This is a genomic window from Streptomyces monashensis, assembly GCF_001866665.1.
GTDB classification, from domain to species: Bacteria; Actinomycetota; Actinomycetes; order Streptomycetales; family Streptomycetaceae; genus Streptomyces; species Streptomyces monashensis.
This window is the reverse complement of sequence record NZ_MLYO01000060.1, coordinates 1-81,976: the sequence shown is the minus strand read 5'-3', so window position 1 is coordinate 81,976 and position 81,976 is coordinate 1. Positions and strand designations below refer to the sequence as shown.

Sequence of the window (81,976 nt, the reverse complement as noted above, 5' to 3'; positions counted from 1 at the left end):
CAACTGAGCTAGCGGCGCCTGCTGACGTCGTAGACCTTAGCATCCTGGTCGGCGGGAGGAAAAATCGATATCCGCACCGCAGCGCGGGCGGCCCGTACGGCCGCCCAGAGCACCACCTCGGGTCCCGGCAGCCACGGGCGCCGCTGGTCCGGCGCCACCAGCCAGCGCGACTCGCTCATGGCGGGGGCGTCGCCGTACGGGGCGGGGACGGTCACCGCGTCGCCGGTGCCGTGGCACAGCAGCGGCGGCACCGCCTGCGTACGGTGCGAGCCCCACTCCTCCCAGGCCAGCAGCGAGGGCAGCCGCTGGGCCGTGCCCGGGGTGGAGAACAGCAGCATGCGGCCCCGGAACATCGCGACCGGGCCCGAGCCCGGACCCTCGTCCCACAGCTGGTCCAGCATCCGGCGCCCGAAGACCGCGGGGGCGCTCACCACGTCGAAGGCGGTGCCGCAGGGCAGGACGACCGGGGCGTCGGGGTGCTCCTGCCAGCGGGCGAGCGTGCTCCGGGGATATGTCCCTGTCGAAGCGAGCCAGGCGACGCCGTCGGCGGTGACGCGGGTGACGTTCGGTGTGCTGCTCATACCCACCAGGTGTACCGGGGGTGATCGGGCCGTTCTTCTGAGTTGCCGAAAACCGGGACAACGGGGGTGGGAGAGGAGTATCTTGCCCGCCTGGCATATGCCAGGCGGGTTGACGTATCGCGTTGACGCACCGGGTTGACGGTGCCGGCGGTCACACGGGATCGGCGGTCACACGGGGTCGGGGGACGTCCGCCCCTCGCTGTCGCCCCGCAGCAGGTCCCGGCCGAACTCGACCATCCTCTTCGCGTAGTCCTCGGTCCACTCCGCGCGCTCGGCGATGTCGGCCGGGGTCAGCCGGTCGAAACGACGCGGGTCGGCGAGCTGGGCCGCCGCGACGGCCTGGAACTCCATCGCCCGGTCGGCGGCCGCGCGGAAGGCCTGGGTCAGCTCCGTCGCCCGGGCCAGCAGCGCCCGCGGATCCTCGATCGACTCCAGATCGAAGAAGTGCTCGGGATCGGCGGCCGCTTCCACGGGCTCGAAGAGCAGCGGCGCGGGGCGTAGCCGCGGTTCGTCACGACGCGGCGTGGGCTCCGCCATGTCTTGTCTCCTCCTCGTGCGGTTCGCTGGGCACCACCTTCAGGTGGGCCACCGTCCATTGTCCCGCGCCCCCGCAAGAGCCCCTCACGGGTGACCTACGGCCGCCGGCCGACCCGGTGCTCCGCCAGGTGGGCCAGGACCGCGTGGTTCGCCTCCCATCCGTCCGGGGCTGTAGCCGTTGGCCGCCTCCGGCGGCGTGCCGGACCCGGTCCGGCGGGTTGGACCCTGATCGTCTGCCGGACAGGCTCCGCAGTGGCGGTCAGGGATGCCAGACCACCCGGTGCTCCGCCAGGTGGGCCAGGACCGCGTGGTTCGCTTCCCATCCGTCCGGGGCTGTAGCCGTTGGCCGCCTGCGGCGGCGTGCCGGACCCGGTCCGGCGGGTTGGACCCTGATCGTCTGCCGGACAGGCTCCGCAGTGGCGGTCAGGGATGCCAGACCACCCGGTGTTCCGCCAGGTGGGCCAGGACCGCGTGGTTCGCCTCTCATCCGTCCGGGGCTGTAGCCGTTGGCCGCCTCCGGCGGCGTGCCGGACCCGGTCCGGCGGGTTGGACCCTGATCGTCTGCCGGACAGGCTCCGCAGTGGCGGTCAGGGATGCCAGACCACCCGGTGCTCGGCCAGGTGGGCCAGGACCGCGTGGTTCGCCTCCCATCCGTCCGGGAACTTCACCAGGGTGCCCAGCTGGACCGGTTCGGTGGAGGGGTAGTCGTCGAGGAGGTCGCCCACGCCGGCGCGGCAGACCACGATGCACGCGTGGCGGTGCCGGGAGGCGAGGACGCACAGGCGGCCGGTCTCCAGGTGGAACGCCGTGGCGTCGGGGCGGCCGGAGAGCGGGTGCAGGACGACCGTGACGTCGTACTCGCGGCCCTGGAGCCGGTTGGCCGTGTCGACCGTCACGCCCGCTGCGCCCAGCTCGGCGAGAGCCGCGCGGACCGCCGCCGCCTGGTCGCGGTGGGCCGTGCCGACGGCGACGCGGTCGGGGGTGAGGGGGGACGGGTCCGGGGAGCGCTCGGAGGTGGCCGCACCGCCGCGGTCCAGCAGGCGGCGGACCACCGCCGCCACCGCGCGCACCGCCTCCGGATCCGTGCGCGGAGTGTGCCGGGCGGGCAGCTCCAGCAGGCCCCAGCCGGAGTGCGCCGCCTCGTCGATGACCCGGTCCGGGCCGGAGCCGTCGGACGGGACGGCGAAGGCCAGGCGGCGCTCGCCGTGGTCCGTGCCGCTGCGGAACGGGGTGTACGGGTAGAACGCGTCCGAGACCAGCGGAGCCGCCGAGGCCGGGAGCCGCCAGGACACCGGCAGACGGTGCTGTGGCAGGGCCGGGTTGTGCGCCAGGAGCGTGCTGACGGCGGAGGCCGAGGGGTCGTACGACAGGCCCGCCCACTGGTCGCTGCCGACGATCGCGAACGGGTCCAGCTGGCCCGGGTCGCCCACGAACAGCGCCCGCTCGAACAGCCCGGCCACGGCCAGCAGCGAGTCCGAGCGCATCTGGTACGCCTCGTCCACGATCGCGTGCGGCCACGGCTCGTCCACCGTGACGTGCGCCCACTTCGCGGCCGTGGACAGCACGACGGGCAGCTCCCTCAGGTCGGCGGCCTTCGCCGAGGTGCGGACCCGGGGCAGCTCGTCCAGCGCCGGGTCGTACGCGTCCGCGTCGCTGCTGTGCAGGCGGCCGACGGGCAGCTCCGGGTTCTTCTCGGCGAGCCGCAGGACCAGGTCGTCCACCTGGGCGTTCGTCTGGGCCACCACCATCAACGGGCGCCCGGCGTCGGCCAGTTCGAGGGCCGCGCGGACCACCAGCGTGGACTTGCCGGCGCCGGGCGGGGAGTCCACGACCACGCCCCGCTCGGTGCCGTGCAGGGTGTCGCGCAGGATCGCGTCGGTGGCGCGGGCGGCAGCGGCTCCGGGGTCGAAACCGACCGCCGGCGCAGGATGCGCGGGACTCACAGGACGTCCTCCTCGGTCACGGCGTCAGGGGCCTCCGGCGTGGGCTCGCCCGGCGGGCCGCCGTGCGTCCACGGGGTCTCCTCCGGGTCGGGCAGCTTCGCGCCGCCGCGCTGCTCGTGCTCGAACAGCGTGAAGCAGATCCGGTCGCCCTTCTCCGGCACCGAACCGGGCTCCGGCTCCTTGCCGCGGCCCATCTTGTCCAGCACCCGCAGGACCAGCACTCCGCCGGCCTCCTGCCCGACCACCTCCGCCGACTGCGGTCTGCCGCCCAGCGAGCGGTACACCTTCGCCCGCTCGGCCGCCTGCGGCCGGTCGTCCGTGCGCACCGTCACCAGCGGGCGCGGGCTCGGCCGTTTTCCCTCGCTGTACGCCATGACGACATCGATCACCTCGCCCGCGAACGCCTCCCCGGCCAGCCGCCGCCCCGCCATCACCAGCGGGTCGTCCAACGCCTCCTGCGCTTCCAGCCGGGCCTGTTCACGCTCGCGCGTGGCCAGCTTGTTCGCCGCCGTCACCGCGTCGTCCCGGCGCGGCTGCGGGGGCTCGCCGGCCAGCACTCGGTCCCGGTGGCCCGTGAACGACCAGCGGTCCCGGGTCCAGCGCTCCTCGGCGTACGCGCCCTGCGGCAGCTCCCGCAGCAGGTCCAGGCCCCGCCACACCGCGTCCCAGGTCGGCCGGGTGCGGCTCGCCACCAGGTCGCGGATCTCCCGCTCGGCCGCCGTGAGCGCGGCCAGCCGGTCGTCGGCGGCCACGGCGTCCTCGGCGGCGGCGAGCGCGGCACGCGCGCGGTCGTAGCGCTCGATCGCCGGGGCCAGCAGCTTGTTGTCGAACGCCGGGTCGGTGGCCGGACCGGCGGGCGGGCAGAGCAACTGGCCGTCGGCGTCCCGGGCCAGCTCGGCCGCGCGCGCGGCCTCCGCGCCCGATGTGCCCTCGGGAGGATCGATCCAGGCGAGGAGCGCGCCCAGGTGCTGGTCCTCCAGGCTGGACTGGCCGGTGGCCCAGTGCCGCGAGAGTACGTCGGTGAGGGCGAGCAGCAGCGAGGAGCCGGGGACGCGGGCCCGCTCGCCGTAATGGGTCAGCCAGCGGCCCAGCAACGGGATGTGCGGCGGCGCCGGATGGGGCGCCTCCGGGTCCTGCTCGGCGGTACGCCGAAAGCGCGTCGAGCGGCCCAGCAGCCGGACGAGGTCCAGGCCCGCGCGGCTCGGCACGATCAGCTGGGGCGCGTCCGCGCACAGCTCGACCTCGACCTTGACCCGCTTGCCGGTCTCCGGGTCGGTCTCGGTGCGCTCGGCCGCCTCGACCGACTCCGCGTGGGCGTCGATGTACGGCAGGACGACGTCGGCCAGGTCGGCGAGGAAGCCGAAGCGCAGGTCGCGGTCGCGGGGCTGCGGCACGACCAGCAGGCGGGGCGCGTCCCGGTCGGTGCCGACCAGCGCGCCCAGCGGGGCGCCGGTCTCACCGGCGGTGGTGAGCGGCACGAACACCAGCGGGCGCGCGGACAGATGCCGGTGCCGGACGGTCGCGACGGCCTGGGCCCGGCCGCTGTCGACGGCCTCGAACCGGGCCAGAGTCGTGATCAGCGACACGCGGCCACCTCCTCCGACGCCCCAGCGCGCCCACCCGGCCCGCCCGCCCCCTCCACCGGTCCTGCGGTGTGCGTGCCTGGCGTGTCCGCCTCCTCCTCCGGTCCCGCGGTGCGCATGCCGGGAGCGGTCGCCAGTGCCTCGGCGCGCAGGGCGGCGGCGCGGCGCAGCGCCGCGATCGCCGGGTCGGCCGGGTCGCCCGCCTCGCCCCGGGCCGCCGCGAGGACGTCCTCGACCGTGGCCAGACCGCCCAGTTCGGCGCGCAGCGGGCGGCCGAGGCGGGTAACGGCGCCCGCCGCACGCGCGTGGTCCCGGCAGTGGAAGGCCAGCTCGCACGCGGACAGGCACTCCGGCGCGTACGTCGCCGGGACCGCCGCCACGGCCGCCGTCAGCTCCCCGGCACTGCGGTCGGGCGCGAAGCACGCGCCCTCGGGCAGGGCCTCGGCGATCTCCTCGATCCGGGTGAGCCGGGCCAGCTGGCGCGCGGTGACCGCGCGCTGCTTGCGTACGTCCACGGCCGATCCGGCCGCCAGGTTGGAGAAGTCCTTCGGGCACACCAGCAGCACCCGGTGGCGTACGACCGGGGTGGGGTCGAGTCGCCCGGCCACCTCCTCCAGGGCCAGCACGTACACCGCCGCCTGGCGGGCCGCCGCGCCAACCTTGGCGGGGTCCGCCGCGCCGTCCAGCATCGGGAAGGACTTGATCTCCACCACCGACCAGCTGCCGTCGGGGTGCACCACCACCGCGTCCGGCTCCAGGAAGGCGAGCGAACCCGCCACGTCCAGCGCCAGCATCGGATGGTCCAGCAGCGCCCAGCCACCCGCGCGCGTGGCCTCCCGCAGCGCCAGCGCCGTACGCGCCGTACGCCCCTCGGGGCCGTGCGCGGTCAGGTCGGGCACGGCGGCCCCCTCGGGCGGCACGGCGCCCGGGTCGAGACAGGCGTGTGCCAGGCGCAGCAACTCCGCGCCGCCGTCCGCCTTCACCCGTGCCTCGAACGCGTTGCCCCGCGTCAGCGCGAACTGCGACTGCCCGAAACCGGACGGCGCACCCAGCGCGCTCGCCAGCCGTGCCTTGTCCACCCCGGCGCCGTCCAGGATCGCCCGCCTGCGGCACCCGGGGTTCGCGGCGAGCGCCGCGAGGGCGCGTGCGTCCAGGGCCTTGGCCGGTACGTCGGGACCGCGCAGCTCAGCGAGCCGACGCCGCAGCCCCTTCGCCCTTGTCGCTGGGGGAGGTGTCGGGTTCGGCCCCGGCGTCGAGCCGAGACTCGCGCTGCCGTGGAATTCGCTCACCCGCGGAAGTCTGGCATCCGCCACTGACAATCGGGGAAACCGAGGCGTCGGAGACCGGTGTGAGACGCGGGAACAGGCGGGCCCGGAGCCGGTCCAGGACCCGCATCACCCACGGCGCCAGCAGGTGTCCGACACCCATCACGGCGACACCCGCGACCGCGTCCAGCAGGTAGTGGTTGGCGGTACCCATGACCACCAGCGCGGTGCCCAGCGGGTAGGCGACACCGAGGATCTTCGCCACGCGCGTGCCACTGTGCCGCCACAGCATCACCCCGCACCACAGCGCCCAGCCGACGTGCAGGCTCGGCATCGCCGCGTACTGGTTGGTCATCCCGCCCAGCCCGCGCGGCGCGCTGGCGTCGCCGCCCCACCAGCCGTAGGAGCTGTAGTGCGCCATGGTGTCCACGAAACCGTGCCCGGCGGCGAGCAGCCGCGGCGGGCAGGTCGGCAGCAGCGTGAAGCCGATCAGGCCGATGAACGTGGACGTCATCAGCCAGGTGCGGGCCCGCCGGTAGTGCTCGGAGCGGGCCCTGAACAGCCAGATCAGGATCGCGGGCGTGATCAGGTAGTGCAGCGAGGCGTACCAGAAGTCCGCCGGTACACCGAGCCAGGGCTCGCGCGTGAAGAGCCGGTTGAGCGGGTTCTCGGCGTTGATGTGCAGGGTTTTCTCGATGCGCAGGATCGCCAGGCCGTGGTCCACGGCGGAGGCGACGTCACCGCGCACGAGCAGGCGGCCCGCCGAGTAGCAGCCGTAGACCAGGACGATCAGCGGCAGCTCGGTCCACCAGCGCAACCGGGTGGGCGTCGCCGCCCCGGTGCTCGGTGCCTCGGTCGGCATCGTTCGCCCTCCCCCTTGTCGTGCTGTGCGGCCCGCGCCCCGCAGGGCGACCGTGCCACTTTACGGTGTTCGTCCATCGCCCGTGCGGGCGCTCCCTCTCCGCTCGAGAGGTGCTCGAGCGTTCGCCCGGGCGACGTGCCCGCGTGGGCACTCAGACCTCGAAGACGCCGAGATCGCCCGCTGGGTTGCCCCGGTACGGGGTGAGCGATGATGGAGGGGTTCCCTTCGCATCCGGAAAGGTCTCCCATGGCACCGCGCATCCTGCTGGCCCGGCACGGACAGACCGCATGGTCACTGTCCGGCAAACACACGGGCCGGACGGACGTACCGCTGCTGGAGGAGGGCCGGCGCGGCGCCAAGCTGCTCGGCGAGCGCCTGCACAGCGCCCCGCTGGACGGGCTGCCGGACGTCGAGGTGCGCACCAGCCCGCTGGCACGCGCGCGTGAGACGTGCGACCTGGCCGGCTTCGGCGACCGCGCCGCCGACTGGGACACGCTCATGGAGTGGGACTACGGCGCCTACGAGGGCCTGACCCCCGCCGAGATCCACGCCGGGCGGCCGGGCTGGCTGATCTGGCGGGACGGTGTCCCGGAAGGCGAGACCGTCGCGGAGGTCACCGCGCGCGCGGACGAGGTGGTCTCCTGGGCGCGCGCGGCCGACCGCGACGTCCTGGTCTTCGCCCACGGCCACATCCTGCGCTCCATAGGCGCCCGTTGGCTGGGCCTTCCGCTGTCCTTCGGCGCCCGGCTCCGGCTGAACCCGACGTCGCTGTCGGTCCTGGGCTGGGCGTACGGGGAGCCGGCCGTGCACAGCTGGAACGACGTGGGCCACCTGGCGTCCTGAGTCCGCTCAGACCCGCCCGGGCCTCGGTAGGCACGCGTGCCGCTCCAGGAACTCGGAGACCCCGGACGCCCGCCGGTGCGGCAGCAGCACCCGTGCGGTACCCGCCAGCATGCTCTGGATCCGTGAGGACTGGACCTGGTCCAGCAGGGACAGCACCCGCATCCCGGCGGCGGCGGCCTCGTCCGGCCGTCCCTCACGCGCGAGATCGTCGGCCAGCTCGGCGGTGTAGAGCGCGATGTTCCGGCTGAAGTGAGGATCCTGCAACTCGGTCGCGCGGTACGCGTGCCGTGACGCGCGCCGCCAGTCGCCCAGTGTGGACCAGCACTGCGCCTCCAGACCCTCCAGCTCGGCCTCGCCGTAGAAGCTCATCCACTCGGGGTCGCAGTCCGAGCGGCCGCGGATGAAGAGAGCCTGGGCCCGCACGAGCGCCTGTTCGCAGCCGGTGCGGTCGGCGAGCCCCGCCCAGCCGCCCGCCTCGCGCAGCGCCAGCAGGGACATCAGCCGGGCGGAGCCGAGCGGGCGGGCGGCGCGCTGGGCGGCCTGGGCCGCGCGGACCGCCTCCCGGGGCCGGCCGGCGTCCCGTGCGAGGAACGCGGTGTTGCAGAAGGCGTGTGCCTCCAGGGCCGGATCCCCGGTCATCCGGGCCGTGGCCAACGCCTCCGCGTAGTGCGAGCGGGCGTCCTCGAAGCGGCCCGAGTCATGGGCCAACCAGCCCACGGAGATGGCGAGTTCACCGGCGCCCGAGTGCAGCCGGTCGGCGGTCGTCTGCCGGGTCGCGCCGGCGTCCAGCAGTGCGTAGGCGGCGCGCAGCGGAGCCGCCGCGCGCCGGTAGAGGCCGTCCGCGCCGTGCCGGTCGTCGAGCAGCCGGATGCGGCGGACGGCCTCCTCCAGGGCGGTCGCCTCGGCCGTTCCGGCGCGCCCGGGGCGCCTGACGGCGGCCGCGGCGTCCGGGGCGAGCCCCATCGGGGCCAGCGTGACGGCGGCCATCGTGGCGCCGCCGCCGGTCATGAATGCGCGACGCAGCACGTCGCTCTCCTCGTGGTTCAGGTGGTGGTTCTCGTGCGGCTCGCGCGGGTCATACGGCTCGTGCGGGTCGTACGGGTGGTGCGGGTCGTGCCGGTCGTGCTGGTCCTGCGGGTCGTACTCGTCGTGCGGGTCCGGTGTGTCATACGGCCCGGAGGCCGCCTCCGACTCACCGGGTCCGTCCGCGGCCGGGCGCGCCGCCCGTCCGCGCACGGACGAACGCGGCGCGAAGCCGAGGTCGGTGAGCGTGCGGCCGGGGAACATGTGCAGGAACACCCGCTCGTACGCGTAGTTCGGGCAGCGGATCTCACCCGCCTCGACCCTGCCGATGTACCGCGCGTCACAGCTCACCCGCTCACCGATCTCGCGCGCGGCGCGCCGTACGAGCGCCGCGAACTCGGCCGGTGAACGCCTGCCGCGCAACTGCCGGAAGGCGAGGTTGGGCCGTGGTGGCCGTTCGGACTGTGACGAGGTCACGGTTGACGACGCCATGGCCGGGTCCTCTCGTGCGAACCGTCGAACCGGGCATGAACGTACCTGCTGTGACGGACCCGCCACGCGGTGTTTGGCTACAAACCGGATATCTCATCCACGATCTGCCATGAAGTGCCATCCTTTGCGGCGCACTTGTGCCGTAGCCGTTGACGCCCTCGCGCGTTGGACCGGTTGGACCGCAACAGTGCTGTGTGGTGGAGGCCGGCATGGAGACCAGCCAGAGCAACGAACCGTGTACGCCGGCGCCGTCGGGCGCGGCCGGCGAGGCGGTGTGCGACCTCGTGACGGTGCCCGCCCGGCAGGGCCTGGAGGCGGTCGACATCCTGCGGCGCGGCTCCGGCGACGCGATGGGGCCCGTGCTCCACGACGGCGGTTGCGACACCCTCGGCTTCCTGGTCCCGGCCGGCACCGCGGCCTGCTGGGACGTGCCGGGCAGCACCTGCACCGGGACCGACGGGCGCGGCATGCGCCTGGCCCCCGAGCCGCCGGTGGAGGGCTCCGACTGGCTGCTGCCGCCCGGCGACGCCGACCTCGCCACCGACCCGGTGGTGCTGCGCGAGGCGCTCGGCGAGGCCGCCCGGCTGATCGAGGCGGCCGACAGCTGCCGGTGAGGCACCCGGCCCCGGCACCTGCGAAAATGAGCCGGTGGGCAGGTCGAGGAGTACGAGAGACACCGGGCGGCGCAGGCCGGCCGCCGCACAGCCCGTGGTGGAGGCGGTCGACGGCGGGCTCGCCGAGCTGGTCCCGGACCCCGACCGCGGCCGGGCCTGGACGCTGCTGATCGACGGCGCCCCGCAGTCGCACGTCGACCTGGACGACCCGGCGTACCTCTCCTTCGAGTACCAGCGCCGCCTCGGCCATGTCATCGACCTCGTCGCCCCGCCCGGCAAGCCCGTGCAGGCGGTGCACCTCGGCGGCGGCGCGTTCACCCTCGCCCGGTACGTCGCCGCCACCCGGCCCCGCGCCACCCAGCAGGTCGTCGAGCGGGACGCGAGCCTGGTGCAGCTGGTGCGCCGGGAACTGCCGCTGGACCAGGGCGCCCGGATCAGGGTCCGTTCGGCGGACGCGCGCGTGGGGCTCGGCAAAGTCCCCGACGGATGGGCGGACTTGATCATCGCCGATGTGTTCAGCGGCGCCCGCACCCCCGCCCACCTCACCTCCACCGAGTTCCTGGACGAGGTCCGCCGGGCGCTCGGGCCCACCGGGGTCTACGCCGCGAACCTCGCCGACGGCCCGCCGCTCGCGCATCTGCGCGGCCAGATCGCCACCGCCGCCGCCCGGTTCGCCGAACTCGCGCTGATCGCCGACGCGGCCGTCCTGCGCGGCAAGCGCTTCGGCAACGCCATCCTCGTGGCCTCCGACGCCCCGCTCCCGCTCGCCGAACTCACCCGGCGCGCCGCCTCCGACCCGCACCCCGGCCGCGTCGAACACGGCAGGCCGCTCACCGACTTCACCGGCGGGGCGGTACCCGTGACGGACGCGGCGGCCGTGGCCTCCCCGGCGCCACCGCCGTCCGTCTTCCGCTGAGCGCCCCGCCGGAAGTGCCGCGACGGGCCGTCCTCGGCCGCGGCGCCGTCGTGGCCGGCTCAGTAGTTCCCGACCTCCACGTGCGGCGGCCCGTCGTGCCAGTCGCAGAACACCGACACCCGGTCCGTGCCCCGGCTGAACTCCACCCGGATCCAGGTGTCGGTCTTCCACACCTGCATCGACCAGCCGGCTCCCGGCGTCGCCGAGACCAGCGTCGCGTCCGCCGCGCCCAGGTCGAACACCGCCCGCCCGCCGCCGGTGTCGTACGCCTTGACCTGGCCGGAGGCGGTCGCGGAGGGGCCGGAGGTGTGGACCGGGGTCCGGGCGGGGGCCGGCGTCGGGCTCGGTGAGCGGGTGCGCGTGGGGCCGGCGGAGGCGGACGGCGGCGGCGGTGGCGCGGGCGCCGAGGCCCGGTCCCGCGCGTCGGCCGCCGTGATCGGCAGGGCGCGCGGCGGGTCGTAGGCCGTCCCCGCCATGACCGTGTGCACACCCCACCACGACAGCGTGACCGCCGCTCCCGTCGCGAGCAGCCACGCCATCACCGGTACGAGTCCTTTGCGCATCGCGGGCCATACTGCCTCAGGACCCACACGGGTTGTCCACAGGGCTGGAGTTGTCCACAGGCCCGGACCAGGTCTCGCCGCATGGCGTACGGTGCGGCGCATGGCAAGTGTGCTCGTGGTCGAGGACGACCAGTTCGTACGCTCGGCGCTCATCCGGCATCTGACCGACGCCGCGCACACCGTGCGCAGTGTCGGTACGGCGCTGGAGGCGCTGCGCGAGGTCGCCCATTTCCGTTTCGACGTGGTCATCCTGGACCTCGGACTGCCGGACCTGGACGGCTCCGAGGCCCTGAAGATGCTGCGCGGCATCACGGACGTGCCGGTCATCATCGCCACCGCCCGGGACGACGAGACGGAGGTCGTCCGGCTGCTGAACGCCGGGGCGGACGACTATCTGACCAAGCCGTTCTCGGTCGACCACCTCTCCGCCCGGATCGCGGCCGTGCTGCGCCGGGCCCGCTCCCGAGGCCCCGAGGCGCCGCCCTCGCCGGTGCTCCGGGTCGGCGGGCTGAGCGTCGACCCGCTGCGCCGTCAGGCCGAGCTGGACGGCGTCCGGCTCGACCTCACCCGCCGGGAGTTCGACCTGCTCGCCTTCCTGGCCGGCCGGCCCGGTGTCGTCGTCCCGCGCAAGGAACTGCTCGCCGAGGTCTGGCAGCAGTCCTACGGCGACGACCAGACCATCGACGTCCATCTGTCCTGGTTGCGCCGGAAATTGGGGGAGACGGCCGCTCGGCCCCGCTATCTGCACACCCTGCGGGGTGTCGGCGTGAAGATCGAACCGCCCACCGAAAACGGGGTGGCCGGGGCGGGCGGCGCGGACGGGCTCGGCGGGGAGCCGGCGCGATGAGGTGGGCCCTGGTCAGGGTCTGCCTGGCGGTCACCGCGATGGTCGTGGTCGCCTTCGCCGTCCCGCTCGGGCTGGTCGTCAGGGAGATGGCCCGCGACCGCGCGTTCTCGAACGCCGAGCGGGAGGCGGCCGCCGTCGCGCCCGCGCTGTCCATCACCACCGACCGGGACAAGCTGGAGCGGGTGGTGGCCTCGGCCGGCGCCGACTCCGGGATGGCCGTGCACCTGCCCGCCGCCGACGGCCGCTCCGCGCTCGACCTGGGCAGACAGCGCGCCGCCGACCGTGACATCGAGGCCGTCCGGCGCATGGGCCGGGCCTCGACGACGACCGTCTCCGGCGGCTCCACGCTGCTCCAGCCGGTCGCGCTCGGCTCCGGCACCATCGCGGTCGTCGAGGTCTACGTCCCCGAGTCCGAGGTGACCCACGGCGTCGGCACGGCCTGGGCGGTGCTCGCGGGCGTCGGCCTCGCGCTGATCGTCGGCTCGGTGGCCGTCGCCGACCGGCTCGGGGTGCGCATGGTGCGGCCCGCGCAGCGGCTGGTGCGCGGGGCGCACGAACTGGGCGAGGGCAGGCTGGGCGCACGGGTGCCGGAGGACGGTCCGACCGAACTCAGACTCGCCGCCGTCGCGTTCAACTCCATGGCCGACCAGGTGGTCCAACTCCTCGCCAACGAGCGGGAACTGGCGGCCGACCTCTCCCACCGGCTGCGCACGCCGCTCACGGTCCTCCGGCTCAACGCGGCCTCCCTCGGCGCCGGTCCGGCCGCCGAGCAGACCCGGGCGGCCGTCGCCCAGCTGGAGCGCGAGGTCGACACCATCATCCGTACGGCCCGGGAGGCCAAGCCGCAGACGGCCATGGCCGCGGCCGGGACCGGCGCCGGGTGCGACGCGGCCGCGGTGGTCCGTGAGCGGATGGAGTTCTGGTCCGCGCTCGCCGAGGACGAGGGGCGCACGTGGCGGGTGGCCGGCGTCGACGCTCCGGTGCGCATACCCGTGGCCCGCGCCGATCTGGCCGCGGCGCTCGACGCCCTGCTCGGCAACGTCTTCCGGCACACCGCCGAGGGCACCGCCTTCGCGGTCGACGTGCACAACGCCGAGGACGCGGTGATCATGCTGGTCTCCGACGCGGGCCCCGGCATATCCGACCCGGAGTCGGCCATGGCGCGGGGACGCGGCTCCGGGAGCGCCGGTTCGACCGGACTGGGCCTCGACATCGTGCGTCGGCTCGCCGAGTCCACGGGCGGGGACGTGCGCATCGGCTCCTCGGTGCTGGGCGGCACCGAGGTGCGGATCTGGTTCCAGCTGGACGGACGGCGGCCGGCGCGGGGGCGGGTGCACCGGCGTCGGACACGCAAACCGGTCACGACTGGTCTCGACCATTAACCGTCCCCGATCCCTTCCTTAAGCGCACCCTAAGGTCTTCGACCGCCGTCCCGATCACTCGGTTTGTCCGATTCCGGATCGCTAGCGTGCTGCCGCACCCCACCCCCGTGAACATCGAAGGCAGGCATGCGCATGAGCACGCACCGGCGCAGGATCAGTGGCAGGAACAAGGCGATCGGCGGCCTCGTGGCAGCGGCCGTCGTCGGCGGCGGCGCGGTCCTGCTCACCGGCACCGCGAACGCGGCGAGCGTGAACGCCGCGTACACGAAGACCAGTGACTGGTCGACCGGTTACACCGCCCAGTACGTCGTCACCAACAACAGCGGCGCGCAGGAGAAGACCTGGACGCTGGAGTTCGACCTCCCGGCGGGCGCCAGGCTCAGCTCGCTGTGGAACGGCGAGTCGAGCGTGAGCGGTTCGCACGTCACGGTGAAGCCGGCGAAGTGGGACACCGAGGGCCTCGCCCCGGGCGCGTCGGTCACCGTCGGCTTCGTGGTCGAGGGCGGCGGCGCCCCGACCGGCTGCCGTATCGACGACTCCCCGTGTTCGGCGGACAGCGGCCCCACCCCCGAGCCGAGCGGCCGCCCCACCGGGACCCCGTCGCCGGTCCCGACCCCGACGGCCACCAAGACCTCCGCCCCGACCCGGAGCGCGACCCCGACGCCGGCTCCGACCGCCTCCCGGACGACGGGCAGCGGCACCGCCGCCTCCGCCGGTTTCTCGCCGTATGTCGACACCTCCCTCTACCCGGCCTTCGACCTGGTCGGCGCGGCGAACGCGACCGGGGTGAAGAACTACAACCTGGCCTTCATCACCGACGGCGGTGGCTGCACCCCCAAGTGGGGCGGAGTGACCGACCTGACCAGCGACGCCGTCGCCCAGCAGATCGGCGCCCTGCGCGCCAAGGGCGGTGACGTCCGGGTCTCCTTCGGCGGCGCGTCCGGCTCCGAGCTGGCCACCACCTGCTCCTCCGCCGACGCGCTGGCGGCGGCGTACGGCAAGGCGATCGACGCCTTCAAGCTCACCAAGGTCGACTTCGACGTCGAGGGCGGCGCGCTGCCGAACACGGCGGCCAACACCCTGCGGGCCAAGGCGATAGCGAAGCTCCAGGCACAGCACCCGGGCCTGGACGTCTCCTTCACGCTCCCGGTGATGCCCGAGGGCCTCACCCAGGACGGCGTGAACCTGCTGTCCGACGCCAAGTCCAACGGCGCGCAGATCAGCACCGTCAACATCATGGCGATGGACTACGGCTCCTCCTACAGCGGTGACATGGGCGACTACGCCCAGCAGGCCGCCACCGCCACCCAGGCCCAGATCAAGGGAGTCCTCGGGCTGTCGGACGCCGCCGCCTGGAAGGCCGTCGCCGTCACCCCGATGATCGGCGTCAACGACGTCTCCGCCGAGACCTTCAAGGTCGACGACGCCACCCAGCTGGTGGACTTCGCCAAGTCCAAGGGCCTCGGCGGCCTGTCGATGTGGTCCGCGGCCCGCGACAAGCAGTGCCCCGGCGGCGCGAAGAACTCCGCCGACCCCACCTGCAGCTCGATCATCCAGTCCCCGTTCGCCTTCTCGAAGGCCTTCGGCGCCCTCGGCTGACCCCACGACGCACGTCCGGCACCGGGGGCGCGGCGGATCCGGGGGGATCGCCGCGCCCCTTCCGGGTGCGTCAGGCCGCCGATCCCGCCGGTGGCAGCGTCCCCGTCCGTGCCACCTCGCCGTACCAGCGGGCGCTCGACTTGGGGGTGCGCTCCAGCGTCGCGTAGTCCACGTACACCGCGCCGAACCGCTTGCCGTAGCCGTACGCCCACTCGAAGTTGTCCATCAGGGACCACAGGTAGTAGCCGCGCACGTCGGCGCCGTCGGTGATCGCCCGGCGCACGGCCGCCAGGTGGGCGTGGAGGTAGGCGATACGCTCGGGGTCGTGGACGCGGCCCTCGGGGTCCGGCTTGTCGTCGTAGGCCGCGCCGTTCTCGGTGATGTAGAGCGGCAGGCCCGGGGCCTCGCGCGCATAGCGCGTGATCAGGTCGTACAGGCCCGTCGGGTCGATGGTCCAGCCCATCTCCGTGCGCTCGCCCGGCGTCTGGTGGAACAGCACGTCGTCGGCGCCCGGCCAGGGGGAGTGGTCGCTCGCGCCGTGGCCGTCCGCCCGCGGGCCCGGGACCGCGCCGGACGTGGCCGAGACCAGCGCCGGGGTGTAGTAGTTCAGGCCCAGCGCGTCCAGTTGCGCGCCCGCCGTGCGCACATCGCCGTCGAGGACGTACGACCAGTCGGTGACCGACGCCGTCGCCGCGAACAGCGACTCGGGGTAGGCGCCGTGCAGCATCGGGCCGTGGAAGACCCCGTTGGCCAGGTCGTCGATCCGGCGGGCCGCCGCCAGGTCGGCCGGGTCCTGCGAACGCGGCCGGACCACCGAGGAGTTGAGGCTGACCGCGATCCGGTTGCGGGCCGGCATCACCGAGCGCAGCGCCGAAGCGGCCAGCCCGTGCGCCAGGTTGAGGTGATGGGCGGCGCGCAGCGAGGCCTCCGGGTCGGTGCGGCCGGGCGCGTGCACCCCGGAGCCGTAGCCCAGGAAGGCGCTGCACCAGGGCTCGTTGAGGGTGGTCCACAGTTCCACCCGGTCACCCAGCGCCTCGCCGACCAGCCGCGCGTACTCGGCGAAGCGCAGCGCGGTGTCCCGCTCCGGCCAGCCGCCCGCGTCCTCCAGCTCCTGCGGCAGATCCCAGTGGTAGAGGGTGAGCGACGGCTTGATGCCGTGCGCCAGCAGCTCGTCCACCAGACGGCGGTAGAAGTCCAGGCCCCGCTGCACCGCCGGGCCCCGGCCGGTCGGCTGCACCCGGGGCCAGGAGACCGAGAAGCGGTACGCGGTCAGGCCCAGCTCCGCCATCAGCGCCACGTCGTCGCGGTAGCGGTGGTAGTGGTCGACCGCGATGTCACCGGTCTCGCCGCCGGCCGTCCGGCCCGGCGTATGGCTGAAGGTGTCCCAGATCGAGGGGGTGCGGCCGTCCTCCCGCACCGCCCCCTCGATCTGGTACGCCGAGGTCGCCGCCCCCCACAGGAAGGCGGGCGGGAACGTCACGGAGGAGACGGAGGGGACGGAGGAGACAGACTCAGACATGGAAGCGCTCCCATAAAGGGTCGTAGGAGACCGACGGAAGAAAGTACGGAACAGGGAGGAGAGGGGAGGGGGCGGGGCGGTGGGCCCCGGCCCCTTCGGCGGGCGCGGGCGCTCAGCCCTTGACCGCGCCCTGCATGATCCCGCCCACGATCTGCTTGCCGAAGACCGCGAACACCAGCAGCAGCGGCAGCGTGCCGAGCAGCGCGCCCGCCATGATCAGGGACTGGTCCGGGGTGTAGCCGCGGCCGAGCGCCGAGACCGCGACCTGCACGGTCGGGTTGCCGTTCTGGGTGAGGACCAGGAACGGCCACAGGAAGTCGTTCCAGGCCTGTACGAACATCAGCATCCCGAGCACCGCCATCGCCGGCCGGGCCGCCGGGAACACGATGTGCCACACCACCCGCCAGCTGCTCGCGCCGTCCACCCGGGCGGCCTCGATCAGCTCGTCCGGCAGCGCCTGCATCAGGTACTGCCGCATGAAGAACACCCCGAACGCGCTCACCAGCGACGGCAGGATCACGGCCTGCAGCTGGTCGGTCCAGTCGAGCTTGGCGACCATCATGTACAGCGGGATGATGCTCAGCTGCGGCGGCACCATCATCGTGCCGATCACGATCAGCATCAGGGCGTTACGGCCCTTGAACCGCAGCTTGGCGAAGGCGAACCCGGCGATCGTCGAGAGGAAGACGACGGTCGCCGCCGAAACGCCCGCCACGAACGTGGTGTTGAGGAACGCCTTGCCCAGATTGGCGTCGTTCCAGGCGACGTTCAGGTTGTGTGCCAGGTTCGAGCCGAACCAGAACGGCGGCGGCGTCTCGGCCAGCCGGTTGTTGTCACGGGAGGCGGCGATCGCCGTCCACACCAGCGGGAACAGCGAGCCGAGCGAGAACAGGACCAGCACCGCGTAGGCGAGCGGGCCCGCGTGCAGCGTCCCGCCGGCCCGCGCCGCCTTCGGCCGCCGAAGGCGCCGGGTCCGCCGGGGCTCCTGCGCACTCGCCCCGGTCGGGGTCAGGGTCGTCGTCACGGCCGTACTCCTAACTACTCTCGCGCAGGCGGCGCGAGATGACGTAGTTGACGATCCCGATCACGATGAGGATCAGGAACATCGTCCAGGCGATCGCGGAGGCGCGGCCCAGGTGCTGGTTCACCCAGCCCTGCTCGTACAGGTACAGGCCGAGCGTCTGGAACTGGTGCTCGCCGCCCCCGGAGGCGCCCTTGTTGGCGTCGAACATCAGCGGCTCGCCGAAGAGCTGCGAGGCGCCGATCGTCGACACGACACAGGTGAACAGGATCGTCGGGCGCAGCTGCGGCAGCGTCACATGGAAGAACTGCTGCCAGCGGTTGGCCCCGTCCAGCGCCGCCGACTCGTACAGGTCCTGCGGGACGGCCTGCATCGCCGCCAGGTAGATCAGCGCGTTGTAGCCGGTCCAGCGCCAGACGACGATCGAGGAGACCGCGATCTGCGAGGGCCACTTGTCGTTCTGCCAGTCGACGTGACCGCCGCCGACGAAGTGCAGCGCCCAGTTGATCATGCCGTAGTCGCGGCCGAAGAGCAGGACGAAGACCAGCGAGGCGGCGGCGATCGACGTCGCGTACGGCGCCAGCATCACGACGCGGAAGAACGTCGACGCGCGCAGCCTGTAGTTGAGGATGTGGGCGAGCCCCATCGCCATCGCCAGCTGCGGGACGGTCGAGATGATCCCGATGGTCAGGGTGTTCTTCGCCGCGTTCCAGAAGAAGTCGTCGTCGAAGATCCGGGTGTAGTTGTGCAGCCCCGCCCACCGCATGTCGGTCGGCGCGGTCAGCTCCACCGTGTGCAGCGAGGCCCAGCCCGTGTAGATCAGCGGGAAGAGGCCGAACGCCACGAAGAGGAGGAAGAAGGGGGAGACGAAGGCGTACGGGCTCCAGCGGATGTCGCGCTGCCAGCGCCGGGACAGCCGCGCCCGCCGCCGCTCGTCCGTGCCGTAGGCGCCGGAGGGCGCACCGGAGCGGGCCGGGGCCGCGCCCCCCTCCCTCGCGGGGGACGCGGCGGTGTCGTGCCGGGTGGCCATGCCGGTCACTGCTCCAGGTTGTTGTCGATGGTCTTGACGGCCGTGTTCCAGGCGTCCGCAGCGGTCTTGCCCTGCGTGACCAGGAAGACGCCGTTGTCCGTCAGGCCCTGCTGGATGATCTGGTCCTTCGGGCCGATCGGCTGGCTGGGGATGGACTTGGCGGCCTGCGCGAAGATCGCGCCGATCGGGGCGTCCCCGGTCATCTGGTTCTTCGCGCCGGTGACCTGGGACATGGCGTACGCGGGCGGCGCGCTCGGGAAGCTGCCCTGGACGGCGAAGAGCTTGGCCTGCTGGGCGGGGGCGGTCAGCCAGGCGACGAACTTCTCCGCCTCGGTGACGTGCTTGCCGGACTTGGGCACGGCCAGGAAGGTGCCGCCCCAGTTGCCGGACTGCGGCGCCTGGGCCACGTCCCACTGGCCGGCGGCGTCCGCCTTCGACTTGCCCTTGATGTAGCCGAGCATCCACGGCGGGCAGGCCACGGAGGCGAACTTGCTGTTGGAGATCAGCTGGTCCCAGCCGGGCTGGAACTGCGTCTGCGACTGCAGCAGCCCCTCCTTGGCGGCCTTGGCCGTCAGGTCGAAGGCGCTCCTGACGGCCGGGTTCGTCTTGTAGACGACCTTGCCGGAGGAGTCGTAGAACTTCTGGCTCGCGCTGCTGAGGATCGCGTTCAGCAGGCCGCCGGGGGAGTCCATGAAGGTGGTGCCCTTGGGGGCCTTCTTCTGGTACTGCTCGCCGGTGGAGACGAGCTTGCTCCAGTCGCCGGCCCACAGCTTGGACACCTGGTCGCGGTCGGTGGGCAGGCCGGCCGCCTTGAACATGTCCTTGCGGTAGCAGATGGCCATCGGGCCGATGTCGGTGCCGAGGCCGACCGTCTGGCCGTCCTTGGTGGTGGCCTGCTGCCACTTCCAGTCCAGCCAGTTGCTCTTGGCCACGCCCGCGACCTTGGACAGGTCCTCCAGCTTGGCCGCCTGGGTCTGTACGACCTCGGCGATGTTGCCGACTTCGACGGCCTGGACGTCCTGCAGTCCGCTGTTGGTGGTGAGGTGGTTGACCAGGGCCGGGTAGTAGTTCTCGTTCTTCTCGATCACGTTCTCCTGGATCGAGATGCCGGGGTGGAGCTTCTCGTAGTCGGTGTAGAGACCGGCCTCCTTGAAGCCCATGGTGCCGAACAGGCCCAGGGTGATCGTGGTCGTGCCCTTGCCGCCGCCACCGCCCGAGGTGTCCGACGAACCGCCGCTGTCCTTGGCGCAGCCGGCCAGCAGTCCCGTGGTCAGCGCGGCCACGGCCGCGAGGGCCCCCAGCCTGCGGGACCGGCGGATGCTCGTGCGCATTGCGTCCTCCTGTTGCCTGACGTGCCGACCCCCCGGCCAACTGCACTGTTGGGCCCGTATGTTGCTCGCTGCGGCTCGGGCGGGGAACGTGCGGGATGTGTATGTGTCAGGTAGTGTGGGAGCGCTCCCACACGTGATGGGTTGAAGAGTCGTCGCTCGGAAGCGGGGTGTCAAGGGAGCGGACACGCGGGAGTGCCTTCGGTTATCGGAGCGTTAGCGGGGTCGGTCGGCAGCTCCCGGGGGCGGCTGCCGCGGTGAAGTGTGCCTGTTACATTCGGCCAGCACAGACGATGCTGCGGAGAGGCGGAGCCCATGGCAAGCCACGGGGCGCGGGGCCGGAGCGGTGGGCGGCCCACGCTCGAGGAGGTCGCCGCACGGGCCGGGGTCGGCCGGGGCACGGTCTCGCGGGTGATCAACGGCTCGCCCCGGGTCAGCGACGCCACCCGCGCCGCGGTCGAGGCGGCCGTCGCCGAACTGGGTTACGTCCCCAACACCGCGGCCCGCGCCCTCGCGGCCAACCGCACCGACGCGATCGCCCTCGTCGTGCCCGAGCCCGAGGCCCGCTTCTTCGCCGAGCCCTACTTCTCGGACATGCTGCGCGGTGTCGGCGCCGAACTCGCCGACAGCGAGATGCAGTTGCTGCTGACCTTCGCGGGCAACGCCCGGGGGCGCCAGCGTCTCGCCCAGTACCTCGCGGCGCACCGCGTGGACGGCGTCCTGCTGGTCTCGGTGCACGCCGACGACCCGCTGCCCGACCTGCTGGCCCAGCTGGAGATCCCGGCCGTGATCAGCGGCCCGCGCTCGGCCGCCGAGGCGCTCACCTCGGTGGACTCCGACAACTACGGCGGCGCCCGCTCGGCCGTCGAGCACCTGCTGGCGCGGGGGCGCACCGAGATCGCGCACATCACCGGCCGCCTCGACGTCTACGGCGCCCAGCGCCGCGTCGACGGCTACCGCGACGCCCTGCGCGACGCGGGCCACGAGACGGACGAACTCCTCGTCGAGCCCGGGGACTTCACGGAGGAGGGCGGCCGGCGGGCCATGTCCGCCCTGCTGGAGCGGCGCCCCGGTCTGGACGCGGTCTTCGCCGGCTCGGACGTGACGGCGGCGGGCGCCCGCCAGGTGCTGCGCGAGGCGGGCCGCCGTATCCCGGACGACGTGGCGCTGATCGGCTACGACGACTCCGCCATCGCCCGCCACATGGACCCGCCGCTGACCAGCGTCCGCCAGCCCATCGAGGAGATGGGCCGCGCCATGATCGACCTGCTGCTCGCCGAGATCGCCGACCGGCGCCCGGCCGCCTCCCGGGGGCTGGAGCGACGGCACGCGGTGCTGGCGACGGAGCTGGTGGTGCGGGCGTCGTCGTAGCGTGCCCCGGTGCTCACAAGCGCCCCCAGGCCACGAACGCGGCCAGGGCGACGTAGACCAGGTCCACGGCCACCAGGCGGTACTCGTGCCGCCGGACGCGGGTGAGCGCGGCGCCGGTCATCAGCAGCACCAGCCCGAGGGCGGCCAGCGGCACCAGCACCGGTGCGATGCCGAGCGCGGCGGGCAGGACCAGGCCCACCGCGGCCAGGACCTCCAGGACCCCGATGGCCTTCACACCGCCGGCGCCGAAGTCCTCGACCCAGCGGCCGGCGGCCCCGGCGGCGGCGATCCGCTCCTTCGGGGTGATCACCTTGTAGCCGCCGCCCGCCAGGTAGGCGGCGGCCAGCAGTCCGGCGACGATCCACAGGGCGACGTTCATGGTTCTCTCCTCGTGGGGTGGTTGCGTGTGCTGTGCTGTCGCCCCTCTGAGACAGGACACCCGGGCACGCTGTGAGGGAGAGAGATGTGATGTGCGTCTCCGCGGAGGCGTCCGCAGGCACGGACGCGTACGGATACCGGCCGCTGCTGTTCTCCGTCGCCTACGGGATGACCGGCTCCGTGGGCGACGCCGAGGACCTCGTGCAGGACGCCTTCCTCGGGCTGACCCGGGCGCGCCGGGCGGGCACCGTGATCACCGACCTGAAGGCGTACCTGACCACGGCGGTGACCCGGCTCGCCATCAACCACCTGAAGTCGGCGCGGGTACGACGCGAGACGTACGTCGGCGACTGGCTGCCCGAGCCGGTCGTGGTCGCCGCCGACGGGTCCGGACCGGCCGAGCACGCCGAGCTGTCCGACGCGCTGTCGATGGCGTTCCTCGTGCTGCTGGAGGTCCTCTCGCCGGTGGAGCGCGCGGTGTTCGTGCTGCGCGAGGTCTTCGGGCACGGCTACCCGGAGGTGGCGCGGATCACCGGCAAGTCCGAGGCGAACTGCCGGCAGATCTTCGCCCGCGCCAGGAAGCGCGTCGCCCCCGGGGCGCGGCCGGCCGGCCCCGGGCCGCTCCCGGAGCGGCGGGCGGAGGGCGCGCGGCTGGCCGACCGGTTCTTCGCGGCCGCCGCCGGCGGCGACCTGGACGCCCTGCTCGGCATGCTCGCTCCCGACGCGGTGTTCCAGGGCGACGGCGGCGGCAAGGCGCAGGCCCTCGCGGCGTCGGTGACCGAGCCGCGGCGGATCGGCCGGCTGCTCGTGGGCGGCTTCCACCGGGTCCGGGCGCTCGGCGCCGTCCTCGAACCGGCCTGGGTCAACGGCCGCCCGGGCGGGGTCACTTACGACGCCGAGGGCCGCGTGGCGAGTGTGGTCGCGCTGGACATCGCCGACGGCGCGATCCGGGCGGTCCACGCCGTGTCCAACCCCGACAAGCTCGCTCACCTCGGACCGGTGTCCGGCATCGGGCTGCTGCCGGGACGGTGACGCGGCGGGTTCAGACCGCGTAGCGGCCGGGTGCGAAGAGGTGGAGGTTGCCGCGGATCCAGTCCGAGGTGCGGCGCAGGCCCTCGTCGAGGGAGATCTCCGGCTTCCACGCGGCCCAGGTGCGGGCCCGGGAGTTGTCCGACAGCAGGCGGTGCACCTCGCTGCCGGCCGGGCGCAGCCGCGCCTCGTCCACGACGATCTCCGCGTCCTGCCCGGAGACGGCGATCAGCCTGCGGGCCAGGTCACCGATGGCGATCTCCTCGCCGGTGCCGAGGTTGACGACGTCACCGAGCGCCCGGTCGCACTGCGCGACGGCGAGGAAGCCGCGCGCGGTGTCGGTGACGTAGGTGAAGTCACGGGTCGGGGTCAGCGAGCCGAGGCGTATCTCCCGTGCCCCGGCGTGCAGTTGGGCGAGGATCGTGGGGATCACGGCGCGGGCGGACTGGCGGGGGCCGTAGGTGTTGAAGGGCCGTACGACGGTCACGGGCAGGTCGAAGGCGTGGTGGTGGGAGAGGACCATCATGTCGGCGCCGATCTTCGAGGCCGAGTACGGCGACTGCGGCTGGAGCGGGTGGTCCTCGCCGATCGGGACGGTCAGGGCGGTGCCGTAGACCTCGCTGGTGGAGGTGTGCACCAGGCGGCGGACCCCGTGGCGGCGGCAGGCCTCGGCGATGTTCTCGGTGCCGGTGACGTTGACGGCGACGTAGGCGCCCGGGGAGTCGTAGCTGTAGGGGATGCCGATGAGGGCGGCGAGGTGGAAGACGGTGTCGCAGCCGGCCACGGCGTCCATCACCCGGCCCGGATCGCGCACGTCCCCCGCGATCAGCTCCACCCGCGGGTGGTCCTGCAGCCGGGCGAGGTTGCCCTTCTCGGCGTACGGCTTGTAGTGGACGAGGGCGCGGACGGTGGCGCCCCGCTGGACGAGCAGGTCGACCAGCGTGGAGCCGATGAAGCCCTCGGCTCCGGTGACGAGGACGGTGCGGTCGTGGAAGAAGTCGGTCGTGGGGTGGGCGGTCGCGTTCATGGCGGGGCCTTTCTCGGAGTGCGTCAGAGCGTGGGGGAGACGGGGGTGGGCAGCGGGTGGCCCGCGAGCCGGAGCACCTTGCGGGCCAGCCGGTCGGCCGCGTCCCGGTGCAGCGCGCCGGCGCCGGCCGCGGCCGCGGCGCGGGACATGGCGTCCAGCCGGCGCGGGTCGTCGAGCAGGGGACCGGCGAGGGCGTCGAGGGACGCGGCCGTGGTCGTCTCGTCCCGCAGCAGCACCCCCGCGCCGATCCCGGTGAGGGTGCGGGCGTTGTGCGTCTGGTGGTCGCCGGGGGCGTGCGGGTACGGCACGAGGACGGCGGGCAGGCCGATGGCGGCCAGCTCGGCGACGGTCGCCGAGCCCGCCCGGCACACCAGCAGGTCGGCGGCGGCGTACATCCGGTCGATGCGGTCCAGATAGGCCACGGCCTCGGCGACCCGGTCGGCCCCGGTGGCGCGCAGCCGGGCACGGGCCTCCTCCAGGGCCGCGGGCCCGGTCTTGACCAGCAGCCGTACGTCGGTGCGCTCCCGCCAGCGCTCGGCGAGCCCGAGGGCCGCCTCGGTGAGCCGGGCCGCGCCCAGGCTGCCGCCGTTGACGAGGAGCAGCCGGGTCCGCCCGCCGATGCCCAGCTCCCGGCGGGCGTCCTCGCGCGCGCCGGCCCGGTCGAGGGTGGCCAGCGGGCCGGACAGCGGCATGCCGACCAGCTCGGGCCGGCCGGACGCGGGCAGCCGGTCGACGCCGGCCTCGAAGGCGAGCGCGATGTGCGGGGTGAGCCGGGCGGCGAAGGCGTTGGCCCGGCCGGGCACCGCGTTGGACTCGTGGATGACGCTCGGCAGCGAGGCGAGGCGGGCGCCGAGGACGACCGGGGCGCTCGGATACCCGCCCATGCCGACGGCGACCTGCGCGCCCTGTTCCCGCAGGACGGCCCGGCACTGTCCGGCCGACTTCAGCAGCGCGGCGGGCAGGGTGAAGCGCTTCGCGCCGAGGGAGCGGTCGAAGGGGATCATGTCGACCGTGTGCAGCCGGTACCCGGCCTCCGGGATGAGCCGGGTCTCCAGGCCGCGCTCGGTGCCGACGAAGGAGATCACCGCGTCGGGCGCCCGGCGGCGCAGCGCGTCGGCCAGTGCGAGCCCGGGATAGATGTGGCCGCCGGTGCCCCCGGCACCGATCACGACGGAGAGCGGAGTGTCCATGCCCGGCACGCTCGCGAGCTGTTCTAAGAGGCTCTTAAGAGAGCGGTTTGGCAGGCTGGGGCCATGAACGACGCAGCGTACGCCCCGTCTCCCGGCGCCTTCGGGCGGGTCCTGGTGGTGGACGACGACCCGGAGGTCCGGGCCGCCCTGGAGGACGGGCTGACGCTGGAGGGCTTCACCGTGCGGGGCGCGGCGGACGGCCACGCGGCGCTCGCGGCGGCGGTGGACTGGGAGCCGGACGCCCTGGTGCTGGACGTGATGATGCCGGTGGTGGACGGGCTGGCGGTGTGCCGGCAGCTGCGGGCGCTGGGCGACCGTACCCCGATCCTGGTGCTCACCGCGCTCGACGCGGTCAGCGACCGGGTGGACGGTCTGGACGCGGGCGCGGACGACTACCTGGTCAAGCCGTTCGCGCTGGACGAGCTGGCGGCCCGGCTGCGGGCCCTGCTGCGCCGCGCCGGCCCCGGTGAGCCGCCGCAGCCGGACGCGCTGCGCTTCGCCGACCTGATCCTGGACCCCGAGAGCCGCTCGGCGGTGCGCGCGGGCCGGCGGCTGGAGTTCACCCGCACCGAGTGGGCCCTGCTGGACCTGCTGCTGCGCCATCCGGGCCAGGTCCTGGAGCGGGAGACGATCATGCGCTGGGTGTGGGGCCGCGACCTCGGGCCGGACTCCAACTCCCTTGCCGTGTACGTCGGTTACCTGCGCCGCAAGCTGGAGGCGGGCGGCGCCTCGCGTCTTGTCCACACCGTGTACGGCATCGGCTACGTCCTGGACGAGCGATGACCCGCCCCCGCCCCCGCCTTCGGCCCCGCCCTCGCAGGCACCGCCGCCCGCCGCTGCGCCGCCGGCTCGCGCTCACCGCCTCCGCCGCCGTCGCCGGTGTGGCGCTGGCCGTGTGCGCGGGCGCGTACGCCGTCACCGTCTACACCCTGAACCGGCAGTTCGACCTCCAGCTCACCCAGGCGGCGACCCTGGCGATCCAGCAGCACCAGCGGAACGGGCCCGGCGTGCAGGCCGGCGAGTGCCGCTATCTGGCCGCGCCCGCGTGCGCCCAGCTCGTGCCCGCCTCGGCCGCCGACGACCCGAAGGAGGGCTATCTGCTGCCCGTCACCGGCGCCGTGCGCCAGGTCGCGGACCGGGACCGGGCGCCGTACTTCAGCACCGCCTCGGTGGCCGGGAACCCGGTGCGGGTGCTGACCACGCCCGCCGGCAAGGGCCTGGCCCTGCAGGTGGCGCTGCGCTCCGACGGGGTGCGGCGGGCCGAGCGGCAGGTCGCCGGGCTGCTGGCGGTGATCGGCGGGGCCGGGGTGCCGGTGGCCGCGCTGCTCGGCTACTGGGTGTCCCGCTCGGGCCTGGCCCCGGTGGCGCGGCTGACCTCGACGGCGGAGCGGATCACCGCGACGCGCGACGCCGGGCACCGCATCGAGCTGCCGCCCGGGCGGCCCGGTCCGCGCGGCCGGGAGGACGAGATCACCCGGCTCGCGGTGAGCTTCAACACCATGCTCGACGCCCTGGAGGAGTCCCTGGCCGCCCAGCGGCGCCTGGTCGCCGACGCCTCGCACGAGCTGCGCACCCCGCTGACGGCGCTGCGTGCCAACGCGGAGATCCTGCTCCGGGCGGACCGGCTGACCCCGCGCCAGCGGGAGCGCGCGACGGGCGCCCTCGGCCGCCAGCTGCGGGAGGTCACCAATCTGGTCAACGACCTGATCGACCTGGCCCGCGACGAGGAGCCGCAGTTGGCGCTGGAGGTGGTGGCTCCGACGGCGCTGCTGGAGCACGCCGTGGCCGCCGCCCGGGACCACTGGCCGCACATCGGGTTCGTGCTGGAGACGACCCCCTCGGCCGCCGCCACCCTGTCGGCCGGCGTTCCCAGCCGTCTGACCAGGCTGTTCTCCAACCTGTTGGACAACGCGGCGAAGTTCTCCCCGGCGGGCGGCCGCGTCGAGGTGGCCGCGCTGCGCGCACCGCGGGACGGCCGGTTGGAGATCACCGTCCGCGACCACGGCCCCGGCATCGACCCCGCCGACCTGCCCCATGTCTTCGACCGCTTCTACCGCTCCCGCACCGCCCGCGCCCTGCCCGGCTCGGGGCTGGGCCTGGCCATGGCCCGCCAGATCGCCCACACCCACGGCGCCGAACTGACGGCCCATCAGGCTTTGGGGGGTGGCGCTCTGTTCCGGCTGCGCCTGCCGGCGGACGAGAGCAGCCGGTGACTTCGCCTGTCGGCATATCGGTTGCTGTCGCCGTCGCCATGGCGTTCCCGCTGAGGGACACCCGAGGACCACGGACACCGGCGTGGCGGACGGTGGGCCGAATGCGAAGGTCGCGTCCGGAAACCGTACCCCGCCCGTCCGCGAAGCGGCCCTCGCGGTGGTCCCGCGGGGGCCGTGCGAGCGCGGCCGGCCTGCGGGACATGAGGAAATCACATGCCGCACCCGGGCGGATTCACGCCCCGCTCATGCGCCCCTCCCTGTCGGCCCGTTGGCGGATATGCGACCGTCGGCGAATGAAACCGCTGGCAGCGCGGAAGGAGCAGCGGAGATGGGGGTCGCACTCCTCGGACCGTTCGTTGCGACGGTGAACGGCACATCCCTGGTGCCCAGCGCGGCCAAGCCCCGCCAGGTGCTGGCCCTGCTGGCCGCCAACCTCGGCCGGCACGTCTCCGTGACCGCCATCGAGCGGGAGCTGTGGGGCGACACGCCACCCGGGCGTCCCGCGGCGGTGGTGCAGACGTACGTCAAGCAACTGCGGCGCGCGCTCGCCGCCGCGCTCCCGGCGAGCGGCCCCGACGCCAAGGAGCTGCTCTGCCGCACCCACACCGGCTACGTACTCGACCTGCCCGGCACCGGCCTGGACTCCCACGAGTTCGAGCGGCTCGCCAGGCACGGCCGGCAGGCCCTGGCCCGGGATGCGGCGGAGGAAGCCGCCGTGCTCCTCGACAAGGCGCTCGCGGTGTGGCGCGGGCCGGTCCTGGCCGACGTACGCACGGGGACGGTCCTGCAGACCGAGGCGCGCCGGCTGGAGGAGATGCGGCGCGGGGTGGTGGAGAGCCGGGCCGCGGCCTATCTGTCCCTGGGCCGGCACGCCGAACTGATCGGCGACCTGGCCATGATGACCGACCGCTACCCCCTGCAGGAGAACCTGCACGCCCTGCTCATCCTCACCCTGCACCGCAGCGGCCGTTCCGACGAGGCCCTGCGGGCCTTCCGTCGGCTGCGTGCCGCGCTGGTCAGCGAGCTCGGCATCGAGCCCTCGCAGCGGCTGCAGCGGCTGCATCACGCGATCCTCAGCGACGATCCGCAGCTCGTCTCGACCGCCTCCGATTTGGCTGTTTTTTAGCGGTCGGACCCACCCTCGTGGGGTGCCAGCCGGGACCTGCTCCACCGTGCGCCGAGAGGTCCGGCCGGTCGGGCAAGTGATCCGCCCGCGCCCGCACCCCCGGGGCGCGCGAGGCCCACCGCCGCGCCGGCCGCCCGCCACGGCCACGCCGTCGGGGCCGGTCCCGGCAGGTGCCCCGACATCGGACGAGCCCGAGGCGGAACGGAATGACGCGTTACCTGTCCCAGACCTTCCTGTCCGGTACGGACGACGACACCGGCGACCGGGTGCGCCTGTTCTGCTTCCCGTACGCGGGCGGCGGGGCCTCCGCCTACCGGCGCTGGCAGCGCGGCCTCGACGCGTACGGCGCGGCCGCCCGGCTGATGCCCGTCCAACTGCCCGGTCGCGAGGGCCGGATGGACGAGGCCCGCTTCACCGACCTGCACGCCCTGGTCGCCGACCTCGACGAGCAGCTCGACGCCGAACTGGAGCACCCGCACGTCTTCTACGGGCACAGCATGGGCGCCCTGATCGCCTACGCCCTCACCGTCCGCCGCCAGCGGCGCGGCGCGCCCCTTCCGCTCGCCCTCGTCCTCAGCTCCTACCGCGCCCCGCACCTGCCCGCCCCCGAGATCGCGGATCCGAGCGCCGACGACGAGGAACTGATCGCCGGGCTCGCCAAGCTCGGCGGCATCCCGCAGGTGATCCTCAATCACCCCGACTTCCTGGCCGCGCTGCTGCCCATCGCCCGCGACGACCTGCTGCTGTGCACGGCCGGTTTCGCGCCGGACGAGGAGGCGGTCCGGGTCCCGCTGCACCTGTTCGTCGGCGCCCGCGACCGGCTCGTGTCGGTGCCGGAGGTGGTCGCCTGGCGGCGGCACGCCGGACGCGGCTGCGAGGTGCGGGTGCTGCCCGGCGGGCACTTCTTCCTGCGCGCGCACGAGGACGCCTTCCTGCGCGAACTCGCCGAGCTGATCCGTCGCTACGACCGCCGGCCGACGCTCGCCGACGCCCTGTCCGCCTGACCGCCGGGAGAACAAGTAATATGACGAAACGTCAGGAAACCTACACGGCACGCGTGCTGGCGCGGGCGGCCGACCGCGGCGACGCCCCCGCCTTCGACTTCGTCACCGAGAGCGGGACCGAGCACCTCGGCTACGCCGAACTCGACCGCCGGGCCAAGGAGATCGCCGCCTGGCTGCAGGAGCACGGCCTGTCCGGCCGGCAGGTGCTGCTGCTCCACCCCTCCGACCTGTCCTTCGTGACCGCGTTCGTGGGCTGCCTGTACGCGGGCGCTGTCGCCGTTCCCGCGCCGCCGCCCGCGGGCCGCGAGCGCCACTTCGAGCGGCTCGCGCGCATCGCCGCCGACGCACGCGTCGCGGCCGTCCTCACCACCGCCGCGCACGCCCCCGCCATCGAGGCCTGGTTCGCCACCGCCGGCCCCGCCCCGCTGCCGTGCCTGGCCACCGACGCCGGTCCGGTCGGTGATGCCGGACACTGGCGGGAGCCCGCCGCGCGCCCCGACGACCTCGCCTTCCTCCAGTACACCTCGGGCTCGACCAGCGCCCCCAAGGGCGTGATGGTCTCCCAGCGGAACCTGATGGCCAACGAGGCGGCCATCGCGCGGGCGACCGGCGCGAGCCCGCGGTCCGTCTTCGGCAGCTGGCTGCCCCTCTACCACGACATGGGCCTCATCGGGCACGTACTGCAACCGCTGTGGCAGGGGGCCCGCGCCGCCCTCATGGACCCGGCCACCTTCCTGCGCCGCCCGGGTGCCTGGCTGGAGATGATCGGCGACCACGGCGTCACCGTCGGCGGCGGGCCCAACTTCGCCTACGACATGTGCGTGCGCCGGGTGAAGGACGCCGACCTCGCCCGGCTCGACCTGTCCGGCTGGGAGGCGGCCTGCAACGGCGCCGAACCGGTGCGCGCCGACACCGTCGAGGCGTTCACCCGCCGCTTCGCCCCGGCCGGCTTCCGGCCCGAGGCCTTCTTCCCCTGTTACGGCATGGCCGAGACGACGCTCCTCGTCTCCGGCACCCCGCGCGGCACCCGGCCCTTCGTCCGGACCGTCGACGCCGGCGCACTGGAGCGCGGCGAACTCACCGCCGCCGACGGCGACCTGCCGGCCCGCACCCTGGTGGGCAGCGGGGTGGTGCACACGGAGGACTTCGAGGTGCGCGTCGTCGATCCGGACTCCGCGCTGCCGCTGGCCGCCGGCCGGGTCGGCGAGATCTGGGTACGCGGCGCGAGCGTGGCCGACGGCTACTGGGCGCGGCCCGAGGCCACCGCCGAGACCTTCGGGGCACGCCTGGCCGGAGAACCCCCGGCACAGGCCGGGAACTGGCTGCGCACCGGGGACCTCGGGGCGCTCGCCGACGGGCAGCTGTACGTCACCGGCAGACTGAAGGAGATGATCCTGGTCAACGGCCGGAACATCTATCCGCACGACGTGGAGGCCGCGGCCCGGGCCGCGGACCGCTCGCTCGGCACGGGCGCCGCCTTCGCCGTGCAGGCCGGTGACGGTGGCCGGGAGCGGCTGGTCGTCGTCCTGGAGACGGCGGGCCCCGAGGAGGCCGACCCGCTGGAGGTCGTCGAGCGCGTCCAGGCCGCCGTCGCCGCGGAGTTCGCGGTGCCGGCCGGCACGGTCCTGCTGGTCGCGCCCGGCACCGTGCGCCGCACCACCAGCGGCAAGATCCGGCGCACGCTGATGCGCCGGCTGTTCCTGGCCGGCGACCTGAGTCCCGGGTACGCCGTGCTGGAACCGGCGGTGGCGGCGCTGGTGGCACGGATCCCCGCGCCCGTATGAGCCCACCCGCACCGGCCGTCCGCCGGCCGTCCGTCCCCACCGTGGTGGGGGTGGTCGGCCAGGCGGCCGTCGGCCGTCGTGCTCCGGGCCGGACGCGGCGGCGGTGCGGCCGGGGGCATACGGCCGGCCGGTTCGCCCCGGTGCCTCCGGCGCCGCCGTGCCGGCGTGGTCCTCAGGGTGAGGCCGCGCGCCGTTCCGGGCCGATGGCACGAGTGCCCCGCCGGTGCCTGACGCGCCCGGCGGGGCGTGAGCGTGCGGTACGGCGCATCAGTGGCTGAGCAGCCAGCCGATCCGGTCGTAGGCGAGGACCTGGTAGAGGACCATGACGACCAGCAGCCCGCGGGCCGCGCGGCGCAGCCGGGCGTGGTACAGGGCGGCCACGGCGCCGAAGAACACGGCGAGTTCGAGCAGCAGGCGCAGCGGGCCGGGGGTGTGGTAGTCGCTCGCGCCGGAGCGGGACGGGTCGTGGGGCACGGTGAACGAGCCCCACGCCCAGCCGATCACGACCGGCACCAGCACGACCGCGATCCAGCGCCACGGATTCGGCACGACCCGCCAGGCCCAGATCGCGAAGCAGACCAGCGAGGTGAGTTCGAGCAGGAAGCGGACGGCGAGCATGGCGCCGTTGTCGGCGAGGGCCAGCGTCACCGGGTCACCCCCTGCGCCCGCGCGGCCGCCTCGGCGGTCGTCCTCAGCGCGCCCAGCCAGTTCCGCAGCACCGTGCGCAGCTTGTCGCTGGGGAAGTACAGGGCGATCAGCGGGCCGCCGATGGACTCCTCGGAGACCACCTCGGTGCCGCCGCCGTCGGCGTCCGCGGTCAGCCGGAAGCGGTGCACGGCCCGGGTACCGGCGAGGACGCCGGTCCAGCACAGCTCGTGCTCCGGGGCGACGACCGCGAGCGTCGACCGGATGGACATGCCGTTCAGTTTCCAGCGGAACCAGGCGTCCGGGGCGGTGCCGCCGGGGCCCTGGCGCACGGACTTCACGCCCGGCACCCAGCCCGGCCAGCCCGGCAGATCCGCCAGCAGCCCCCACACGACGGCGGGCGGCGCGGCGATCCGCACCCGGCTGGCGGCGACGACGGGGGCCCGGTCGTCGATCAGGCCCCCCTTGGCGTAGTGCTCGTGAAGTGTCGTCAGTGGAGGGCCGCCGTACAGGACGCGGCCGAGGAACGAGCGTGCAGCGACAGGCATGGTGCCACCTTGGGGGAAGGACGGTGGAGGAGAACAGGGACGGATTGGGGAAGGACCCGGGAATTCCTCACATGCGGTCCGGGACCGGTTCACCGGCGCGGTCCGCGCCCCGCTCCGGACCCGGCAGCAGGGCGGCGGCCAGCAGCGCGCCCAGTGCGACGATCGCGGCGGCGGCCGTGAACCCGGTCCCTGCGGCCGCTCCGATGCGGGCGCCTGCGCCCGGTGCGCCGGAGCGCCGGGCGAGGACGGTGCCGACGACGGCGACGCCGACCGCGTTGCCGAGTTCCTGCATGGTGTCGTTGAGCGCGGCCGCGTTGCCCGACCGCTGCGGTGGCACCAGCCCGAGGACGGTGTCCGTCGCCGGCGTCAGCGCCACGCCGACGCCGGTTCCCATGAGCGCGAGGCCTGCCAGGATCACCGGATAGCCGTGCGCGGCGGACAGCGTCAGGATCCCGGCGGCGGCGGCCGCCAGACCGGCCGTGACGGCACCGCGCGCCCCGGTGCGCCTGGTCAACGCGGGTGAGACGGCCGAGCCCGCCCCGACCGCCACGGCGACCGGCGCGATGGCGAGACCGGCGCGCAACGCGCCGTAGCCCAGGGCGAACTGGAGATACTGGGTGAGCACGAAGAGCGTGCCGGCGAGCCCGCTGAACAGCAGCATGTTGCCGGCGCTCGCGCCGAGGAAGACCGGGCGGCTCAGCAGAGCGAAGTCCACCATCGGGCTCGGAGCCTTGCGTTCCCACGCGACGAACAGGGCCGCCGCGAGCAGTGCCGCGCCGAACGCGCCGAGCACCGGCGCCGAGGTCCAGCCCCGCCCGGCGGCGTGGATGGCGCCGTAGACCAGCCCCACCATGGCGGCCGAACCGAGCAGCGCGCCCCCCGGATCCGCCGGGCGGGGGTCCTTCGCCGACGACTCCGGCAGCAGCACCAGGCCCGCGGCGAGAACGGCGGCCACCGGCACCAGGTTCACCAGGAACACCGAGCCCCACCAGAAGTGGGCGACGAGGGCGCCGCCGAGCACCGGGCCCGCGGCCACCCCGAGCGCGGAGGTGCCGCCCCACACGGCGATGGCCCGCGGCCGCTCCGGCCGCGGGAACACATCCACCAGGATCGACAGCGTGCCCGGCATCACCAGCGCCGCCGCCACCCCCATCACGGCCCGCGCGGCGACCAGTTGGGCCGCTCCGGCCGCGGTCAGCGCGATCAGCGTGCCCGCGCCGAACAGGGCGACCCCGAGCAGCGTGGCCCGCTTGCGGCCGTAGCGGTCGGACAGGGTGCCGGCGGTGAGCAGGCAGGCCGCGAAGACGAGCGCGTACCCGTCGACGATCCATTGCGTGGTGCCGATCCCCGCGCCCAGGTCGCGCATCACGCTGGGCAGCGCCACGTTCAGCAGACCGTTGTTGACGGTGATCACGAACAGGGCGAGGGACAGCACCGCGAGCACCCACCAGCGGCGTGGATCCGCCGGCTCAGCGGGGGCGGGCACCGCCGTGTCGTACGTCCGTTGCTCGTAGCTCTCCTGCATCGCGGCCTCCGTCGCGCTCGCCTGGGGGCCGCACGGGGCGCGCCCGGCAGCAGCCTCGGCCCGGATGCTGAAGCCCCGCTTGCGCCTCCCGCCCCGCCGGCCGGGCGGTGCGCGGGGGATTTAGCCGGGCCAAAGCCCGGCTCCGGAGCATTCCCGGCAGGCGCATCCCGGGCGGTCGGGCATCCGGACGCGCACCGCGGATGGCGACGACGAGGGGAGAGATATGCGCTGGGAAGGCGTACACGTGGCGGGCACCGGGGTCTGGCTGCCCGGTCCGGTCACGGCGCGGTCGGCGATGGACAGCGGCCACTACGATCCCGAGCAGTGCGCGGCCGACGACCTGCTGTCCGTACGGGTCGCCGACGAGGAGACCGCACCGCCGGAGATGGCCGTGCAGGCGGCGACGACCGCGCTCAAGCGCTCCGGCCTGGACGCCGGCGACGTCGAACTGCTCGTACACACCTGCATCTGGTTCCAGGGCGTGGACATGTGGCCCGCCGCGTCCTACATAGCGGGCCACGCTGTCGGCGCGCACGTACCGGCCTTCGGGCTGCGCCAGGAGTGCAACGCCGGCCTGGCGGCGGTCGAGCTGGCCGCCCGTCACCTGGCCGGTGCCGGGCCCACCGCCGCGGCGGTCGTCACCTCGGCCGACCGCTTCGGCGAGCCGCTGATCCGCCGCTGGAGCAGCGAGCCCGGCTTCGTCTACGCCGACGGCGCCACCGCGCTGCTGCTGTCCCGCCGCGGCGGCTTCGCCCGGCTGCTGTCCACGGCGACCGAGGCCGACAACTCCCTCGAAGCGGTGGTCCGCGGCAGCGGCTTCCGGCCGAACCCCACCTCCGAACCGCTCGACCTGGCCGGGCGGCTCGGCCACTACGCCCAGGACGCGGCCAGGCTGCGCGGGGCCACCGAGCGGCTGAGCGCGACCGTCAAGAGGGCCGTGGCCCGGGCCCTCGCGGACGCCGACACCGACATGGAGTCCGTGGCCCGCGTGGTCGTACCCGCCAGCGGGCGCAGCCGCATGGACTGGCAGGTCCAGACTCTGTTCGGCATCCCGCTCGCCAAATCCAGCTGGGACTTCGCCCGGCAGGCCGGGCACCTGGGCGCCGGTGACCAGACGGCCGGGTTCGACCACCTGGTGGCCACCGGCGCGCTGCGCGGCGGCGACAAGGTCCTGCTGGTCGGCGGCGGTTCCGGTTTCACCTGCACCTGCGCGGTGATCGAGCTCACCGACGAGCCGCGCTACGGCACCGAGTCCACGGAGACGCCGTCGTGACCACTTTCGCCACCCCCGTCCCTGCCACCGACCCCGCCGCGGACCCCGTGTCCGCGTCCACGTTCGTGGACAGCGCGGTCGAGAACGCCGCCGAGGCCTTTCTCGGCCGGGCCGTCGCCCTCTGGCCCGACGCGCCCGCCGTGCGCGACCGGGAGAAGGCCTGGAGCTACCGCCGGCTGGACGCGGCGGCCCGCGCCGTCGAGCAGCGCCTGGCCGTGCTCGGCGTCCGCCCCGGCGACCGGGTGCTGGCCCGCGTCGGCAGCGTCTGCGAGTTCGCCGCGCTCATGTACGGCACCTGGCGGCACGGTGCCACGTTCGTGCCGATCAGCCCCGCCATGAAGGCCTACCACCTGCGGTCCGTGCTCGCCGACGCCGAGCCCGCGCTGATCGTCACCACCGCCGCCGAGGCGGCACGGGCCGACGGGGTTGCCTGGCCCGCCGGGGCCACCGTGCTGGCCGTGGACGACATCGCGTTCACCCCGTCCGGCACCCCCACGGGTCCGGCCCGGCCCGTGCCCGCCGACCGGCTCGCGCTGCTCATCTACACCTCCGGCAGCACCTCCGCGCCCAAGGCCGTGGCCTCCCCGCACGCGCCCGTCGCCTTCGCGGCCCGCGCGGTGGCGGCCCGCCTCGGCTACCGCCCGGACGACGTGGTGCTCACCGCCGTACCGCTCTCCTTCGACTACGGCCTCTACCAGATCCTGCTCTGCGCGCTGACCGGGGCCGAGCTGCTGCTCTCCGAAGCCGACGCGCACGCCCGGTTGCTCGGTTTCGCCCGCGACCACGGCGCCACCGTCGTCCCGCTCGTGCCCTCCCTCGGCGAACTCCTCGTCAAGCTGGCCACACGAGATCAACGCCCCACGGATGTAAGGCTGTTCACCAACACCGGGGCCGCCCTCAACGCACCGCTCATCACGGACCTGCGGGAGCGGTTCCCCGGCGCCGCGGTCGCGCCGATGTTCGGCACCACCGAATGCAAGCGGATCACCATTCTCGAACCGGACGGCGACCTGGCGCGGCCCGGCTCGGTCGGTCCGGCACTGCCCGGCACCGAGGTGCTGATTCTCGACGACGCGGCCCGGCCGCTGCCCGCCGGGGAGACCGGCGAGATCGCGGTGCGCGGCCCGCACGTCATGGCCGGCTACTGGCGCGCCCCCGAGGCCACCGCCCTGCGCTTCCGCCCGGGCCCCGACGGACGGGTCACCCTGCACACCGGCGACTACGGCCGGCTGGACGCCGACGGCCACCTGTACTTCCAGGGCCGCCGTGACGACCTGTTCAAGCGGCGCGGCCACCGGATGAGCGCCATCGAGATCGAGGCCGCCGCACTCGACGTCCCCGGGGTGCGCGAGGCGGCCCTGCTGGTGCCCGAGGGCGGCCGCGACATGGTGCTGTTCACCGTCGGCGAGGCCACACCCGAGCAGGTCATCGAGGGGCTGTCCGACCGCCTGGAGGCGGCCAAGGTGCCCGAGGAGTGCCAGGTGCTGCCGGCGCTGCCGCTCACCCCCAACGGCAAGACGGACCGCAAGCGCCTCAGGGCCCATCTGGAGGAGGCCGAGGGTGCACGCTGACGAGCGGTTCGAGGAACTGCTGTCCGCCTACGGCAGCCCGCTCTACGTCCACGACCTCGCCCGGGTCCGGCGGGCCTGCCACGACCTGGCCGCCGCGCTGCCCGAACCGGCCCGGCTCTACTACTCGTTGAAGGCCAACCCGCACCCCGGCCTGGTGGCCGAGCTGGCCCGCTGCGGCGCGCACGCCGAGATCACCTCGCGCGGCGAGCTGGCCGCCGCGCTGGAGGCCGGCTGCGCCGCGGGCGAGCTGCTGTACTCCGGCCCCGGCAAGACTCCCGGCGAGCTGCGCGAGGCCGTGGCGCAGGGGGTGCGGGCCTTCTCCGTGGAGTCGTTCGGCGACCTGGAGCGGGTCGGCGCGGCGGGCGCGGCGCACGGCACGGCCGTCGACTGCCTGCTGCGCGTCAACGCGGCCGGTGCGCCGGGCGACGCCGGGCTCAGGATGACCGGCAGCGCCTCGCAGTTCGGCTTCGACGTCGACGCCCTGCTGTCCGCGCCCGAGCGGCTGCGGGTGCCGGGCGCCCGGATCGCCGGCCTGCACTTCTTCCCGCTGACCAACGCCCGTGACGAGGCGGGCCTGATCGCCGAGATCGTGCAGAGCGTGCGCACCGCGGCCGCGCTGCGCGACGAACTCGGCCTGTCCCTGCGGCTCGTGGACCTCGGCGGCGGCTTCGCCGCGCCCTACGCGGTGCCCGGCGAGCGGCCCCGCTATCCCGCGCTGCGGAAGGCGGTCACCGGCGTCCTCGACGCCGAACTGCCCGGCTGGCGGCAGGGCGCGCCGCACATCGCCTTCGAGTCGGGACGGCACCTGGTCGGGGACAGCGGCACGCTGCTGACCACCGTCGTCGACGTCAAGGACAGCAAGGGCACCCGGTTCGCCGTGCTCGACGCCGGCGTCAACCACCTCGGCGGGCTGTCCGGCCTCGGCCGGCTGCTGCCGATGAAGGCCCGGCCGCTCGGCCCGGCCGACGGCGAGGTCCGGCGGGTCACCCTGGCCGGTCCGCTGTGCACTCCGGCCGATCTGCTCGGCCGCTCGGTGGAGCTGGCCGGGCTGCGGCCCGGCACCGTGCTCGCCTTCCCGAACGTCGGCGCGTACGGCCTGACCGCCTCGCTCCTCGGCTTCCTCGGCCACCGGGCCCCGGCCGAGGTGCTGGTCGACGGCGGGCGGGTCGTCTCCGCCACCCGGCTCGCCCTGCACCGCCACCCGGTGCCGGCGGCCGACACACGCAGCGCAGTGACGACAGCGAGGAGCTGACATGAGCAACCGATGGGACACGGCGTACGAGGACGTGCTGAAGGAAGCCCTGCCCCGGCTCGCGGAGAAGGGGGAGGTCGGCGCCGACACCAGCCTGAAGGCGGTCGGCCTGGACTCCCTGGCCATGGTCGAGCTGCTGATCCGGGTCGAGAGCGAGTACGGCATCGGCATCCCCGACGAGGACCTGGTGCCCGGCGTGTTCGACACGCCGGGCACCCTGTGGACGCTGATCGAGCGGTGCCGCGACGAGCAGACGGCGGCATGACGCACCGGCGCAACCGCCGCTACAGCACACGCCGACACCCTGTCCGCAAGGGCACTTTCCGGACTTTCACGATCGCGTCAGACCTTCAGACCTCGCTCCAGGAGTGGATGTGCAGGACGACCGGGCGCAAGCCCTCATGACGACACTGATCGAGCAACTCGCCGCCGTACGCCCCGACACGGCGCTGCGGCAGATCACCGAGCGCTCCCGGCTCACCGGCGACCTCGGCCTGGACTCGGTGGAGCTCGCCGAGCTCTTCGAACGCATCCGCGAGGTGTACGGCGAGGTCGAGATCGCCGACTGGCTGGCCCTGGCGACCCGCTCCGGGGGCGACACCGTGGGCAGCCTCGTGCGCTACCTGGCCGACGTGGTGCCCGAGGAGCGGGCGCTGGCCGGGAGCGCACGATGACGGTGACATCACAGGCGCCCGCCCGCACCGACCACGTGGCGCTGGCCGCGGAACTCGCCGGGCGGTTCGCCGAGCGGGCCGCCGCGCACGACGCCGAGGCCAGCTTTCCGCACGAGAACATCCGCGAGCTGGTCGCCACCGGCTACACCGCGATGACCGTGCCGCGCGAGCACGGCGGCGGCGGAGCGGGCCTGGAGGAGCTGTGCCGGGCCCAGGAGACGCTGGCGGCCGGGTGCGCGAGCACCGCGTTCGCCGTCAACATGCACGTCCACGGCATCGCGATGATCGCCGGCATCGGCGGCCCGGCCGCCGAGCGCGCCTACCACGCCATCGCCCATGAGGGCGCGGTCATCGCGGGCGGCTTCAGCGAGCCCGGCGTCGGCGGCAACTGGTGGCACCCGACGACCAGGGCCGAGCCGGTCGAGGGCGGGTACGTGCTGAACGGGCGCAAGGGCTTCTTCACCGGGTTCCCCGCCGCCGACCTGCTCTTCCTGTCAGCGGCCCGCACCGACGACCGGGGACTGCCCGAGCCCGTCGGCTTCCTCGTGCCCAAGCCGGAGCACGGGGTCACCGTGACCGCCGAGTGGGACGCGGCCGGCATGCGCGCGACCGGCAGCCACACCCTGCTGCTGGAGGACCTGTTCGTCGGCGAGGAACACCTGGTGGGCACCCCCGGTGCGCTGCCGCTGATGTTCATGCAGGGGGTGCACTGGGCCTGGTGCAGCTTCGCCTCCGTGTTCCTCGGCATCGCCCGCGGCGCTCTGGACCAGGTCGTGGGCGAGCAGCGCGGGCGCACCCTGCACGTGCTGGACCGCACGGTGGCCCACCTGCCCGGCGTCCAGTTCCGGGTCGCCGAGATGCGCACCCGGCTCGCCGCGGCCGAGGCACATCTGTACCAGGCCGTACGCGCCGACCACGCCACCGCGATCGCCGCCGACCCGCTCGGCCACTACATCGAGATGAGCGTGATGAAGAACAGCGTGTGCCGGCTCGCCCACGAGGTGGTCACGCTGGCGCTCCAGGTGCAGGGCGGCTCCGCGCTGCTGTCCGCGCATCCGCTGCAGCGCGCCTACCGGGACGTGGTGGCCGGGCTGCTGGTCCCGCCGAACTCCGATGTGACCGCCGAGTGGGCGGGCAAGCACGCGCTCGGCGTGCCCGTCTTCGCCGAACCCCGATGGGAGGGCTGAGCGCCATGGCCACCGCCGTACACGACGCCGCGGACACCGGGCGGGACGCGCGCCGGGCCGAGCTGGAGGACACCGCCCGCCGGCTGGCCGCACGCTTCGAGGAGCGCGGCCGACAGGGCTACGACAAGGGCGAGTTCGTCGCGGAGAACATCCGTGACCTGGTGGACTCGGGGCTGACCGCCGTCAACGTGCCGCGCGAGCTGGGCGGGTTCGAGGCCGACCTGGAGGAGAACACCCGGCTGCTGCGGATCATCGCCGGCGGCTGCGGCTCGACCGCGTTCACACTCGCCATCCACGCCGTGCTCACCGGCTCGATGCGCAGCGATCTGAGCGCGGCCGTGCGGGAGCGGATGTTCGGTGCGGTGCGGGACGGCGCGTTCGTCGTCGGACCGTTCACCGACGAGGGCTCCGGCGGCAACTGGGTGCGGCCCTCCACCACGGCCCGCCGCACCGAGGACGGCTTCGTCCTCGACGGGCTCAAGCACTTCGCCACCGGCTACGACGCCGCCACCCACCTCGTGCTCACGGCCGGCCTCGACGACGAACACCTCGAACCGCCCTTCAACCTCGCCGCGTTCTTCGTCGAGAAACCCGCGAGCGGCATCGAGGTGGCCGCGCACTGGCACGGCTTCGCCCTGCCGATGACCGGCTCGCACTCGCTGCGCCTGGACTCCCTGCCCGTGGCCGCCGAGGACTCGGTGTTCCCGGACGGGCTCACCCCGCTGTTCGTGATGGCCCGCCAGCAGTGGGGCCACTACTGCTTCGCCGCCGTGTTCCTCGGACTCGCCGAACGCGCCTACGAGCTGGCCCTCGAACGCACCCGCGGCCGGTCCACCACGGCCGTGAGCGATCTGGCCCGGCTGCCCGGCATCCAGTTCGCCGTGGCCCGGATGCGGTCCTCGCTCGCCACCATGGACGCCCTGCTCACCGAGTACGCCACCCGGCACGTCGACCCGGGCGAGGACCTGCCGGCGTTCGTCGCCGACACCTGCGTACCGAAGTACTACATCACCAACGAGGCCGAGCACGTCGTCGCCACCGCCTTCGAGGTGATCGGCGGCTCCGGCATCCGCGACGGCTCCCGCATCGGCCAGATCTGGCGGGACGTCAAGGCGGGCCCCCTGCTGCCGTTCAGCAACGACATGGCCCGCGAGTTCATCGGCAAGGCCACCCTGGGCATCAGCCCGGTCGAGACCCCGAGGTGGGTGTGATGACGACGTCCCCTGCGGCCTCCCAGGCCCCCGACCGCGCCGCGGCGCTGGACCCGGGCCGGGTGCGGATCGACAACGCGTACTACGAAGAGGTCGGCGACGACTGGTGGAACACCGAGGGCCCGCTGCGCGCGCTGCACGAGATGAACCCGGCCCGCACCGGCTACTTCCACCGGATCGTCCAGGAGCGCTTCCCCGACCGCCCGGCCGACGCCGTCCGCGTCGTCGACCTGGGCTGCGGCGGCGGTCTGGTCTCCGAGAACCTCGCCGCCCGCGGCTACCGGGTCACCGGCATCGACCTGTCGCCCGGCACTGTCGCCGCCGCCCGGCGGCACGCGGCCGCCTCCGGAGTCGAGGTGACCTACCTGGTCGGCTCCGCCTACGGCACCGGGCTGCCGGACGGCTGCGCCGAGGCCGTGGTCGCCTCCGACGTGCTGGAGCACTTCCACGACCTGCCCGCCGCGCTCGCCGAGATCGACCGGCTGCTGGTGCCCGGCGGGGTGCTGCTGTTCGACACCGTCAACCGGACCGTGCGCAGCTGTCTGCTGCTCATCCTCGTCGCCGAGAAGCTGCTCGGCATCATCAAGCCCGGCACCCACAACTGGAAGATGTTCATCCGTCCCGCCGAGCTGCGCCGCCTGCTGGCCGACGCCGGCCTGCGTCTGGGCGGCACCCACGGTCTGAGCCCCGCCCGCCCGCTGCCCGCGCTGCTGCCCGGCCTGCTGCGCCACCGCCGGCTGGGGGAGTTCACCCTCACCGGCGACCTGTCGGCCAGCTACATCGGCCACGCCGTCAAACCCGGCTCCACCGCCACCGCTCCGTGAGAGGGTCACCATGGTCTCCATACGCTCCGCCAGTCTGGCCGGCACCGAGGTCGAGGCCGGCCCGGACGCCGTGCGCGCCCTGCTGCTCGACGTCGTGGGCTGCGGCCTGCTGATGCCCGGCGTGGAAAGCCTCACCGCCGAGGGCGACGACATCTACCACTACGTCCTGCAGACGATCTCCAACGGCGCCGTCAGCCACACCCCCGACCACCGCACCCGCTTCGACACCAGCGATCCGGCGCTGATCCGCTGGGAGCCGGTCGGGGAGCACAACTTCCGTTCCTGGGGTGTCTTCCGCACCACCGACGGCCACGCGCCCGGCACCACCTATCTGGAGATCGACACCCGCTCCGAGGCCGACGTCGCCATCGCGCCCGTGGTGCTGCCGCTGGTCGAGCCGTTCGCCAGGCAGCAGAGCGACCAGGTCACCGAGGGCTTCCTCGCCGCCATCAAGGAGCGCGTGGAGTCCGGGGCCCGGGTGCTGTCGGGGGCCACGTCGTGACCACAGGGACCACCCGGGGAGCGGCGCGGCTGCTCGCCCTCTCCACCGCCGCCCCGCAGACCGTCGTGCCGCAGGCGAGCGCCTACGACACCTACTACCGGCGGCTGTTCGCGGACGTGCCCCAGGCCGAGGAGATCTTCCGCGGCTCCGGCGTACGGCAGCGGCACATGGCCTGGGACCCGCGCACCGCGTACGCCGACGGCTTTCCGTCGATCGGGCCGCGCATGCGGGCCTGGGAGGAGCACGTGCTCGCCATGAGCCGCCGCACCGTGGGCGCCGTCCTGGACGAGGCCGCGCCGGGCGAACTGCGCGACCGGGTCGGCACCTTGGTGTTCGGCAGTTGCACCGGCTACGCCGGGCCGACCCCGGACATCTGGCTGGCCAAGGAGTTCCGGCTGCGTCAGGACCTGCGCCGCACCTTCGTCGGGCACATGGGCTGCAACGCCGCGTTCAACGTGCTCAAGACCGCCTTCGACGCGCTCGCCGCCCGCCCCGGCGACCTTGCGCTGGCGGGCAGCGCCGAGGTCTGCTCCGTCCACCACCGCCCCGAGATCACCGCCGAACAGGCCGTCGTCAACGCCCTGTTCGGGGACGCCGGAGCGATGACGCTGCTGGCCGCCGACGACGGCGGGCCCGGCCCGGTGTTCCTCGGCACCCACACCGAGACCCACACCGAGACCACCCACGCCATGAGCTGGCACATCGAGGACACCGCGTTCCGTATGACGCTCTCCCCCTACGTGCCGTTCTACCTCGCCGAGAGCATCGAGCCGTTCGTCAAGCGACTGCTCGCCCCGCACGGCCTGGACGTGGGCGACGTACGGCACTGGGGCGTGCACCCGGGCGGGCCGAAGATCATCGACTTCGTCGGCGAGCGGCTGGACCTCACGCCGGAGCAGCTCGCCCCGTCGCGGGCCGTGCTCGCCGACCACGGCAACTGCTCCTCCGCCACCATCCTGCTCATCCTCGACCGCATCCTGCGCGAGGCCCGGCCCGCGCCCGGCGAGCACGCCGTGCTCATGGCCTTCGGTCCCGGGCTGACCATGGAGTCGGCACTCGTGCGCTTCTGACACCCCGCTCACGCATTCCGATGGGAAACCCCGCCATGACGACGAGTGCACTCACGCCGCGCTGGTCCACCCCGGACCTGCACGCGGCGGTCAAGGACCACTACGACGGGCTGATCGACCTCTACGAGGATCTCTGGGGCGAGCACATCCACCACGGCTACTGGGCCGAGGGCGAGCCCGACCCGGGCCGGCACGCCGCCCAGGTCCGCCTGGTCGAGGAACTCATCGCCTTCGGGCCGGTCCCCGAGGGCGCCCGTGTCCTCGACGCCGGCTGCGGCATCGGCGCCTCCGCCGTCCACCTCGCCGAGCACCTCGGCTGCACCGTGGACGGCATCACCCTCAGCGCCGAGCAGGTCACCCGCGCGGGCGCCAAGGCCGCCGCCGCGAACGTCGCCGACCGCACCGTCTTCCGGCTGGTCGACGCCCTGCACACCGACTACCCGGACGACACCTTCGACGTGGTGTGGGCGTTGGAGAGCTGCGAGATCATGCCGGACAAGACGGCGTTCCTCGCCGAGTGCCGGCGCGTCCTCAAGCCCGGCGGCATCCTGCTCGTGGCCACCTGGTGCGCCCGCGACGACCGGCTCGCCCCGAACGAGGACCGGCTGCTGCAGCGCATCTACCGCGACTTCGTCATCTCCCACGTGCTGCCCCTTGACCACTACGCCGCCCTCGCCGCAGAACTCGGCCTGACCGACGTCCGCACGGCCGACTGGTCACCGCGCGTGTGGGACACCTGGAAGCTGTCCACCGACATCGTCAAGCCGGTCGTGCGCGACCCGTCCGTCATCTGGAAGCTGGTCCGCGCCAAGGGCATGGACATCTTCCGCTTCCTCAACTCCGTCCCGCTCATGAAGCAGGCGTACGAGCGCGGGGTCATGCGCTACGGCGTGCTGCGCGCGACCAAGCCGAACTGACCTTCCTCCCTGGAGCCCGTCATGACGACCTCTGCCGCTCCCGCGGCGTCCGTCGAGTCCCTGGTCGCCGAACTGCTCACCCAGCAGTGGCTGATCGACCTGTTCGCCGAGCTGGCGGAGCGCCAGAAGGGCTCGGCCGCCGCCACCGAGCGGCTGCGCGCCCGGGACGCCGCCACCCACGTCTTCTGGCCGTTCCACGCCCCCCAGTTCCCGCTGATGGTGACCGAGGCGCACGGCAGCCGCATCGTCGACGTCGACGGCAACACCTACACCGACTGCCACCTCGGCTTCGGCGCGCAGGCGCTGCACGGGCACAGCCCCGAGCCGGTGGTGGACTTCGTGCGCGAGCAGCTCGCCACCACGACCGGCAACGGCTACTGCACCCCGATCGAGGCACAACTCGTCGACCTACTGGGCGAGTTCGTGCCGCACGTGGAGAAGTTCGCGTTCCTCAACTCCGGCACCGACGCCACCGCAGCGGCGATCCGGCTCGCCCGCGCGCACACCGGACGGCGCATGGTCGCCAAGTTCGAGGGGGCGCTGCACGGCGTGCACGACCTCGGCATGCACAACACCGCCTTCTGGTACCACGGCCACCCCACCCACCCCTTCCCGGGCCACGCGCCCGACGGCGGCATCGAACGGCAGTCCGCGCTGACCGGCGTGCCGGTCGCCGACCCGCGCGACCTGCTGGTGCTGCCGAACGACGCCGACCGGGCCGTCGAACTGATCGAACGGCACCGGGGCGAGCTGGCCTGCGTACTGACCGAGGCGGCGTCCTCCTCCTTCCCGTTCGTGGAGCACACCGTCCCGCTGCTGAAGACGGTCTCGGAGCGGTGCCGCGCGCTGCGGGTCCCGTTCGTGCTGGACGAGGTGCTCACCGGCTTCCGCTACGGACCCGGCGGCGCGGCGCAGTACTTCGGCCTGGAGGCCGACCTGTACTGCTACGGCAAGGTGATCAGCGGCCTCGGTATCCCGCTGTCCGCCGTCGGCGGGAAGGCGGCCATCCTCGACCACACCCAGACCTCCGGGCTGCCGCTGACCGACATCGGCCACAAGACCTGTGTGCAGACCACCCACGCCGGCAACCACCTGGCGCTCGCCGCGTCGTACGCCAGCCTGCGCCTGCTCCACGAGCGCCGCGACACCTACTACACCGAGACCCGTGCCAAGGTCGCCGGCATCCAGCGGCGCCTCGCCGGATTTCGCGGCGAGACCGGCATCCCGCTGCGCCTGGTCGGCTTCGGCGACTTCATCGGCTCGTTCGGGTTCCTCGTCCAGGAGAGCTACGACGACTACCGCACCTTCGCCGCCTCGGTGAACCCGATCGCCTTCTTCCTGCTGACGCTGATGCTGCGCCGCCGCGGCTTCTACACCCTCAGTCTGCCCATGCTCTTCACCGGCGGCGCCCACAGCACGGACGACCTGGACGCCCTGGTCGACGCGGTGACGGACGCGGCCCGCGAACTCGGGCGGCACGGCTTCCCGTTCCTGCTGCCGGGGGCCGAGGGGGCATGAGGACCGTGGGACGGACCGCAGACGCGGGCCGCCGGGGACCGGTGGGCGGGGCAGGCACCCGATGAGCGCCCAGAGCGCCGTACCCGGCCCGGGACACGGGACGACCGGCGACGGTGCTCCGCCGGGACGCGCACACCTGCCGGGCGGCCGGGAGGGCGGTGCGCGCGCACGCGCCGAGGAGTGGGCCGACGTCGTGGTGGTCGGGGGCGGGCTGACCGGGCTCGCCGCCGCCGTGCGGGTGGCCCGCGGCGCGGCCGGTCGGCGGGTGCTGCTGCTGGAGGCCGCCGGTGAACTCGGCGGCCGGGCCCGGACCACGGAACAGGACGGATACCGGCTGGGGCTCGGACCGCGGGCGCTGTATCGGACCGCCCGGGCACAGCTGCGGGCGCTCGGTGTCGCGGTGCCCGGCCGGGCGCCCCGGCTCGGCGGAGCACTGGCGCTGTGCGACGGCGCCCTGCACCCCGGCTACGCCGCGCCCGGTCCGCTGCTGCGCACCGGCCTGCTCGCGCCCCGTGAACGCCTCGCCGTGGCACGCCTGCTGGGCCTGGCCCGGCCGCACCCCGGCCTCGCCGGCCTCGACGTCGAGGCCTGGCTCGGCGAGCGGCTGCCCACCGCACGCGCCCGGCAGGCCGCCTTCGCCGTGCTGCGTCTGAGCACCTACACCGGCAGCCCAGCCATGATCGGCGCGGACGCGCTGGCGGCGCACTTCGCCGAGGTGCGGCGCGGGGTGACGTACGTCGACGGCGGCTGGCGCACCCTGGTGGACGCGCTGCGCGCCCGCGCCCGGTCCGCCGGCGTGCGGGTGCGCGCCGCCGCCCGGGTCACCGCCGTCGAGGCGGGGGAGCGGCCCCGGGTCGTCATCGCCGACGGCGGGGCCGTACGGGCGCGTGCGGTGATCCTGGCCGGGCCGGCCCGGCGCACGGCCTGGCAGCTCCTGGACCTCGACGACGCGCAGCCGGACCCCGCCGGACGCCCGCTGCGCACCGCCTGCCTCGACGTTGCCCTCAGCCGGCTGCCCGCCCCGGACCGATCCCTCGTCTACGGCGTCGACGAGCCCCTGTACCTCTCGGTGTTCTCCCGCACCGCCCGCCTCGCCCCGCCCGGCGGCGCGGTCCTGCACCTCGCCCGCTACGACGACGGTGCCGGCCTCGGCCCGGACGAGGTCCGCAAACGGCTGTACGGCCTGCTCGACCTCTGCCAGCCCGGCTGGCGCGACGCCCTGGTCCACGAGCGCTTCCTGCCGCGCATCACGACCATGACGGCCGTACCCCAGGCCCGGCACGGCGGTCTGCGGGGGCGACCCGGTCCCGAGGTCCCCGGCCGCCCCGGCGTGTACGTCGCAGGCGACTGGGTGGGCCCGCGCGGCCTGCTCGCCGACGCCTGCCTGCTGAGCGCGGCGCAGGCAGCCGAGCGGGCGCTGGCCCGGCTGTGAAGTCCCGTGGCTCGTAAGCGAGTTGACGAGAGATGAGAGATTACGGAGTTGTCATGCGTCCGATCCGCATCGCCGCCCTCGGCGGCTCGCTGCGCACCGGCTCGGTCTCCGCGGCGGCCCTGCGGTACTGCGCCTCCCGGGCCGCCGGTGCGGGGGCCGAGGTCACCCTGCTCACCGGCGCCGACCTGGTGCTGCCGCTCTACGACCCGGAGGCGCACGTGCCGTCGGCGGCACAGCTGCGGCTGCTGGCCGCGCTGCGTGACGCGGACGGCGTGCTGCTGGCCAGCCCGACCTACCACGGAGGCATGTCCGGCCTGCTGAAGAACGCCCTCGACCACACGGAGGGGCTGGCCCGCGACCGCCGTCGCTACCTCGACGGCCGCTCCGTCGGCTGCCTGGCCGTCGCCTGGAACGAGGTCGCCGGAGCCTCGGCCCTCACCGCGCTGCGCGCCTCGGCGCAGGCGCTGCGCGGCTGGGCGGTCCCGATGGGCGTCGTCGTCCCCGCCGCCACCGTCTTCCCGGCCCCCGACGTCTGCGCCGACCCGCGCACCACCCGCCGTCTCGACATCCTCACCGACCAGGTCCTCGACTTCGCCGCACTGCGCCGGCGCGCGGCGACGGAACCGCCGGTGGCCGCCGCCCTCTGAAGCGTGCCGCAGCTCCGGCCGGCTGCCGGCGCGTATGCGAAGTCCCCCGGAGCCGCGCCGCCGTACGGGCGCTCCGGGGGACTTCGCATACGCGCGGACCGGGCATCCCGTCCCCATCTCTCCCTCGCGGGGTGCCCGGCAGGCCCGCCTGCGCTTGTCAGGCGCGGTCGGTTTCCTGCGTCCTGATCCGCCGGACAGGCCCTAGCGGGGGCCCGAGGTGACCGCGGCGAGCGGAAGGGTGCGGCGGTCGTCCGCGCGGGCCGCCGCCAGCAGAGCCCGGCCCCTTTCGGTCATCAGGCCCTCGTGCCACAGGGTGGTGCCGTCCAGCTCGACCCGTACCTGCTCGATGCCCGGCACCGCCGCGACCCGCTGCTCCACCGACTGCATGATGACCGGTACGGCCATGCAGAACGGCGCGGTCAGGCTGACGCGAACCGTCGCGCGACCGTCGGCACCGACCGTCACGTCCCGCACCAGGCCCAGGTCGACCAGGCTCATCGGCCGCTGCCAGGACTGGCTGCAGGGGTCGTACACCTCCTCCAGCGCCGCCCGCACCCGCTCGACGGGTGAGATCCCGGCACTCACGACGCGGCCCCGGCCGCCGCCCACAGCTCCGGCTGGGTCTCGCGCCAGTACGACCACATCGGCCGGTTCCCGCCGTGCTGCGCGCGGGCGCGGGCGAACTCGTCGTCTCGTACCCGCTGCGCGGCGGCCGCGAGGTCGATACCGGCGATGCGGGCGTAGTTGCCGGCGAGGAAGGCGGCCCGCTGCTCGCGGGTGATCTGCTCCAGGCCGTACCGCTCCAGGGTCCGGTCCGGGAAGGAAAGCCGGGCCATCTTCTCCAGCACCGGCTGCGGGTGGAAGTGCAGCGCCCCGGAGGCGTAGATGATCTTCTCGGCGCCGCCGAGGGAGATCAGCTGGGCGAGGGCCTCCTCGACGTAGCCCATGCCGTGGGCGAGGATCGCGGAGGTGATCTCGAGGTTGGCGTAGACGTTGGGCAGCCGCATCAGTGCCATGGCGACCTCCTCCACGAACGGAGGCAGTCCGGCGTGCACGATCTCGAAGGACAGGTCGATGTGCCGGATGGCGACGGTCTCCAGGTCGTCGATGCCGAACGGACCGAGCGGTACGAGGCCGTTGGGGACGATCTTGTGCAACGCGACGATCTTTATGCCGAGTTCCTTGGCGAGCTCGAACAGAGGGGTGAACTCCGGGTCGTCCAGGCGCCAGCTCAGGTCCGGGGAACCGGCGTTGGGGTACATCTTGATGCCGATGGTGCCCGGCACCCGCGCCACCTGCTCACGCAGGTCCTTCAGACAGGCCTCGACGCCGAGCGCGGGGTTGATGCCGGCGTAGGGCACGATGCGCTGCGGCCACTTCTCGGCCAGTACGCGGTTCTTCTCGCCGTTGCACAGCCCGTCCTCGAACACGGCGTCGATGCGCAGCCGGTGGTTGACCGCCATGTCGACGTCGGACTCCGTGAACAGGGTCCAGGCGAGCAGCTCCGGCGGCCAGTCGGTGCAGAATGCCTCGCGCGGGATGCCGGAGCCCTCGGTCGCGAACCTCTCGTGCATCCCCCAGAGCATCTCGCGCAGCGCGAAGGCGTGCAGGTTCGGGAACTCCCCGTCCTTGCGCAGATTGCCGTCCGCCACGTTGTACGGGTGAACGGTGGCGTCAATCACGAACATGTTGTCGATCAACTGGATCTCCCGTCACAGCGATGACCGGCCGCGCACACGGACCGGCGCGGACACGAGCGACTGTGCGCCGCCCGCCTTCAGGAGGGCTAAAGCGCCGGATGCCACCAATGGGCTCGGCCGGACCGGCCGCACGCGGGTAACGCGCCGCGCTTCAGCGGGACTAAAGGGCTCGCCGCCACACTCGCCGAACCGACGGAAGGTGACCATCCATGTTCTCTGCCCTGGGCTCCGTACTGCACGCGCGGCGGCGCGCCAGCCTGTTACTGGCTGTCCTCGCCGCCGTTCTGGCCGCCCTGTTCGGCGGCACCGTGGAAAGCAAGCTCACCAACGGCCTGTCCGACTACGACGATCCCGGGGGCCGGAACGTCGTCGCCCGGCGGATCATCCAGCAGGCCACGGGTGTCGACGCCCAGCAGGGCTACGCGATCCTGGTCCGCACCGACGCCCCGATCGACCCCAGGGCCCCGCTCCCGGCCCCGGTCGCCGCCGCCGTCGGTCTGCTGCGCGCCCGCCCCGAGGTCAAACAGGTCGTCGACTACGCCTCGGCGGCGAACCCGGCGCTCGTCTCCACGGACTCCCGCAGCACGGTCGTGCTCGGCTCGGTCGTCCCGATGAGGGAGCAGGCGACCGTCGACGCGGAGAAGGCCCTCCAGAAGGCCATCGCCGCCAGCCCCGAGCTGCGCGGCCGGACCTGGCTCGGCGGCGCCACCCCGGGCCATGTGCAGGTCGCCCGGGTGTCCAACGAAGACCTCGCGAAGGCCGAGAGCCTGGCGCTGCCGTTCATCCTCGTCCTGCTCTTCCTGGTGTTCCGGGGCGTGGTGGCGGCGCTGGTGCCGGTGGCCGGCGCCCTCGTCACCCTGCTGCTCGCCCTGGCCGGACTGCGGCTGGCCACGATGTTCATGAACGTGTCCACCGGCGCCCTCAATCTCGCCTTCGCCCTCGGACTCGGCCTCGCGGTCGACTTCGGCCTGCTCATCGTCTCCCGCTACCGCGAGGAGCTGGCGGCCCACGGCCCCGGCGCCGAGGCGGTGCGGCGGACGGTGGCGAGCGCCGGCCGCACGGTCTTCTTCAGTTCCATGACCGTGGCCGCCGCGCTCGCCTCGATCACCGTCTTCCCGCAGCCCTACGTCCGCTCGATGGGCCTCGCGGGCGTCATCACGGTCGTCTCGGCGGCCCTGTTCGCCCTGCTCGGACTGCCCGCGCTGCTGGCCGTGCTGGGCCGCCGGGTCAACGCCCTGGCTCCGCGCCGCTGGCAGCGCGACACCACGGCCCGGGACGCGGCGGGCGACCGCTGGCACCGGATCGCGTCCGGCGTGATGCGCCGCCCGGTGGTGGTCGCGGTGGCCGCGACCGCGGTCCTGCTGGTGGTCGCCGCGCCGGTCGTGGGCCTGAAGTTCACCGGCGCCGACGCCTCCACCCTTCCGGCCGGCACCAGCGCAGGCAAGGTGTCCCGTGCCCTCGACCGCGACTTCGCCAAGCCGCCCGCCGACCCGCTCCAGATCGTGCTCGACACCCCGGCCGACGGTCCTGACCTGGCCGCCTACGCGGGGCGGATCGGGCAGGTACGCGGCGTCGAGTCGGTCGGCGCGCCGTTCCGGCTCGACGGCCGGCACTGGGAGGTCGACGCCGTGCTGCACGGTGCCCCGCTCGGGGCCCGGGCCAAGAGCGCCGCCGCCGCGGTGCAGGACATCAACGCTCCCGTGCCTGCCCGCTACACCGGGACGACCGCGGACTTCCTCGCCCAGCGGCACTCCATCGGTGCGAAGGTGCCGCTGGCCGCGGCCGTGCTCGCCGTGGTCACCCTGCTGCTGCTGTTCGCCTTCTCCGGCTCGGTCGTGCTGCCGTTCAAGGCCCTGCTGATGAACACGCTGTCCACGGGGGCGGCGCTCGGCTTCCTGGTCTGGGTGTTCCAGCACGGCAACCTGGGCTTCACCACCCAGAACGGCATCGAGACCACCACCCCGGTGCTCGTCTTCGCCCTCGCCTTCGGCCTGTCCACCGACTACAACGTCTTCCTGCTCGGCCGCATCAAGGAGGGCCGTCAGGCGGGCCTCGACGACCGGCGTGCGGTGGCCGAGGGGCTGGCCCGCACCGGCCCCATCGTCACCTCCGCGGCGGCCCTGTTCTGCCTCGCCGTGGGTGCCCTGGCCCTGTCCCGGCTGGTGTTCGTGCAGGAGCTCGGCCTCGGCACCGCCTTCGCCGTCCTGATCGACGCGACGCTGGTACGGGCCCTGCTGGTGCCCTCGCTCATGGCGCTGCTCGGCGCGGCCAACTGGTGGGCGCCCGGACCGCTGCGCCGGCTGCACACGAGACTGCGCCTGGACCGGATGGAGCCCCCCGGGCCCGCCCCGGCCGCCGGGGGCACGGTACCCGGCGGCGACGAGCGGCAGCAGCGGGCCGTGGTCAGCCCGACCTGACCGGCCGGCCGCGGCGACGACGGCCCGGGCTCCGCGCGACAGCGGGGTCCGGGCCGTCGCTCATGCCATGCCCCTGTCATGTCTCTGCCGTATCCCTTTCCCGCGCACGTGCCGCGTCCGTAGGTTCTCGCGTCAGGAACCAGCCATTTACGCTACGGCCGTTGCGTAAATAAGGAGGGCGCTTCTACGCTGAATAACGAAACGAACGTAGCGAAAAGGAGAGGGGCCTCCCGTGACAGCTCCCGCCGCACGCCGCGGACGACCGCGCAGCGAGGACGCCGACGAGCGCATCCTCCAGGCGGCGCACGAGCTGCTCCTGCAGCGCGGATACGACCGCTTCGCCATGGACGAGGCCGCGGTCCGCGCCGGGGTGGCCAAGACCACGCTCTACCGGCGCTGGCCCACCAAGGACCATCTGCTGGTCGCCCTGGTCGCCAAGATCCAGGACGAGGTGCCGGTGGCCGACACCGGTGACGTCAGACGGGACCTGGTCGTCTACCTGACGGCCGTCGCCGGCGGCCTGAACCGGATGCGCCGGGTCGGCCGCACCGCCGGTGACGACCCCTCGGCCGGCGTCGTCGCGGAACTCGTCGCGGCCGCCGCCCGCCATCCCGACGTCGGAGAGGCCGTCCGGGCGTTGTTCGCCCGGCGTAACACCCTGCCGCTGGCGCTGCTCGACCGCGCCCGCGAACGCGGCGAGCTGCGCGCCGACAGCTCGTCCGCGGTGCTCTTCGACCAGCTTGCCGGAGCGCTGTACTACCGGCTCCTGGTCACCGGCGAGCCGATCGGCCCGGCCTACGTCGCCGAGCTGGTCGACCAGGTGCTGGCCGGGGCCGGCACCGCCACCCCCAACCCGGAGAGGACCTGACCATGTCTGTCGCCTGGACCGCGAGCCCGCGGTCGGCACCGGGCCCCACGGCCCGGCCGCCGCGTCGGCGCCGCCGGCTGTTACTGCTGTCGCTGTCCGGCCTCGTGGCCTCGCTCGGCTGCTACACCTGGTGGACCCACACCCACCCCGTGCTGCTCACCGCCTCCGTGGAGATCAACGCCGCGCCGGAGCGGGTCTGGGCGGTGCTCACCGATTTCGGCGCCTATCCGCAGTGGAACCCGTTCGTCACCCGCGCCGAGATCACCTCCACCGACGGCCGGCTGCGGCCCGGGGCGACGATGCGCAACCGTATGGAACAGGACGGCAAGGCCTCCACCTTCACCCCCGAGGTCCTCGTCGCCCGGCCCGGCCGCGAGCTGCGCTGGCTCGGCAGGGTCGGCCCCGGCTGGCTCGTCGACGCCGAACACCGCTTCGTCATCGAGCGCACCGGTCCCGGCACGGTGCGGCTCACCCAGAGCGAGAGCTTCACCGGCACCCTCGTCCCGTTCGTCGAGAAGGGCCTCGAGCACGGCACACTGCCTCAGTTCCAGGCGATGAACGAGGCGTTGAAGCAGCGGGTGACGGCACAGACCCGTTGACAGCACCACCCGGCCGGGGCTCGGTGGTGCGTCGGCCGGGGCGCCCGCGGGGCGTCGACCCGGTGTGGGTCGCGGTTCGGCCGCGGAGCGCGAGCGGCGCGGCAGGGCGGGCGTCGGCGGGACGGCGTACCGGTCGGGAGACACGGCCCGCCCCCGCACGGCCTCGCCTCCGGGCCGGTCAGGGTGCCGGATCCGGGCCGGCCGGTGTGGGGCTGGTGCCGGAGGGGTGCGGAGGGGTGTCGGAGGCGAGGGGGCCCCGGCGCGCGGTGCGCCGGGGCCCGGTCGGTCGTGCGTATCAACTCAGCTGTCGCGCAAATCCGTTCACCAGGCCACCGGAAGGGAGGCGATCCCGTGCACCAGCATCCCCTCGGGCCGGCGCAGTTCCTCCTCCGGCACCGCGAGGCGCAGGGTCGGGAAGCGCCGGATCAGGGAGGCGACGGCGATCTGCAGCTCGGCGCGGGCCAGCCCCGAGCCGAGGCAGTAGTGGGTGCCGTGGCTGAAGGCGAAGTGCGCGTTGACCGGCCGGTCGAAGTCGATCACGTCGGGGTCGTCGAACTGACGCCGGTCCCGGTTCGCCGAGCTGAGGCTCGGCAGCACCGCACTGCCCTTCGGAATCGTCACGCCGCCCAGCTCCACGTCCTCCAGCGTGATGCGCAGCAGCGCCTCGTTGCCCGGCGGGTGCAGCCGCAGCAGTTCCTCGACCGCGCCTGCGACCAGGTCCGGATCCTTGCGCAGCCGTTCGAGCTGCTCGGGGTGGGTGAGCAGGGCGACCACGCTGTTGGCGATCTGGTTGACGGTGGTCTCGTGCCCGGCGACCAGCAGGCTGATGCCGAGGAAGATCAGCTCCTCCTCACGCAGCCGGTCGTCGTCCTCGTCGTGGATGGACACCAGCGCGGACAGCAGGTCGTCGCCCGGCCGCTCGCGCTTGGCGGCCACCAGCGAGGCGAGGTAGTCGCGCAGGGCCAGCTGCGCGCCCAGCATCTCCTCCTTGGTCACGGAGGTGGTGGCCAGGAACACCCGCGACCAGGCCGCGAAGTCCTCACGGTCCGCGAACGGCACTCCGAGCAGCTCACAGATGACCGTCACCGGCACCTGGAACGCGAACGTCGGCACCAGGTCCACCGGGGGCCCGGCGGCGGCCATCGCGTCCAGCAGCGCGTCGGTGTGTTCCTGGATCCGCGGCCGCAGCGCGTTCACCCGCCGGGCGGTGAACTCGCGGGAGACCAGTTTGCGCACCCGGGTGTGCTCGGGCGGGTCCATGTTGAGCAGGCTCTTGAAGTTCTGCGGCGCCGCCGCCAGCCGGGGCGCCCCCGGCTCCAGGGTCGCGGCCCGGCTGAACCGGGCGTCGGACAGCACGGTGCGCACGTCCTCGTAGCGGGTCACGAGATAGGCGTGGTCGCCGCTCGGCATCCGGACCTCGGCGACCGGGTCCGTCTCGCGCAGATGGGCGTACATCGGGCACTGCGCGAGGCCGGGCGGCTGCTCGAACGGGTAGGGGAGCACCTCGCCGGCGGCGCGGGGCGCTTCGGGGCTCAGGGGCATCGGGTCGTCCTGTTCTGCGTGAGAGGGCGGAAAGACGTGAGCGGGTGGACGGAGGGGTGCAGGCGGGAAGAAGTGGGCAGGGGGCGGGGGAGGAGCCGCGCGGCGTCGGGTTCAGGCGGCCTCGGCACCGGCACCGGCGCGCGTCGCGGGCACCGGAGCCACGGCGAACGGCCGGATCCGGTGCTCCTGCTGCAAGGGGTAGTAGATGCCGGACAGCATCCGGCGCTTGACCGGGCCGCTCGCGTCCACCAGCCGGTACACCGCGCGGCGCAGCAGCACCGGGAGCGGGCCGGACAGGGCGAACGCCCGCTCCTGGCGCAGCTGGAGGGCGCGCGCCCGGGCCACCGAGGCGTCCCGCTCCTGCTGGAAGTGCAGTGTCGCCCGGCCCACGGCGGCGGCGGTGTCCCGCTCGCGCAGCGCCGGCGCCACCAGCCGGGCCAGCACCGCGGCATCGGTGATCGCGTGGTTCACGCCCTGGCCCAGTACCGGCGTCAGGGTGTGCGCGGCGTCGCCGACCAGCACCAGCCCGGGCCGCGACCAGTGCGGTACGACGGTGGTGAAGATGTCCAGCATCGAGGTGTGCGACCACGCGGTGACCGCGGTGCGCACCTGGTCGGAGATCTCCGGCGCGAGTTCGTCCATGCGGGCGTGCAGAGCGCCGATGCCCTGGGCGCGCAGCTCCTTCAGCCCGCCCTTGGGGATGTTGAAGCCGACCCGGACCAGGTCCGGCACCGTCGGAATGAACAGACCGTGCCGGGCACCCACGATGCGGACCCGGTAGGTGTGGCCGTCCCACACCTTGGGCCGGGGCACCTTGAACCACACGAAGTCCCGTTCCAGCGGCTGCTTCCGGTACGTCAGCCCGGACATCTCCCGGATCTTGCTGAACCGCCCGTCGGCGCCCACGGTCAGCGCGGCCGCCACCTCGAACTCACCGTCGGGCCCCTTGCAGCGCACCCCGGTCACCCGGGTGCCCTCGGTGCGCAGCGCCGTCGCGGTGGTGCGGCGCAGCAGCCGGAACTCCGGCAATGTGCCGCCCTGCGCGGCCAGCGCTTCGAGCAGCGGTGGCTGTGGCAGTTCCAACGGGAACGGACAGGGCTGCCGGTACTGCGAGAAGTCGGCCCTGAGCACCGTACGGCCCTGGTCGCTGATCTCCAGTCTGCGGGTCTCCAGGGTCTGGTCACGCAGACCCTGGAGGACGCCCATGCGCTCCAGCAGCCACACCGAGTCGGGCGAGATGGACTCACCGCGGAAGGACCGGTCGAAGCGGGAGCTCTGCTCCACGACCACGACGGAGACGGACCTCCGGGCCAGTTCCAGGGCGAGGGTGAGTCCCGCGGGCCCCCCTCCCACCACACAGACCTGCGCTTGTACAGCCGCTGCCATCGCGCTGCCTCTCCACGGAAGTGATGGTCGCGCCGAGCGTCGGCGGCCCGCCTAAAGGGCCGCTTGTGGTGTGCGGCGCCACCTGCGGCACCGGCCGGCGGTCGGCCGGCGCAGCACAAGAGCCGCTTAAGGGCGGCCGGACAGGATCCGGTCGCAACAACCGATCACGAAGGCCAGGGTGAGACGGATGTCGGCCAGGAACGGGCGGGAAGCACTGCCGGACACCGGTGAGATGGTGGTGGTGCACCGGCTCTTCACACAGGAGTACCGCGCTTCGGTGGCGCTGGTGCGCGGCGTCGCCGCCGGGGACACCGCGCGCAGTGCCGTCGTCGCGGACCATCTCGGCGCGCTCGGCATCATGCTGACGGAGCATCATCTCGCCGAGGACGAGCTGGTCTGGCCGCGGCTGAAGGACGACCCGGCGATCGAGCCCGCGCTCACCGTACGCATGGAGGAGCAGCACGAGCGGATCGCCGACGCCCTCGACCGGGTTCGGCAGGTGCTGCCCGCCTGGCGCACCGGCGCCGACCCCGCGCTGCGGAACCGGCTCGCCGACGCGCTCGACGGGCTGCTGCCCGCCCTCGACGCCCATCTCGGCGACGAGGAGAAGCACATCCTCCCGCTCGTGCCCGGCCGCTTCACCGCCGAGGAGTGGGCGGTGCTCAGCGAACGCGGCCGGGCCGCGGTACCCAAGGCCCACCGCCTGTACATGCTCGGCGCCCTCGGCGAGGCCGCCGGCCCCGACCGGTACGCCGAGTTCCTCGGCCGCCTGCCGGGACCGGTGCGCCTGCTGTACCGCGCCGCCGGCCGGCGCCTGCGCCGGCGCACCCGGGCCCGCCTGGACGGAACCGCGAAGGGCAGCCCGAGGACGGCGGCACCGGCGTGAGCCACCACACCCGGCCCACCCGGCCGCACACCGCACCCGCCCGGCTCACGCTCCGGCCGCGTGCCGCGTCCGTCGGACGGGCAGCGGCTGTGCGGCCGTGTACCGCGGCCGTGCGGTTCGTGCGCCGGTGCGGTCGGCCTGCGTTCCGGTCGTCCGGTCGTGTGCCGGTGTGTGCAGGCTGCGTTCCGGTCGTCCGGCTCCCCACCGGGCCGTACGACGTGCGTTCCGGCCGCCGGGTCCGGCATCCGGGGTGTGCGGCCGCGCACCCCGGCCCCGCGTCCCCGCACGCCGTCCGTCCCGGCACGCGGGCCGTCCCCGTACGTCGGTTGTCCCGGCACGTGGCTCGTCCCCGCACGTCGTCCCGACCCGCACCCCGACCGTCCCCGCCCGCGAACCTCCGCCCCCACCCCCGCCGTCACCGACTAGTGAGGAAGAGGCCGTGACCGCACCCGTAACGACCAGGCCCGGGCCGGCCGACCGGGCCGAGGCGCTGGACCGGATCCGCGAGCTGCACCGCAGCGGGCGGCTGGCCGCCGAGTTCCCCGCGGTGCCCGGACTGCTGGCGTCGCTCGCGCACGGGCCCACCGCGTCCGCCGACCTGACCCGCGTCGGCCGGCTGCTGGCCCGTGTCGACGCCGCCGAGATCCACGCCCGGCACCCCGACGCCGTACCGCTGACCGTCACGGTCTCCGGGCACGGCACCCTCGACGCGCTCACCGGTCCGCTCACCGCCGAACTCGCCCGCCACGGCGTCCCGTTGCACGCGATCACCGGCGATCACGACTCCTGGCTGCGCGACCTGCGGGACACCGCCGGGCCGCTGTACGCCACGGACACCGACCTGTCCCTCGTGGTGCTCGACGCCCAGGTCCTCTTCGACGAACTTCCCCTGCCCTGGCGGGTGTCGGACGTGACCGACGCGCTGACCGCCAAACTCTCGCTCCTCGAGCGGCTCGCCGCGCGTTACGTCCGCGAGGGCTCCGGCACCCTGGTCCTCAACACCCTGCCCCTGCTCGGCACCCACCTGCGCCACCTCGTCGACCACCGTTCGCGCACCGAACTGTCCATCGCCTGGCGTGAGTTCAACACCGGACTGCTGCGCCTCGCACTCACCCACCCGCGACTGCACGTCGTCGACCTCGAACCGCTGGTCGCCGAGTCCGGACCGGTCCGCGACAGCAGGCTCGCCCTCTACACCAAGGAACACCTCGGCGCCGAACTGCTCGGCCACTACGCCCGCGAGGTCGCCCACCTGGCCCGCGCGATGCGCGGCCGGACGAAGAAGGTGCTCGTCGTCGACCTCGATCACACCCTGTGGGACGGCGTCCTCGGCGACGACGGCCCCGACGGCATCGAGATGGCCGGCAGCTACCGCGGCGAGGCGTTCGCCGCCTTCCAGAAGACCGTCAGGCAACTCGGTTCCCAGGGCGTCCTGCTCGCCGTGTGCAGCAAGAACGACCAGGAGCCGGTGGAGCGGGTGATCGCCGGTCATCCCGACATGGTCCTGCGGCCCGACGACTTCGTCGCCGTCACCGCCAACTGGCACCCCAAGGACGGCAATCTGCGCTCCCTCGCCGACCGGCTCAACCTCGGCGTGGACAGCTTCGTCTTCGCCGACGACTCACCCTTCGAGTGCGGCCTGGTCGCCGCCTCGATCCCCGAGGTCGCGGTGGTACGCCTCGACGAGGAGCCCGCGCTGCACATCGACAGGCTGCTCGCCGACGGCTGGTTCGACACCCGCGAGCTGACCGAGGCCGACCGGGCACGTGCGGGCCAGTACCGGGCGGACGCCGGGCGGCGGGAACTGCTGGACGGCGCCGCCACCATGGAGGAGTACCTGCGGGCACTGGGCGTGCACGTCACCGTCGCCCCGGCCACCGAGGCGGACGTGCCGCGGCTCTCCCAGATCACCCTGCGCACCAACCAGTTCAACCTGACCACCCGGCGCCTGCAACCCGCCGACGTGCACGCCCTGCTCGACTCGCCGCACCACCTCGTCCTGGCGATCCGCTCCCGGGACCGGTTCGGCGACAACGGGCTGGTCGGCGCGGTGTTCGCGGAGCGCGCCGGTGACGCGCTGCGCATCGACAACGTGCTGCTCAGCTGCCGGGTCTTCGCCCGCGGCATCGAACAGGCCGCACTCGGCGCACTGCTGGCCCACGCTCGGGACACCGGCGCCCGCGCCGTCCTCGCCGCGTACCGCCCGACCGCCAAGAACCACAAGGTGCGCGACCTTTGCCCGTCCCTGGGCTTCGAGACCGCCGGCACGTCCGAGGACGGCGCCCTGGACTTCCGCCACCCGCTGACCGAGCTGCCGGCGATTCCGCCGCATGTGACGCTCCAGGCCCGCTTCATCTCGTAGCCGCAGCCACGGCGCCCCCGACTCCTGCCGTCCGCCCTTCCCCCGAGGCGGACGGCAGGCCCATGTCCGGGGCCGGCCGGCCCGGCCGGTCACGCCCGCGACCAGCGCAAGCGAGGCCTTAGCGGGGCGAACCAGGATCGAGACCGTCCCAACCGCCGACGCCGGCGCCACCGCCTGCGGAATCCCGAGAGGTCAGGCAAAGACGTTGACAAGCTTCCGAACCTTCACGGAACTGGTCCTGGAACGCACGGCCGAGCTCGGTTCCGAGGACGCGTTCCTCTTCCTGCCCGACGACGCGGGCGGCGCGGTCCCCGAGCACCTGACGTACGCCGGGCTCGACCAGGACGCCCGCCGTATCGCCTCCTGGCTGCAGGCGAACGGCGCCGGCGGCGGCCAGGTCCTGCTGCTGTACCCCTCCGGCACCGGCTTCATCAAGGCCTTCACCGGCTGCCTGTACGCCGGTTCGGTCGCCGTGCCCGCCCCGCTGCCCACCGAACAGGGCCAGCACTTCAGCCGCGTCACCGGCATCCTCAAGGACGCCGAGGTGCGCGCGGTGCTCACCGACGCGGCCAACGAGCCGGAGATCACCGCCTGGCTGGCGGCCGAGGGCCTCACCGAGGTGCGCTGCCTGGCCACCGACGGCACCGCCTACGGCGACCCGGCCGCCTACACGGTGCCGGACCTCGGGCCCGAGCACCTGGCCTTCCTGCAGTACACCTCCGGCTCGACCAGCGAGCCCAAGGGGGTGATGGTCTCCCACCGCAACCTGCTGGCCAACGAGGCCGCCATCCAGCACGCGGCCGGCACCAGCGCGCGCTCCCGGTTCGGCGGCTGGCTGCCCTTCTACCACGACATGGGCCTCATCGGGCACATCCTGCACCCCCTCTACGTCGGCGCCTCGGCCGTGCTGCTGTCCCCGGTGTCCTTCCTGCGGCGCCCGCAGCGCTGGCTGAAGGTGTTCAGCGACCACGGCGCCAACATCGGCGGCGGCCCCAACTTCGCCTACGACTTGTGCGTGCGCCGCATCACCGACGAGCAGCTGGCCGAACTGGACCTGTCCGGCTGGGAGTGCGCCGGCAACGGCGCCGAACCGGTGCGCGCCGAGACCCTCAAGGCGTTCGCCGCCCGCTTCGCCCCGGCCGGATTCCGCCCCGAGGCCTTCTTCCCCTGCTACGGCATGGCCGAGACGACACTCCTGGTTTCCGGCACGCCCAAGGACCGCCGGCCCGCCCAGCGCACCGTCGACCCGGCGGCCCTGGAACAGGGCGTCTTCGCCGACCCGCACGACGGCGGACCCGCCCGCACCCTCGTCAGCAGCGGCGTCGTCCGGGACTTCACCGTGAAGATCGTCGACCCGGACACCCGGCAGGAGCGTCCCGAGGGCGCCGTCGGCGAGATCTGGGCCAAGGGCGACAGCGTCGCCGCCGGGTACTGGAACCGGCCGCTGACCACCACGGAGATCTTCGACGCGAAGATCGCCGACGGCCGGGGCGGCGAGGACGCGGGCGGTTGGCTGCGCACCGGTGACCTGGGCGTGCTGGAAAACGGCGAACTGTACGTCACGGGCCGGCTCAAGGAGCTGATCATCTTCTCCGGTCGCAACCTCTACCCGCAGGACATCGAGCGGGCTGTGCAGGGCACCGACAAGGCGCTCGGCATCGGCGCGGGCGCGGTGTTCACCGTGGAGACCGACCGGGAGCACCTGGTCGTCGTGCAGGAGGTGCGGCTGAGCGCGGTCGGCACCGACCTGCGCAGCCTTGCCACCGGCATCCAGCGCTACCTCGGCCAGGAACTGCAGATCCCTGCGGGCAACGTGGTCCTGGTGCGGCCCGGTACCATCCGCAAGACCACCAGCGGCAAGATCCAGCGCACCCTCATGCGCGAGCTGTTCCTGAAGGGCGCGCTCACCCCGCTCTTCGAGGTGCTCGAACCGCCGGTGCGGCAGACCGTCGCCGACGCCACCGCAACCTCCCTGGCCGCGGCGGTCTGACATGACGGAGCTGACCTACGAACTCGCCGGGGAGCTGGACCGGTTCCTCGGCGATCCCGGCGAGCGCGGCGGCTGGTTCACCCATGCCGGCAGCATCGAGCTGGACGAGCGGGAGGAGTTCCCGGCCGGCATCTGCCGGCGCCTGGACGACTGGGGACTGCCCGCCCACTACGTGCCCGCCGAGCACGGCGGCCGGCTCACCGACTACGAGCAGCTGCTGCACCTCATGCGCGTCGTCGCCCGCCGCGACCTGACCGTGGCGATCGGACACGGCAAGACCTACCTGGGCGGTGTGTGCGTCTGGGTGGCGGGCACTCCCGAGCAGGCCGCCCGGCTCGGTGCCGACATCCGGGCCGGTGTGCCCGTCTCGCTGGGGCTGACCGAGCGGGCACACGGCAGCGACCTGCTCGCCGGTGAACTGCGCGGCACCGCCGACGGCGACGGCTGGCGGATCGACGGCGAGAAGTGGCTCATCAACAACGCCACCCGGGGCAGCCTGCTGTCCCTGCTCACCCGCACCGGCCCGGACGGCGGGCCGCGCGGCTTCAGCGTGCTGCTCGTCGACAAGCGCGAACTCGACAAGCAGACCGCCGGCGGCCCGGGCGCCGTCTACCGGCACCTGCCGAAGGTGCGCACCCACGGCATCCGCGGCGCCGACATCTCCGGCATCACCTTCACCGGCGCACACGTCGGCCGCTCCGCGCTGGTCGGCGCCGAGGGCTACGGGCTGGAGATCGTGCTGAAGGCCCTTCAGCTCACCCGCACCATGTGCGCGGCGTTGTCCCTCGGCGCCGCCGACCACGGGCTCGCCCTCGCCCTGGACTTCGCCGTCGAACGCGAGCTGTACGGCCGTCGGCTGATCGACCTGCCGCAGGCCCGGCACCAGCTCGCCACCGCCGCGGCCGACGTCCTGCTGCACGAGGCGCTCGCCACTGTGGCCGCGCGCCTGGTGCACACCCAGACGGACGAACTGAGCGTGACGGCCGCCGTCACCAAGTACCTGCTGCCCACCGGCACCGAGGACGTCCTCGGTGGACTCACCCGGCTGCTGGGCGCCCGCGCCTTCCTCAAGGGCGTGCACGCCGACGGCCGGTTCCAGAAGGTCGAGCGCGACCACCGCATCGTCGGCCTCTTCGACGGCAACACGCTGGTCAACCTCAACTCGCTGGTCAACCAGTTCCGTTCACTGGTGCGCGGCCGTGAGCGCGGCACGGGCGACCTGGCCGGCGCCCGCGCCGCCTACGACCTGTCCGCACCGCTGCCGGCCCTGGACCCGGCCCGGCTGTCCCTGGTGGCGCGGCGCGGCAGCGGCGTCCTGGCCGGACTCGACGACTCGGTCGAGCGGCTGCGCGCCCTGGCCCGGGAACGGCCCGCGCTCGTGCCGGCCGCCGAGGCCGCGGAGCGGATCGCCGCCGTCACTGCCGGCGTGCACACCGAGATGGAGCACTGGCAGGGCGTCGTGAGCGACGTACCGCCCGCCGCCTTCGCCACCGCCCGCCGCTACACCCTGTGCCACGCCGCGGCCGTCTGCCTCGGCCTGTGGACGCACAGCGCCCCGCTGTTCGCCGGCACCGGCACCGAGCCGCTGTGGCGGGACGGGCTGTGGCTGCGCGCCGCCCTCGACCGGCTGCTGACCCGTCTGGGCGAGCCGGACACCGGGGACGCGCAGGCAGCCGCGGCACTGCTCGACCACCTGGTCGCCGCCCGGCACTCCGGCGCGCTCTTCTCGCTGCATCCGTACCGGTTGCCGGGAGCGCCGGCCCGTGCGGCGGCCGACGCGACAACTGCGAGGAACTGAGAGGACGCCATGCTGATGGGTACCGCGGCCACCGGGCCGCACGGAGCGCCCGGCGCGGGGCGGGGAGCGCCCTCGCCCGGCGGCCAGGAGGACCGGGCCGTCGCCCGCATCGCCGAACTGGAGCACCGGCTCGGCGATCCCACCGACGAGCGCGGCGAGATGTCGTACGCCCGGCTCCTGGACGCCGACGAGCGGGCCGAGCTGTCCGAGGCGGGCGAACGCGCCCTGGACGAAGTGGTGCTCAACGCCGACTTCGTGCCGGAGCGGCTCGGCGGACGCCTGGAGCGCATCGACACCCTGGTCAGGGTGATGCGGCCGGTCTTCCGCCGGGACATCGCGCTCGGCCTGGGCTACGGCGTGACGTCCTTCATGGCCGCCGTCAACGTATGGACCTCCGGCACCGCCGAGCAGCAGCGACGCCTGGCCGGCCTGCTGCTGGACGGGCGGAAGGTGTCCGTCGCCTACCACGAACTCGCCCACGGCAACGACTTCGTGCGCAACGAGTTCCAGGCCCGGCCGGCCGACGGCGGCTATCTGCTCGACGGGGCCAAGCAGGTCATCAACAACGCCGACCGGGCCGCCGCCTGGGTGCTGTTCAGCCGCACCAGCCCGGCGCCGGGGAGCCGCAGCCACTCGGTGGTGCTGGCCGAGCGGGACGGACTGGATCCCGGCCGGTACCGGGTGCTGCCCCGCTACGACGCCGTCGGGGTGCGCGGCTGCCACCTGTCCGGCCTGGAGTTCACCGACTGCCCGGTGCCGGGCTCGGCGCTCGTCGGCGAGGAGGGCAAGGGCGTCGAACTCGCCCTGCGCGCCTTCCAGGTGACCCGCAGCGCCATTCCCGGCATGGCCCTCGGCGCCGCCGACACCGCCCTGCGCACCGTCGTCGGATTCGCGCGGGGCCGCCGCCTGTACCGCAAGTCCGTCATGGACATCCCGCACGCCAGGGCGACCCTGTCCACCACCTTCCTCGACCTGCTGATCTGCGACAGCCTCTCGCTGGCCGCCACCCGCGCGGTGCACCTGCTGCCGGAGGAGACCAGCCTGTACGCCGCCGCGGTCAAGTACCTGGTGCCGAAGGTGCTCACCGACGCGATGTACGACCTGTCGATCGTCCTCGGCGCCCGGTTCTACGTCCGCGAGGGCGAGTTCGGGATCTTCCAGAAGCACGTGCGCGACCTCCCCGTGCTCAGCCTCGGGCACGCCGGCTCGGCCGCCTGCCAGGCCACGATCATCCCGCAGCTGTCCCGGCTGGCGAAACGCTCCTGGTTCCGCGACGACCCGGCGCCGCCGAGCGTGTTCCGGCTCCACGAGGACCTGCCCGAGGTCGCGTTCGACAAGCTCACGCTGGCCGGCGGCCGGGACGGGCTGAGCGCGGCCCTGGTCACCGCCGTCGACGACCTGCCCAGCGGCAGCCCCGAGGAGCGGGCCGCGCACGGTGCCGCGCTCCGGCTGATGGACGAACTCCGGCAGATCCAGGAGCAGAGCCTCGAGCTCGCCCCGCAGGACCGCACCGCCCTGGCCAGCCCGGCCACCTTCGCCCTCGCCGACCGGTACGCGGTGCTGCTCGCCGCGGCCTCGGTGATCGGCGTCTGGCAGCAGGCCCGCGGCACGGCCGACGAGTTCCTCGCCGACCCGGCCTGGCTCGCCGCCGCGCTGCACCGTCTCGGCAGGCGGCTCGGCCACGCGCTGCCCGACCTGCCCCCCGGCTGCGAGACGCGGCTGCACGACGAAGTGCTGCGCCGCTTCGGCGACCGCCGCAGCTACGACCTCTACAACGCCCCGCTGGCCGGCTGAAGCGCCGGCCGCGCGGGAGGAAACCGAAGGAACCTCTCCGAGGAGCGCAGCATGTCCGTTCCCACCACCGGACGCACCACCGACGAGCTGGCCGTGTGGCTGTCCGACCGCATCGCCCTCTACCTCAGGCGTCGGCCCGAGGAGATCGCCCCGGCCGTCCCGCTCGCCGAGTACGGCCTCGACTCGGTCGCCGCGCTCAGCCTGTGCGGGGACATCGAGGAGGACTTCGGCCTGATCCTCGAACCCACCGTCGCCTGGGACTACCCGACGATCGACGCGCTCGCCGCCCATCTGGCGGAGAGCCTGGCCGGCGAGGCGGCGGCCCGCTGATGGAGCCGATCGCCATCGTCGGCATCGACTGCAGGTTCCCGGGGGCGCCGGACGCGGGTGCCTACTGGGACCTGCTGATGCGCTCCGGGGACGGCGTCTCGTCCGTCCCCGCCGAGCGCTGGGCCGCCGCGGACTTCCACTCACCGACCCCGGCCGAGGGCCGCGCCAACACCACCCAGGGCGGCTTCATCGACGACCCCGACGCCTTCGACAACGAGTTCTTCACCGTCTCGCCCCGCGAGGCCGCCGCCATGGACCCGCAGCAGCGGCTCCTGCTGCAGTGCGCCTGGCGGGCCGTGGAGGACGCGGGCATGGCTCCGCGGCGCCTCGCGGGCACCGCGACCGGTGTGTTCGTCGGCATCATGGGCAACGAATGGGCCCAGCTCCACCTCACCGACTACGATCGGGTCACCGCCCAGGTGGGCTCCGGCAACGGCTACTGCATGACCGCCAACCGGATCTCCTACCATCTGGACCTCAAGGGCCCCTCCCTCGCGGTCGACACCGCCTGCTCCTCGTCCCTGGTCGCCGTTCACCTGGCCGCGGGCGCCCTGCTGTCGGGGGAGTGCGATCACGCGATCGCGGCCGGGGTGAACGTGGCGCTCACCCCCGCCCTGTCCATCTTCTACAACCAGGCCGGTCTGTCGGCGCCCGACGGACGCTGCAAGCCGTTCAGCGCCGAGGCGAACGGCATCGGCCGTGGCGAGGGCGTCGGCGTGGTGGTCCTGCGCCGGCTGGCGGACGCGCTCGCCGAGGGGCAGCAGATCTATGCCGTCATCCGCGGCACCGCCGTCAACCAGGACGGCCGCAGCAACGGCATCACCGCGCCCAGCCGCTGGGCGCAGCAGGATGTCATCGGCGCCGCCTACCGCCGCGCCGGCGTCGAGGCGGCCGACGTCGTCTTCACCGAGGGCCACGGCACCGGCACCGTGCTCGGCGACATGATGGAGGCCGCCGCACTGGGCCACCATCACGCCGGCCGGACCGGCAAGCCGATGGCGCTGGGTTCCGTCAAGGGCAACCTCGGCCACACCGAGGGCGCCGCCGGCATCGCCGGACTCATCAAGGTGGCCCTCTCGCTGCATCACCGCACCGTGCCCGCCAGCCGGTTCGCCGCCCGCGAGAACCCACGCCTGGACCTGCGGGGCAAGGGCATCCGGCTGCTCAAGGCGCCGCTCGCCCTCGGGCGGGGCACCGCGGTCGCCGGCCTGAGCAGCTTCGGCATGGGCGGCACCAACGCGCACGCCGTCCTGGAGACCGCCCCGCCGCGGTCGCCGCGCCCGCACAGCCGTGCCGAGGAAACCGCCACCGGCATCGGCACCGCGGTGTTCACGCTGACCGCACCGAGCCCGGAGGCCGTGCGCCGCAACCTGGTCGCGCAGGCCGACGCGCTGTCCGCCCGCCGTGCCCCCGCCGGTGCCGTCGGCTGGAACTCCACCCGCGTCAAGTCCGGCCACGGGTACCGCTTCGCGGTGAGTGCCGCCGACACCGACACGCTCGTCGGCAAGCTGCGCGCCTGCGCCGACGACCCGGACCTGCTGGCCCGGTTCACCGGTGCGCCCGCCGGCACCGCGCGCACCGCGTTCCTGTTCACCGGGCAGGGCTCCCAGTACCCGGCCATGACGGCCGGTCTGTACCGGGAGTCGCCGCTGTACCGGCGGTATCTCGACGAGGCCGACGCCGCGCTCCTGCCGCACACCGGGCGTTCGGTGCGCGACCTCGTCCTGACCGGCGACGAGCGGGTGCATCAGACCCGCTGGGCGCAGCCGGCCCTGTTCGCGGTCGGCCAGGCCCTCGGCCGCACCCTCGGCGCCCTCGGTATCCGGCCCGACCTGCTGCTCGGGCACAGTGTCGGCGAGTACGCGGCGGCCTGCCTGGCCGGTGTGTTCCCGCTGGAGGCGGCGGCGCGGCTCATCGCGGCCCGCGGCGCGCTCATGCAGCGGCTGCCCGACGGTGGCGGCATGCTCGCGGTCCTCGCCGGCCGGGAGGAACTCGCCGAGCACCTCGACGGGGAGCCGGAGGCCGGCATCGCGGTGGTCAACGGGCCGCGCGCGACCGTGCTGTCCGGCGACCTGATGGCACTGCAGCGCATCGCCAAGGGACTCGACCGCGACCGGATCCGCACCCGCATGCTGCGCGTGTCGCACGCCTTCCACTCGCATCTGATGGAACCGATGCTGGACGAGTTCGCCGAGGTCGCCCGCGAGGTCGGCGGCGGTGCGCCCGGACTGCCGCTGTACTCCACGCTGTACGGGCGGCCGCTGGACGCCGGCGAGGCGATGGACGCGGACTACTGGGTGGCGCATGTGCGCCGGACCGTGCTCTTCGGGGACGCGGCCGCCGCGCTGCTGGACGCCGGGCCCACGCACACCGTGGAACTCGGCCCCTCGCCCGTGCTGACGTCCATGATCCGCAAGGTGCCGCCGCCCGCCGCCGGGCCCCGGCCGGCCGCCGTGGCGCCGGTGCGCGGAGCCGACTCCACCGGGGCCGACCTGGCGGACGCGCTGGCCGCGCTGTGGCGCGGCGGCCTCGATCCGGACTGGACGGCCGCGTACCCGGAGCGCGACCGGGTGCCGTACCGGCTGGCGCCGTACGCCTTCGGCACCGAGCACCGCTACTGGACCCGCGGCCCGATCCGCGCCCGGCGTGAGCCGGCCGTCGCCGGGCTGCGCGCCGCTCCGGACGCGTCGGCGGGGCCGGCGGAGCGCGAGGAGACGCGCGCCCCCGAGCGTCCGGTCCGGCCCGCGGGCCTGCTCACTCTGGAGCGCCCGGCACCCGCCGATCCCGTCACCGAGGTCGCCCTGGCCGCGATCGGTCAGGTCGGCGGCTACGAGGTGGCCGAACTCGGCCCGTATCTGCGGCTGTACGAGGACCTCGGGTTCGACTCCGTGATGGTGATGGAGCTGAAGAACCGGCTGGAGGAGCGGCTGCCGGCGCTGGCCGACCTGACCGTGCAGGACCTGCTGCCCAAGCTCGCCTCCGTGGGCGACCTGCTCTCCTTCCTGCGCGAGCAGGTCGCCCACGGGCCGCACGACGCCGAAGAGAGGACCGCATGACCGACAACCCGCAGGTGTACCTCGCCTCCGTCGGCACCGAGCTGCCCGGGGAGGCCGTCACCAACGCCGACCTGGCCCGGGCCCTGGGCGCGAACGAGGAGTGGATCGAGGTCTTCATCGGTACCCGCACCCGGCACTTCGCCCGGGACCTGACCACCGGCGAGGTGCGCTGGTCGCTGGCCGACCTGTGCGCCCGGGCCGCCGCCGAGGCCGTACGCGCCTCGGAACTGGACCTCGCCGACATCGAGTTCGTGGTGCTGGGCACCGCCACCCCGGACACCCTGATGCCGGCCACCGTGAACCACGTCGCCGACCAGCTCGGCCTCGACCAGGTGCCCACCTTCCAGCTGCAGTCCGGCTGCGCGGGCGCGGTGCAGGCCCTGAGCCTCGGCCGCACCCTGATCGCCTCCGGCGAGTACCGCAGCGGACTGGTCGTCGGCGGCGACGTGTGCAGCAAGCACCTGGACCTGCAGCGCGACCTGACCAAGGCGGCGCCCAGCGACCTGGTCAACTTCGTGCTGTTCGGTGACGGTGCGGGCGCCGCCGTGCTCACCGACGAACCGAGCGGCGCGGGGGTGGCGGTGAGACATGTGCTGAACCGTTTCACCGGACTGGGTCGCGAACCCGGCCAGGTCATCGAGTGGTTCGGCCTCGCCGATCGCCACGACGACCGCCAGGCCCTCACCGAGGACTACAAGGCCATCGAGGAACAGGTCCCGGTGATGGCCGTGGAGATCCTGTGGGAGCTGCTCGGCGACCTCGACTGGTCCGCCGACGAACTCGACTACCTGCTTCCGCCGCAGCTGTCCGGTCGGATGACCCGCAAGATCGCCGAGCAGCTTGACGTACCGGGCGCCACGGAGATCTCCTGCGTCGCCGAGACCGGCAACAACGGAAACGCGCTGCCGTTCCTGCAGATCGAACGGCTCCTGGAGAAGATGACGGCCGGCCAGAAGGCCCTCGCGGTCGCCGTCGAGTCCAGCAAGTGGATCAAGGCCGGCTTCGCCCTGGAGAGGATATGACCACACCGTCCGCCTACACCCTCGCCGACTTCGTCACCACCGTCCGCGACGAACTCGGCCTGCCCCTGGCCGACGAGCAGGTCGCCGCCGACTTCGACGACCTGCCCGAGTGGGACTCGCTGCACCTGCTCAAGCTCGTCACCGCCGTCGAACAGGCCACCGGACACCCCGTCCCGGTCGGCCGGGTCCTGGAGGCCCGCAGCCTCAAGGAGATCTACGACCTGGCGGTCCCGGCGTGACCCGCACCGCCCGGCACGTCGTACGGCGCCGCCGCCACACCCTGTACTTCCTGGAGTGGGCGGCGGCCCAGCGCCCGGTGCACCTGGACACCGAGGTCGACATGACCCGGATCCAGGCGCACCGAGCCGCCGCGCGCGCCGCCGGCACCCGCTACTCCGTGGTGAGCTACCTGCTCCACGCCACCGGCCGCGTCCTGGCCCGGTACCCGGCCGCCAACGCCGTCATGGCCCCCGGCTGGCCCGCCCGGCTGCGCCGCCCCGGCATCGTCCGCTTCGGCTCCGTCACCGCCAAGCTCGCCCTGGACCGCCACGTCGACGGCGAACGCACCGTCCTGTCCGCCCTGGTACCCGGCCTGGAGCACGCGGACCTGGCCGAGATCCAGGCCCGCGTCGACCGCTACCGCGGCGAGGCCGCGGCCGAACTCCCCGAGTTCAAGGGCGTACGGCTGCTCAGCCGGCTGCCCGTGCCGCTCGGCCGGGCCGCCTTCGCCGCCGCGCTGCGCGATCCGCGCCGGCGCCCGACGGTCTTCGGCACCGTCTCCGTCAGTTCCCTCGGCCATGGTGCCGTCGACGGCTTCCACTCCGCCGGCGGCACCGCGGTCACCCTGTGCGCGGGCCGGATCCTGGACCGGGCCGTGGTCCGCGACGGCCACGTCGTGCCCGCGCCGGTCATGCGGCTCGGACTCACCTTCGACCACCGGGTGATCGACGGGGCCACCGCCGCCGACGTGCTCGGCGAACTCCGACACAGCATGGAGGACTTCGATGACGGCGCCAGGGAAACCGTCCCCGGCCCGCACCTTCGGCGAGCCGATCGCGATCAGGGGACCGCGCGGGGACTGGAACAGCGTCCGGCGTGACCTCGCCGTCCACGCCTGCGCGATCCTCTACGCCCGGCTCGACGACTGGCGTCCGGAGCGGGCCGGCGGGCCCCGGCTGCGCGCCCTGCTCGGCCGGGACTGGGCCCGCTACCTGGACCTGACCCACCCGGAGGTGCGCACCCGCTTCGCCTCTTCCCGGGTACTGCTGAAGTTCGCCGCCGGGGCGGCCCTGCACGTGCCGCCGCAGGCGGTCGAACTCGGCTACACCCCGTCCGGACGGCCGTATCTGCACGGCTACGACGGAGTGCAGATCAGCCTCAGCCACACCGAGGACCTCCTGCTGGTGGGCCTGGCCACCGGTGCGGTGATCGGCGTGGACGCCGAACGCGCCGACCGCGCCCTGTACGGCGCCGGGCTCGGGCGGCACCTGTGCACCCCGCGCGAGGTCGAGCTGATCGAGGCCATGCCGGCCGCGCGGCGCGACCCGGCGCTGGTGCGGCTGTGGACCCTGAAGGAGGCCTACAGCAAAGCCATCGGGCTCGGTATGCAGTTCCGTTTCACCGACTTCGGATTCGAGACCGACGGCACCCCGACCGGCGTACGCCGCCCGGACGGCACGCCCGGCACCGGCAGCGAGTGGTCGTTCCGGACCTACGCGCTGCTGGACCGCTACACCGTCAGCGTCGCCGTCGGCGACTCAGGGTTCGGCGTCACCACCGACACCCAGGCGCACACCACCCTCGACGACTCCATCGTCGACGCGCTGGCCGAGGCGCTGGGTGCGGACGAAGCGGAACAGCGCACCGTCGACGAGTGGTGGTGACCGTACAACCGGCCCGCAAGGCGCGGCCGGAAGACTGAAGTGCACCCGACGGGGGAGTGAGTATGGACCATCTGGCCGAACTCAGGGAATTCGCCCTCCTGCACGCACGGGGACAGGGCATCGCGCCACGCCGCGCCGCCCGCGTCCTGTCCGGTATCGACAACGACGACAGCGGCGACCCGCGGTCCTGGGCGACCGTGTGGACGCGCGCGGGCGACGCTGCCGCCGCGCGGGGCCGGCTCCTGGACGCGTGCGCCCACTACGCCCTGGCCCGCTTCCCCCACCACGGCGACGCGGTCCGCAGGGCCGCGGGCAAGCTCGTCGTGTCCACGTTCGACACCTGGCGGCGCCGCAGGAAGGGCATCGTCCGCCTCGAACTCCCTTTCCAGGACGGCACGGTGGCCTGCTGGGCGACCGGCCTGGACGCCGCCCGCCCGCGCCCCCTGCTGGTCGTGACGGGCGGCATCGTCAGCGTCAAGGAGCAGTGGGCGCCGCTGCTGCCGCTGCTCGGACGGCTCGGCTTCGCCGCCGTGGTCGGCGAGTTCCCCGGCGTCGGCGAGAACACCGCGACCTACCGGCCCGACTCCTGGCGGCTGCTGCCCCACCTCATGGACCACCTCGCGCACCGTGCGAACGTCACCGACACCTCCTTGCTCACCCTCAGTTTCAGCGGCCAGCTCGGCCTGCGCGCCGCCGCCGAGGACCCGCGCATCCGCCGGGTGCTCACCGTCGGCGCCCCCGTCGGCGCGTTCTTCACCGACCCCGACTGGTGGCCCCGCGTCCCCGGCATCACCGCGGACACCCTGTGCCGGCTGACCGGTCACGCCGACCGGGCCGCGCTGTGGTCCGCGCTCCCCGGGTTCGCGCTCACCGCCGAACAGTTGCGCCGGGTCCGGGTCCCGGTCCGCTACGTCGCCAGCGCCCGGGACGAGATCATCCCGGCCCGCGAGCAGGAACTGCTGAGCGTCCTGCCCGACCTGCGGACCAGGACGTTCGACGACGTCCACGGCTCGCCGGACCACCTGGGCGCGATGCGCCGCTGGCTGATCGGCCAACTGCTGCGGGCCCGCGTCCCCGGCGGCTCGCCGCGCATCCCCACCACCGGAGCGGACACCGTCGGCCCCTACGGCACGCCTCCCCCCTTCGCGCCGGACAAGACGAAGGAGACCCAGCCATGACCGACCACCCGACCCATCGGACCAGGGCCGCCACGGTACGCCCCTGGCAGAGTCTCGCCTCGCTCGGCGTGATCGAGAGTGACCTGACGCCCACCCGGTTCCCCGCCCGCCCCGCCCCGTACGACCCCGACGCCCGGCCCGGCCGCAGCCGCCGCCCGGCGCGCCACGAGGAGGCATGACGCGTGGCCACACAGTACGGTCCACAGCACCGCCCCGCGGGCGGCACCATCCGCCTGCGCCACCGTACGGTGCACGGCTACCGCCGGGCCTTCCGGATGGCCGGCAAGGGCGACGCGGTCCTGCTCATCCACGGCATCGGGGACTCCTCGGACACCTGGCGGGACATCATGCCCGGTCTCGCCAAGCACTACCGGGTCATCGCGCCCGACCTGCTGGGCCACGGCCACTCCGACAAGCCGCGCGCCGACTACTCGCTCGCCGCGTACGCCAACGGCATGCGGGACCTGCTCAGTGTGCTCGGCGTCGAGCGGGCCACCATCGTCGGGCACTCGCTCGGCGGAGCGGTCGCGATGCAGTTCGCCTACCAGTTCCCCGAGCGCTGCGAGCGGCTGGTCCTGGTGTGCACCGGCGGCATCGGACGCCAGGTCACCCCGCTGCTGCGCGCCGCGTCCCTGCCCGGTGCCGAGGTGGCGATGCAGATGCTTCGGCTGCCGACGATGCGCCGACAGGTCGGGGCCTGGGTGCAGGTGCTCAAGTGGCTGCGCTCGGACCTCGCCGTCGACGCGCCCGACCTGCTGCGCGTCGTGGACGCGCTGCCGGACGCCACCTCGCGCAACGCCTTCGTACGCACCCTGCGCGCGGTCGTCGACTGGCGGGGCCAGGTCGGCACCATGCTCGACCGCTGCTACCTGGCCCGCGGCATGCCGACGATGCTGCTCTGGGGCGGACGCGACCAGGTGCTGCCCGCGCTGCACGGAGGCCTCGGTCATGTGCAGATGCCGGGCAGCCGCCTGGAGATCTTCGAGAACTCCGGCCACTTCCCCTTCCGCACCGAGCCCGACCGGTTTCTGACGTCGGTCCGTGACTTCATCGACTCGACCGAGCCCGCAAGCTTCAGCCCCGAGGAGTGGCGCGAGATGCTCCGCAACCGTCGCCCCGCCCCCCGCCCGCCCGCCGGCACGCCCCCCGTACGAAACCTCCGCCCGGCCTGAACGCGCCGTGCGTGAGGGCGGCCGGTTCGTCCGGCGGAGCCTGCCCGGGACCGGAACTCCGTCGCGACCGGCACATCGACAGCCCCTCCGCGAGTTTCCCGGAGGGGCTGTCGGTGTGCCGGTCGCTCGTCGTGGGTCAGTCCGCGGCGGCCGAGGCCGTGACCGGAACGTCGTTCAGCAACCAGACACCGGGCCGCATCTCGAGCCCGGCCGCCGCCCCGGCCGGCTCGCCCAGGCGGGCCGCGCTGCGCTGTGCGTAGTCCTGCAGGCGCAGGTCACCGAGGGCACGGGCGGCCCGGGCGCAGTCGGCCAGCGCGGCGCGGGAGTCGGCGAGGCGGCCCTGGACCAGGGCGACCAGGGCGAGGCCGCGCTGAGCCTCCGCGCAGCCGCGGGCGTCCCCCTCCGCGCCGGCCCGCTCCCGGGCCCGCCCGTACAGCGCACCGGCCCGCACCGGCTCGCCCTGCCCGAGCAGCACATCCGCCTCCCCGGTCAGACAGCGGGCCGCTCCGATTCCGTCGTCGGCCAGCGCGAACAGCCGCGCCGCGTGCCGGTGGCAGTCCACCGCCCGGGCGTTGTCACGGCGCTGCCAGGCGAGGTCGCCCAGCGAGCGAAGCAGCGCCGCCTCCGCGAGCACGTTGCCCGAGCGGCGCGCCGCGTCCACGGCGAGCTCGTGACCGGCCTGCCAGTCGTCCCACAGCGCGCACACCTCGAAGTAGCCGCCGAGCGCCGAGGCCAGCGCGCAGGCCGGCTCCCACAACTGGCAGGCGTGCAGCCGTCGCAGCACCTCGAGCAGCCCCGCAGCCTCGGCCTGGAACCAGCGCAGCGGCGCGACCACGGCCGGGTCGTCGGCCGTCAGGTCCCAGCCGCCGGTCTCCAGGACGCCGGCCAGCCGGTCCCGTCCCGGCGTCAGCCGCGCGTCGGCGGCCCGCGCCCGCACCAGGCAGGCCCGGCCCAGCCGCGCGGTCGCCTCGGCGGCGGCCTCGGCACCGTCCACCTCGTCGAGCATGTCCCGGGCCAGCGCCCGCAGCAGCGTGTGATAGCCGTACCGCACCGGACCGGACCCCTGTGCCGCCGGCCCCGCCTGCAGCAGATGCGCCCGCACCAGCGCCTCCAGACGCTCCTCGGTGGCCTCGGCGGACATGCCGAGCAGCGACTGCGCGGCCCACAGCGGGAAGTCCGGCAGCGGCGCGAGACCGAGCGTGCGGAACGCGTGCCGCTCCGCCTCCGACACCTCGTGGTACGCGGCCAGCAGCCCGCCGCGTACGTCCAGATCGCCCAGCGACAGCGCGGCCAGCCGGGTCCGTTCGTCCCGCAGCCGCCGGGCGAGCCCGGCCGCGGCCCAGTGCGGCCGTACGGCGAAGGAGCCGGCCGCCACCCGCAGCGCGAGCGGCAGCCGTCCGCACAGCCGGGCGATCTCGGCGACCGCCGCCGGGTCCTGCGCCATGCGCGGTCCACCGGTGGCCAGCAGCAGCGCCTCGGCCTCCTGCTGCCCGAGCACGTCGAGCACCAGGTGCCGGGCGTGCTCCAGGGCCGCGAGCGGCCGTCGGCCGGTCAGCACGACCGCCGCGTCCGCAGCCGCCGCCAGCAGCGGTCGCACCTGCGCTTCCGACACGGCGTCGTCGAGGACGAGCAGCACCTCGCGGCCCCGGGTGGCGTGGTGCAGCAGGTCCGCCAGCTCCCCGGCATCCTTCGGCGGCGTGTCGGGGCCACCGGCGCCGGGCGGCAGCAGCCGGCGCAGCAACGCGGCCGCGGCCGCCTGCGGGGTCAGCGCCCGGCCCGCCGGATCGCGCATGCTCAGCAGCACCCGGCCGCCCGGGAAACCCTCGACGCGGTGGGCGAGTTCGACGGCGAGCGCGGTCTTGCCGACGCCGGGCCGGCCGGACACGGACACCACCCGCGGGCCACCGGGCTCGGTGAGCACCTGTGTGTAGTGCGTGAGTTCGCTCTCCCGGCCGGTGAAGTCGCTGAGGGCGGGCGGGAGCCACAGGAGCGGGCCGGCCGGGGCGTCGGTGCGTCCGGTGAAGGCGTCGGCCGGAGAGTCCGGGACGGGGCCGGAGCCCACCGGGACCGGTGGGCGGCCGGTGCCGCCCGACGAGCCCGACGACCGGCTCCCCGCGGCCCCGACGCGCCCGGTCACCGCGGCCACGGGCCGGCGCTCCCGCTCCGGGGCGGACCCCGCCGCTGCCGCCCGCCCCTGGTGCCAGGCCAGCGACGGGTCCGAGGCCAGCACCCGGTCCAGGATGCGCTTGAGGGACGTGTCGGGCTCCACCCCCAGCTCGTCCACCAGCGTGCGCCGCACCCGGTGGTAGGCCCGCACGGCGTCCGACTGCCGCCCGGAGCGGTACAGGGCCACCATCAGCAGCCCGTGCAGGGTCTCCCGCATCGGGAACTCGTGGGCCAGCGCCATCAGTTCACCGATCAGCTCGTGGTGCCGGCCGAGCCTCAGATCGGCGTCGATGCGCTGTTCCAGCACCTCCGAGCGCAGTTCGTCCAGCCGGATCGCGGTGCTCTGCAGGGCCGGTCCGTGCGGGACACCGGACAGCGCCGGGCCCGTCCACAGCGCCAGCGACCGCCCGAGCAGCCGGGAGGCGGTCGCGTAGTCGCGTTCCTCGAACGCGGCCCGGCCGCTCGTGCGCAGCGACTCGAACAGGGTGAGGTCGAGCTCGTCCGGCCCGACCCGTATGAGATAGCCCGGCGGCTGGGTCACCAGCGGCTGTGCTCTGTCGCCCCCGGCGCCGTCCAGCAGCGCCTTGCGCAGCTGCGAGACGTACACCTGGAGTGTCGTGCCGGCGGTGCGGGGCGGCTCGGTGCCCCACAGCTCGTCGATCAGGCTGTGCGTGGACACCACGGTGTTGCTCTGCGCCAGTAGCGTGGCCAGCACCACCCGTGGTTTGGCCGCGGTCGGTGTGCGGGGTGCCATCCGCACCGGGCCGAGCACCTGAAAACGCATCGTTGCCTCCTCGTTCGATGCCGGCCGGTGCGGACCGCCGGCGGGGTCAGCAGATCTGCAGGACGGAGGTACGGACGGCCGCCACCACCCGGCTGCCCTGCGTGAAGGTCAGCCCGAGCTCGGCAACCGGCCGCCCGGCCGCGTCGCGGAACACCTCGCCGGGCGCGTGGGAGGTGTGCGGGCGCACGGCGCAGCGCAGTGGCAGCCCCGGCTCGGCGAACCCGCGGAAGGTGGCCGCCCAGTCGGTCAGGACGGCATGCCCGGGTGCCAGCCCGTACAGTTCGCCCACCCCGAACAGGGCGGCCTGCCGCGACACTTCGAGGAACAGCGCCGTCGGCACCTCGGAGCCGGAGTCCGGCAGCACCTCGCGCGCGGCCGGGATGTCGACCGGGAACACGAGCGAGTCGCCGTCCTCCGCCAGCGGCAGCCCGATCAGCACGTTGCGGGGGCTGCGCCGGCCCACCAGCTCGGGGCCGGGCACCCCGTGGCCCGCCGGCAGCCCGCTCGGCCCCTGCGCGGCCCGCTCGCTCTCCCGTCGGCTGTGCGCGCGGTGGGTGCGGTAGACGCCCGGCATCAGGAACACCAGCCGGGCCCCGACCGTGCCGCAGCGCTTGCCGTCGATGGCGATCGACGCCCGGCAGTCCATCGTCCGCGGCACGCCCTTGACCACGTCCGCGGGCGTCATGTCGAGGTCCAGGGTCAGCTGGGCGGCCCCGGCGCCGCCGCGCTCCCAGGGAGCGAGCGCCGTGACCGCCATGGTGCAGTCGGCGAGCAGGATCCGGCGGTTCTCCGGGACGCGGAAGTAGCGGCCCGCCGCGAAGACCCCCATCTGACGCAGTGACTCCATTGGATACAGCAGGTCGTGGAAGGGAGCCGTCGAGTCGGAGAACAGCGGGTGCGCCTCGGGCAGTTGGGCGGAGAAGCCGAAGCGGTGGCGGCCGGGCGGCGTCGCCGCGAGCAGGAAGCCCTCGGGGGTGTCGGGGCGGTGGACGAGATGGTGTGGGCCGAGGAAGGCCGCGGCCGGCAACGGGGCCGGCAGCGGCCCGCCGCTCGCGAGCGCCGTGGCCGGACGGGCGGACCACGGGCCGGTGGAAGGCGAGGAGGGGAGATTCATGGAGGTCCTCTGCGACGGAGTCCGGACGTCTTGCGGTGAGGTGGTGCCGAGCGAACCTGCGCGTGCTCGGCCTCTCTCCCTCAAGACGGTCTCGAGTTCCGCTGAAGAACCGGGGAAGAAGCACGGGATTCCGCTTGCTCCCGCCGCCCGGCTTCCTCCCCCTTCACTTCCCCGGCCGTCCGGGTCAGCCCTGCTCGCGCACCGGCGCTCCGGCCACCACCGGGTGGTCGGTCGGCAACGGCCCGGCGCTCTCGGCCCCGGCCGGCGATCCCACCTCGGCGAACACCTCACGGTCGGTCGTGCGGTAACCGTCCCACTCGTCGGGCACGGCGTCCTCGTAGAAGATCGCCTCCATCGGGCACACCGGCTCGCAGGCGCCGCAGTCCACGCACTCGTCGGGGTGGATGTACATCTTGCGGGGGCCTTCGTAGATGCAGTCGACGGGGCATTCCCCGACGCAGGCCTTGTCCTTGACGTCGACGCAGGGCAGGGCGATGACGTATGCCATGGGTCAGCTCTCCACGGTCCAGGTGTCGGTGCCGGCGAGCAGTGCGGCGAGGTCGCCCTTGCCCTTCTGGTCGACGGCGGTGTCGAGCTGGTCGGCCATGGCGGTGTCGTAGACGGGGCGTTGGATGTTGCGGAAGACGCCGATCGGGGTGTGGTGCAGGGTGTCGGGGTCGGCGAGGCGGGAGAGGGCGAAGGCGGTGGTCGGGGAGGTGGAGTGTGCGTCGTGGACGAGGATGTCCGCTTCGTTGTGCGCGGTGACGGTGACGACTTCCAGGTCGCCGGTGGCCTGGTTGCGTAGGACGCCGCGTGTTCTGTCGGTGCCGAAGCGGATGGGCTGTCCGTGTTCCAGGTGGATGAGTGTCTCCTGGGCCTGTTGTTTGTCTTTGAGGGCGTCGAAGGCGCCGTCGTTGAAGATGTTGCAGTTCTGGTAGATCTCGATGAGTGCGGTGCCGGGGTGGTCGGCGGCCTGGCGCAGGGTGTCGGTGAGGTGTTTGCGGTCGGAGTCGATGGTGCGGGCGACGAAGGACGCCTCGGCGCCGATGGCGAGGGAGACCGGGTTGAAGGGGGCGTCCAGGGAGCCCATCGGGGTCGATTTGGTGATCTTGCCGACTTCGGAGGTGGGGCTGTACTGGCCCTTGGTGAGGCCGTAGATCCGGTTGTTGAACAGCAGGATCTTGAGGTTGACGTTGCGGCGCAGGGCGTGGATGAGGTGGTTGCCGCCGATGGACAGTGCGTCGCCGTCGCCGGTGACGACCCAGACGGAGAGGTCTCGTCTGCTGGTGGCGAGGCCGGTGGCGATGGCGGGGGCGCGGCCGTGGATGGAGTGCATCCCGTAGGTGTTCATGTAGTACGGGAAGCGGGAGGAGCAGCCGATGCCGGAGACGAAGACGATGTTTTCCTTGGCCAGGCCCAGCTCGGGCATGAAGCCCTGGACGGCGGCGAGGATCGCGTAGTCACCGCAGCCGGGGCACCAGCGCACCTCCTGGTCCGACTTGAAGTCCTTCATCGACTGCTTGGCCTCGGCCTTGGGGACCAGCTGGAGCAGCCCGTTGCCGCTGCCGGTGTGCGTCACGGCGTCAGTCATGGATGGCCTCCTTCAGCGCGGTGGCGAGCTGTTCCGCCTTGAACGGCATGCCGTTGACCTGGTTGTAGGAGTGGGCGTCGACCAGGTACTTCGCCCGGATCAGGGTGGCGAGCTGGCCGAGGTTCATCTCGGGGATCACCACTTTGTCGTAGCGCCGCAGTACCTCGCCGAGGTTGTGCGGGAAGGGGTTGAGGTGGCGCAGGTGGGCTTGTGCGATCGGCTCGCCCGAGCGGCGCAGGCGCCGTACCGCGGCCGTGATCGGGCCGTAGGTCGAGCCCCAGCCCAGCACCAGCGTCCGCGCGGTGTCCGGGTCGTCGACGTCGATGTCCGGGACGGTGATGTTGTCGATCTTGGCCTGGCGGGTGCGGACCATGAAGTCGTGGTTGGCGGGGTCGTAGGAGATGTTGCCTGTGCCGTCCTGTTTCTCGATGCCGCCGATGCGGTGCTCCAGTCCCGGTGTGCCCGGGACGGCCCATGGCCGGGCCAGGGTGTGCGGGTCGCGCTTGTAGGGCCGGAAGACCTCGGTGCCGTCGGCCAGGGTGTGGTTGGGGCCCTGTGCGAACTGGACGGTGAGGTCGGGGAGTTCGTCCAGGTCGGGGATGCGCCAGGGTTCCGAGCCGTTGGCCAGGTAGCCGTCGGAGAGCAGCATCACCGGTGTGCGGTACGTCAGTGCGATCCGGGCGGCTTCCAGGGCGGCGTCGAAGCAGTCGGCGGGGGTTTGCGGGGCGACGATCGGGACGGGTGCCTCGCCGTTGCGGCCGTACATGGCCTGGAGCAGGTCGGCCTGTTCGGTCTTGGTCGGCAGGCCGGTGGAGGGGCCGCCGCGCTGGATGTCGACCACCAGCAGCGGCAGCTCCAGGGAGACGGCGAGGCCGACCGTCTCGCTCTTGAGGGCCACGCCGGGGCCGGAGGTCGTGGTCACCGCGAGTGAGCCGCCGAAGGCCGCGCCGAGGGCGGCGCCGATGCCGGCGATCTCGTCCTCGGCCTGGAAGGTGCGTACGCCGAAGTTCTTGTGCCTGGACAGTTCGTGGAGGATGTCGGAGGCCGGGGTGATGGGGTACGAGCCCAGGAACAGGGGCAGGTCTGCCTGGCGTGAGGCCGTGATCAGGCCGTAGGCGAGGGCGAGGTTGCCGGAGATGTTGCGGTAGGTGCCGGTGGGGAAGGCCTGGGCGGCCGGGGCGACCTGGTAGGAGACCGCGAAGTCCTCCGTCGTCTCGCCGAAGTTCCAGCCCGCGCGGAACGCGGCGATGTTGGCCGCCATGATCTCGGGCTTCTTCGCGAACTTCGACTTCAGGAATTTCTCGGTGCCCTCGGTCGGCCGGTGGTACATCCACGACAGCAGGCCCAGCGCGAACATGTTCTTGCTGCGTTCGGCTTCCTTGCGGGAGAGGTCGAACTCTTTGAGGGCCTCGACCGTGAGGGTGGTCAGCGGTACCGGGTGCAGGTGGTAGCCGTCCAGGGAGCCGTCGTCGAGCGGGGAGGCGTCGTAGCCGACCTTCTGCAGGGCGCGTTTGGTGAACTCGTCCGTGTTGACGATGATCTCGGCGCCGCGTGGCAGGTCGCCGATGTTGGCCTTCAGTGCGGCCGGGTTCATCGCGACGAGCACGTTGGGTGCGTCACCCGGGGTGAGGATGTCGTGGTCCGCGAAGTGCAGCTGGAAGCTGGAGACACCGGGCAGGGTGCCGGCGGGGGCGCGGATCTCGGCGGGGAAGTTGGGGAGGGTGGAGAGGTCGTTGCCGAAGGAAGCGGTCTCCGAGGTGAAACGGTCACCGGTGAGCTGCATGCCGTCACCCGAGTCCCCCGCGAACCGGATGATCACCCGGTCCAGACGGCGGACATCCTTCGCGTCGCCCGGATTGCGCTGCTCTCCCACGACGTTTCCGTCGGCCTGCTCCGCTGGGCTGCTGACCTGGCTGGTCACTGAACTGGACCTCCTTCGAGGCGGCTGTCCGGGGGCGGTCGTCCCACGGACCATCCCAGATCAACCCTACGTCGGTTAGGGTCGCCTTCCCGAGGCCATCCACGGATTGGACGACATTTCGAGACGGCCTGTCGCGCTGGCTTGGCTAGCTGGCTTCCATCATGTCCCGCCGTGCTCGAGCACCGATCAAGGCGCTCCCCGCACGTTCCACGGTTCTCCGCCCGTCTCCCACAGAAGCCGGACGGTCTGACGCGGAGCTGACGGGGCGGGGGCGGGGAGCGGCGGTCGGGGCGCGGGCACCGTGGCACTCGGAGGTACGGGCACGTCGGCGGTCGGTGTGTGTACGGCGGTGGCCGGACGGGCGGGCACGGCGGGTCGCCGGGCGTCCGGGCCCGACGGAGGGCGGTCCGTGCGAGGTGGCCGTGGCCGCTGGGCGTGCGGGCATGTCGGCGGCCGCTCCGTACACAGTGGTCGCCGGACGCGCGGAAACGGTGGCGGGCGGTCCGTACACGGTGGTCGCCGGACGTGCGGAATCGGTGGCGGGCGGTCCG

General features: G+C 73.7%; 71 protein-coding genes. 44 read left to right on the top strand and 27 right to left on the bottom strand.

Translation table 11 applies throughout. The annotated features are described in order from the left end of the window. Nucleotides 1–8 precede the first annotated feature (8 nt). The 6 genes from BIV23_RS32135 to BIV23_RS32110 form a co-directional block, all read right to left on the bottom strand. Nucleotides 9–581, bottom strand: coding sequence for a bifunctional DNA primase/polymerase (locus tag BIV23_RS32135; RefSeq protein WP_071384501.1), 573 nt, complete (start codon nt 579–581; stop codon nt 9–11). Between the two features lie 168 nt (nt 582–749). Next, nucleotides 750–1,118, bottom strand: a complete 369-nt coding sequence (locus BIV23_RS32130) for a hypothetical protein (protein WP_071384500.1) — start codon at nt 1,116–1,118, stop codon at nt 750–752. Nucleotides 1,119–1,705: 587 nt separating this feature from the next. Next, complete coding sequence (locus BIV23_RS32125; RefSeq protein WP_071384499.1) at nt 1,706–3,061, bottom strand: AAA domain-containing protein; 1,356 nt, start codon at nt 3,059–3,061, stop codon at nt 1,706–1,708. After that, nucleotides 3,058–4,647 carry a hypothetical protein gene (locus tag BIV23_RS32120; RefSeq protein WP_071384498.1) on the bottom strand — a complete coding sequence of 530 codons (1,590 nt, stop codon included), beginning with the start codon at nt 4,645–4,647 and terminating at the stop codon, nt 3,058–3,060. Before BIV23_RS32120 ends, BIV23_RS32125 begins: the two co-directional genes overlap by 4 nt. Beyond that, the gene (locus tag BIV23_RS32115; RefSeq protein WP_425443545.1) at nt 4,638–5,933 is read right to left on the bottom strand and encodes a hypothetical protein; all 1,296 of its coding nucleotides are present in this window, start codon (nt 5,931–5,933) and stop codon (nt 4,638–4,640) included. The genes BIV23_RS32120 and BIV23_RS32115 overlap by 10 nt, the downstream gene beginning before the upstream one ends. Beyond that, nucleotides 5,830–6,771 carry a phosphatase PAP2 family protein gene (locus BIV23_RS32110; protein ID WP_071384497.1) on the bottom strand — a complete coding sequence of 314 codons (942 nt, stop codon included), beginning with the start codon at nt 6,769–6,771 and terminating at the stop codon, nt 5,830–5,832. The genes BIV23_RS32115 and BIV23_RS32110 overlap by 104 nt, the downstream gene beginning before the upstream one ends. A 246-nt stretch (nt 6,772–7,017) precedes the next feature. Between BIV23_RS32110 and BIV23_RS32105 the strand changes: the two genes are divergently transcribed. After that, nucleotides 7,018–7,614, top strand: a complete 597-nt coding sequence (locus tag BIV23_RS32105; protein WP_071384496.1) for a histidine phosphatase family protein — start codon at nt 7,018–7,020, stop codon at nt 7,612–7,614. 6 nt (nt 7,615–7,620) lie between these two features. Here the strand turns inward: BIV23_RS32105 and BIV23_RS32100 are convergent, their stop codons facing one another. Then, entirely contained in the window at nt 7,621–9,129 is a 1,509-nt protein-coding gene (locus tag BIV23_RS32100; RefSeq protein ID WP_107471326.1) for an NsdA family TPR-like regulatory protein, read from the bottom strand. Between the two features lie 209 nt (nt 9,130–9,338). Here BIV23_RS32100 and BIV23_RS32095 point away from each other — a divergent pair, with 209 nt between their 5' ends. Next, the gene (locus BIV23_RS32095) at nt 9,339–9,743 is read left to right on the top strand and encodes a hypothetical protein (protein WP_071384495.1); all 405 of its coding nucleotides are present in this window, start codon (nt 9,339–9,341) and stop codon (nt 9,741–9,743) included. A gap of 34 nt (nt 9,744–9,777) precedes the next feature. Then, nucleotides 9,778–10,659 (top strand): spermidine synthase, encoded by an 882-nt coding sequence (locus tag BIV23_RS32090; RefSeq protein ID WP_071384494.1) that lies wholly within the window; start codon nt 9,778–9,780, stop codon nt 10,657–10,659. A gap of 59 nt (nt 10,660–10,718) precedes the next feature. Here BIV23_RS32090 and BIV23_RS32085 read toward each other — a convergent pair whose 3' ends face one another. Then, complete coding sequence (locus BIV23_RS32085) at nt 10,719–11,222, bottom strand: hypothetical protein (RefSeq protein ID WP_071384493.1); 504 nt, start codon at nt 11,220–11,222, stop codon at nt 10,719–10,721. A 100-nt stretch (nt 11,223–11,322) separates the two neighbouring features. Between BIV23_RS32085 and BIV23_RS32080 the strand changes: the two genes are divergently transcribed. From BIV23_RS32080 to BIV23_RS32070, 3 genes are all read left to right on the top strand, one after another. Continuing rightward, a complete protein-coding gene (locus BIV23_RS32080) occupies nt 11,323–12,069 on the top strand; it encodes a response regulator transcription factor (protein ID WP_245790746.1) in 747 nt (248 codons plus the stop codon). Further along, a complete protein-coding gene (locus tag BIV23_RS32075; protein WP_071384491.1) occupies nt 12,066–13,451 on the top strand; it encodes a sensor histidine kinase in 1,386 nt (461 codons plus the stop codon). The genes BIV23_RS32080 and BIV23_RS32075 overlap by 4 nt, the downstream gene beginning before the upstream one ends. A gap of 132 nt (nt 13,452–13,583) precedes the next feature. Beyond that, nucleotides 13,584–15,050 carry a glycoside hydrolase family 18 protein gene (locus tag BIV23_RS32070; RefSeq protein WP_071384509.1) on the top strand — a complete coding sequence of 489 codons (1,467 nt, stop codon included), beginning with the start codon at nt 13,584–13,586 and terminating at the stop codon, nt 15,048–15,050. A gap of 70 nt (nt 15,051–15,120) precedes the next feature. Here the strand turns inward: BIV23_RS32070 and BIV23_RS32065 are convergent, their stop codons facing one another. From BIV23_RS32065 to BIV23_RS32050, 4 genes are all read right to left on the bottom strand, one after another. Further along, entirely contained in the window at nt 15,121–16,569 is a 1,449-nt protein-coding gene (locus tag BIV23_RS32065; protein ID WP_071384490.1) for a GH1 family beta-glucosidase, read from the bottom strand. A 112-nt stretch (nt 16,570–16,681) separates the two neighbouring features. After that, a complete protein-coding gene (locus BIV23_RS32060; RefSeq protein WP_071384489.1) occupies nt 16,682–17,593 on the bottom strand; it encodes a carbohydrate ABC transporter permease in 912 nt (303 codons plus the stop codon). 10 nt (nt 17,594–17,603) lie between these two features. Beyond that, nucleotides 17,604–18,620: a carbohydrate ABC transporter permease gene (locus BIV23_RS32055; RefSeq protein WP_071384508.1), complete on the bottom strand. Its 1,017-nt coding sequence runs from the start codon at nt 18,618–18,620 to the stop codon at nt 17,604–17,606. A 5-nt stretch (nt 18,621–18,625) separates the two neighbouring features. Beyond that, nucleotides 18,626–19,951, bottom strand: coding sequence for an ABC transporter substrate-binding protein (locus BIV23_RS32050; protein ID WP_071384488.1), 1,326 nt, complete (start codon nt 19,949–19,951; stop codon nt 18,626–18,628). A gap of 312 nt (nt 19,952–20,263) precedes the next feature. Between BIV23_RS32050 and BIV23_RS32045 the strand changes: the two genes are divergently transcribed. Then, nucleotides 20,264–21,319: a LacI family DNA-binding transcriptional regulator gene (locus tag BIV23_RS32045; RefSeq protein WP_071384487.1), complete on the top strand. Its 1,056-nt coding sequence runs from the start codon at nt 20,264–20,266 to the stop codon at nt 21,317–21,319. Between the two features lie 13 nt (nt 21,320–21,332). Here the strand turns inward: BIV23_RS32045 and BIV23_RS32040 are convergent, their stop codons facing one another. Then, a complete protein-coding gene (locus BIV23_RS32040) occupies nt 21,333–21,698 on the bottom strand; it encodes a DoxX family protein (protein WP_071384486.1) in 366 nt (121 codons plus the stop codon). Nucleotides 21,699–21,787: 89 nt separating this feature from the next. Between BIV23_RS32040 and sigJ the strand changes: the two genes are divergently transcribed. Continuing rightward, nucleotides 21,788–22,729 (top strand): RNA polymerase sigma factor SigJ, encoded by a 942-nt coding sequence (sigJ, locus tag BIV23_RS32035; RefSeq protein WP_071384485.1) that lies wholly within the window; start codon nt 21,788–21,790, stop codon nt 22,727–22,729. 10 nt (nt 22,730–22,739) lie between these two features. Here sigJ and BIV23_RS32030 read toward each other — a convergent pair whose 3' ends face one another. Together BIV23_RS32030 and BIV23_RS32025 are read right to left on the bottom strand one after the other, a co-directional pair. Then, on the bottom strand, nt 22,740–23,753 hold the full coding sequence (locus tag BIV23_RS32030; RefSeq protein ID WP_071384484.1) for an SDR family NAD(P)-dependent oxidoreductase: 1,014 nt from the start codon (nt 23,751–23,753) through the stop codon (nt 22,740–22,742). A gap of 23 nt (nt 23,754–23,776) precedes the next feature. Further along, nucleotides 23,777–24,943, bottom strand: coding sequence for a UDP-N-acetylglucosamine--N-acetylmuramyl-(pentapeptide) pyrophosphoryl-undecaprenol N-acetylglucosamine transferase (locus BIV23_RS32025; RefSeq protein ID WP_071384483.1), 1,167 nt, complete (start codon nt 24,941–24,943; stop codon nt 23,777–23,779). A 63-nt stretch (nt 24,944–25,006) separates the two neighbouring features. Between BIV23_RS32025 and BIV23_RS32020 the strand changes: the two genes are divergently transcribed. The 5 genes from BIV23_RS32020 to BIV23_RS32000 all read left to right on the top strand — a co-directional run bounded on the left by BIV23_RS32020 (nt 25,007) and on the right by BIV23_RS32000 (nt 31,070). Continuing rightward, entirely contained in the window at nt 25,007–25,726 is a 720-nt protein-coding gene (locus tag BIV23_RS32020; protein WP_071384482.1) for a response regulator transcription factor, read from the top strand. Then, entirely contained in the window at nt 25,723–27,156 is a 1,434-nt protein-coding gene (locus BIV23_RS32015) for a sensor histidine kinase (protein WP_071384481.1), read from the top strand. Before BIV23_RS32020 ends, BIV23_RS32015 begins: the two co-directional genes overlap by 4 nt. A 328-nt stretch (nt 27,157–27,484) precedes the next feature. Beyond that, the gene (locus tag BIV23_RS32010; protein WP_071384480.1) at nt 27,485–28,282 is read left to right on the top strand and encodes an AfsR/SARP family transcriptional regulator; all 798 of its coding nucleotides are present in this window, start codon (nt 27,485–27,487) and stop codon (nt 28,280–28,282) included. A 206-nt stretch (nt 28,283–28,488) separates the two neighbouring features. Next, nucleotides 28,489–29,286 (top strand): thioesterase II family protein, encoded by a 798-nt coding sequence (locus tag BIV23_RS32005; RefSeq protein ID WP_071384479.1) that lies wholly within the window; start codon nt 28,489–28,491, stop codon nt 29,284–29,286. A 20-nt stretch (nt 29,287–29,306) separates the two neighbouring features. After that, nucleotides 29,307–31,070 carry a fatty acyl-AMP ligase gene (locus BIV23_RS32000; protein ID WP_071384478.1) on the top strand — a complete coding sequence of 588 codons (1,764 nt, stop codon included), beginning with the start codon at nt 29,307–29,309 and terminating at the stop codon, nt 31,068–31,070. A 267-nt stretch (nt 31,071–31,337) separates the two neighbouring features. Here the strand turns inward: BIV23_RS32000 and BIV23_RS31995 are convergent, their stop codons facing one another. From BIV23_RS31995 to BIV23_RS31985, 3 genes are all read right to left on the bottom strand, one after another. Further along, nucleotides 31,338–31,718, bottom strand: coding sequence for a YrdB family protein (locus BIV23_RS31995; RefSeq protein ID WP_071384477.1), 381 nt, complete (start codon nt 31,716–31,718; stop codon nt 31,338–31,340). Next, nucleotides 31,715–32,263 (bottom strand): SRPBCC family protein, encoded by a 549-nt coding sequence (locus tag BIV23_RS31990; RefSeq protein WP_071384476.1) that lies wholly within the window; start codon nt 32,261–32,263, stop codon nt 31,715–31,717. The genes BIV23_RS31995 and BIV23_RS31990 overlap by 4 nt, the downstream gene beginning before the upstream one ends. Nucleotides 32,264–32,330: 67 nt before the next feature. Further along, nucleotides 32,331–33,788, bottom strand: a complete 1,458-nt coding sequence (locus BIV23_RS31985; protein ID WP_071384475.1) for an MFS transporter — start codon at nt 33,786–33,788, stop codon at nt 32,331–32,333. Nucleotides 33,789–34,011: 223 nt separating this feature from the next. Between BIV23_RS31985 and BIV23_RS31980 the strand changes: the two genes are divergently transcribed. The 14 genes from BIV23_RS31980 to BIV23_RS31915 all read left to right on the top strand — a co-directional run bounded on the left by BIV23_RS31980 (nt 34,012) and on the right by BIV23_RS31915 (nt 47,866). After that, nucleotides 34,012–35,061, top strand: a complete 1,050-nt coding sequence (locus BIV23_RS31980) for a ketoacyl-ACP synthase III family protein (protein ID WP_071384474.1) — start codon at nt 34,012–34,014, stop codon at nt 35,059–35,061. Between the two features lie 47 nt (nt 35,062–35,108). Beyond that, complete coding sequence (locus BIV23_RS31975) at nt 35,109–36,632, top strand: class I adenylate-forming enzyme family protein (RefSeq protein ID WP_107471328.1); 1,524 nt, start codon at nt 35,109–35,111, stop codon at nt 36,630–36,632. Further along, a complete protein-coding gene (locus BIV23_RS31970; RefSeq protein ID WP_071384472.1) occupies nt 36,622–37,884 on the top strand; it encodes a type III PLP-dependent enzyme domain-containing protein in 1,263 nt (420 codons plus the stop codon). Before BIV23_RS31975 ends, BIV23_RS31970 begins: the two co-directional genes overlap by 11 nt. Before the next feature lies 1 nt (nt 37,885). Beyond that, entirely contained in the window at nt 37,886–38,149 is a 264-nt protein-coding gene (locus BIV23_RS31965) for an acyl carrier protein (protein ID WP_071384471.1), read from the top strand. A gap of 109 nt (nt 38,150–38,258) precedes the next feature. Further along, nucleotides 38,259–38,558, top strand: coding sequence for an acyl carrier protein (locus BIV23_RS31960; protein ID WP_071384470.1), 300 nt, complete (start codon nt 38,259–38,261; stop codon nt 38,556–38,558). After that, the gene (locus BIV23_RS31955; protein ID WP_071384469.1) at nt 38,555–39,745 is read left to right on the top strand and encodes an acyl-CoA dehydrogenase family protein; all 1,191 of its coding nucleotides are present in this window, start codon (nt 38,555–38,557) and stop codon (nt 39,743–39,745) included. Before BIV23_RS31960 ends, BIV23_RS31955 begins: the two co-directional genes overlap by 4 nt. Nucleotides 39,746–39,750: 5 nt before the next feature. Then, entirely contained in the window at nt 39,751–40,956 is a 1,206-nt protein-coding gene (locus BIV23_RS31950) for an acyl-CoA dehydrogenase family protein (RefSeq protein WP_071384468.1), read from the top strand. Further along, nucleotides 40,956–41,780: a bifunctional 2-polyprenyl-6-hydroxyphenol methylase/3-demethylubiquinol 3-O-methyltransferase UbiG gene (gene ubiG, locus BIV23_RS31945; protein ID WP_079173529.1), complete on the top strand. Its 825-nt coding sequence runs from the start codon at nt 40,956–40,958 to the stop codon at nt 41,778–41,780. The genes BIV23_RS31950 and ubiG overlap by 1 nt, the downstream gene beginning before the upstream one ends. A 10-nt stretch (nt 41,781–41,790) precedes the next feature. Continuing rightward, the gene (locus BIV23_RS31940) at nt 41,791–42,282 is read left to right on the top strand and encodes an SRPBCC family protein (RefSeq protein WP_071384467.1); all 492 of its coding nucleotides are present in this window, start codon (nt 41,791–41,793) and stop codon (nt 42,280–42,282) included. Further along, nucleotides 42,279–43,352, top strand: coding sequence for a type III polyketide synthase (locus tag BIV23_RS31935; protein WP_079173528.1), 1,074 nt, complete (start codon nt 42,279–42,281; stop codon nt 43,350–43,352). Before BIV23_RS31940 ends, BIV23_RS31935 begins: the two co-directional genes overlap by 4 nt. Before the next feature lie 35 nt (nt 43,353–43,387). Further along, nucleotides 43,388–44,269: a methyltransferase domain-containing protein gene (locus tag BIV23_RS31930; protein WP_071384466.1), complete on the top strand. Its 882-nt coding sequence runs from the start codon at nt 43,388–43,390 to the stop codon at nt 44,267–44,269. A 21-nt stretch (nt 44,270–44,290) separates the two neighbouring features. Next, on the top strand, nt 44,291–45,787 hold the full coding sequence (locus tag BIV23_RS31925; protein ID WP_071384465.1) for an aminotransferase class III-fold pyridoxal phosphate-dependent enzyme: 1,497 nt from the start codon (nt 44,291–44,293) through the stop codon (nt 45,785–45,787). A gap of 61 nt (nt 45,788–45,848) precedes the next feature. Continuing rightward, nucleotides 45,849–47,219 carry a phytoene desaturase family protein gene (locus BIV23_RS31920; protein ID WP_079173526.1) on the top strand — a complete coding sequence of 457 codons (1,371 nt, stop codon included), beginning with the start codon at nt 45,849–45,851 and terminating at the stop codon, nt 47,217–47,219. 53 nt (nt 47,220–47,272) lie between these two features. Next, nucleotides 47,273–47,866 carry an NADPH-dependent FMN reductase gene (locus BIV23_RS31915; RefSeq protein ID WP_071384464.1) on the top strand — a complete coding sequence of 198 codons (594 nt, stop codon included), beginning with the start codon at nt 47,273–47,275 and terminating at the stop codon, nt 47,864–47,866. Between the two features lie 201 nt (nt 47,867–48,067). Here BIV23_RS31915 and BIV23_RS31910 read toward each other — a convergent pair whose 3' ends face one another. Beyond that, nucleotides 48,068–48,451 carry a metal-sulfur cluster assembly factor gene (locus tag BIV23_RS31910; protein ID WP_177240110.1) on the bottom strand — a complete coding sequence of 128 codons (384 nt, stop codon included), beginning with the start codon at nt 48,449–48,451 and terminating at the stop codon, nt 48,068–48,070. Further along, a complete protein-coding gene (locus tag BIV23_RS31905) occupies nt 48,448–49,566 on the bottom strand; it encodes an amidohydrolase family protein (RefSeq protein WP_071384462.1) in 1,119 nt (372 codons plus the stop codon). The genes BIV23_RS31910 and BIV23_RS31905 overlap by 4 nt, the downstream gene beginning before the upstream one ends. A gap of 209 nt (nt 49,567–49,775) precedes the next feature. Here BIV23_RS31905 and BIV23_RS31900 point away from each other — a divergent pair, with 209 nt between their 5' ends. From BIV23_RS31900 to BIV23_RS31890, 3 genes are all read left to right on the top strand, one after another. Next, a complete protein-coding gene (locus BIV23_RS31900) occupies nt 49,776–51,983 on the top strand; it encodes an MMPL family transporter (protein ID WP_071384461.1) in 2,208 nt (735 codons plus the stop codon). Between the two features lie 232 nt (nt 51,984–52,215). Next, nucleotides 52,216–52,851, top strand: coding sequence for a TetR/AcrR family transcriptional regulator (locus BIV23_RS31895; RefSeq protein ID WP_071384460.1), 636 nt, complete (start codon nt 52,216–52,218; stop codon nt 52,849–52,851). A 2-nt stretch (nt 52,852–52,853) separates the two neighbouring features. Next, nucleotides 52,854–53,450 (top strand): SRPBCC domain-containing protein, encoded by a 597-nt coding sequence (locus BIV23_RS31890; RefSeq protein WP_079173524.1) that lies wholly within the window; start codon nt 52,854–52,856, stop codon nt 53,448–53,450. Between the two features lie 321 nt (nt 53,451–53,771). On the opposite strand, the gene BIV23_RS31885 is transcribed toward BIV23_RS31890, so the two are convergent. Beyond that, complete coding sequence (locus BIV23_RS31885) at nt 53,772–54,992, bottom strand: cytochrome P450 (RefSeq protein ID WP_071384459.1); 1,221 nt, start codon at nt 54,990–54,992, stop codon at nt 53,772–53,774. A gap of 111 nt (nt 54,993–55,103) precedes the next feature. Continuing rightward, nucleotides 55,104–56,378 (bottom strand): FAD-dependent oxidoreductase, encoded by a 1,275-nt coding sequence (locus tag BIV23_RS31880; protein WP_071384458.1) that lies wholly within the window; start codon nt 56,376–56,378, stop codon nt 55,104–55,106. A gap of 187 nt (nt 56,379–56,565) precedes the next feature. Here BIV23_RS31880 and BIV23_RS31875 point away from each other — a divergent pair, with 187 nt between their 5' ends. The 14 genes from BIV23_RS31875 (at nt 56,566) to BIV23_RS31810 (ending at nt 73,849) form a co-directional block, all read left to right on the top strand. Next, the gene (locus BIV23_RS31875; RefSeq protein ID WP_079173523.1) at nt 56,566–57,264 is read left to right on the top strand and encodes a hemerythrin domain-containing protein; all 699 of its coding nucleotides are present in this window, start codon (nt 56,566–56,568) and stop codon (nt 57,262–57,264) included. 439 nt (nt 57,265–57,703) lie between these two features. After that, a complete protein-coding gene (locus BIV23_RS31870; protein ID WP_071384457.1) occupies nt 57,704–59,626 on the top strand; it encodes an HAD-IIIC family phosphatase in 1,923 nt (640 codons plus the stop codon). A 205-nt stretch (nt 59,627–59,831) separates the two neighbouring features. Further along, complete coding sequence (locus BIV23_RS31865) at nt 59,832–61,616, top strand: fatty acyl-AMP ligase (protein WP_071384456.1); 1,785 nt, start codon at nt 59,832–59,834, stop codon at nt 61,614–61,616. 1 nt (nt 61,617) lies between these two features. Beyond that, nucleotides 61,618–63,414 (top strand): acyl-CoA dehydrogenase family protein, encoded by a 1,797-nt coding sequence (locus BIV23_RS31860; RefSeq protein ID WP_071384455.1) that lies wholly within the window; start codon nt 61,618–61,620, stop codon nt 63,412–63,414. Between the two features lie 9 nt (nt 63,415–63,423). Beyond that, nucleotides 63,424–65,208, top strand: a complete 1,785-nt coding sequence (locus tag BIV23_RS31855; protein ID WP_079173522.1) for an acyl-CoA dehydrogenase family protein — start codon at nt 63,424–63,426, stop codon at nt 65,206–65,208. A 51-nt stretch (nt 65,209–65,259) separates the two neighbouring features. After that, complete coding sequence (locus BIV23_RS31850; RefSeq protein ID WP_071384454.1) at nt 65,260–65,538, top strand: acyl carrier protein; 279 nt, start codon at nt 65,260–65,262, stop codon at nt 65,536–65,538. Next, nucleotides 65,538–68,594 (top strand): type I polyketide synthase, encoded by a 3,057-nt coding sequence (locus tag BIV23_RS31845; RefSeq protein ID WP_071384453.1) that lies wholly within the window; start codon nt 65,538–65,540, stop codon nt 68,592–68,594. The genes BIV23_RS31850 and BIV23_RS31845 overlap by 1 nt, the downstream gene beginning before the upstream one ends. Next, on the top strand, nt 68,591–69,616 hold the full coding sequence (locus BIV23_RS31840) for a 3-oxoacyl-ACP synthase III family protein (RefSeq protein WP_071384452.1): 1,026 nt from the start codon (nt 68,591–68,593) through the stop codon (nt 69,614–69,616). Before BIV23_RS31845 ends, BIV23_RS31840 begins: the two co-directional genes overlap by 4 nt. Beyond that, nucleotides 69,613–69,855, top strand: a complete 243-nt coding sequence (locus BIV23_RS31835; RefSeq protein WP_071384451.1) for an acyl carrier protein — start codon at nt 69,613–69,615, stop codon at nt 69,853–69,855. Before BIV23_RS31840 ends, BIV23_RS31835 begins: the two co-directional genes overlap by 4 nt. Further along, entirely contained in the window at nt 69,852–70,715 is an 864-nt protein-coding gene (locus BIV23_RS31830) for a 2-oxo acid dehydrogenase subunit E2 (RefSeq protein WP_245790745.1), read from the top strand. Before BIV23_RS31835 ends, BIV23_RS31830 begins: the two co-directional genes overlap by 4 nt. Continuing rightward, complete coding sequence (locus BIV23_RS31825; RefSeq protein WP_107471324.1) at nt 70,621–71,499, top strand: 4'-phosphopantetheinyl transferase family protein; 879 nt, start codon at nt 70,621–70,623, stop codon at nt 71,497–71,499. Before BIV23_RS31830 ends, BIV23_RS31825 begins: the two co-directional genes overlap by 95 nt. 62 nt (nt 71,500–71,561) lie before the next feature. Further along, nucleotides 71,562–72,677, top strand: a complete 1,116-nt coding sequence (locus tag BIV23_RS31820) for an alpha/beta hydrolase (protein ID WP_071384450.1) — start codon at nt 71,562–71,564, stop codon at nt 72,675–72,677. Next, on the top strand, nt 72,674–72,856 hold the full coding sequence (locus BIV23_RS31815) for a hypothetical protein (RefSeq protein WP_071384449.1): 183 nt from the start codon (nt 72,674–72,676) through the stop codon (nt 72,854–72,856). The genes BIV23_RS31820 and BIV23_RS31815 overlap by 4 nt, the downstream gene beginning before the upstream one ends. Before the next feature lie 3 nt (nt 72,857–72,859). After that, complete coding sequence (locus tag BIV23_RS31810) at nt 72,860–73,849, top strand: alpha/beta fold hydrolase (protein ID WP_071384448.1); 990 nt, start codon at nt 72,860–72,862, stop codon at nt 73,847–73,849. A 136-nt stretch (nt 73,850–73,985) separates the two neighbouring features. On the opposite strand, the gene BIV23_RS31805 is transcribed toward BIV23_RS31810, so the two are convergent. The 5 genes from BIV23_RS31805 to BIV23_RS31785 all read right to left on the bottom strand — a co-directional run bounded on the left by BIV23_RS31805 (nt 73,986) and on the right by BIV23_RS31785 (nt 81,425). Continuing rightward, nucleotides 73,986–76,799 (bottom strand): AfsR/SARP family transcriptional regulator, encoded by a 2,814-nt coding sequence (locus BIV23_RS31805; protein WP_071384447.1) that lies wholly within the window; start codon nt 76,797–76,799, stop codon nt 73,986–73,988. Between the two features lie 46 nt (nt 76,800–76,845). Further along, nucleotides 76,846–77,913, bottom strand: a complete 1,068-nt coding sequence (locus tag BIV23_RS31800; protein ID WP_071384446.1) for an AfsA-related hotdog domain-containing protein — start codon at nt 77,911–77,913, stop codon at nt 76,846–76,848. A 184-nt stretch (nt 77,914–78,097) separates the two neighbouring features. Next, a complete protein-coding gene (fdxA, locus tag BIV23_RS31795) occupies nt 78,098–78,421 on the bottom strand; it encodes a ferredoxin (protein WP_071384445.1) in 324 nt (107 codons plus the stop codon). A gap of 3 nt (nt 78,422–78,424) precedes the next feature. After that, entirely contained in the window at nt 78,425–79,504 is a 1,080-nt protein-coding gene (locus tag BIV23_RS31790; RefSeq protein ID WP_071384444.1) for a 2-oxoacid:ferredoxin oxidoreductase subunit beta, read from the bottom strand. Beyond that, nucleotides 79,497–81,425, bottom strand: coding sequence for a 2-oxoacid:acceptor oxidoreductase subunit alpha (locus BIV23_RS31785; RefSeq protein ID WP_071384443.1), 1,929 nt, complete (start codon nt 81,423–81,425; stop codon nt 79,497–79,499). The genes BIV23_RS31790 and BIV23_RS31785 overlap by 8 nt, the downstream gene beginning before the upstream one ends. Nucleotides 81,426–81,976 lie beyond the last annotated feature (551 nt).

Coding starts and splice junctions, on each gene's coding strand:
- BIV23_RS31860 (WP_071384455.1), top strand. CDS start 61,618: ATGACGGAGCTGACCTACGAACTCGCCGGGGAGCTGGACCGGTTCCTC.
- BIV23_RS31950 (WP_071384468.1), top strand. CDS start 39,751: ATGGCCACCGCCGTACACGACGCCGCGGACACCGGGCGGGACGCGCGC.
- BIV23_RS32000 (WP_071384478.1), top strand. CDS start 29,307: ATGACGAAACGTCAGGAAACCTACACGGCACGCGTGCTGGCGCGGGCG.
- BIV23_RS32015 (WP_071384481.1), top strand. CDS start 25,723: ATGACCCGCCCCCGCCCCCGCCTTCGGCCCCGCCCTCGCAGGCACCGC.
- BIV23_RS32040 (WP_071384486.1), bottom strand. CDS start 21,698: ATGAACGTCGCCCTGTGGATCGTCGCCGGACTGCTGGCCGCCGCCTAC.
- BIV23_RS31930 (WP_071384466.1), top strand. CDS start 43,388: ATGACGACGAGTGCACTCACGCCGCGCTGGTCCACCCCGGACCTGCAC.
- BIV23_RS31900 (WP_071384461.1), top strand. CDS start 49,776: ATGTTCTCTGCCCTGGGCTCCGTACTGCACGCGCGGCGGCGCGCCAGC.
- BIV23_RS31800 (WP_071384446.1), bottom strand. CDS start 77,913: ATGAATCTCCCCTCCTCGCCTTCCACCGGCCCGTGGTCCGCCCGTCCG.
- BIV23_RS32110 (WP_071384497.1), bottom strand. CDS start 6,771: ATGCCGACCGAGGCACCGAGCACCGGGGCGGCGACGCCCACCCGGTTG.
- BIV23_RS31880 (WP_071384458.1), bottom strand. CDS start 56,378: ATGGCAGCGGCTGTACAAGCGCAGGTCTGTGTGGTGGGAGGGGGGCCC.
- BIV23_RS31920 (WP_079173526.1), top strand. CDS start 45,849: ATGAGCGCCCAGAGCGCCGTACCCGGCCCGGGACACGGGACGACCGGC.
- BIV23_RS31890 (WP_079173524.1), top strand. CDS start 52,854: ATGTCTGTCGCCTGGACCGCGAGCCCGCGGTCGGCACCGGGCCCCACG.
- BIV23_RS31855 (WP_079173522.1), top strand. CDS start 63,424: ATGCTGATGGGTACCGCGGCCACCGGGCCGCACGGAGCGCCCGGCGCG.
- BIV23_RS31985 (WP_071384475.1), bottom strand. CDS start 33,788: ATGCAGGAGAGCTACGAGCAACGGACGTACGACACGGCGGTGCCCGCC.
- BIV23_RS31805 (WP_071384447.1), bottom strand. CDS start 76,799: ATGCGTTTTCAGGTGCTCGGCCCGGTGCGGATGGCACCCCGCACACCG.
- BIV23_RS32025 (WP_071384483.1), bottom strand. CDS start 24,943: ATGGACACTCCGCTCTCCGTCGTGATCGGTGCCGGGGGCACCGGCGGC.
- BIV23_RS32100 (WP_107471326.1), bottom strand. CDS start 9,129: ATGGCGTCGTCAACCGTGACCTCGTCACAGTCCGAACGGCCACCACGG.
- sigJ (WP_071384485.1), top strand. CDS start 21,788: ATGTGCGTCTCCGCGGAGGCGTCCGCAGGCACGGACGCGTACGGATAC.
- BIV23_RS32045 (WP_071384487.1), top strand. CDS start 20,264: ATGGCAAGCCACGGGGCGCGGGGCCGGAGCGGTGGGCGGCCCACGCTC.
- BIV23_RS32065 (WP_071384490.1), bottom strand. CDS start 16,569: ATGTCTGAGTCTGTCTCCTCCGTCCCCTCCGTCTCCTCCGTGACGTTC.
- BIV23_RS31850 (WP_071384454.1), top strand. CDS start 65,260: ATGTCCGTTCCCACCACCGGACGCACCACCGACGAGCTGGCCGTGTGG.
- BIV23_RS31820 (WP_071384450.1), top strand. CDS start 71,562: ATGGACCATCTGGCCGAACTCAGGGAATTCGCCCTCCTGCACGCACGG.
- BIV23_RS31840 (WP_071384452.1), top strand. CDS start 68,591: ATGACCGACAACCCGCAGGTGTACCTCGCCTCCGTCGGCACCGAGCTG.
- BIV23_RS32085 (WP_071384493.1), bottom strand. CDS start 11,222: ATGCGCAAAGGACTCGTACCGGTGATGGCGTGGCTGCTCGCGACGGGA.
- BIV23_RS31790 (WP_071384444.1), bottom strand. CDS start 79,504: ATGACTGACGCCGTGACGCACACCGGCAGCGGCAACGGGCTGCTCCAG.
- BIV23_RS31940 (WP_071384467.1), top strand. CDS start 41,791: ATGGTCTCCATACGCTCCGCCAGTCTGGCCGGCACCGAGGTCGAGGCC.
- BIV23_RS31955 (WP_071384469.1), top strand. CDS start 38,555: ATGACGGTGACATCACAGGCGCCCGCCCGCACCGACCACGTGGCGCTG.
- BIV23_RS31815 (WP_071384449.1), top strand. CDS start 72,674: ATGACCGACCACCCGACCCATCGGACCAGGGCCGCCACGGTACGCCCC.
- BIV23_RS31875 (WP_079173523.1), top strand. CDS start 56,566: ATGTCGGCCAGGAACGGGCGGGAAGCACTGCCGGACACCGGTGAGATG.
- BIV23_RS32075 (WP_071384491.1), top strand. CDS start 12,066: ATGAGGTGGGCCCTGGTCAGGGTCTGCCTGGCGGTCACCGCGATGGTC.
- BIV23_RS31845 (WP_071384453.1), top strand. CDS start 65,538: ATGGAGCCGATCGCCATCGTCGGCATCGACTGCAGGTTCCCGGGGGCG.
- BIV23_RS32080 (WP_245790746.1), top strand. CDS start 11,323: ATGGCAAGTGTGCTCGTGGTCGAGGACGACCAGTTCGTACGCTCGGCG.
- ubiG (WP_079173529.1), top strand. CDS start 40,956: ATGACGACGTCCCCTGCGGCCTCCCAGGCCCCCGACCGCGCCGCGGCG.
- BIV23_RS32105 (WP_071384496.1), top strand. CDS start 7,018: ATGGCACCGCGCATCCTGCTGGCCCGGCACGGACAGACCGCATGGTCA.
- BIV23_RS31825 (WP_107471324.1), top strand. CDS start 70,621: ATGACGGCGCCAGGGAAACCGTCCCCGGCCCGCACCTTCGGCGAGCCG.
- BIV23_RS31990 (WP_071384476.1), bottom strand. CDS start 32,263: ATGCCTGTCGCTGCACGCTCGTTCCTCGGCCGCGTCCTGTACGGCGGC.
- BIV23_RS31915 (WP_071384464.1), top strand. CDS start 47,273: ATGCGTCCGATCCGCATCGCCGCCCTCGGCGGCTCGCTGCGCACCGGC.
- BIV23_RS32010 (WP_071384480.1), top strand. CDS start 27,485: ATGGGGGTCGCACTCCTCGGACCGTTCGTTGCGACGGTGAACGGCACA.
- BIV23_RS32095 (WP_071384495.1), top strand. CDS start 9,339: ATGGAGACCAGCCAGAGCAACGAACCGTGTACGCCGGCGCCGTCGGGC.
- BIV23_RS32055 (WP_071384508.1), bottom strand. CDS start 18,620: ATGGCCACCCGGCACGACACCGCCGCGTCCCCCGCGAGGGAGGGGGGC.
- BIV23_RS32030 (WP_071384484.1), bottom strand. CDS start 23,753: ATGAACGCGACCGCCCACCCCACGACCGACTTCTTCCACGACCGCACC.
- BIV23_RS32130 (WP_071384500.1), bottom strand. CDS start 1,118: ATGGCGGAGCCCACGCCGCGTCGTGACGAACCGCGGCTACGCCCCGCG.
- BIV23_RS31885 (WP_071384459.1), bottom strand. CDS start 54,992: ATGCCCCTGAGCCCCGAAGCGCCCCGCGCCGCCGGCGAGGTGCTCCCC.
- BIV23_RS32050 (WP_071384488.1), bottom strand. CDS start 19,951: ATGCGCACGAGCATCCGCCGGTCCCGCAGGCTGGGGGCCCTCGCGGCC.
- BIV23_RS31980 (WP_071384474.1), top strand. CDS start 34,012: ATGCGCTGGGAAGGCGTACACGTGGCGGGCACCGGGGTCTGGCTGCCC.
- BIV23_RS32020 (WP_071384482.1), top strand. CDS start 25,007: ATGAACGACGCAGCGTACGCCCCGTCTCCCGGCGCCTTCGGGCGGGTC.
- BIV23_RS31835 (WP_071384451.1), top strand. CDS start 69,613: ATGACCACACCGTCCGCCTACACCCTCGCCGACTTCGTCACCACCGTC.
- BIV23_RS31925 (WP_071384465.1), top strand. CDS start 44,291: ATGACGACCTCTGCCGCTCCCGCGGCGTCCGTCGAGTCCCTGGTCGCC.
- BIV23_RS31965 (WP_071384471.1), top strand. CDS start 37,886: ATGAGCAACCGATGGGACACGGCGTACGAGGACGTGCTGAAGGAAGCC.
- BIV23_RS32070 (WP_071384509.1), top strand. CDS start 13,584: ATGAGCACGCACCGGCGCAGGATCAGTGGCAGGAACAAGGCGATCGGC.
- fdxA (WP_071384445.1), bottom strand. CDS start 78,421: ATGGCATACGTCATCGCCCTGCCCTGCGTCGACGTCAAGGACAAGGCC.
- BIV23_RS32005 (WP_071384479.1), top strand. CDS start 28,489: ATGACGCGTTACCTGTCCCAGACCTTCCTGTCCGGTACGGACGACGAC.
- BIV23_RS32135 (WP_071384501.1), bottom strand. CDS start 581: ATGAGCAGCACACCGAACGTCACCCGCGTCACCGCCGACGGCGTCGCC.